The following is a 115,343-nucleotide window of genomic DNA, read 5'->3' as shown; positions in this document are numbered from 1 at the left end:
TGCTGACCGCTCCGGTTCAGTTGCAGGACAGGACCGTCGGCTACCTCTATGTCGCGGCCGACGAGTTCACGCCCGCCCAACGCCAAGCCATCGAAGCCATGGCGCTCTCCGCCGCGTTGGCCGTGCGGGACTACCGGCAGCTTGAGGAATCCCGGCGCCGCGAGGCGTGGCTCCAGGCGTCCAACGAGATCACCGCGGCCTTGCTCGGCGGGCAATGTGACGACGAACTGGGCTTGATCGCGCAGCACGCAAGGGAAGTCGCCGGCGCGCCGATGGCTGCGATCGCGTTGCCCGACGAAGACGGCGAACGGCTCGTTTTCAAGGTGGTGCAGGGCGTCGAGCACCTCACCGGCACCCCGGTCGAGATCGAGGGAACCGCGTCAGGGCTCGTTTTCCGGACCGGGCAGCCCGTGCTGATCGACCACTACGGTGAAGCCGCCGCGAGCTGGCAGGGCGACGACGGCAAACTGTTGAAGAAGCTGGGTTCCGCCGCGATCGTGCCGTTGCCCGCCGGTGACGAGCCACTTGGCGTGCTGCTGTTGGTCCGGTTGCGGCACGAGCCGCTGTTCGAGCAGGCAGACCTGGATCTGTTGCGCAACTTCGCCGCACACGTGGCGATGGCCGTGCAGTACTCCAGGGCCCGGGCTGATCAACAGCGGCTCGTGGTGTTCGAGGACCGTGAACGCATCGCTCGCGACTTGCACGACCTGGTCATCCAACGGGTGTTCGCGACCGGCATGGCGTTGGAGGCCGCGGCTGCGGTGATCGCGACGGATCCCGAGGACGCGGCAACCCGAGTCCGCCGGGCGGTGGAGGACTTGGACACCACCATCCAGGAGATCCGCACGACGGTGTTCGCCCTGCAGCACCAATCGACCGAGAGCCTGCGCTCACTCGTACTGGCCACAGTGGACGCTGCGAAGGCAGCGCTCGGTTTCACGCCGTCACTGCGATTTCGTGGTCCCGTTGACACATCAGTGCCCGGGGAGGTCAGCGAGCAGCTGCTTCCGGTACTGCGCGAAGCACTGTCCAATATAGCCAGACATGCGCGTGCGACGACGGCGTCAGTCGAGGTTGCCCTCGGCGGCGACCTCATGTTGCGGATCACCGACAATGGCGTGGGCATCCCGGAAGGTGGCCGTCGCAGTGGTTTGGCGAACATGTCCACTCGCGCCACCCAGCTCGGTGGCACGTTCACCACCGAGTCCACCAACTCCGGCACCACGCTGTGCTGGCGCGTCCCATTGCCGTGAGATCACGGCAAAGTCCGTGCGCGCAGACGAACCGCGTCCTGGCTGGGCGGGACGCCGAACATGCGGCGGTACTCCCTGGTGAACTGGGACGGGCTTTCGTAGCCGACCCGGTGCCCGACTCCGGCGACGTCGTCGGGCCGGGACACCAGCAGCGTCCGGGCTTCCTGCAGCCGGATGCGTTTCTGGAACTGCACCGGGCTCATCGTGGTGACGGAACGGAAATGCCGGTGGAACGCCGAAGAGCTCATCGCGGCCAGCCGGGCGAGGTCCTCGACGCGCATGGGCTGCGCGTAGTTGTCCCTGATCCACCGGATGGCCCGGTTTACGTGGGTCAGGGCGCTGTCGGCGAGACCGATCTGGCGGATCATGTCGCCGTGCGGGCTGGTGAGCAGGCGCCAGAGGATCTCCCGTTCGATCATCGGCGCGAGCACTCGGGCGTCCGCGGGACGGTCGATCAGGCGTAGCAGCCGGGCGATCGGATCGAGCAGGTCGAAGCCGGCCTCGCCGGTGGCGATCGCCGGCGTTCTCACACTTGCCGCGAACGGCAGTTCCAGCAGCAGCGGGGCGATCACGGCGGGCTTGAGCACCAGGCCGAGCCCCAGCGCCGGGGTGTCGAAGAAGTGGCCGGTGACCGGCAGATCCGTGGTGACGACGAGGAACTGCCCGGCTCGGTACTCGTGCACCTGATCACCGAGCAGCAGCCGTTTGCCGCCCTTGGCCAGCATCACGAACAAGGGCTCGGTCAGCGAGTAGTCGGGCTCCTCGTCGTCGACGACCGACAGCATCAGCCCGTCGATCGGCGTCCGCAGGTCGGATCGGGCATGCCGGTGGATCAGCCCGCGGATCTCGTCAAGCAATGCCTGCATGGCTGTATGGAAGCATCGTGCCAGCCAGGCTACAAGCCTGATCGAAGCGTACCCGGCAGGATTGTGCAAGAGCGCGCCTCGATTGGTCTACCGTGGCCGGGGCCGTCCACGGTGGAATTGAGTCATGTCACTCGATCGCTACGTCACACTCGGCAAGTCGGGGCTGCGCGTCAGCCCGTTCGCACTCGGCGCGATGACCTTCGGTGAGGATCCCGGCGGTGCGGGCAGCAGCGTCGCCGAGGCGGAGAAGATCCTGACCGCCTACCTCGACCTCGGCGGCAACTTCATCGATACGGCCAACTTCTACACCAACGGCCACTCCGAGGCGATCCTCGGCGACTACTTCGCCGCGCGGCCGGGGCGGCGCGAGCGCGTGGTGCTGGCGTCGAAGTTCTTCGGCAACATGTACCCCGGCGACCCGAACGGCGGCGGCGCGGGCCGTTCGTCGATCATCGCCCAGCTGCACGAGACGCTGCGCCGCCTGAAGACCGACTACCTCGACCTCTACTGGCTGCACAACTGGGACCGCAGCACCCCGGTCGAAGAGACCATGCGCACGCTCGACGACCTGGTCAGCACGGGCAAGATCCGGTACATCGGGTTCTCCAACACTCCCGGATGGTTCACCGCACAGGCCCAGACCACGGCGCTGCTCAAGGGCTGGACGCCGCTGATCGCCTTGCAGGTGGAGTACTCGCTGCTGGCCCGTACCGTCGAAGGCGAACTCGCCCCGCTCGCACTCGACCAAGGCATGGCCCTTGTGCCGTGGAGCCCGTTGAAGAACGGCTTCCTGTCAGGGAAGTACCGGCGCGGTGCGCACGTCACCGACTCCGCACGGGCAGCCTTCGTCGGCGGCCCGGCCGAGGCCGAGTTCGTGGTGATCGACGCGGTCGCCAAGATCGCCGAGGAGCTCGGGACGACATCCGCGGCCGTGTCGCTGGCGTGGTTGCGTGCCCGCGAGGGCACCGTCGTGCCGATCGTCGGCGCTCGGCGCCTTGACCACCTGACGGACAACCTCGCCGGGAGCACGGTCACTCTCACCCCCGAACAGCTGAAGACACTGGACGAGGTGTCCGCACCGGCACTGAACTACCCGGCACCGATGCACGGCGCACAGCGCCGGATGCTGCAGTTCGCAGGAGCCACAGTGGACGGCCTGCCGTCCGATGTGTACCCACCGCTTCTGATGAGCGACGTCCGGTACTAACCCAGGAATCGCTTGAGGTGGTCGACCACAATGGAGGGTTGCTCCTCCGCGAGGAAGTGCCCGCATTCGGCGATGGCCGAACCGGTGACGTTTTCGGCGTAGTCACGCCAGATCTCCAGCGTCGGCAACTGGCCGAGCAGACCGGTCGCGCCCCATAGCGCCAGCACGGGGATGGTCAGCTTGCGTCCCGCATCGGCGTCATCGTGCTCGGCGTCCGTCGGGAAGGACGCGCGATAGTCGTCGAAGCCCGCCCGCAGTGCACCTGGCGCGGAGAACGCCTTGATGTACTCGTCGGCGGCTTCGAGGCCTTGCCGCTGATAGGTCCAGCGTTCGAAGAAGTACCCCAAGTACGCCGCGATGTTCTGCCCGGCAAGCAGTTCCGGCAGGTCGGGCTGCAGGTGGAAGAGCCAGTGCCAGTAGCCACGCGCGGTGTCCGCGGTCATCCGCCGCCACATCTCCCGTGTCGGGATGATGTCGAGGACCGCGAACCGGTCGATCTCGTCGGGGCGGTCGAGTGCCCATCGGTGCGCGACTCTGCCGCCCCGGTCGTGTCCGACCACGCTGACCCGCTCAAATCCCAGCCCACGAACGAGCTCCGACACGTCGGACGCCATCGTGCGCTTGTCGTAGCCGTCCCGGGGTTTGTCGGTCAGCCCGTAGCCGCGCAGGTCCGGGGCGATGACGGTATGCGTCGCCGCCAGGTCGTCGAAGATCTTGTGCCAGCAGTAGGAGGTCTGCGGCCACCCGTGGAGCAGCACCACGGGCGGCCCGTCGCCCGCGTGCCGGTAGTGCATCCGGATTCCGTTCACCGTCGCCATCGCTGAGTCCATACTTCTTTCTAACCGTATGAGGGGGTTAGAATCAAGGGGTGGACTGGATCTTTGACGGCGGCCGTCCCTGCCTCGATTTCGTGAACACGCTGCGCGACCGTCACTTGAGCGGCCGTGAACTGCTGACCGAGCCTGCGGCACTGGCGGAGTGGCTGCTCGCCGCGGGCCACGCCGACCGTCGTCACCGAGTCACAGCGGACGACTTGGCCCTGGCGCTCCAGCTCCGCGAAGCCATCGACCGGCTGGCCCGCGGGCTGACGCACGCGGCCGATGTCCGGCTGGTCAACAAGATCGCAGCCGACCTGCCCGTTCCTCACCTGCGGATCGACGCCGACGGACCCAGGCGAGAAGTGCGTTGCTCAGCGGGGCCGATCAAAGCTGTACTGGCCGAACTGGCCGCCGACGCCATTGACCTGGTCGCCTCGGGTGGCGTGGTCCGCATCTGTGCTTTCGACGACTGCGGCGTGCGTTTCCACGACGCCTCGCCGAAACACAACCGTCAATGGTGCTCCATGACCCGATGCGGCAACCGCGCCAAGGCGCGTGCGCACTACGCGCGCCGGAAATCGAACTCCTGAGGGCCCGTATTTAGGCGGATTTGTCACGCGCCCGCAGTGTGACAATGGACAGCTGGGAACGCCATGACCCGTGGGAGGCAGGGTGCGTGGGCGAACATCGGTGCCATCGGCCGCGTATCGGGAGGACCGCCGCCTTTTCTTGGTCACCGTGGCCGCTGCGGCGACGTCAATCGCCGCACTGCTCCTGCATCTGGCCGGTGCGATTCGCATGCCCTACACACTGACATTTGTCACATTACCTGGAACGATCTTCCTGATGGCGCTGCTGATTTTGGCGCGCCGCGTCAATCGCCCGGTCACCATCAGGCGGCTGCAGGTCGGGGCCATCGCTGGTGTGCTCGGGCTCGTCGCGTACAACGCAACGCGGTGGGTGGTGGCCGAGTTGCTGGCACTGCCGAATTCACCGTTCTACTCGATCTACATATTCGGCAGCCTTATCACCGCCCAAGCCCCCGACACGACAGCCGCGATTGTCGCGGGATGGCTTTACCACGTCAGCAACGGGATCACTTTCGCGATCATGTACACGTTGGTCGCCGGGCCCGCACGGTGGTGGTTCGGATTGTTGTGGGGATTGGCACTGGAAACCGCCATGCTGGTCGTCTATCCGTCGAGCGCGATTCTCCGCCCACCCGCACTCGCTTCTTTCGTTGTCGTGAGCCTGATCAGCCACGCGGTGTACGGCGCGGTCATCGGGCTCGTCTCCCAGCGGTACGCCCGGCTCCGGAGTGCCCCATGAGCAAGCGTTTCATCGCCGTCTTCATCGCGTACGTCGTGTTCTTCGCCTGGCTGGACTGGATCATGCACCGCAGTCTCGTCTTCGTCATCGTCGTCGGCGGTGGCCTGATCATCGTGGTGCTGAACAAGTCCCGCATCGGCAAGCTGATCCTGTCCGGGATGTGGGCACGCCCGTTCGTCGAGCGCTGGCAGCGACTGCCCGAGCACGTGCGCCAGTACTTGGTGTCCACCACGCCGTTGCTCTACTTCCTGTTCCGCGGCCAGGGCACCTCGGACGGCGGAGCCCTGGTGGTCATCGCCGCGTTGCTGGTGAGTGGCGCGTTCGTCTTCTTCGGACACGTGATCGACCCCAAGTTGCAGTCGTTCTACGCCAGGCGGGACAAGATCCTCGCCCGGCCGGTGCGAATGGTGCTCGCACCGGTGCTGGCGATCCTGATCGCGTTCCTGGTCGTGCACGGGTCGCTGGCCGACCTACCCGCGCTGTTCGGCGGCGAGACGTCCTCGCCGCAGTCGCCGATGGGGCTGTCCGGGCAGTTGTTCCTGGCCACGTTGCTCGCGGCGGTGTGTACCGCGTTGCTTCTGCGCGAAGGTGGTGAGCAAGCGTGATCAGAATGCTGCTGGCTGTGTTGGCCCTGGCCGCATCAGTGTTGCTGGCGTTCAGCCCGTCTGCCGCGGCGGACAACTGCGACATCTTCATCAACCCGGAGGACTGCCAGAACACCGGGTGGACGGTCGGCGTGGTCGCCACTCTCGCCAGCGGTGTCGCCGTCGCCATCGCGGCAACGCGCAAGACCCATCACGCCGAACCACCACCACCGCCGCCACCACCAACATCGCCAACACCAACGCCGCCGCCACCTCCCCCGCCGATCGGCAAGCAGCAACGCCGCGACGAGGACACGATCGAGGGCATCGACGTGCGCGGCGAACTGGTCCCTCCGGCAGTCGAAGCGCGACCACAAGGCGAAACCGGGAACACCGTCTCGATCCGGCTGGAGGTCAACACCGACCCCGGCACGCAGAGCGCACAGGAGGTCAACCGTGGTCCCCGTTGAGCTCAGCCACACAACCTCGGTCCGGGCGATCGCGTTCGGCGCGACGGGCAACGACACGCTGCTCGCGGCCATGCGGTCGAGAATGCCGCAGGGAGGCATCGCCGAAGCCCATCTGCGTGGCCGGCGCACCCTGCCGCCGGCGTCCTACCGGATGCTCAACGGCCGGATCCTGGAAACCGCACTCGGCTTCCTCAACGAGGACATCAGCGCTCCCTTCCTCGCTGGTCTGGGCAAATACCGGGAACTGGCCACAGCCGCGGCGGACACCCGGGCCAACCCGCAGAGCGAGACGGTGGTGTCGCTGGTCGACCCGTACGAGATCAACTCGACCCAGCAGCCGTACGTCGCCCTGATGGTCAACGACTCCGAGATAGCCAGGGTCACCTTCGAGATCACGCTCGCGTTCGGGATGTTCGCGACCGCGGTGGCCGTGCGCCGCGGCGCGATCGAGTCCGTCGACTGCGAAGCCTGTTCGCTGAAGGTGACGCTGAAGCTGGTGGGCTGGGACCCGGAGCTGATCACCAAAGAGGTGCACCTGCGCGTCCGGTTGCCCGTCAACCCGCCGATGCGGATCCCGCTTCCCTAACCTGCCGTCGGATCGTTGATGCGCCCCAGGAACAAGGGCGCGCCGGTGGCCGTGTCGGTGATGACGAAAATGAACGGCCGGTCCACGGTCACAGTTCGCACGGCCGGAGCCGACACGAGCTGGGCGTCGACACCCGTTGCGGCTGCAGCCTCCGTACCTTCCTCGTCGACCTGGACGAAGGTCTTGTGCTGCACCGAGTCGACGCGCAGCGGTTCCTGCTCGGTGATTGCGCTGAAGTCGGCCGCTGCCGAGAACGCCAGCGGCATCCCCGCCGCCTCAAGGGTCTTCTTCAGATCCATCCCCGAACGCGCCGTGAACTTGGGCATCGCCAGCTGGACGTCCGCCGGTTGAACCTCGCCGAGCACCGTCGCGATTCCCTTGGCGCGCAAGGCATCAGCCGATGAAGGAAGGATCACGGTGAAGGCGAGCTTCCCGCCCCGGTACGGCAGCGTGACCACCTGATATCCCGGGCCTTCGGCGTAGCCGAGCGGAGCCTTGGGTTCCTTGAGCGGATCGTTGCGCATCATCGGCACGCTGACTGTCGATCCGTCGGCGCGGGTGAACGGCTCGTTCCTCGTCCTGTCCTTAGGGAATTCGCGTGCCCACGCGGCCTTCAGGTACAGCGCGTTGGTGAGCACGACGCGGGTGAGCGGAGTGATCGACGTCGGCGGGAACAGGTCCGGGATCTTGCCCGCGGTCTGGTCTTCGACGGTTTTGTTGATCCGGGCGCGGGCACCGTTCGAGTCCTTGACGAAATCCGCCTCGTTCATCGCGGCGCCGAACTGGTTGCGCAACGTGTCGGTGAAGCCGGGTTTGAGAGCGAGCCCCTGCTGTGCCCAGACGGTGTTGGCCACCTTGAGGTCTGTCAGATCGAACGCGGGCATCCGAGGTCGTACGCCTTCGGGCAGGTGCAACACCTTGTTGATTTGCGCGGCGGTCTCCCCCGCCGCGCCCGCGCCGACCATCTGCAACGCCAGCGACACACTCGCCGGGGACACCACCAGGTTGGGCTTGTCCGCCAAGGTCGGTGAAGTCAGCAGGTCCAGCCCGAACGTGTCCATGGCCGCGACCAGTTCGGCCATATCCGTCGGCACCTGTTGCGCGACGGGAAGGGCAGGCGGCAACGGCTCAGCGGGGGCTTCCGCGCCACATGCCGTCACCAGCAAGATCAACCCGAGTGCTGCCAACCGTGTCGAGACCGCCATATCTGTAAGACGGCCCCGACACGGTATGCGTTGCACTCAGTCCTGTTGAAGGATCTTGTCCAGCGTGATCGGCAGGTCACGCACGCGGACGCCGGTCGCGTGGTACACCGCGTTGGCGATAGCCGCGGTCACACCCACGATCCCGATCTCGCCGATGCCCTTCGAGCCCATCTCGTTGGTGTGCTCGTCACTTGAGTCGACCCAGTACGCCTCGACGCTGCCGACATCCGCGTTCGCCGCGATGTGGTAACCGGCGAAGTCACGGTTGACGAACTGGCCGTAACGGGAGTCCACCACGGTCGCCTCGTGCAGTGCCTGTGACAGGCCCTGCGTCATGCCGCCGACCAGCTGGGACCGGGCCGTCTTCGGGTTGATGACCTTGCCCGCGTCGAACACGCCGAGCATCCGGGGCACCCGGACCTCGCCGGTCTCCGAGTTCACCCGGACCTCGACGAAATGCGCGCCGAACGTGTTCATCTCGTACTGCTCGGCCTTGGGGTTGCCGCCGAGGACCTGCGTCCCGGTCTCCTTGCCGTCCTTGAACAGCTTGGCCGCCTCCATCACGGCCGTACCCCAGCTGTTGAGGCCCGAGGAGAACCCGGCCGTCGAGCCGACAGGCAGCGCACTGTCGCCGATCTCCAAGTCCACAAGGGACATGTCGACGCCCAGCGCGTCCGCGGCGATCTGCGACAGCGCGGTCCACGTGCCGGTGCCGATGTCCACCGCGGCGATCTGCACGCAGTACCGGCCGTCCACTTTGGTGATCCGAGCGGCGTTGCCGGGGAAACGGGGTGCTGGGTACGTCGCGGAGGCCACGCCGCTGCCGTACAGCCACGCGCCCTCACGCCGCCGGGACCGGTTGGCCCAGTCGAATCGCCGTGCGCCTTCAACCAGGCATTCCTTCAGCTTGCGGCTGGAGAACGGCAGCCCCGACTCGGGGTGCAGGCCGGGTTCGTTGAGGATACGGAACTCGACCGGGTCCATCCCGCATGCTTCGGCCATCTCGTCGATCGCCGACTCGAGCGCGAACATGCCCTGCGACTCGCCCGGTGCGCGCATGATCGTCGGCACTGGCATGTCCAGCATCACGAGCCTGTGCGTGGTGCGCCGGTTGGGCGCGGCGTACATCAAACGTGTGCACACACCGATCTGCTCGGCGTACATGTACGCGTTGGAGCTGCCCTCGACCACGTCATGCGCGATCGCGGTCAGCTTCCCGTCTGCGGTCGCCCCGAGCTGGATCCGTGAGGACGTCGGCGTGCGGTAACCGATGACCGAGAACATCTGCTGCCGTGTCAGGGCGAACTTCACCGAGCGGCCCGATATCTTCGACGCCATCACGGCCAGCGTCGCGTACGAGTGTGGCCGGATCTTCGACCCGAACCCACCACCGGTGTGCGGCGAGACGACGCGCACGTTCGGTGGCTCCAGTCCGAACAGCGCCGCGATGATCTGCTGGTTCATCGACACGCCTTGGCTGCCCATGTACACCGTGACGTGTTCGTCGTCAGCCCACTCGACCACCGCGGCGTGTGGCTCCAGCGGGTTGTGGTGGTTGATCGGCGTCGAGTACGTGTGGTCGATCCGGATCGCCGCGGCTTCCAACGCGGCGTCGACGTCCCCGAAGCTGCTGTCGGCCGGCATTCCGTTCTGAAGTTCACCAGGCATTTCGCCGAACAACGCCGCGTGGTACGGCTTGACGACATCCTGCCGGTCAGCGCGCATTTCAGCGTCATGTGTGCGTGGCTCGTAGTGCACCTGGACCAGACCGGCCGCGTAGCGGGCGTTTTCCGGGGTGTCCGCGAGCACCGCGCCGATGAACTGGCCGTACCAGCCCACTTCGTCGGTCTGCAACACGTCGAGCTGTGGGTCGCCGGTCGCGTTGAGCTTGAGGGCGTTCTCATGCGTGATCACGGCGAGCACGCCCGGCGCGGCCAGCGCCTGCTCGGCGTCGATCTGCGCGATCCGGCCCGCGGCGATCGTGGACAGCAGCGGGAACAGGTGTGCGGGGTTGGTCACCTGCTGTTCGAAGGCGTACGTCGCGGCGCCGCGGACTTTCAGCGGGCCGTCGATCCGGCTTACTGGTTTGCCGATGGCGGTCACTGGCCAACCTCCGCGAGGTCAGAAAGCACACGGACAATGACGTTGCGGGCCAGCGGGACCTTGAAGCCGTTGTCCCGCAAGGGCCGCGCCTGCGCCAGTTCGGCCTCGGCCGCCACCCGGAAGTGTTCCTCGGTCGGTGCGAGGCCACGCAGCAGACGCTCGGCTTCCCAGGCACGCCAGGGCTTGTGCGCGACGCCGCCGAGCGCGATACGGACGTCCTTGATGACGCCGTCGGCGATTTCCAGCGCCGCGGCAACGGACACCAACGCGAAGGCGTACGAAGCTCGGTCCCTGATCTTGCGGTACGCGGACTTCGCTGCGAACGGGGGCAGGTCGATCGCGGTGATCAGCTCACCCCGTTCGAGCACGTTGTCGCGTTCCGGTGTGTCCTCAGGCAGCCGGTGGAACTCGGTCAACGGAATCATCCGTTCGCCGTCGAGTCGTTGGACCCGCACGACTGCGTCCAAGGCAGCGAGCGCAACCGCCATGTCCGAAGGGAACGTCGCCACACACGACGGCGAGTGCCCGATGATCGCGAGATCCCGGTGATGTCCTTGCAGCGCCGAGCATCCGGTCCCCGGCTCGCGTTTGTTGCACGGCATCTCGACGTCCTGGAAATAGGCGCACCGCGTGCGCTGCAACAGGTTTCCGCCTGCGGTCGCCCAGTTGCGCAGCTGGTAGGACGCACCGGCGAGAATCGCCTGCGACAGCATCGAGTAGTCACGCCGAACGCGCCGGTCGGCGGCAATCTCCGAATTGGACACCGCCGCGCCGATCCGCAAGCCACCACCGGGCAGATCCTCGATCTGATCGGAAGTCAGCGTACGGACGTCGATCAGTACGTCCGGAGTGGCCACTTCGACCTTCATCAGGTCGACCAGGTTGGTGCCACCGGCCAGGTAAGCGGCATGCGGTTCGCCGAGCATCATCGTGATCGCCGACGTCATGTCAGCCGGTTGCTCGTAACGGAACGGCTTCATGAGTTGGCGACCTCCGAGATGGCGGGAACGATGTTGCAGTAAGCGGCGCAGCGGCACAGGTTGCCGCTCATCCGCTCGGCGATCTCGGTGTCGGTCAGCTCGACCTGCTCGGCATTCGGGTCCTCGGTGACCACGCTCGGCCAGCCTTCCTCGGCCTCCTGCATCATGCCCACCGCGGAGACGATCTGGCCCGGCGTGCAGTAGCCGCATTGAAACGCGTCGTGCTCGACGAACGCCTTCTGCAGCGGGTGCAGCTCGTCGCCGTCGGCAAGGCCTGCCGCGGTCACGATCTCCGCATCCTGATGTGCGACAGCCAATGCGAGGCAGCCGACCGCACGCCGTCCGTTCAGCAGGATCGTGCACGCACCACACTGGCCGTGGTCGCAGCCCTTCTTGGTGCTGGTGATGCCAAGCCGGTCCCGCAGCGCGTCCAGCAGCGTGGTCCGTGGGTCGACGTCCAGCTTGTGCTCGACTCCGTCGACCTTCAACGTGATCTTCACTTCTTACCTCCCACCGGCCAGCGCCGCCATACCGCGACGTGCATGATGACTGCGATGCCGAGTGCGTTAGCGGCGGCGTACGCCACCCAATGGTCAGGCTCGGTCAGCTGGTTGGCGACTGTGGACAGTCCTAAGTAGAGCACGATGGTGCCGATCACGAAGGTCGTGAAGGTCAGCACCCGGCCAAGCGGCTGGAACAGCATGGCGACCACCAGGACCGCGGCGATGCCGCAGCTGCAGACGGCACCGATCCTGCCCAGATCCCAGCCGGCCACGTCGCGCAGCACCACATGGGTCAGCACCCCCACGGCGATCGTGCCGAGATTGCTGGCCACCAGCCTCGGGCCAAGGCCGACGATCCTGGCGAACGGCCAGCCCCGCAGCGCCACGAAGAAAATCGTCTGCCACATGCCGATCGCCGCGAGCAAGGACGAGAAGAACCCGTGTCCCATGCCCGCGGCAGTGGCGCCCAGATACAGTCCTGCTCCGACGATCCAGCTGGCCACCAGTGCCACAAGGCCGGGCCAGTGCACGCCGCGGCCACGTAACGGCCAGCCGTCCGACACCAGCGTCAGCTGCAGGATCACCACGAACACAGCGATCCCGAGTGGGACTGTGTCGTCAACGGTGACGACCATGTCGCCGAGCCACGCCAGGCCGAACCCGACCACCAGGATGATCGCCGTATCGGTCAAACCGGACCAACCCGGACGCAACCGGCTGCCCGGCCAGTCCTGCCACCAGAACGCGATCATCGCGATCATCGGCAGCGCGTAGGTGGTGACCGCACCCAATCTGTCCACAGACTGCTCGGGTCCGCCGAACCCGAACGCCATCAAGACGAACGCGGGAACGACCACAAGCAGCCCAGCCACGCTGACCGCTGTGGGCGTCGCCGTTTCCGCACGCGTCGCGTCAACCATCCAACCTGCCCATTCATCAATTCGAGGCCTCCAGACTGCGGTGCCGGGGCAGGCTTTTCTCACCCGTCATTGCGGTATGGTCACCCGAAATTGCGGAACTCCGTCGGCGAGACGCCATACCTGCGGCGGAAAGCCGCCGCGAACTGACCAGGACTCCGGTAGCCGCACGCGATCGCGACCTGCAACACAGTCTTCTCGTTGTCCTGCAGCATCTCCGCCGCACGAGTCATCCGCAGGCCGGTCAGGTAACGGTGCGGAGTCTGTCCTGTCGCGCGGGTGAACATCCGCAGGAAGTGGTACTTGCTGACGTTGACCTGCGCGGCCAGTTCATCCAATCGGATGTCCTCGGCAAGCCGGGCCCGCATGTACTCCGTCACCTGGTCCAAACCGGACGGTCCAATGGGGAGCGGTTCGACCACGGGCTTCTTGTTCGCCGTGTACATCAAGTGGGCGACGAGCATCTGGGTGATCGACTCGGCGTAGTACTCCGGTGCGCTTTCGTCGAGCGCACGCTTCAACGCCTTGCCCGCCGCGGCGACCAGCGGGTCGTCCAGCAGCAGTGAGTCGAACGCCCAGTACTCGTCCACCGGCAGGTGCAGGTGCAGTGACTCCAAGGGCTGTGCCGACGTGGACTGCCAGCGCAGCACACTGACATTGCCCGGTGCGGTCAGCCCGGCCGAACCCGGGCGGTAGTTCGCCCGGTGCCAGCCGCGGCCCTTGCGGCTTTCGATCTGCATCGTGCCGGTCAACGCGATCACCAGGGTCAGTTCCGACGAGGGCGCGGTGGTGAACTCCTCGGTCACGGCGGGGTCGTGGTACGTCCTGGCGAGCATCGACTGCCAGCCGAGGGTCTCGCTGCACAGCAGCCGCTTGGACGGCAGCGCACGACCCGCCAGCCTGCTGCTTTCGGAGATGTCGGCTCGCATGTACGCCACGCTACGTGCGGTTTCGATGCCCCGCCTGGCGGGAAATCGCCCTTTTGGCCGCTGACCACCGCTCTTGCTGCCCGATTGGGCTATAACTCCGTTTCACGCGACCGTCAGACCGTCCGTGACGTGCCCCTTCGCGGCCTTGCGGGCCGGTAGCAGGGTCGCCAACGGTGCCGCGAGGACCGCGGCCGCGAGCAGGACTGCTATCTGTACAACTGGGACAGTCAGCGTGATCGGCGCGGCGGCTGTCGACGCGGTCAACACGATCAACCACGCGCCGCCAATCCCCAGGACCAGCCCAAGAATCGCGCCGACGCCGGTCATCAGGCCCGCCTCGATGATCAGTGTGCCCGCCAGGCCTTCCCTGGTCAGGCCGAGCGCCCGGAGCAACGCGGATTCCCTGGTGCGTTCCAGAACAGACAGTGACAGCGTGTTCGCGATACCGGCCAGAGCCACCACGACGGCCAGCCCGATCAGTGCCCACAACACCGCGAGGGTGTCCCGCAGCGACTCGGTCATCTGGGCCCTGAGCTGGGCGATGTCGCGCATCTGGGCCAGCGGTGACGTGGCGGCGACCTGCTCGAGCTGTGCCGCGGTGACACCGGGCTTGAGTTTGACCAAGATCGTGTCGTAGCCCCGGAAATTCGTCTCCAGAACGCGCACTGTGCTCAGGTCCACCATGGTGAGTCCGATGTCGACGCCCGGGCCGGTGGTGGCTTCGTAAATGGCGGTGACCGTCAGCGGCACCTTACGATCGGCCGTCACGGTCGATCCGACCGTCAGGCCTGTCTGCGTGGCGAACTCCTGGCTGACCGCGATCTCCCCGGGTCCGATCCGGTCAAGCGAGCCGCTGACCACGGTCGGCCGCAGCAGTGTGCCCACCACATCGCCCTGAACTCCGGTCATTGAAGCTCCGCCAGCCGGGTTCAGGTTCACCGAGGAGGAGTACATGGGAGTCGTCGTGGCCACTTCAGCCAGACGTGTCACCAGGGACTCGGGCAGTGGCTGGCCGGCAACCGCCGAGGCGACCGAATAATCCGCGACGAACTGCTTGTCGAGGGAGTCGTTCGTGCTCTGCTCGACGCTGGCGGTCACCGTTGTCACCAGGATGACGACCATCAGGCCGATGGTGAGCGCGGCCGTGGTCGCCGCTGTCCGCTTGGGATTGCGATCCGCATTCGCGGTCGCGATAGCGGCAGTCGTACCGAACATTCGGCGCGGCAACGCTCCCAGCGCCCGTACGAACGGTCCAACTAGGACAGGTCCGAGCGCGAGCACCGCACCCAGGAACGCCAAGATGCCCATGCCGACGATCGCGGCGCCGTCCTGGCCGTTGGGGACACCCACGATCGCGGCCAGCACACCCAGCGCGAGCAACACCACGGCCACGACCGTGCGTTTCTTGCTTGTGCGCTGCACATCGCCGTCCGGCAATGCTCGCAGGGCGGCGATCGGTGAGACAGCCGTGGCTCGGCGGGCCGGGAGGACTGCAGCGAACAGGGTCACCAACACGCCAACGGCGAACGCCGCACCGATCGTGCGCACTGTGATCGGCATGTACACCTCGTCGCCGAGCGAGCCCTGGAGCGCGGCCGAAAGCCCCAGTCCGGTGAGGAATCCCAGCAACGAGGCCAGAACGCCCATCGCGAGGGCCTCCCCCACCACGCCAACGAACACCTGCCGCCTACCCGCCCCGATACAGCGCAGCAGCGCCAGCTCGCTGGAGCGCTGGGCGATGAGGATGGTGAACGTGTTGTGGATGACCAGAACGGCCACGGCCGACGCCAATACGGCGAACGCGGTCAGGAAATCACTGAGACCGTCCGAGCCTGCCGGGGTTTCGCGCACGAGTTGCGCCGCCACCTGGGCTCCGGTCTGGACCTTGGCGCCGGGCAGCGCGCTGTCGATCGCGTTCACCAGGGCTTGGCGACTCGTGTTCGGCGCCGCTCGCACCACTATCTGGCCGTGCTCATCGCTTGGCAACACTTCAGGCAACAGCGTCACCTGGATTCCGCCGCCGCCCAGGTTCGCACTGGTGACCAAGGGTTTGATCTTGCCGACGACGGTGAAGGGCCTTTGCTGCTGGTTCACAAGCAGCGTCACTTGCTTGCCGACCTCGTAGCCAGCGCGCTCATTCACCGCGACCTCCGCCGCGTTGGCCGGATAGCGGCCTTGAACGAGGTCGAACGGGCGGAGCTGGTCGTCGGCCGGCAGCGAAGTCGCGCCGGCGGACTTGACCGTACGGCCCTCGACGATCGGAGTCGGCGCCGTGTCCCGCCAGTCCGCCGCAGCCACTCCGGGAAGCCCGCGAACAGTGTCCAACGCCGTGGCTTCCAGCGGCTTGCTGCTGGCCGTGACCATGACGTCCACATTGCGCACGCTCGCGGCCGCTTGCGCACGCAGTTCCGCCTTCATGGCGTCGGCGAGGACCATCGCGCCGGTCACGAACGTGACTCCCAGCGCGATCGCGACCATGCACAGGATCAGCCTCGCGGTCCGGGCCTTGAGCCCGGCCAGAACTACCCTCAGCATCACGCCGCCAGCTGCGCGAGCGCGTTCGTGACTGTGGCGGGCGTCGGGCCGCTGATCCGCCCGGCGATCTGGCCGTCCGCCAGGAGCACGACCTCGTCGGCGTAGGACGCCGCGACTGGGTCGTGCGTCACCATGATCACGGTCTGGCCCAGCTCCCGTACCGACATCTTCAGGAAACGCAGTACCTCGCTGCCTGAACGGGAATCGAGGTTGCCGGTCGGCTCGTCGGCGAAGACCACCTCCGGCCGCCCGACGAGGGCCCGCGCACACGCCACTCGCTGTTGCTGGCCTCCGGAAAGCTGGCTGGGTTTGTGGTCTAGCCGGTCGCGCAGACCCAACATGTTCACCACCACGTCGAACCACTTCTTGTCCACCGCGCGGCCGGCGAGTTGCATGCCGAGCAGGATGTTCTGTTCGGCGGTGAGCGTCGGGAGCAGGTTGAACGCCTGGAACACGAACCCGATCCGGTCTCGTCGGAGCAGGGTCAACTGCCGGTCGGTGAGCCCGGAGACCGGGGTCTGCCCGAGCACGACCGCCCCGGAATCCACTGTGTCCAGTCCGGCCAGGCAGTGCAGCAGGGTGGACTTGCCCGATCCGGACGGCCCCATGATGGCGGTGAACCTCTGCGCGGGAAATGCCACGCTCACCCCCCGCAGAGCGTGTACTTGGGCGTGGCCCTTGCCATATGCCTTGACCACGTGGTCGGCCCCGACTGCCGTCAGCATGCTGGTCCTTTCGCTGGTTCGTTCAGCGAAAGGGTGCCGACTGGGCGCTGAACGCAACCTGAAACAGCCTGAAAATCTCTTCAGGCGCCCGTTTGTCCATCTGGGAAGATCGCTGTTATGCGGGTACTGGTTGTGGAGGACGAGAAGCGGCTCGCCGACACGTTGCAGTGGGGCCTGGAGGCCGACGGGTACGCCGTCGACGTCGCCGGCAACGGCCTTGACGGGCTGCGGCTGGCCGAGCAGCACCCGTACCAGGTGATCATCCTGGATATCATGCTGCCGGGGATGAACGGTTACAAAGTCTGCGCGGAACTGCGCAAGCGCGGCAACCATACGCCGATCCTGATGCTGACGGCCAAGGACGGCGAATACGACGAAGCCGAAGCTCTGGACACCGGCGCGGACGACTTTCTGCGCAAGCCGTTCTCCTACCTTGTCCTCACCGCCCGGCTCCGGGTCCTGATGCGCCGGGGCCCGATCGGCAGCTCGGCCCGGATCTCGGTCGGTGACCTGACCGTTGACTCAGCGAAACGCACGTGCCATCGCGCCACCCAGGCCATCCCGTTGACCGCCAAGGAGTTCGCTGTGCTGGAATGCCTTGCCCGGCACGCAGGCCAGGTTCTGTCCAAACAAGACATAATCGACCAGGTGTGGGACATGGCGTTCGACGGCGACCCGAACATCGTCGAGGTCTACATCAGCACGTTGCGGCGCAAGATAGACGCACCGTTCGGGCGTAACACGATCACCACGGTTCGTGGCGTGGGGTACCGCCTTGAGGATTAGGTTGTGGCCCGCGTCGATGCGGGCGAGTGCGGCGCTGACCGCGACAGTGGCCTGTCTGGGAGTTTTCGCCCTTGGTGTGCTGGGGCTGCGGGAGTACATGGTCGACACTGTGCTGGGTTCCGCCAAGACCAAGGCGGAGCTGGAACTCAGCCGGATCACGGACGCTTATCGCACCGGTCACTCGGTGAACGTCGCCGTCACCGGCGACGCCGGATACGAGGTGGTCACCGATCCCGGGCAATCCGTTGTGCGCAGCAGCTTCATCGCACGAATCGATCCGGCCTGGCCGGGCCTGCCGCCCGCTCCAGCCGACGCGTCTGGTGTTTGGGAGACCAAAACCGCGCTGCGGTCGCCCACGCATCCGGATTGGGCTGAGAACCGGACCTACACGGTGTTGGGCACGGTGGTCTCCGGCGTTCCCGCGCGGCTCGTGGAACCGTTGGGCCGAACGGGAGACCTGGCCCCTGCTGAGCCTTCCACCAGTATGGCAACGTATCGGCTCACGGTGTACATGTTCGTACTCCCTTGGGATGCGATCAGAACCGAGACGGTGTTCAACAGGAGCCTCCGTTTCATCCTGCCTTTGGCCGTGGTGTTCGTCGCCGGTCTCGCCTGGTTCGTCACCGGCCGCACACTCCGGCCAGTCGAGGCGATCCGCCGCGAACTCGCCGGGGTCAGCGAACACAACCTGGACCGCCGTGTGCCCGTCCCCCGCTCCCGCGACGAGATAGCCAAGCTGGCCAGGACGACCAACGCCACTTTGGACAGACTGGAGGCATTCCACCATCGACAACAACAGTTCGTCGCGGACGCCAGCCACGAACTCCGCAGCCCGCTGACGAATCTGCGCGCCGGATTGGAGGTCGCCTTGGCCCACGCGGACCGGGCGGACTGGCCGGAGGTTGCCCGGCAGTCCCTTCAGGACATCGAACGCCTCCAGGACCTCACTGCGGACCTGTTGCTGCTCGCCGTGAACGACAACAGTTCCGTCCCGATGGACACGCTCGTCGACCTCGCCGCGTTGGTCGAGGAATTCCGGCCCCAGGTAACCTGCATCGTGCCCGAGCAAGCGTTCGTCCATGGCAACGCGTCACAACTGGAACGCCTGCTGCGCAACCTCGTCGACAACGCCACGCGTCACGCACGCTCCACCGTGACGGTGACCGTCCGCGTGGAGGAGTTGTCTGTCGTCCTCGAAGTCCTCGACGACGGCCCAGGAATCGCGCCGGAGGACCGTGAACGCGTCTTCGAGCGATTCACCCGCCTCGACGACGCCCGCACCCGTGACTCCGGCGGCTCAGGTCTCGGCCTGACCATCGCCCGCGGCATCGCCACCCGCCACGGCGGCACCCTGACCGTTGAGGACAGTCCGACCGGCGCCCTTTTCGTCGCCCGTTTTCCCGCTGTCCCTTAGGGCGCGAGGCCATCGAAGACGATGGCGAGCATGCGTTGCGTCACCTGCTGGTCGAGGTTGCCGCGGGCAGCCGCTCGCGATGTGCCGACCAGCAAGGCATAGACCTCGGGCAGTTCGACGTCGGCGCGGACAGCGCCGGCTTGCTGTGCGCGTTCCAGCAGGGTGCCGACCGCCTGCCGCAATCTTTTCGAGGCCTGCGCGGCAGCCTCGCTGTCGCCCCCGGCATCGAGCAGAGCCTCCGCGATGGCGATCTTCGTTGCCGCGTCGGCGACAAGGTGACTGAAGAATTCGAAGAACGCCGATCCCGGGTCGTCAGCGTCAAGGAGTGCTTCTGCCTGTTCACGCAGCCGGTCGAACCGCCGGACGAGGACGGCCTCCAACAGCGCCGCTTTGGTGGGAAAGTGCCGGAAGACCGTGGCGATGCCAACCCCGGCCAGCCGGGCCACCTCCTCGGTGGAAGCAGACTCGCCGCCCTTGCCGAAGACCTCTTCGGCGACGTCCAGGATGCGGGCACGATTGGTGCGCGCGTCGACCCGTTGCACCCGGCTACCCATCGGCTCCATCCCGTTGACATCCGAAGTGAAGACTCCGTATCGTCGCCGGAGTCACGACTCCGGATATTACCCTCGAGACAGGAGAAGCCCGTGCCAAGCCCAAGAGATGTCTTCCTTGCGCTGGTCAACGGTGTCGCGGACGGCCGATGGGACGAACTGCCAGGCCTCTATGCGGAACAAACCCACGTCGTGCACCCGTTCGACCCACTCCGACAGCCCGCCCTGCGCACCCGCGACGAACTGCGCAAGCACTTCACACCAACCGACGCGACTCCCCGCCTGCGCCGCAGACCTGCCAACATCACAATCCACGAAACAACCGACCCCGAGGTCATCGTCGCCGAGTTCGAGTATCGAGGAACCAACACCGACACCGGCGAACCGTTCGCAGTGCCAGCGATCTTCGTACTCCGGGTACGCAACGGCGAAATCGTCGAGTCCCGCGACTACTTCGACCACCTGTCCGCCGCCGAGGCCCGTGGCCAACTCAAGGAACTCGTCGCCGCAGTCGAAGCTACTCGAAGGTCTTGATCTGGCTGGATACTGGTGGATTTGTGGGGGACCCTATGCGCCGTGGCGAACGGTGTCGCCCCAGCCTTCCAGCCGGTTGGTCAACCTCCGCTGTATCCGCTCCACATCGGACAGATTGGGCCTGTCGACAAGAGCCAGTGCCTTCTCCCAAGTGGCTCTGGCGCCGGCCACATCTCCAGCGGTGAAAAGAGTGTCGCCCAACCGCCGCAATACCTCGGCCTCGTTGTGGACGTCTGTGAGTTCCTGGTACAGCACAGTCGCGTTGGTGTAGTGGTCGACGGCCTCTCGATGCATGCCAAGGCGGCTCAGCGCCCAGCCGTAGAGGCCTTCGAGCGCCGCGACCTCGTAATGGCTTCCGCTTGACTGCCGCAACAACCGCAGGCCCTGTGCGCAGTGGTCAACTGCGTCCTGATAACGCTCCACGCGGCTGCATGCCCAGGCGTACAGCCGGTGAGTTCGTGCCTGCCACGGGCCGTCTTGGGCGCGTTCGAAGTACTCCAGGGTCTGGTTTGCGTGGTGGAATGCCTGCTCTTGGTTCTGCTCAAGGCCATACGTCATGGCGAGCACGAAATGGCATGCGGCTTCGCCGAAGTGGTCACCTGCCTTGCGGCTGTAGTCGAGCGCTATTCGCGTGTGCCGGTGGGCTTCGTCGCATTCCTCGACGCGGCTGTACATCCACCCGAGCATCAGATGCACGCGTTCGTGGGCGAAGTCGTCGTGCAGACGATCGATGGCGGCTTCCATCGTCTCGCGGATCGCGATGAGGTCGTGCCAGTGACCGTTCCACTCCAGGAAGGAACCGATCGCCCATGGAAGTTTCCATGCGTGGATGTCGAAGCCGAACTCGTGCGCCAGCCGAGCCAGCAACAACACTGTGCGGTACTCGTCGGCCAGCCAGTCTTTGGCCTGCTTCGCGTGCTGGATAAGGGTGACCGTGACACCGGGTTGAGGCTGGTCGTCGACGACGACATCGTGGTAGGCGGTGATGGTGAACGAATTGGCAGCGAACCCGGTGTGCAAGTAGTAGTCCAGCAATCGGTGGACGGCCGCGCGTCGGATTGTCTCGGTGTCGGTGTTGTTCACCTCGTTCGCGGCATAGCTGCGTAAGAGGTCATGGAAGGCGAAGCAGCCGGGAGTGACTTCCATGACCAGGTGGCCGTGCACCAACTCGGTCATGGCCGCTTTGGCTTCGGCAATCGGTATTCCCGCGAGACTCGCCACCGCTGGTGTCGAGATCCGCGACCCGGGGTGCAGGCCAAGCAAGCGGAACACTAGGGCCGCCGTGGGACCGAGCTGTTGGTACGAGGCCGCGAACACGCTGCGCAGGCGATCCAGTGCGTCGAGCCGAGTCGCTTCGTCCGCCAGTTCGTCGGCCAGCATCCGGACGGTCAGCGCTGGGTTGAGCTCGAGGCGGGCGGCCATCATCGCGATCGCGAGCGGGACCCGCGCACAGCGGTCGATCAGATGCACCAAGGCTTCCGGCTCGGCGTCGACGCGATGCGCACCGATCCGCCGGACCACAAGTGCTTTGGCTTCCAGCACCGCGAACTCGCCGAGGTTCACCGGGCGAGCACCTTCCCAGGTGATCAGATCCACCAGCTGGTTGCGGCTGGTCACCACCACGACGCACGTCGAACTCCCCGGCAACAATGCCCGGACCTGCTCGACATCGCGGGCGTTGTCGAGCACGATCAACAGCCGTCGCCGGGCGACCACACGACGGTACAGCGCGGCTTGCCCTTCCGGCGTCGGCGGTATCCGATCTGGCGGCACGTCGAACGCGTCGAGGAAACCACGGATCGCGTCGACTGGTTGGACCACCGTCCCGCTGATGTCGAAGCCGCGCAGGTCGATGTACAGCTGACCGTCCGGGAACTGGTCACGCACCCGATGTCCCCAGTGCACCGCCAACGCCGTCTTGCCGACGCCCGGCGCACCGTTGATCGCCACGATCGCCGCACCGTTGACCAGCTCGTCGAGCCGGGCGAGTTCTTGTTCACGGCCAACAAAATGTGGCGTACCCGAAGGTAGCTGACGCGGTACCGCTCCGGCTGGTTCGGGCGCGCGGTAAGGGTGATCAGGCAAGCAGATCCAGCCGTGTGTCGTGGTCTCCTTCACCCCCACCTGAACCTGACGGTAGCTGGCCGGTTCGGCGGCTGGGCTGTTGCGCACGACCTCCTCGTAGAACCATTCCGAGCTGATCACCGCGAGCAGGCCGGGGGACGCGGCCAACGCGGCTTTGAGCGGCGGCGCATCGCATAACCGGAACGCCAGGTTTAAGGCTTTGCCAGTGACGCCATGGGCGTCGTGCACTACCTCTCCGGCGTGCAAGGCAAGTCGTAGCCGGATCCTTGCCTGCTCCGGCTGGGCCGCGTTGTGCCGCCGCAGCTCCTTGACCAACGCCAGTGGCAATGATTCAACGAACAGGCTTTTCGGCACATCCGTCGGCCCCAGTATGAATACCCCGTCGCCCCGATCTTCTGTGTAGCACTGCGTCCACGGGATGCCGGTGTCGTCGAACGCCCGTCGCAGGGCCTCGTACAGTCCTTTCCTGACCGTGACTTGGACAGGGTTCGTGCGCCGGTCGTCGCCGAAACCTTCGACGTCGACGACGGCGATCGTGCGATGGACAGCAGTCATCGTTTACGAGGTCCGTTGATTCGAGCTCGATAACGGACCATCACGCCGTTGAGCCAGACTGCGCCGTAGTCGTCGTCAAGGTCCACTTCGAACAGCGGGTCGGGCTCGAAGACCGACGTATCGCACCGGTCGGCGAACATGATGACGAGCCGCTCATGTTCGTTGCGGATGGTCGGCCAAATGAATCCATGAGCCCATGGCGCCTGTTCACGTATCCACTTTGCCCACCGGCGAACCCGGGGGAAGTCCGTCCACTCCGCGGCGATCAACCACCGGCTCTGGGCGACAGCCGCCAGCGCGGGAGCGTCCAACAGGCTCACCAACTGCAACTCGGCAGCCGTGACGATGGCGCTCGCCCGTTGGCCGACCACAGCCGCCCGTCGAATCGTGCGGAAAGTCGTGCTATGCGGTGGAACGGCTCGCAACAGAGTGTCCGCGAGCATCGCGGCCGCATCGGTGCCCGCGTCGCATTTGCCGTACGGGTCGTCGGGAGGGGCGTCGAAGCGGCCGTCTGAGCTTGGGGAGTACGGGACGAAGCCGGTCGCGGGGATCTTTCGGCTGTGCAGCCGCCAGAGGATTGTGTCGGCAGGCAAAGGGAACCGGTGTGGGCTGCCGGTGTAGCCCGTTGGCGGGTCGTAGTCGGGCACCGTTACACCTCGCTCCGCTCGTCCAGTGCCAGTTCGATCAGCACGGCGTCGTCCACTTCGTCGATCAGCCGGGCCGGAACGCTGCCTGCCATGTGGTTCTCCCCCAGCCACCAGTCCGCCACACCCCACGGGTCGTCCTCGGCGTCCAGGATCTCGTTGACCTCACGCACCACTGGCCATACCGAGCCCGAAGGCGAAAACTGGAATGCCGGCCATTGCAGGACCCCGTCGGGGCGTTCGAGTCTGATCAGCCACGGGCTGAACGGGTCGTGTCCGTTCGCACGAACCTGTTCCTCGGCAAGGGACGGTGACGCGAGCAGCCATGACGCCGCCCCATCAGCGACCTCCCGCAGCCGTGGATACGGCAGGTCGACTTGGGCCCCAAGGGACTCCGTCAGCACCAGCCAGTCCGACAGGGTCTCGGGGTCACGGGTCGCGGCGACCGAACGACGTGTACCGGCCGCCAGGGCTCGTCGGAAGGCATGAGCAACAGGCAGTGAGCGGCTGAGCAGGTCGGCGATCTCGTGTCCGTACTCTTCGGACAGTGCCGGGTGGGCTTCCCGCGCGAGCTTGGCCACCAAGGAGTCCAGCTCCTGCGCGGTGGAGGGTGGCAGTTCGGCCCGGATGTCCTGCCACTGTTCGGACAGGACGCTCAGGGCGTCGGATATTCCCATCGGGTCACCCGCTTACGTCGTGCTTGGCGATACCGGCTTGGGCCGAGGCGATCGCGCGTCGGTCCATGTTCCCGATCTGCAGGTCGAATCGGAGTTCCGCGCCAGAGGAGGGTTCGGTCGCGTGCACCGAGAGCTGGCCGGTCTCCGACATCACGAAACTGACGTCGATCTGCATGCCCTTCGGACCGGCTGGCAGACCAGTCAGTCTGCCCCGGCCGATCTTGGTGTTGTCCGCGACCTCTTCGGACGGGACCAGGCCTGCTTGTTCGTACACCTCGATCTCGACCATCCGCTGGTTGTCCACGGCCGTCGCGAACGGGTACGGCCCGGAGTCCGCTGGTAACGGGGTATCGGGTTGCAACAGGTGCACGACGATCTGCCGTGCCTGCATGGGCCTGGTGAGTGCCAACGGATCGGCCGGGTCGACGCCTTTCACGCCGAACCCCCGCGACACCACGCGCTTCACGTTCGTGCTGATCATGGCCTCGGCCTGACCGACCGAGATGCCCAGGTCATCGGCTGTCTGCTGGGTGCTGGCCCGACCACGCTTGGCTCTGCTGATCATCGCGAACAGGGCCGCGCCCTTGGCCACGGCCAGATCCGGTTCGTACAACCGAGTCTCCAGGCCGAGGCGCTCCTTCAACGCGGCCGCCACGCTCGGCACCTTGGTCATCCCGCCGACCAAGAGCACTTCGTCGAACTCGCGGACGCCCTTGCGCGCCGCGGCGTCGATCACGCGCTTGGTCACGTCCACCACGCGGTCCAGCAAATCCACCGTGAGTTCCTCGACCATGGCACGGGTGAACTCGACCTGGGCGGCGACTCCGCCGAACCTCAGCCCGAGGCGATGCGACTGCTTGCTGCTCAACGTCTTCTTCACGTCCTCGGCCGTGATCATCAGGTCCTGCATGAAGACGTCGTCCGCGGTCGGGTCGATCCGCGGGTGCTGCGCGGTGAACTCCCGCAACAACCGGTCACGGATCCGCTCATCCCAGTCCGCCCCGCCGAGCTTGTCGTCACCGGCGATGCTGATGACTTGAAAGTCCTTGTCCTGCAAACGGATCACCGTCGTGTCGTACGTGCCGCCGCCGAGGTCGCAGACCAGCACGTGCCGGATCCCGGTGCCGGACTGCATGGTCTGGTAGTGCAACGCGGCCGCGGTCGGCTCGTCGAGTACATCGAGGACGTTCAGCTTCGCGATCTCGCCCGCGCGGCGAGTGGCGTCCCGTTCGGCGATCCCGAAGTGCGCCGGAACGGTGATCACCACGTCCCTGACCCGGAACTCGTCGTTCTTCTCCGTCGAACGGACCAGTTCCCGCAGGATCAGCGCGGAGATCTCCTCGGGCGTGTACTTCGTCTTGTGGTAGACGCGATCGCTGGGCACACGGCTGCCCATGTCCCGCTTCACCATCTCGGCCACCAGGTGCGGTGCGAGCAGCGCCGAGTTCTTCGCCGCGCTGCCGACCAGCACCTTTCCCGGCTTCTCGAAGTACACCACGGACGGGGTGGTCTCCGCGCCGATCTCGTTCTTCACCACGACCGGCCGCCCGGACCGGTCGACGTAGGCGATGCACGAATGGGTCGTACCCAGATCGATGCCGAAGGTGGTGTGCTCGGTCAACTTCGATCCTCCCAGATCAACGGCCCTGATAGGTGAACGCCGCCCAGTTCTCCACCTGGGCCGGGTCGATCGAGGACAGCTCTTCGGCCAGCGCCGGGTCGACGTCCGGCGGCAGAACGCGCTTGGGGTTGAGCATCCACACCTGCGCGGCGCGCAGCGCGGTCACCGGATCCGGGTAGCCTGCCGTCAGGTAGTGGTGGAACATGATCATGAAGAACATGGTGGCGAGGTCGTCGACCTCCCACCGCGCCCCGACCGCGCCGGCCGCGCCCGCGGTGAGGAACGTGCTCGCCAACGTCAGCACCTCGTCGGGCAACTGCTTGGTTCGGTCGGTCGTACACGCGGCCAGCACCACCAATCCGCCTGGCGCGTCGGACTGACGTTGCCGCGCGGCGTCGAGCATCTCCCGTACTCCCAGTCGCCCGGCCATGTTGTCCTCGTCGGCGCTGAGGGCGAGGTAGGAATCCATGGGTACGCTGGTCAACCGGCCGTGGATGCCGAGGTGCAGCAGGGAAGCCGGGTGCGGCCCTCCTGGCAGGACATCGCGCACCTTGGCGGGCGTCACCCGGCGACGGCCCACGGTGCTGGTGCCGAAGAGCTTTCCGTCGGGATAGCACCGGCGGTGGATCTCGGTGATCTCTTTCTGTGCCCAGTACAGGCCATTGCCTGGGACGCCGACAAGTACGGGTTCGTCTGGCCAGTTCCGGGGTTGCCTGCGTGTGGATTCGATGAACTGCCGGGCCGAGGAGGCGTACGAGATGGCGGCGTCATGGCACGCGTAACGCACAGTCTGGCCAGGCGCGTCCCGGCGGGCGGCATGCCACGGGACGTGGGCGAGTTCTCCGACCGGGACGAGGACGATACGTTGGCGCATCCCGAATTGGCCGAGGATGTCGTCCATGGCGGCCGTCCACGCCCACTCGCAGAGGTCGTTGAGGGCGAACACCCACTCCGGTCCGGAGGCCTGGACGAACCGTTCGATCTCCTTACCCGCGGTGAGATGAGGCAGCTTCAGCACCGTCACGTCGGCACTGTCCACAACGACCGCGAAACCAGGCGACCGGTCGTAACGAGGCACCATGTACACCAGCGCCGCGGCTTCGGCGTCCTGCAATGCTGTTCTGATCTCGTCGATCTCCGGCGGCGCCAGCAACCGGTCGGCGATGTCCGTGTGCGCCACGGCCTTCAGCACCCGGCGGCGCACGTCGGTCCGAAGTTGTGGGCCAGGCGCGGAACCGCCCTCGTTCCAGGGAGCCGCGTTGGCCGCCGCGGCCTCCCGTTCGTACATCGCGGCGACCTCGTGGTGCCCGCCCTCTCGCAACAGCGCACCCAAGGTCGTCTCGAAGGTCGTCGCGTGCAGCACCATCGCCCGGCCCATCTCCAGTGCCTGAACGGCAGCGTCACGCTGATCGGCCGTGACACACCAGCGGGCGACGTCGGCGGCCTCGTCCTTGGCAGCCTTGGCCATCTCCATCGCACGGAGGTCGTTCGTCTGCAGCAGCACGTCCGCGGCCCGTTCCCGGATCGCATCGAGTCCGATATGGACAGACCGGATCAGGTCACCCCGCGCGGAATCGGCACGGGTGTTGTACGAAGCCGCGAGCGTGTACAGCAGTGAGGCGTAATCCGCACTGGCTGTGGCGTCCGTGACCAAGCGGCGTGCCTGTTCCAGACGGTCGATCGCATTGTTGATGTCCCGGTAGTCGCGGCTCAGTTCGTGACGCCCTTGCAACGTCTGCCCGGTCGTGTAAGCCAACGCGAGCTGCTCGTCCGTGGTCAGGTCGGTCCGTGCGGACACCTTGCCCAGCAACCCGATGGCCTGGTCGTATTTCTTGACATCACGGGTGGCCATGCCGTGCCCGGACGTCACCAACGAGGCGGCGATGACGTCGTGGACGCTCATCACCGTGTCCACGGGTAGGTCAAGCAGGCTGTGCACGGTCCGGTCGAGCTTCGCCAAGTCGGCGGCGGAAGGCCTGCCGCCGTGGTTGTACACGGCGAAAACCTGCTCCAGCACGTCCAGCTGACCGGTCAGTGTGCGCATGGTCTCGGTGAAGTAGTCGCCTGGCTCCAGCTTGGCGTGCAGGTCGGCGACCTGACGGCGGGCTTCGGCGATGGAGTCCTCATCCATGTCATTGCGCATGGCGACCATGCCGCGGGCGATTCGCGCCATCTCACGGATGTGTTCCCCCAACGGCAGATCGGAGATGTCGCCGACGCCGACGTAGTGTTCGGCCGCGTCCATGTCCTCGAGCGAGCCGCTGATCTGGTAGCGGAACAGCAGCAAGCCGGCCCGCAACATGCCGAGTACCTTGGTGACGGCGTGGCCTTCCGGCGCTTTCTCCTCCGCGCGGTCGAGGTACGCCATGGCCTCGTCCATCAGCTCGAGGTCCCGGTTCATCATGGCACGCAGCCCGGCCACCATCGACTGCCCGATCGCGTTGGCCGTGTCGAACTTCGCCTCCGAGGAGGACTTGGCTGCCGCCTCGGCGAGCGCGGCCGCGATCTCCTCCGGGGACTGGCCGGACCGGTCGCCGAGGAAGCTGACCATCGCGGCCATCGCGACCTTGGCCGCCAGGTCCACTCGCGCCGGGTGATCCGGTGGCAGTGCGGCGATCGCGCTGGCCAGCAGTTTGGCGGTTCTGGCGTTCTCCGCCGCGGTACGGATGTCCATATTCCACGCGTTGACCAGTGCCGCCAACGCGTCCGCCATCGGGTACCGGAGCGGGTTGTCCTCCTCCACTTCGGACACGACCGTGATCAGCTGCTCGAACATCGCCTCGGTCGACTCAGGCCCACCACCGAGCTGGCTCTTGCGTGCGTTCAGCACGACCAAGGCCATAGCCTTGTGCACAGGGTCGTCTTCGTCGACGGCTTCACTGAGGTGCCGCAGCGCCGCGTCGATCTCGGACTCAGGCGTGGAGGGCGACACGCCCGTCAGCATCGCCTGCATGACGTTGACCGTGGACGCCATCTCGGTGTCGGGCAGCATCTTCGGGTCGACGGCGGCCAGTTGCTGCTCAGCCAGCGCCAGGGCCTCCGGGGACATCGCCGCCGGGAGGTCTCTGACGCGGTCGATCGTGATCTTGGTAGGGTCCTTGCGCATATCGGCCGGCAGGTCACGCGTCATCGCCAGCATGCCAAGGAATGCTCGATAGCTGTTGGCCTCCGCCTCGTCCAGGTTCTCGATGAGCTCCGTCAGATCGGCCACGGCAGTCTCGTAGTCCTCCTCTTCGCCGCCGTACCAAGCGAACCGGACAGCTCGCAGCGCCGCGAGCTTGATCCGCCGCCGCTGCTCCCAGAACGGCATGGTGTGCGACGTGCCGGCGAGGTCCACAATGGCCTGATCGAGCGTGGGGACCGGCTGGTTCTCCTCGACCTGGCGCAGTACGATCATCGCGTCGACCTGCGCGGCGAACGCCCGGAACTCCGGTTCGTCCACCAACGCGTTCAGCTGCCGGAAGTACGACTGGGATTCCCGGAGATCATCGATCTGCCTGGTCTGCTCGTACCGCACGACATACGCGAAACTGAGCTGACGCAGCGGGTCTGCTTTGTTCTCTACCACAGCGAGCGCCCGGGAGGCGTAGTTGATCGCAGGGACGGTGTCGTCCGGGTTCTCCCTGGCGATCAGCGCCTCGGCAAGGGCCAGGTCCACGCTAGGGTCGCCGAGCTCGGCCGCTTCGAGAAGGTAGTGGATGCCCTCGTCGCGGTCCTGGACGGAGTCCGGGTTGGCATCGAAGATCCCGAGCAGCAGGAATCCCAGGTCCGCGCAGATCGCGAGGCGTTCGTCGCCGTCGGCCAGCCCGGTCGCGGTCCGCAGCAGGTCGACTGGTTCGCGGGTGTACACCTCGGCGATCTCGTCGTCGGTCAGCGTCTGGTACCAGTCCACCAAGGCGGCCGCCAGCTCCACGTGCGCCTGCGGGTCGAGTGGGTTCTCGGCCAGAATCTGCCTGCGGCGCTCGACGTCAGTCATGGCGGCGGATCAATCCGGTCGCCATGGAGGCGATGCCCGCGTCGATGCCGCCGACGTCCTCGATCAGCTGCGCATCGTCCTGCTCTCCTGGGCAGACCAACTCAGCAAGCGCTTGCTGGGCGCCATATCCCAGCCCGCGAACGACGATCCGCACGCCCATCGCGCACAGCTCACGGGCGAGGCGCTTGGCTTCGGCCCGGTCGCCGACGTCGCCGTCACCGAAGACGCACAGGACCCGGTCGCCCGCCCGGTCGGTGAAGAACCTCTTGCAGACGTGCAGGGCCGGTACGAGGTCGGTGCCGCCGGACGCACGGGCAGACTTGAGGCTGCTCAGCACCTCGTCGTACGACGTATCCGGGACGTACTTGAAAACGCCGTGGTTCCACAGGATCAGCCCGGCCCGGTAGCCGGCGTCACGGGCCTCGCCGAAGAACGTCGCCGCGCCGGAAACGGCCTGGTCCAGCGGTTCACCGGACATCGAGCTGCTGACGTCGATGCACAGCAGGACCGTGCCGGACATCTTGTCCTGCAGTGCCTTGAGGTACGGCCCGGGCGGCGACTGGGTCAGGCCGGCGCCCGTGAAGGACCCGCGTATCCACGTACTCATTGCCTCACCGCGATTCCGGCCAGCGTCGAGCTCAGGTCATCGGCCGCGGCCGAGTCGACGACTCCGTCCACATAGGCCTGAAGGTCCAGCCGTGCACCGCTGCTCGGCTCCCGCGCGGTGACGCTGAGCAGCCCGTCCGCGCTGACCCGCAGCGCGATCTCGATGCGCGACCCGGCGCGCAGTGCGGGCAGGTCGGTCAATTCACCGTCCAGTACCCGCCGGTTGTGTTCGACCTCCTCGGAGGGAAGGTCGCCTGCTTGTTCGTAGACCTGGATCCGGACTCGGTCACGGCCTTCGGCGATCGTGCAGAACGACACCGACGCGCTGGCGGGCAACGGCTGGTTCTGGTGGACGGCGTGGACGACGATCTGCCTGGTCGCCACCGGGTCATAGCTGTCGTGAATGAGAATGCCGAAGCTACGGGGAACGACCGAAGTGGTCGGTTTGTCGGCGATCGCGGCCAGCATCCCGCCTGCCTGCCGCAGGCTTTGCGCGTTCGTCAACTGGTTCGCACGGATCGCCGCGCCGAGTACCACGGCCAGATCCGGCTCGACCACTCGGGGTGTGACATCCAAAGTCTCCGCGACGGCCTTGGCGATCGCGGGCATCTTGCTCGAACCGCCGACGAGAATCGCGTGCCGGATGTCGATCGCACCGTATTTCGCAGCGTTGTGGGTCACTCGCCGGACGATGGACATCGTGCGGTCGACGAGGTCCGCACCCAGCTCTTCCAGGATCTGCCGGTTGAAGGTGACCGTTACGCGCGCACCGCAGGCACGCAGGACCACCGGCCTCGATTCAGTGGTGCTCAACGCCCGCTTGGTCGATTCAGCGGCTGTCTGCACGACGTGCGGGAACATCTCGTCGTCAAACGGGTCGACGTCCGGAACGGCCTCGACAAAGCATTCGGTCAAGTACTCGGCGATGCGGGAGTCCCAGTCGGCTCCGCCGAGCTTGCTGTCGCCATCGGTGGCGATCACCGAAACACCCATCGGCTGTACTTTGAGGACGGTCGTGTCGAAAGTCCCGCCGCCGAGGTCGTAGACCAGGACCGTGCCGCCTGAGCCTGTCAGTTCCGATGTCCCGTAGTGCAATGCGGCCGCCACGGGTTCGCTGAGCAGCTCCAGCACCTCGATTCCGGCCAGACGCGCGGCCTGCGCGGTCGCTTCCCGTTCCCTGATGCCGAAATACGCCGGAACCGTGATCACCGCACGGACAGGCTCATCGGTGTCCACGAGCGCTCGCAGGATCAGCGCCGAGATGGACTCCGGGGTGTGCCGGACACCGTGGAACTCGAGGTCGAAGTCGTTGCCCATCTGGCGTTTGATCAACGACACGGTGTTGTCCGGGTCGACGGTTCCGGCGTGCACCGCCGAACTGCCGACCAGGACCGCGGAACTGGACTCGAAGTGGACCACCGACGGCGTGGTCGGCTCGCCCACTTGGTTGCGCAGGACGAAAGGACGGCCGTCCGGTCCGATCGTGGCGACGGCCGAGTACGTGGTACCGAGATCGATCCCCAGTATCAAAACAGTTCCCAGCCCAGGCCTTGCCATATCTGGCGCATGCCGTTCACGGCGTTCATCACCGAAGCGGACAGGCCTGGCACCATGTCCACGATGATGAACCCGATCATCACCGCGACGAACGCGACCAGAGCGAAGATCAGACTGCGGTGCACGACATAAGCGGGCGGTGTCTTGCGGTTCATTGCTTCGCCTCCGGTGGCACGACATCCACTCCGGCCTTGCCGAGCAGCCACACGAACGGTGCTGCCGGTGACATGGCCGCCGTCTCCGGCCGAACCCGGACCGACGCGACCAGGAAGTACCGGACCTCGGCGAAGTCCCGTTCCGCCGAGAGCACCAAGTTGTCCAGCCCGGCCTGGTCAAGCCAGTCCCGCACGGTCGCGGGCTCGAGGTCCGCCGCGGGGTCGGTTCCGGTCAACAGGTCCGCTTTGACCACGGCGATCGCCAGGTTCCGGCGCTTGGTGTCGATGCGGTAGTCCCGCAGCCGCCGCACAGTGACCTGGTAGGTCTGGTCGGGGTCGTCGACAGCGGGGTTGGCCACGGCCACCCGAGGGTGGTACGGGCCGCCCAATTGGTCGGTGACCCAAGGGATCGAGAACGGGTCCACCACGAGCACGAGTCCCTTGGCGTGGTCGAGGAACTCCAGATCGGCGTTGTCGTCCCGGTTGGTGTAGAACTCCCCCGCCGCGTCGAAGATGTGCAGCGACGTTTTCCGGCGGCCTTTGGTGACCTGCATCGTGATGGCGATCGGCAGTTCCCCGGCTGGGGTCTTCGTGGTGTTGCCGTCGGTCGTGATGATGTCCGCGCCGGTCCGGTACGCGTTCTCGCTGTCCTCGTCGACTAATTCGGTGACCACGCCGTTGGCGGACGCCAGATCTCGCAGGGCCACCATGCCCGCGATGACCAAGCGGGTCTTACCCGCGGAGACCGGCCCGAACACCGGGATCCCGATGTCGGTGTTCACCCCGGCGCCCTTGTGATAAGGCCTGGCACACCGCGGACAGCTTGGCCCGATCTTGAGCGCCGCACGCAGGATGGTCGTGGGTAACACCCTGCCGCACCCGCACCTGCGCCACACTCCGCCGAGGCGGCCAGGCCGTAAATCGCGGTGCAGCTTGCCGCATTCGCATGGGAACGCAGGCAAGTCCGCCAAGTAGTGGCACACCTGGCACCTTGGGCGGGTGTCCCTGACACGCTGGAAGGCGTTGTCGGCGCCCCGTAACACGCCGCTGACAGCCAGCCAGCCGAGCCACGTGAGCAAGACGAACGTCAGCCACGGCGCGGCCATCATCGCGCCGGCCAGAAACGCACCGGCGTTCACCGCCAGCCAGACGGGAAACACGAACAGCGAGGTGATCCAGCCGATCTTCCGTGGCAAGGTCCGCCATCCCCTGCCGAGGATGTCCCACACGCCACGCGTCGCGGTGGTGAAGTCGACCCGCCACTGCGCCACCACGTAACTCGGCCACGCCCAGTCGCGGCCGAACGGGCGGTCCGAGGGCAGCTTCGGTAACCGGGCCGTCCCGTCCGTCACGTGCTCAGGGGTGATCGTCTCCGGCCGGTACTTGCGGGCGCCGACCAGCGTCATCATGACAATCACCACCGAGATGACCATCCCGGCGGCCAGTGACAGCGGCATGAGCACGAGGTAGATCGGCAGCACGAGGTAGAACAGCGCGACAACGACCAGCCAGAAGATGATGTAGATGCCGAAGAGGACGACGAGCGCACCGATCAGGTACTGCATCAGGCCCCCTCGTTGTCCTTGCGCCGGTTGAGCCAGCCGAGCCTGCGCGGCGGCTGCTTGGGCTCCTGCGCGGGCTTCGGTGCCGGTTTCTGGGTCGATTTCTGGGGCCTGCTCGCGGGTTTCTTGCCGCGGGCGGCATCCCAGACGTCGACGTACTTCGGTTCGAGCGGAGCCAGCAGGTTACGGATCGAGCTCTTGCGTACTTCGTCGGCTTTCTGCCCCCACTTGTCGATCTCACGCTCGACCCGGCTGACGAACTCGGTCGCACACGACTCCGCCATGCCCGTCACGAACAGCAGGGCCACCGCCTTGTCCCCGAGCTGCGGGTCGGCCATGCGCTGCGGCAGTTGCTGTACGAGCATTTGGTGCAGGAACCGGCCGCCTTGGTCGATGGCCAGTTTGCCGACCACGAGCTCGGCTTGCTGGAGTATTCCGACCAACTCGTCGCCTCTGGCGTTGAACACCGGCTCGGTGGCGATCAGCGGCGTCTTGCGCGGCGGGACCCGGCCTTCCCTGATCCCGGCCATCCAGCGGGTGAGCTCGGCGTCCTGGCTTGCCAGCGACTGCAGCCTGCGTGACTTGGGCATACCCGCGATGGCCACGACACGCGTCAACACGTCGAGCGCTTGGGTCGTAACCGTGGTCGCCAGCGCCTTGTCGAGGAGTCCGAACGCCGCTTCCACGACTGTGCTGGTGACCAGCGACGGCGGCGCGGTGTCGAGGAATTTCGCGAGCTCGTCCATGGTTGGTGACGCGAACTGGTACAGCGCGTGCCAGACCGTATCGATGGTCTCCGGGCTTTGCGCCACGCTGACCGACGGCAGCAGGGTGCGCACGGTCTCGCTTCTGAGCTGGGTGCCGCCACGCTCCACTGTGGCCGCGATGACGGTGGCGTCCAGCGGGTCGCGCAGCTCGATGGCGTACGGCCGCAACAAGGCCCACCAGTGCTCGCGAACCGCTTGCCTGGTCGAGGGATGAGTGGCGATCTGCCTGCGGAGCTTGTCCTTGACCAAGTCCACGAGGTACTCACCCCGGTCCGGCCAGCGCTCCGGGTTGAGCTGGGGCGTGGGGTGTTCGATCCACCATTGGGCGAACCGGTCGGCGCCCGCGCTGAACGCCGCGATCGACGGCTGCGCGTCGAATCTGGTCGCCGTGCACAGAACGCGGTCCATCCACTGTGGCGGCACCGAGTTGGCCACCTGCTCAACGAGCTGGGCCGCGGCAAAACGATCCTCTTGCGACCATGGATGCGCGCCCTTGACCGGCTCACCGGGCGGGAGTTCCTTCCCTGTGGCGATCGCGTCAAGTTCGGCCGTGAGCAACGCGAGACCGACCTTGGCGGCCAACGGAGCACTGGGCGCCATCCGCAGTATCGCGGTGTCCAGCTCACGCAGCGCCTTGACGTCCGGCTGAGCTTGCAGAACGGCTTCGGTCAACGGTTCGAGCGCGTCGTCGATGGACAGTTTGGCCTGCCCGGCGAGCCAGGTCACCAGCTGGCCGGCTTCGGCAGGGCTGGCCAGTTCCCGTCCACTCAGGATGATCGAGCTGGCCAGCCGGTCCGCCGGTTGTTCGGCCCGGCCCTTGGTGAACTGGTACGTCAGCTCGATCGCGTCGACGACGTCGAACGGGTCCGCACGCAGGAACTGCGGGACCCAGTGCCGCGCGGCGTCGGTCGGCTCGATCGTCGAGTGCCTGCCGTTCATCAGGTCGAACACCAGGAAGCCGCTGTTGCCGTCGACATTCGCGTATGCCCCGGCCCAGTCCGGGTGCACGGCAAGCACATCGTGCTGGCTTTGGTGTGGATTCGTGGCGAAGACACGGAATCCGACGCGGACGGCTTCCTGTTGGGGCAACAGCAACGTCCCCGCGGCGATCCAGCCGAGGACGGGCGTCGGGTCGTCGCTGACGAACAGCACGCGCCGCTTGTTCTTGTCCGACAGGAGTTCCAGGGCCGACCGCAGCGCGATCAACCACTCTTCGGCGTCGGCCTGGCCGAGTACCCACTCCCGGACCCGATCGACACCCCATGGCCCTGGCTCCGGTTCCGCGTCCAGCGGCGGGCATTCGGTCGAGGCTGCGGGCTTCTCCGACCACCAGTCGGCATCCCACAGCTGCGCGGGCCGGACCATGCCGTAACTGTCCACTTGGGACGTGGTCACGGCGTGGGTGAACTGGTTGCCTTCACGGGCACCATTCGCCTCCGCACCAAGGTAAATCCCACGTGCGGTCACGTAGAAGCCGTCGAAGACATGCGTCAGCGAAGCCGGATATTCGGCGACCGGCCTGCGTTCACGCATCCACGCCACGGGCGGCTCATAGAGCGCTGATCGCTGGACGAGTGTCATCTCCTCGTGCGTGACGCCGGACGACACCGCCTGGAACTGGAAGCCCGCACCACCGCGAAGGCCTTGTCCCGGCAGGCAGTCGGTGTAATAGAGGGAATGGAAGGATCCGGTCATCCGCCACTCCGTTCGATGATCTTGAACATGCCGAGCAGCCAGAGCAGCGGTTCGTCCACCCGGAAGGGCCGCACGCCGCCCGCGTCGACCTGTTGTTTCCGGTAGTCCGGTTCGGCGCCGAGCGAGGACACCGCGAAGTACCGGAACTGCTTGTAGTGCGATCGCAGGTGCGAGTCGATGTCGTCCGCGTCCAGGTCAGTGAGCAGGGCACGGATGTGTTCGTCGGTGTCCTGGCCCGCGGTCTCGTTGTAGAAGGCCCCGGCCTGCGGCTTGGTCAGCAGCGGATGGTCGTCGCCGAGCATCTTGTAGAACGCGTCGATCTTCGAGAACACCACGGCGATCGGGATCGTGATGCGTTTGCTCGCCTTCACGCCGTGCGTGAGCCGGAGCATCTCGGTGATCCGGTTGAGCACGGTCAGCGGCGGCTCGGTCTCGCGGCGGGCGGCGTCCGGCACGGCGATCCGGTCGTGCGCACCCGGCAGTTCGAACGGGTCGAGCAGCACGATCAGGCCGTCGGCCGAGCCGAGATAGGCCTGGCCGTTGACGAACTCCTGAGTCGTCATGTCTTCGCCGGGGGCGTCGTAGAACGACAACGTCGTGGTGCTGTGGGTCGTCCTGCCCAGTTTCCCACGCTTCGGTTGCCGCCACTGCAGCACGAGCGGCACCTTCAACCCGTCACGCGCCGCGGCCGTCGACTCGAACAGCATGTTCTGGTCGAACAGCGATCGCTCGTAGAGCTTGAGCCAGTTGCCGAGCGATCCGGCGTCACCCTGCTGGTCACCGGCGAAGGACACGTCCGCGGCGAACCGGCGGCGGACGTTGTGGCGCAGCTCGTGCACCAGAACCGTGGTGTAGACGGTCTTTCCGGAGTTCTTGCCGCCGACCATGCCGATCAGCGGGCTGCGGCTCTCCGCGAAGTTCGCGGGCAGCGGGGTGTGGCACACCGGGCATGCCCGGACGCCTGTGTCCACACCGCAGTCCGGGCACTGCGCGACCCGCTGGCCTAACGGGTTACGCGACTCCGGGGGCGGGAAGGTCGGCCAGGCGGGAGCGGCGTAGCCGGTCAACCGCTGGCGGTCCTGGTCGACGGACTTGACGCACCTGTCACGGCCCGGAGCGGCCCGGCCGGTGCACTGGAAGTGGAGTTTGCCGGGGTTGATCCGGTTGTAGCAGTACGGGCACGCGACTGTCGAGCCGAGCATCACGACACCTTCAGCTGGGAGGTCGGGGGGTCGACGAGGCGGACCGAGCCGTCCTCGGCGAAACACCGGATCCAGTACGGTTTGGGCGTTTTGGCGAATTCCGCGGTCAGTTCGGCCGGCTGGCCCGGCTGCAACGCGGTGTCGCCGCGCAGCACCACCTGGCCGTCTCCCGGCTTGCGTGGCATCGTCACACCGGGCGCGACCACGACCACGATCGGGCAGCTCGCCAGCGGTTGGTCCGCGGTCAGGCGGATCCGTACCGTCGACGGTCCGATCAGCTTGCGCGCCGATTCGACGGTGTACGTGACTTTCGGCAGCATCCCGGGCACATCCGCTGTGACGTCCGGGGAGAAGCACTCGCCGCCGTCGCCCATGCCGATCGCACGCACGCTCACACTCACCTTGGCCGCGCCGCATTTGATCCGGCAGCCTCCGGCCAGCTGGTATTGCTGGTGCGTGTACCGGAACTTCTCGGCGCGTTCGGTGGTCCGCCACGACACTTGGACCGAACCGGAGTTCTCCGGCCAGATCCACGACAGCACGACCTCGTCACCCAGTCTTTGGTGCCGCAGGTTGCGCACCGGTACAGCCAGACCGAGCGCGTCACCGAGTCCGCAGACGGCGCCGTCTTGGTTCAGGGTGAAGGGCACGTAATGGAAGTGTCCGGTGGGGACAGTCGCGGTGAGCGTGTGCCACTCCCCTTCGACCTGGTGGCGGCCGACGAGTTCCTGGCCGAACGAGCGGAGCTGGGCGGACGTCACGGCGGCACCGAATTCCCATTCGGCGGGATGAGCCGACCGCCGGATCACGACCTCGGCTTCGGCTGTCTGCCGCCATGTCACCGCGACGCCGAGGTTTCCTTCCTCACCCACGGGCGTCAGGCTGATCGCCGACACCGGCGCGATCCGTCCGCCGCCGGATGTCCCAGCGGAGACCGGGCTCGCGGCCGCGTCTGTCCCGTCTGGACGCCGGTAGTGCGCGACGAACGTGTAGACGTGTTCGCCTGCTTCGGTGACCCGGTCGTAGAACTGGGTCTTGCCCATGGTGGCAACGGTTTCGCCGGATGCCTTGGTCACGGACACCGAGCGGACGTCCGGGTGGACCTGCCACTGCGCGTCCACCCGGCCTTCCTGCACGGCAAAGCGGACGGCCGTAACGGGCGGGAGCACTTCGATACTGGCCACCGCGGGCCGTGACCATGGACCGCCTGGCACCGCGGCGAAAACGGCGTAATGCAGCGTCCGCGCCGCGGGCGCGGACGAGTCCGAGGCGACGGACTTGCTCGTTTCGCTGACGGTCACGCCGTCATCGGGGTCTGCGGGAGATCGGTCTTCCCTGCGTACCAATCGATATTTGGTGTCGTCCGCGTGGCTCGGTTGGGTCTGCCACGCGACACGGACCCCGAGCCCTTCGGCCTGTGCGGACAAGGCCAGCACCGGCGCAGGCGGAATCTTGCGCAGCTCGGCCGCGAGGTCGTCGTCATCGGCAGCCAGTTTGGCCGCTGCACGCAAGTGTTGCTGCGCTTCGGCTTCGTTGCCTGAGGCCATCGCCTGCCGTGCGGCGGAACGCAACCGGTGGACCTCGGCCACCTGTCGTTCCACCAACGCCTTGAGGGATGCAGCTTCCTCAGGCGCGACAACCGTTCCCAGTGCCTGTTGCGCCGCAAGCAAAAGGCCTTGTTCAAGCAGCTCGGTCACCGCTGCGGCCGGGTTCACCTTGGTGTCCCGGGTGGTGGACTCGTTGAGCACGCTGAACACCACGAGCCGGGCCTCGGCGGGATCCAACTTGGCTTGCAGCAACGGTTTCAGCAACGCGCTCGGCGCGGCTCCCTCGGCGCGGTGCCGCCGGACGTCGTCCACCAAGTGGTACAACGTGAGCAGTCGCAGATCGACCGAGTCCTTGGCGGCACGGGCGAGGATCCCGAGCGCTTCCTTCGCGGCCTCGTTGCCGGACCGGCGGTACTCACGCTGGACCGCCGCCTCGATCGCGGCCGCGTCGAGATTGCCCGCGGCACAGCTGAACGACGTCACCACCTTGAACCCGGTGACGTTCTGGAAAACCACGGCGGGCACGCTGGCCGCCCCGGCCTCGGCCAGCTGCTCGCTGAGCTTCTTGTAGAGCGTGCTCTGCAGGCCGCTCTGTTTGGGCAACTCGATCGGGGTCGCTTTGGCGACACCCGCGTCTTTCAACGCCTGCTCGGCCTCGGCGGGCGTGAGCGACGGGAACCCGGCGCGCATCGTGGCCTGCAGCTGGCTGGTGGAGATCAGGCCGAGCTCACCGAAGCTGGACTTGACGGTGGCCGCAAGCTCGACGATCTCGCTGGAGAACTTGTCCTGCCGGGCCCTGGCGTACGCGTTCCACCAGGACATCTGGCCCAGCCGCGCGCCGTGCTGGCGTTTGAGCTCGTCGTCGGCCTTGAGGAACGCCTTGTAGACCAGCTTGACCGAGGTGGCCTTGCCCGCTCCCTTGTTCCAGCACGACCGGACTTGTTGCAGCCGCTGGGCCAGCTGCGCGTCGGACATGTCGGTCGACACGGCATAGCGGGTGAGCAGGTCGTCCGGCAGCTTGCGGCCCCGCAGCGGCTTGACGACCTGCTCCTCGTACGACTTGGGGTCGAACGGCGTCATCAGCCCGTGACCGTCAAGCCGGACACGACTTGTTTGGCCTGCTCGACCTGCTCGCTGCTCATCACGCTGACCCGTACGTTGATCTTCAGCGCCTTGCCGGTGGTCGGCTCGGTCGCCTCCAGCTCGAGCAGGCCCTCGTTGTCCACCTTCATCATGATGTCCACAGGGGACCCGGCTGGCAGCGGCGGCAGATCCTGGATCGAGTCCCGCGCGTCGGTCAACGCCCGGTTCTCGGCCATGTCCGGGCCCGCGACAGTGCCGGACTGCTCGTACAGTTCGATCTCGACCGACCGCTGGTTGTCCACCAGCGTGCCGACCCGCAGCGGCTTGGGCCCGGTCGGCAGGCTTTCGTTGGCGTGCACCATGTGCTCGACGTAGAAATGCGGGTTGGTCTGGTAGTCCGGCAAGCTGGCGTCGACCAGCTTGACGCCGAACGCCTTCGGCAAAACGTTGGACACCTGCTTGCCGGCGATCCGCATCAGCTTCTCCGCCGGGATCCCGGTCTGGCTGGCCAGTTCCTCGGCCGCACCGGACAGCCTTCCCTTGATCTCGTCCGGGCTGGCGTCGGGCGCGGCCTCGGCTGCCTGCCGGTAGACGACCTGGCCGAGTGCGTACAGCGCCGCGCCTTTGGCGACCGCGAGGTCCGGGTCGTGCAGCTTGGGATCCCAGCCGAACTCCGCGCGCAGCCGCTCGGCCACCGCGGGCATCTTCGTCGAGCCGCCGACGAGCAGGACCTCGTCGATCTTCGTGCCGGGTTGCTTGCTCTCCAACGTCTCCAGCGTCCGGCGGACGATGTCGATCGTCTGGTCGAGCTTGTCCTTGGTCAGCTCCTCGAACTGGGCCCTGGTCACCTCGATCCGGGCGGCCGCACCCGCGCCACGCATCGCCACCGGCCGTGACGTCGTCTGCGACAACTGCTGTTTGGTGGTCTCCGCCATCTTGGTCAGGTCCTGCAGGAACTCGGTGTCGCCTTCGACGTCCGTGCCCGGCGGCACCGCCTCGACGAACTTCTCCAGCAGGTAGTCACGCAGCCGCTCGTCCCAGTCGGCGCCGCCGAGGTGGTCGTCGCCGTCCGTGCAGACCACCACGATCTCGCCGCCGGCCACAGTGATCACTGTGGTGTCGAAGGTGCCGCCGCCCAGGTCGTAGACCAGTATCGTCTTGCCGTCCGCGCCCGTCGTCGCCTCGTAGTGCAAGGCCGCGGCGACCGGCTCCGGCACGATGCCGAGCACGTCGAGACCCGCGATCTCACCCGCGGTCTTGGTTGCATCTTTCTGCAACATGCCGAAGTACGCCGGGACGGTGATCACGACCTTGTCCACCGCACCACCGGTGTGGGTGGCCGCGTCCGAGGCGAGTTGTTTGAGGATCAGTGCCGAGATCGATGCAGGATTGTATTCCTTGCCGTCGAACTCGTAGGTCGCGTCTTCACCCATTCGCCGCTTGATCAGCGAGACGACACGGTCCTCGTAGGTGACCGCCGAGTTCTTGGCGACGGTTCCGACAACGACGTTTTGCTCGTTTTCGAAGTACACCACGGAAGGCGTGGTCTCCATGGTGTCGATGTTCCGGCAGACCGTGGGCCTGCCGGTCTCGTCAACGTAGGCGATCGCCGAGTACGTCGTGCCCAGATCGATGCCGAAGACCCTCTCAGTCAACGGTTCCCTCCCGTCCGATCGGCGATTGTGTTTCCTCGACTGGCTTCCAGCGCCAGACCGCCACCCTGGCGGGCACTGTCACCCGGTCGGTGCTCGTGTCGAGGTAGCCCTCCGAGACGACTTCAGCAATCGTCTCGTGCTGTGTTTCCGTTTCAGCGTCAAGGATCTTGACCGCGGTGTGCTGCCGTGCGGCGTACGCGTCGCCGACGCAGGGCCGCACGGGCACTATCCCGCAGCGCTCCAACGCCTGCTCCGCACTCAGCGCGAAGGACACCAGCAACGAGCTGACCTGCGCCGAGTCGATCTGTTCAGGCAGTGTTTCGGCCTGCCGCAGCAGATCCCGGCGCAGTGACTGCAGATCGGTGATCACCGGGCGCAGCAGCAAGGCTTGTTCGCCGACCCGCAAACGTTCCACTTCGGCGTGCAGGTGGTCGATCACGCGCTCGCGTGCCTGCGCGCGAGCATGGCTCGCGGCCAGTTGCTCGGCCACGTTGGCGACCTGTTTTGCCAGCTCAGCAAGGGAATCCTGAGCATCGCCCTGCTCGGGGGCGTCGTCGGGCACGCGTCACCATCTCCTTGGGGGCCGCCGATCGGCTTGACAAGCAGCTCATTGCTGCGTTCGCCGACAAGTTCTAGCCCACGCGCAGGCAGAACCTCGGTCGAATGACTGTTTGATGCCAGTGAACGAGACCAACCATTTCGCCATCGCTGTTGATGTGTTAGCGCCGCCCTCACCTGCGCTTTCCCGGTTCACGCCCGGTCGGCGTAGATCCATCGCCGGATCCCGTGCGGCTGCGCCGAATCCGCATCGTGACGGGTTTGTGAGCGTCACGAGGAACCATAATTCCCTGCTGTACATCGGATAGGGTCAAACGCCCGCGCGAGAGCAGGAGTGTGCATGACCTGACAGAGAACTGTCACCTCTGTGTCCACGAGTGCGAGGGGGAAAATTGGTCACACCGGAACGCACACATCCTTTGGCCGGGCTGGTCAGCCCGGCTGCCGAAACGCTCTATTTGCGGCTGCGCGCCCGAAAATCGCTGCCGCTGGGAACCGGCCACGGCGAACTCGATCCGGGCAGCCCCGGCCTGGCCGAGCTGCTCGACCTCGGCCTCGCCTTCCACTGCGGCGAGTACGAACACCTGGTGCGGCCGGTCGACCAGGCCGTGGCGCTGCGGCTGTTGCTGGAACACCGCCAATCGGAGTTGGTGGACAAGCAGAACCGCATCATCGAGGGCTGGAACCGCCTGACCACGTTGCTGCCGATGAACACCGGCGGCGGCTCGACCGGTGAGCTGGACGGCGTGCTTCCCCTTGCCAGCACGGAAGAAGTGGTCACCAGGGCGGCGGAGTTGTACCCGTCGGCGAGACGGCGGATGCGCTGCACCGACTCCGGCGCGGTGGCCAGCCGGTCGACCAAGGACCGGCTGCGCTCGGTGGTGCGCAGGACCCCGCCGGGCGCGCGGTTCCAGATGATCTGCCCGGTCGACCGCTCCGGAAGTCCGTTCTTCCCCACAGTTCCCGGCTCCACCGACGAAGTCCGGTTGCGCGCGACGGTACCTATCACGATGTTGCACGTCGACGACACCGCCGCCTTGGTGACACCCGGCGCGAGTACGCAAGGAGCGTTGCTGATCCGGGCGCCCGCGATCATCTCGATGCTGGCGGAGTGGTTCGACTTGTTGTGGACCGATCCCGCGACGATGGCGCCGGACGGCCACAAAGACCAGTCACTGAGCGACATGCAGCGACGGGTGCTCGAACTGATGGCGGTCGAGGGCGACGAGACCATCGCGCGCAGGCTCGGTACCAGCCTCACCACCGTACGCAGGCACGTCAAGGCGATCTACACGGCTCTGGGTGTGGACAACCGGTTCGCCGCGGGCGTCGCGGCAGCCAAGCGGGGGTGGATCTAGCGCTTCAGCAACGGCACCCGGACGATCAACTCGTCGACCACGGTCGCGACATCGTTGAGCGTGTAGTTTTCCCGCAGTGACAGGTATTGCAGGTCGGCGAGGCGCTTGACGTCGTCGGCGAGATCGGCCGGGTCGAGCCTCAGCCGCTGTCCGACCAGCAGCGGCACGACGTGCCTGCGGTGCTGGAACGCCAAGGCGATCTCCGCACCGGTCCAGTCCGGGTCCGTGCGTGCCCGCTCCCAACGCGGCCCGACCACGACGAGCAGCACCTTCGACCGCGACGCCATATCCCTGAGCAGTTCGGGAAAACGCTGCCCGGGCGTCATGGACCTGCGGTCACGGAACACGGCCGCGTCACCGAGGCGTGCCCGGAGCTCGGTGTCCAGCTTGTCGACGACCTCGGTGTCGTCACCACTGCGGTAGTTGACGAACACGAGCGGCGCGTCGTCCGGCCGCGGTACCTCAACCCGGTACGGCTCAAGCATCTCGCTGATCACGCGGTGATCGCCGGCATCGTCCAGCTCGATCCTCGGACCTGCCGCTTCGATGACCGCGCCGGGAACGTGCAGGGCGAGCGTGCGGTGCGGGGTGTCCAGCTCGGACTGCCACACGAACCCGTCACACTGCCCAGGCCCCGTCGGCGGGGTTTGCACCTGCAGCACAGTCAGGTCACGCAAGACGCGCAACGTGGTCAGGACTTTTCCGCGCAATACCCGCTCGGGTACGTGCCTGCGGCCGTCGTTGCCGAACGGCAATCCCGGCAACAATTCCTCGACAAGTGCGGTCTGCAGGCGAAACGAAGCGTAGAGCATCGTTTCCGGCGATTCTGCAATCGAATGCACGCGATAAAGCAGGGTCCCAGCGGGGATGGTCACGCGTACAGCTCCGGCCGAGTTCAGCACGCACGCATTGTGGCCACCCATGATCCGGCACAGGCCGAAATGGCAACTAGCAACCAACGACAGGATGGTGCCACGGCTCAGCGGCCGACAGTCACCTTCTCAATGGTGATGGGGATCGCGGGCTTGCCATCGCCTTGTGTCTCGGAGTCTGGGGCCACGCCACCCGCGGCGACCTTGTCGATCGTGGCCTGTCCCGTGCTGTCGTACGTGCCGAAAACCGGGTAGTTCGGCGCCAGTGGCGTGTCGGCGTAGACCAGGAAGAACTGGCTGCCATTGGTATCGGGACCCGCGTTGGCCATCGCCACGGTTCCCTTGGGGTAGATGACCTTGCCGTCACCCGCGGCGCGCAGGCCGGTCGGCAGTTCGTCGTCGAACTCGTAGCCAGGCCCAGCGCCGCCCGAGCCGGTCGGGTCACCACACTGCAGGACCTTGAACTCGGTGAAGACAGTGATCCGGTGGCACGCCGTGCCGTCGAAGTACTTCTTCTCCGCCAGGTGCAGCAAACTCCCTACGGTGCAAGGGGCTTGCTCGCGGTCGAGCGTCATCGGGACGTCGCCCTGGCTGGTCTTGAGCGTGACCTGGACCTTGCCGCTCGCCGGAGTACGGGCCGCGTCAGCGGGAAGCCCCACGAAATTGGCGGTCGGCGCATCCGTCACCCGTGAGTAGTCGCAGTTGGTGGTGCTCACCGACGGCTCGTTACTCGCCACAGCGACCCCGGCGACCACGGAGGAAGGTACGAGAACCCAAACGATGACACTGGCGACGACAACAACCGCGGCTGCGATCGCGCCGATGATCAGCGGTCTGCTCGAACCCGTCATCGCCGGCCTCCCCTGTTCCCTTATGGACACAGCATAAGTCCGACGCCGGAGCTGGTACCCGGCGTCGGACTGGCTAGGCCGATCAGGCGATCTTGGTGATCCGGTTGCGCGGGCCAGGGGCTACAGGGTCGCCCGCACCGAGGTGAGCCACCAGTGCGTCGACGTCGAACCCTGGCGCGGTCACGCGGCCGGTGCCGACGCTGAGCTTGGTGAAGCCGTCGCCACCGTTGGCAAGGAAGTCGTTGCTGGTGACCTTGTAGCTCGCGGCCGGGTCGATCGGCGTTCCGTTCAGCGCCATCGCCGACACCCGCTCACCCGCCGGCTTCGTGCTGTCGTACGAGTACGTGAAGCCTGCCGAAACCTGCAGGATGCGCTGCACCGTCTGGCCGGCGAAGCCGACGAATTGCTGCTCCAGCACTTCCTTCAACTGCGCGCCGGTCAATGAGGCGGTGACCACCAGGTTGTTGAACGGCTGCACGGTGAACGCCTCGCCGTACGTGACCTCACCGGCTGCCTCGCCGCCAGACGAGTTGCTGAAGCTCAGGTCCGCACGGATACCGCCTGGGTTCATCAACGCGATCTGAGCACCCGCCGTGGCCGTGTACGCGAGCTGGGCGTCGGCGATCACGTCGCCGAGGGCGCTCTCGCCCGCCGGGGTCGCGGTGCGGCCGATGTCAGCGGTGATCTTGCCGACGACGCGGTTGGCGATCGGGGCCACGGCGGCGCGGTACTTGTCGACGAGGACCTTGGCGTCCTTGTCCACCAGCTCGGGGTTGCGCAGGAACGCACCGGAGGGGTCGGTGGCCCAGGTGCCGTCCGGGCGCTTCACGCCGTTCTCGACGATCACGTTGCGGGCCGCCACCTCGGCGAACCGCTTGGTCTTCTTGTTGACCGTGAACTCGATGTTGGTGACCAGCGTGCCGTTGGAGCCCGCGCTCGTGACGACGGTGTTGGCGCCGGAGGAGTTGGGCAGTGCACAGCTGTAGAACCGGTGCGTGTGGCCGGAGACGACCACGCCGTACTCGGGGCGCAGGCCCTTGACGATGTCGGTGATCGGGCCGGCGAAGTTCGCGCAGCTGGACGGGTCCTGCACGGCGGGCGGCGGGCTCTGCGCGCCGCCTTCGTGCACCAGCAGCACCAGGGACTTGACGCCGATCAGGCGCAGCAGATCCGCGTAGAAGTTGGCCGTCTTGACCTCGTCGAGGAACTCGACGTCCTTGATCCCCGCCGGGTTGACGATGCTGGGCGTGCCCTTGAGCGTCATGCCGACGAAGCCGACCGGCACACCGCGGACGAACTTGACGTCCACTGGCGCCAGGATCGGCAGCCGTGACTTCTTGTCCACCACGTTCGCGGCCAGGTACCGGTACGCCGCACCGGCAAACCCGTCACCGTCCTGGCAGCCGTCGGTCGGGTGACAGCCGCCCTTCTGCAGCCGCTTGAGTTCGGTGACGCCCTCGTCGAACTCGTGGTTGCCGACCGAGCTGATGTCCAGGCCCAGCTTGGACAGCACTTCCACGCTCGGCTCGTCGTGGAACGCCGCGCTGATCAGCGGGGTCCCGCCGACCAGGTCACCGGCGCCGACCGTGAGGACCTGCTGGCCGCTGGCCTCGCCCGCCGCACGCAGGCGCTTGACGTGCGTCGCGAGGTACTCGGCGCCACCGGCGGGCGTGCCGTTGACCAGGCCGCCGCTGCCGGTCGGCGGCTCAAGCGCGCCGTGGAAGTCGTTGAAGCCCAGCAGACGACCCTTGGCGGTACTGCCGCCGCGCTCGGTGTCGTAGCTGACCGCGACCGGCGTCATCGGCGTCCACCGCTCCGGCTGCTGCACCGCCGTGGGAGCGGAAACCAGCGGAATGGCGACGACGAAGCCAGCTGCGACCGCGAGACCGATACTGGCCCTCAGTACAGACCCGACACCTGACACAAGGGCCTCCGTAACCCATCATTCGCATGAACGCATGCATCCTGCCTTGTCCTAACACCCTTTAGGTGAACGACCGATAACAGATTCCGGATCGTCCCAGTAGGACACCGTTGACCGGGCCGCGCCGAGCAGCCACAAAGCCGACGTCGCCGCGCCGATCCCGGCAAGCAACAGCGTCATGCGTAATCCCACGACTGCGCCGAGTAATCCCCCGACGAGGGCACCGATTGGCGCGGTACCCCACACGGTGGTCCGGATCGTCGCGTTGACGGAGCCGTGGATCTTCGCCGGAGTCAAGGCGTATCGGACAGGAACCTGCAGAACGTTGTAGACCTGCAGGGCGAACCACATCAGCGCCTGGGCACCGGCAACAAGAACAACGTTGTCCGCCAACGCCACAAGCCCGATGCCCACCCCGGTCAGCACAATCGCCACCGCCATCGCGGGCGTGGCACCCAGCCACGTGCCCAGCCTGGTCCCGGCCACCGAACCCAGCACTCCCCCGACCGCTCCCACCGCGAGTGCGGTCCCCAGTACCGACGGCGCCAAAGCCAGGTCCCTGGTCAGGTACAACAGAAACACTGCCGTGAAGGCGTTGTGGAACAAAATATGCGTTGCCGTGCACAGGGTTACGTACCGCAAGAGGCGGGGCCGGAACACCGCCTTCGCTCCCCCGGCGATCTGACGCCACATCGAGTCCCTGACCGCGGCACGCTCCGGCTCACCAACGCGAATCGCACCGAACATGGCGGCAGAGAACAGAAAGCTGGCCACATCGGCGAGAAGTGCCAGCGGCGCGGACAGCACCTGCACCAGCCAGCCGGCGATGGACGGCCCCGCGACCTGCGCCCCGGACTGGCTGACCTCGAGCGCCCCTTGCGCAGAGGACAGTTGCTCCGGCGGCACCACCACAGGAACGAACGCCAGCCCAGCGATGTCCGTGAAGACAGCCAGAACACCCGCCAGAAACGCGACGGCGCACAGCAACGTCAACGACAGAATCCCCATGGCCGCGGCCAACGGCACCATCCCGAGAACAAGCGCTTGCCCAAGCGATCCGCCGAGCAACACCACGCGACGCGGCAACCGGTCGACCCACACCCCCGCGGGCAGGCCGACAACGAGGTAGGGCGCGCGGCCGAACGCCAGGAGCACGCCCATCTCCCACGCGTCAGCGCCCAAGGTCAGCGCGGCGACCAAGGGCAGGGCGACGACTGTGACCTGTGAGCCAGCGAGCGAAACGGTGTGTCCCGCCCACAACAGCCAAAACGGCCGATTCCGGCGTAGCTTTCGGTTACTGGGCGGGCTTCGCTTCGCTGACCGCAAGCGGCGTTCCCTGCATGCAGAAGGTCGCCATGCCCGGCTCGACCTTGCCGCGGACCGTGATGCGCCGGCCGGGCACGGCGATCTGCGGGTCCGCGCCGAGCAAGAGGTAGTTGTCGGCGCCGGTTTCCAGCAGGACGCACGAGGCCTCGACACCGGCCACGACCACGCCTTCCACCACCACTTCACCGCCGCCGCCCGTGGGCTTGGTGGACGGCCTGGTTATCGGCGGCAAGGTCACACTCGGCACACTCGTGCTCGGTCCGGTAGTCGGTTCAGTGCTTGGACTGCTCGGCGTGCTCGTAACGGTCGGCGACGGCTGCTGCTGGGGCGGTTGTCCGCCCGCGCCGCACGCGCTCGCTACCACCAGGACTGCCGCCACCCAGCAGATCTTGGTTCTCACGCCAGCTCACCGCCCTGTGCTCGGCTTCCAGTGAAACACTAACGGGCGGTGTTGTCGGTCTGCTTGCGGATCCAGTCGGCCACGGTGTCGACCCGGGCGATGATCTCGCGGCCGGGCTGAGGGCATGACGGCCCGGTGTTCACGATGGCGATCAACTGGCCGGTCTTGTCGTCGTCGGACACGAAGAACGGCGCGCCCGAGTCCTGCGGGCACGGGCTGTTCTCGACGGTACGCGGCACCACCGGCGACGCTTCCATGGAGTACTGGCCGACCTTGGCGACGGTGAATTCGCCGCGCTTGAGGTGGTCGGACGGCGAGATGACCGTGGCTGACAGGGACCCCCACCCGGCGAACTTCATCCGCAGGCCGACCTTGGGCTTCTCGTCGGCCAGGGTCAGCGGGGTGATGTCGTTGACCGGCTGGCTGATCTTCACCACCGCGAGGTCGTTGACCGCGGACTGGCGGACGTCGACGACCTCGGCGGTGTGCCCGCCCGGGTCGCTGTCCTTGAGCTTGCCGATCACCACTTTCATCGTGTACGGCGGTTTTCCGCTGATTCGCGCGTCGTTGACGTCACGAAAGCAGTGCCCGGCCGTGACGACCCATTCCGGTGCGACCAGCGAGCCGCTACAGGCTCCGCTGCGCACTCCGCCGCCCTTGACCGGCAGGTCGTCCGAGGTCAGCTTGGCGTTGAACGGAAGAACCTGGTTCTGCGGCGGCGGGGTCGTGGTGGTCGTTGTCGTGGTGGTGGCGGTCGTCGGTTGTTGGGGAGGCTCGGAGTTCAAGAGCACCCCGCCGTGCCCAGCGGGCTGGGCGTCGGCAGGCGGCGTGTGAGTCCTGATCCCCCCGGTGGCGACGTAGGTGAAGGCGACGCCCGCACCCGCGACTGCCGCGACCGCCACCGCCGATAACTTCAGCAGCGGCCGCTTTCTCGCACGAGATCTCACGCTTTATGTACGTGCGGGAGGCACGAAAAGTTGTGCGTGACCGCGATGCATGTACAAGCGCGCACCGAACCTTTCCCGTTTTGTCGCGGTCAGCGGCTTACCAAGATCACTAAACGTGATGGTGCTCACGTCCGCCGAGGGTCGGGAATCGCTTTGATGGCAAGGAATCCCGTGGGCTCGGCCGACAGGCGTTGGTAGCGCTCTGTGTCGACATCGGCACCCGCAGGCACCGGCCGCGGCTCGATCATCCGCTCGATGAGGAAGCCTGCCTCATGCAACTCCTCGCACGTGCGCTCCAAGGGCGCGATCCAGTACCGGACGGCCCAGCCGCCGCTCCACACTTCCTCGATCACACGCGTCTGGAAGTAGTTCCCGCCTTGCCTGAGCCAGTCTCCGGTCGGATGCGGGATGGACAGCACCAACGCACCACCTGGCCGCAGGACCCGCCGCAACTCGTGGAGCAGTTGCGCGCGTTGGTCGACGTACTCGAAGGCAAGCGCGAACACCACGAGATCGACCGAGGCGTCCGCCAGCCAGCCGAGGCGTTCGTTGAGATCATGGACGTGGAACTCACCCGCCGGGACACGCTGCCTGGCCAGCTCGATCATGCGCGGACTCACGTCGCACCCGATCACGCGGGCGCCTCGAGCGACTAGTTCCCCGGCATACAACCCAGGACCACACGCCACGTCCACGACGGTTCGCCCGCCGACGTCCCCCAACAGTTCCAGGCACGCTGGCCGGTCGTAGTGCGCGTTGTAGAGACCGTCGCGCGCGTGCTCAAGGAATTCGTCGGCGAACACGTCGTACTGCGGGTCCGAGCCAACTCGATCAACCATGCCGCCAGTGTGCCCAACTATCGGAACAGTGCGGTCAGAACCAGTGCAGGCAGTGGGGCAAGCGCTCGGCGCGGAAGAGAGCGTCGGCGAGGGCGGCCACACCCGGCTGGTGAACCTGGATGTGTCCGGCACGCACGAGCATGCTCGGGGTGGTGCCGCCAAGGTAGATCGAGCTGAGGTCGCTGACGTCCAGCGACAGGTCCGGCTCGCGGTCCGTCGGGACGCACTCGCCCTTGCCGTCCCGGACAGTCAGCAGGTAGCGGCTGTGCTCGCCCAGGAACGGGTCCTCGACCTCGAGGACGAGCTCGCCGTCGAGGGACCAGCCGCGCGCGGTCAGCGCACGCGGCACGTCCAACAGCCGTACCCAGAGCCAGTCGGTGTCGCGGCTCACCTGGCCTGCGCGGAAGTCCGCCAGCTGCCAGCGCAGCGGGTGCTCGGGCGGGAAGTGCTTGAACACGACCTGAGTGACCAGGTCGTGTCCGAGCACGAACTGGGCCAGGGCCGTGAAGACGGCATCGTCGGTGGCGATGGTCTCGTCGACCGTCAAGGTTTCGTGATCGTCGAGCGAGTAGCTGGCGTACCCGTCAGGGACGCCGTCAACGTCACGGTGAACGACGACGTAGCGCGGCGCCGAAGAGATCGGGGGCTGCCCCGCGCCCATCGCCCACCAGCGGTGTGGACGGGACAGGGCGCCAGGCTGTGCACGGCGGTAGCGGTCGTAGACCTCTTCCAGGATCTCCCCGCACTCGGCACGCCGCAGTACCTCGACCGAGCCGATCGTGGGGGTGCCGGCCGTTGCGCGTGCCCGGGGAAGAGCGAAGGCGGCCTGGTGACGCTGCACGGTCAACTGCCGCGTGTAGGTCGCCGGTCCGTAGCCGAACCTGCGGTAGATCAGGGCCTCGGAGGCCAGCAGTACGGCGAAAACCTCTCCTCGGGACCGCAGCTCGGCGAGCTGATGCCGCATCATCGCGTTGAGCACGCCCTGGCGTCGGTGTGAGGGCAGGACGCCGACGGCGGTCACGCCGACGGCCGGGACGACAACCTCACCAGGCAGGGTGAGCTCGAAGGAGTACGCACCGGCGGTGCCGATAGGCCGCCCGTCCGCCGCCGTGGCGAGCAGATTGCGGTCCATCTCGAGCGCCGACCACCAGACCCCACGGCCGCCCTCGGCCGGGGTCTCCGAGAAGCGCCCGAACGCGGCGTGGATCGTGTCGACGAAGACGTCGAGGTCCTGGTCGGTCGTGGGACGGATCTCCATTGCTGGCACTGCCTCCGGGTCGAAGCACTAGGCGAACGCGGTGACGATCGCATCGGTGAGTTCGGCGGCGTAGCGGCCGTCCGGGTCCAGGTCCGGGTCGTAGATCGCCACGTGGAAGCCGACACAGCGGTCGTCGGCCAGCATCGGCCGCAGCAGGTCCAGCAGTTCGCTGTACTGCAGGCCGCCGGGATCAGGGGCGTCGGCGGCGGGCATGACCTCGATGTCCAGCACGTCGACGTCGAGGTGCACCCAGAACCCGTCGAGGCCGTCGAACCGCCGCAACGTCCGGGCTGCCACCGCCGCGGCACCTTCTGCCTGGATCTGCGGCGCGGTCCAGGCGAGGATGCCTGCTTCGGCGAGGTTGGGCACGTCCTCGTCGTCGTCACGGTTGCCGAGCACAACGACGTCGCTGTCCTGGACGTACGGGCCAAGACCGCCGATGTCGGTGATGTCGGCCTGGCCGCGGCCGGTGATCAGGGCCAGCGTCTCGCCTGCCGCCGCCCCGATCCGGCCTGCTTGCGCCAGCCGGAGGAAGTCAGCGCTGCCGTCGAAGTACGCCAGTCCGTAACGGCCCTTCTGACGCAACGTGAGCATGGGCGCGAGGAGGATGCTGCAGTCACCGCCCAGAACTACCGGGAATTCCCCCTGATCCAGGTGTTTGCCGATCCGGTCAGCCAACCTCACGGTGTAGTTCGCGATCGCTGAGGCGTTGAAGACCCCGTCGCCCGGCGACCACGCCGAGATGTCGTACCGCGGCGGCACCACATAGCCCGCGTCCGACGCGCCAAGCTTGTGCAGCAGGCCTTGGTCCCGCAGCGCGCCAGCGAGTTTGTAGCAGCCAGGCACGACGCCGGGCGCGGGCATGCGCAGGCCGAGATTGGACGGCGCGTCCAGTACGACAATCGGCTTCATCGCGAAGTTCTCTCAATCGACGATCTTGATGCGGACGCGGCGGTTTTGCCTGCCCTTGTTCTCTACTTTGGTCACCTGGATGCGGCCGATCTGCGCGGTCGACGCGACATGCGTGCCGCCGTCGGCCTGGACGTCCAGCCCGACGATGTCCACGATGCGCAGCTGCGGCTCGTCGGGCGGTGTGACGCCCATGGTCTTGACGAGTTCCGGGTTGGCCAGCGCCTCCTCCCTCGGCATGAAGCGCACGTCGATCGGGCGGTTGGCCTCGATCTCCCGGTTGACCGCGTCCTCGATGGTCGCCTTGAACCCGGGCGGCAGCTCCGGCAGGTTGAAGTCCATCCGCGCTTCCCCCGGCTCCATGTTGCCGCCGGTGACCAGCGCTCCGAAGTCACGGAAAACCGTGCCGCACAACACATGCAGGCCGGAGTGCGTCCGCATGAGACTGCTGCGGCGCGCGTCGTCCAGCGCACCTTGGACCACGGTCCCCACAGGTGGAACCGGATCACCGGCTACCGGCAGCAGGAACAGGTCATCGCCCTTGCGTGTGCCCGCGATCCGCGTCGAAACCCCTTGCCACAACAGCACTCCGTGATCGGGCGGCTGCCCTCCGCCACCCGGGTAGAACGCGGAACGGTCCAGCACGATCCCAGCCTCCGGATCCGCCGGGTCAGACCACAGAACCGTGCATTCCCACTCCCGGACCGTCGGGTCCTCCCAGTCCAGCCGATACGTCCGGCCGTGATGCCCAATACCCATGCCGACAACCTACTGACATCAGCCGCTGCCGAGCGCGCGGTTGACCGACTCGCCGAACGTGGGGTCGGCCGGCTCGATGCCGTTGAGCCTGTCCCTGATCAACGGCTGGAACCACATCTCGGTGAGCGCGTCGAGATACAGCGTGGCCTTTGTCGCCAACTGCTCGGCCAGGTCGTGCACCCTGGTGCCGTCCTTGCGGGGACGTAGCATGAAGCGCAGGTTGGTCAACGAGACGAACAGGTCGTCGAAATGGGACTGATCGCAGCCCGGCCCGCACTCGTGCCCCCAACGCTCGAGCGTCCGGGTCACCGCCGCGTAGACCTCGCCTCGCATACCGGCCTCATGGCGCGCCCGGAACTCAGCCGCCGCCTGAGGATCCGCCGAGACCGGCGGGAACAACGCCGCCAACGCCTCGGGTCCGCCGAGCTTCGGCGACGAGAAAACCCCACCCGACGGGAGCCGGCGCGCCTGGAAGCCCTGCAGCATCTCGGCGAGCACCTGCAGGCCCTCGTACACCAGTCTGTCCGGGATCATGCCGGCACCACCCCGCTGTGCAGGCCGAACACCTGCATCCGGGCCGCGGTCACCTCGGCGTCCTCCAGGTTGTCGTAGCACCCGACTTCCGCGACACCCCGGGAGTCGACTTCATGGGGCAGGTCAAGCGCCGTCCCCAATGCCAGACCAACCACCCTGTGCAGCACGAATGCCACTGTGGCCACGCTGTTGACGTCGTCGTCCCACAACAGGACGCGCCATCCCCCGCTACTCATGGACGCATTATCGGCCAGGATAGGGCGATGGGGATCAAAGAGTTCGAACCACTCGTCACGGCCGTGCTGCCCGACATCGTGCCGCTCGTGCCCCAGGAGCCGGCCGCCCGGCTTGGCCGCTGGGAACCGAAGGGGTATTCCGAGCGCGGTACGAAGGTCCAGTCCGCGCTGGAGGAAATCGGTGACGTGCTGTCCGAGCGGCTGTTGGGCGCGCTGGAACTGACCGTCGACCGGTTGTCCGTGGACATCCCTGACGACCTGGTAGCTCTGGAACGGCCGACTGTGACCAGGTTCGGCATCGTGTCGATGGGCGGCGAGCAAACCGCGACCAAGCAAGCAGTCGCCATCGTCGAGCAGGTGCATCCCGGAGCGACCGACCTCGTGGTCGAGCTCGTGCAGGCCTTGCTGGACAAGGCAGCCGTGCCCGGCGCGGCCGGGGACGAGAAGGAAATCGCGGCACAGCACGGCGCCTCGCACTTCGCACTGGCCGTTGTGGTCTCCACTGCCGTACTGCGTTCGTTGGGAACCGCGGTCGCCGCCGAGACACCCGCGATCATCGGCGCGGCACTGGGAGCGACGGCGATCGTCATACCGACCGTGCCGAAGCCCGCTGGTTACGCGGCGGCTGTGCTGGCCAAGCGCCGAGCCGAGTACCTGTTGCCAAGGCAATCCTCGGCGTCGGCTGTCGTGCGCGACCACATGTTCTGGATCACCGAGGGATCAAGCCCGTCCGATGTGGACTTCTCAGCCAACGGCCTCGTCGCGGCGGTCGAGGACGGCGTGGTAATCCGTACCGGCGTGGCGGAAGGCCACGCCCGCCTGACGATCCACATCCTGGAAGGCCCACCGGACGAGGTGGACCTGACCGGCTACGACGAGGTCGTGGAGATCAGCTGGACCGCCCCGGAAGGCGGTGCGGTCGTGCGCGGAGACGAACCGATGCACGGCTACCGCCATCACATGGGCGGCCGCCGGTGGGAGTCGCCGCCGTGGCCCGGTGACTACCGCATCCGCGTGCATGTGTACGGACGGGACGACGGCGAAGACTCCTCGTATCGGCTGACCATCTGGCAAGCCCCAGCCGCACCAGAGATCGTGTACAAGAAGACTGACCGCCTCGGTCATCGACTGCGCGGCGAACCCGAGCCACCACTGGTGATCCCGCCGGACGCCGACCACAGGTGGATCGAGAAAAGCACGATCAGCCAAGCCGCCACGATCACCGTCATCCAAGGTCTCACCCCTGAAGAGGTGATCAAGACATTCGGCGGCGACCCAGCGGCACCGGTGTCGATCAGGGAGATCGCGGAACGTCCCGCGTGGGAGCGGCTGAGCAATCCGCGATACGGCTACGTGCCTTTGCTCACTGTGCTCGCCGTGGACGACTACGTCCTGGCCGTCGAGGACAACGGTTTCGAAGGCTCTGACCGGGAGACGCTGACAGCGTTGTCCCGCAAGGGCACAGCCGCGAGCGTGTACTGGAACGTCAACGCCAACTTCCGGCTCACCTTCGCCGAGAACGGAAATCTGGTGTACTCGGGGTCGCCGCGAATCGACCCGGGCGCACCGCACATCGAAGACCTCGACTTCGAGGACTACCGGCACGAGCACGCGAAGGGCATGACCGCGGTCGCCCGCTTCACCGGCCGCGGGTTCACCGAAGAGGACCTGGCCGCGATCTACGCCGCGGACCAGGCTTACGTCCTCGAGGACGATCCACTGCCTAGTGACATGCCAAATCCATTGACGCTCGAATAATGCTGTCGGCGTCAAGCCCGTGATAGCGGTAAACGTCCTCAATGGACCCGGACTGGCCGAACCCCGTGACGCCAAGGCTGGTGTGCCTGACCTGGTTGATGGTGGCCAGGAAGGAAAGCGTGTGCGGATGACCGTCAAGCACCGTGACCAGCGGCGTGGCCCGGGCGAAGACCTGGTCGAGGATCCACGATTCGGCGTGCTCATGGCCTTGGCGGGCACGTAGAGCGCGGTACAGCAGGCCGGGACTGGTCACACAGACCACGTCCGCGACCACCCCGGCCTGCTGCAGCCGATCCGCCGCGGCCAAGGCTTCAGGCACCACAGCACCCATGGCGGCGATGGTGACCTGAGGATTGTCATTGCGCCGCAAGGAATAGGCGCCGGCAACCACGTGCCGTCGGCGCCGTTCCCGCGCGGCCGGGTCGGTCGGCACGGCAGCGAGGGTCTGATCGACCGGCCGCGTGGACAGCCGGAGATACGCCGAACTGCCATCCGGCCGACCCAGCCGGGCCAAGCTGGCCAGCAACGTCCACTCGGTATCAATGGCGAACGCAGGCTCGTACGCGATACAACCCGGCTGCTCCAGACCGATCGACGGCGTCTTGATCGACTGGTGCGCACCACCTTCGGGCGCGAGCGTCACACCGGACGGGGTGCCGACGATGATGGACTGGCCGCCCGCGTAGATGCCGTACGACCAAGGTTCCAAGGCACGTTCCACAAAGGGGTCGTACAGCACGCCGATGGGCAGCAGCGGTTTGCCCCACCGGCTCCAGGTCGCGCCGAGCTCACCGAGCAGGCTGACCAGGTTCACCTCGGCGATGCCGAGCTCGATGTGTTGCCCGGTCGGCTTTTCCCGCCAGTGCAGGATGGTCTCGGCGTCGTCGGCGAACCAGTCAGGGCGCTCGATCGGCGACCACACGCCGACCTTGTTGACCCACCCGCCGAGGTTGGTCGACGAGCTGACGTCCGGGCTCACCGTGACGACCCGTGCCGCGGCTTGTGGCGCCGAGCGAGTCAGATCCAGCAGTGTCCGTCCCAAAGCGGCCTGGGTGGTTGCCGTGCCGGACGGCGTCCGTCCGATATCAACCGGGAGCTCCGGCGGTTGTTCGACACGGATGTCCTCGCGCCGCAACCGGCCTGCCGTGGCGAAGCACAGTCGCCCCGCCGCGCTGTCGTCGGCAAATCCCTGCCATGGCTCGTCCAAATCGGTGCCGAGGCGGGTTGCCAGCTCACGCATTTGCTCGGTGGTCAGCAATGACGAGTGGTTCTGCGGATGCCCTTGAGTCGCCAGGCCGTGCCCTTTGATGGTGTACGCGAAGATCACCGTCGGGCGCGAGTCGTCGATGGCGCCGAAAGCCTTGTCCAGTGCCTCAAGGTCATGCCCGCCCAAGTTCGCGAAAGCGGCGACCAAGGTGGCGTCGTCGAGCCCGCTGATCAGCTCGGCGATCTCAGTGCTGTTCCCCGGCAGCCGCTGCCTGAGCTGGGCGGCGTCGCATCGCAGCAACCGTTGGTATTCCGGGTTGTTCATCGTGTCGATTCGCCTGCGCAGCTGCGATCCACCGGGCCGGGTGAACAATTGCTCAAGCAGCCGGCCGTATTTCAGCGTGATGACCTGCCAGCCCGCGGCCGCGAACATGCCTTGGAGCTTGTCCGCGGCGATCGCGGGCACCACTCGGTCCAGTGACTGGCGGTTCAGGTCGACGATCCAGACCAGCTCGCCGAGCTGCGGGACCATCGGGTCCATGATCGCTTCCCAGACCGCGCCCTCGTCGAGTTCGGCGTCACCGAGCAGCGAGTACTGCCGCCCGGACGTGCGCTGGCCGAGGTATCTGCGAGCGATGGCGCCCCAGATGGGCGCGGTCGCGCCGATTCCGACCGATCCGGTCGAGTAGTCGACCGGATCGGGATCCTTCACGCGGCTCGGATAGCTCTGCAGCCCACCGAAGTCGCGCAGCCTCGGCAGGTATTCCTTGTCCAGCGAGCCAAGCAAGTAGTTGATCGCGTGCAGGACGGGTGAGGCGTGCGGCTTGACCGAAACCCGGTCCTCGGCTCTGAGGTGGTTGAACCACAAGGCGGTCATGATCGACACCAGTGACGCCGACGAAGCCTGGTGCCCACCGACCTTGAGACCCGACGGGTTCGGGCGCACCCGGTTGGCGTGGTGCACGATCGCGGTGGACAACCACAGCACGCGGTCCTCGATCTCCCGCATCACCTGATGCCGGGTCAGCGCCCGCTCGTCCGTGACGGACATGCCATCCTCCTGCGCAAAGTGATGAACAATGGCATCACCGACCGAGCAGTAGCACAATTGACAGGCGGAAGTTTGAGCAGAATGCACGCGTGATGACCCCACGACGGCCCGGAGAGTGAGCACGATGCCCAGCCTCGACCCGATCGACGCCAAGTTGCTGCTGGCGCTCACCCGCAACCCACGTGCGACAACCGTCGCGCTCGCGGACGAAATCGGCATCTCCCGCAACACCGCGCAAGCCCGCCTCGCCCGGCACGAACAGGACGGCACACTGGAGTCCTTCGAACGCCGGATCAACCCGGCGGCCGTTGGCTACCCGCTCAGTGCGTTCATCACGGTTCAACTGGTCCAGCGCAAACTGGACACCGTCGCCACGGCACTCGCGGCCATCCCGGAGGTTCTGCGGGTGGACGGCATCAGCGGTGTGGTCGACCTGATGGTCCAGGTCGTCGCCACCGACGCGGACGATCTTTACCGGATCGCCGGGAAGATCCTCGCCATCCCCGGCGTCGAACGGACCAACGTCGCCTTGGTCATGCGCGAACTCGTCCCCTACCGGATCAGCCCGCTGTTGGAACAAGTCGCTCAGGGTGACTAAGCCGGTCACATGACATCACTTGTCACAGACCGGTGTGTCATCTGGTCTTTGGTTGTGCACGGCTGGACATCACCGGCCCACGGAAAGTGAGGGACGTTGTCTCACGAACACGTGCACGAACTGGAGTACGCGGGCGCACCACCGAAGATCGAGGTGGTCGCCACGGTGCCGGGAGCACCCCCGGCACCGCAGGGCGCGGAAGCGATGACCATCCTGATCACGCTCCCGCCCGGCAGCCCCGGTGCGCCACCGCACCGGCACTCCGGCCCTGCCTACGGCTACGTGGTCAAAGGCGAGATCATGTTCGAGCTCGAAGGCGAGCCGGAGCGGGTGGTCAAGGCAGGCGAGGCGTTCTGGGAGCCGGGTGGGGACGTGATCCACTATCAGGACGGGAACAACCTCGCCGATGCCGAGTCCGCTTTCGTGGTCACCATGTTCTGTGCGCCCGGCGCGCCGATGCTGACTCCCGTGTCGGCTGAGGAGTTGGAAGCACGGAAGGACCGTCGGGCACCAAGGCCGTCGCAAGGCTGAGACGGGTGGCGTTGGCCGCGGTGTCGTCCGGTTCTTCCTGGGCCGCCCGTTCCGCCTTCACGCGGGAGAGGTAGTTGTCCACTTCGTGCTGGCGTTGGGTGTCGTCCCAGTCCAGCAACGGCGCCATCAGGGCAGCTACTTCACCCGCCGCGGTCACGCCGCGATCCCGTTCCTCGATGGAGATCCTGGTACGCCGGGTCAACACGTCCTCGAGGTGCAGCGCGCCCTCGTGGGTCACCGCGTACACCGCTTCCGCCTTCAGGTAATCCGGTGCGCCCGGAATCGGTTCGCCCAGCTCGGGTTGTTCCTGGATCAGCCACAACAGGTCATGTATAGCCGTGCCGTAGCGCTGAAGCAGATGTTCGGCACGCTCCACTGGCAACCCGAGACTCCTGCGGTCACGCCACAAGGACTGGTAACCGTCACCACCGAGGATCGGCAGCCGGTCGGTGCGCGAACGTGGTACGTCCCCAGGGATGTTCTTGGCCGCGACGTCCACAGCGTCCTCTGCCATCACACGGTAGGTCGTGTACTTGCCGCCGGCGATGAGCACCAAGCCGGGAATGGGGTTTGCGACCGCGTGTTCACGGGACAGTTTCGTTGTCTCCGCGGCCTTTGCGGCGAGCAGGGGCCGCAGACCCGCGTACACGCCCTCGATGTCGTCATGGGTAAGAGGTTTACGCAGCACGGCGTTCACGTGGTCGAGCACATAGTCCACATCGGCCTTGCTCGCCGCAGGGTGCTCACGGGAGAGATCCCATGGGGTGTCAGTGGTTCCGACGATCCAGTGGTTGGCCCACGGGATCACGAACAGCACGCTCTTCTCGGTCCGCAGGATCAACCCGGTGTCCAGGTCGATCGCTTCCTTGGGCACCACGATGTGGACGCCCTTGGAGGCGCGAACCGTGAAGGGCGCGGGAATTCCCGCTGCCTTGGACAGGTCGTCGCTCCAGACCCCGGTCGCACCAACCACAACGCGGGCTTTGACCGTGAACTCAACGCCAGTCTCCAGATCCTGGACGTGAGCGCCCGTGATCCGGTCGCCCTCCCGCACCAGCGACGTCATCCGAGTCCTCGTGAGGATCGAAGCGCCCAACTCCGCCGCGGTCCGCGCGACCATCATGGTGTGCCGCGCGTCGTCGACTTGCGCGTCGTAGTACTGGATCGCACCTATCAACGCGTCAGGCGCGAGGGAAGGCGCGACCTCGAAAGCCTTGCGGCGGCTGAGATGACGGTGGCGTGGCAGAGCACGCGCTCCGCCGAGCGTGTCGTACAGCATGACGCCCGCGCCGATGTAGCCGCGCTCCCACACCCGGTGCTTCAGCGGCACCAGGAATTTCACCGGACGCACCAGGTGGGGAGCCAGCTTGGTGAGCAACAGCCCACGTTCCTTCAGTGCCTCCCGCACCAGCTTGAAGTCGAGCTGTTCCAGGTAGCGCAGGCCACCGTGGATCAGCTTGCTCGACCGGCTCGACGTTCCCGCGGCGAAGTCACGGGCTTCGACCAGCCCGACGGACAACCCTCGGGTGGCGGCGTCGAGCGCGATCCCTGCTCCGGTCACGCCGCCGCCGATGACCAGGACGTCGACTTCCTGACTGCTCAGCTTCTGCAGCGCGTCTGCGCGGTATCGCGGGGAAAGGGGTACGGAAGGCACTGTCATCTCCCTAGTTGACGTCGACCCAGTCGAGGGTCCGGCCGACGGCTTTCTGCCAGCCCGCGTAGCCCGCGGCCCGTTGTTCCTCGGACCACGACGGCTGCCAGCGGCGGTCCTCGTTCCAGTTCTGCTCGAGTTCCGCGGTGGACTTCCAGAACCCGACGGCCAGACCAGCCGCGTAGGCCGCACCGAGTGCGGTGGTCTCCGCGACGACCGGCTTGGACACGGGAACACCGAGGATGTCGGCCTGCATTTGCATGCACAGCTGGTTCGCGGTCACGCCACCGTCCACACGCAACACGTCCAGCTTCACACCGGAGTCGTTCTCCATGGCCTGGACCACGTCCCGGCTCTGGTAGCAGATCGCCTCCAGGGTCGCCCTGGCCACATGTGCGTTGGTCGTGGCACGGGTAAGACCGACGATCGCGCCACGCGCGTCGGACCGCCAGTACGGCGCGAACAGCCCGGAAAACGCCGGTACGAAATAGATTCCGCCGTTGTCAGCGACCTGCGAGGCCAGCGTCTCGCTCTGGGCGGCGCCGCTGATGATGCCGAGCTGGTCACGCAGCCACTGGACGGCCGAGCCGGTGACCGCGATCGAGCCTTCCAGCGCGTAGACCGGTTTGTCGTCGCCGAACTGGTAGCACAACGTGGTCAGCAGGCCGTGCTTCGAGCGCACGAGCTCGTGGCCCGTGTTGAGCAACAGGAAGTTGCCCGTGCCGTAAGTGTTCTTGGCCTCGCCCGGCCGGAAGCAGACCTGGCCGACGGTCGCCGCCTGCTGGTCGCCCAGGTCCCCGGTCACGGCAAGCTCGCCGTGCAGCGGACCGTCGGACCGGGTGGTGCCGAAGAAGCCGGACGACGGCTTGATCTCCGGCAGCATCTGCCTCGGGATGTTGAAGAACGACAACAGTTCGTCGTCCCACGCCAGGGTTTCCAGGTCCATCAGCATCGTGCGGCTGGCGTTGGTCGGGTCGGTCACGTGCTGACCGGTCAGGTTCCACAGCAGCCACGTGTCGGTCGTGCCGAAGATCGCCTCGCCGTTCTCGGCGTCTTCCCGGACACCCTCGATGTTCTCCAGGATCCACTGGAGTTTCCCGCCGGAGAAGTACGTCGCGGGTGGCAGGCCAGCCTTGCGGCGGATCACGTCACCCTTGCCGCTGCGCTCCAGCTCCGCCGCGATGCGGTCGGTCCTGGTGTCCTGCCACACGATCGCGTTGCAGTACGGACGCCCCGTCCGGCGGTTCCAGACCACTGTGGTCTCACGCTGGTTGGTGATCCCGAGCGCGGCGAGGTCCGAAACGGACAGGTTGGTCTTGGTGAACGTGGACTCGATCACCGAGCGGGTGCGTTCCCAGATCTCGGTCGGGTCGTGCTCGACCCAGCCCGGCTTGGGCAGGATCTGCTCGTGCTCGAGCTGGTGGCGGGCGATCTCGTTGCCGCCGTGGTCGAAGATCATGAACCGGGTGCTCGTGGTGCCCTGGTCGACGGCTGCGACAAAGTCCGGCATGGCTGGTCTCCTTTCAGGCAGACTGGAGTTCTTTGGCCTGCGCGACGGCGGGCTCTTCGGCGGGCAGGTAGCGCTCGATGAAGAACTTGTAGATCGCCGCGCCGATCAGGCCGCCGAGAATCGGCGCCACAATGGGTATCCACCAGTACGGGAAGTCGTATTGGTCCTTGAACGCCGTTTCGTAGCCGGTCAGCCAGGAAGCCAGTCGCGGCCCGAAGTCACGGGCGGGGTTGATCGCGTACCCGGCGTTGGTCCCCCACGCCATGCCGATCGCGACCACGGAGAACCCGACGACCAGTGGCGTCATGTTGGCCAGCGGAGCGGAGTTGCGCAGGTCGGTGATGGCGAAGATGACCAGCACGAGAATCGCGGTACCGATGATCTGGTCACGGAAGGCGCCCCAGTCACCCACCGGAAGCGTGCCGTTACCCGGCAGCGTCGAGAAGACACCTTGCGTCTTCATGGTCAGGCCGGGATCGGCCGCGTTGAGCACCTCGGTGTAGTTCCAGCGCACCAGCATCGCGGCGACGAACGCGCCCGCGGTCTGCGCCAGCGCGTACGGGGCGACTTTGCGCCACGAGAAGCCCTTGAACACCGCCAGTGCGATCGTCACCGCGGGGTTCAGATGCGCGCCACTGATCTTGGCGGCCACGTACACGCCCAGCGTGACGCCCAGCCCCCAGGCCCAGGCGATGCTGTCGTGATCACCGATCCCGGCGGCCGCGACCTGGGCCACCACCCCGCACCCGAACAGGATGAGGATCAACGTACCCACGAACTCGGCGGCTAACTCGCCGTGCAGTCCGCGGGCCTTGAGGTTTCGCACCATTGCTTTCCTCCACAAAGGACACCCGGCTCCCCTGGCTGCTCGAACGTTAAGATTGCGGAAAAGGCAGGTCAACGAGGTGCGGTCGGCATTGTCGAACGGGCACGGAAGGGTGTTCGACATTGTCGAATCGCAGCCGGTGGGGTTAGGGTTCGCGCCGTGCCAGGACCTATCCAGTCGATCGAGCGAGCCGCCGCGATCCTGCGGCTGCTGGCGCGCGGCTCGGGCAGGCTCGGCATCGGCGAGATCGCCGAATCGCTGGAACTGGCCAAGGGCACCGCGCACGGAATCCTGCGCACGCTGCAGGGCGTCGGGTTCGTCGAGCAGGACAAGGACACCGGCAAGTACCAGCTCGGCGCCGCCCTGCTGCACCTGGGCACGAGCTACCTTGACGTCAACGAACTGCGGTCACGAGCGATCAACTGGGCCGACGCGCTGGCCGCCCGCAGCGGCGAGGCCGTTCGCATCGGCGCGCCACTGGAAGGCCGCGTGCTCGTAGTGCACCACGTGTTCCGGCCGGATGACTCACTGCAGACCCTCGACGTCGGCGCGTTGCTGCCGTTGCACGCGACCGCGCTCGGCAAAGTTCTGCTGGCGTACGACACGACTCTCGTGGCATCGTTGCGCGGCGGCGAACTGGAGGCCTACACCCGGCGGACTCTCGCTTCGCCCACAGCGGTCAAGCGAGCACTGGCCGGCGTCCGTGAAGCGGGCTGGGCCAGCGAGCTTGGCGAGATGACGCCCGGCGAAGCCGGGATCGCGGCGCCGATCAGGGGGCACGGCGGCATTGTCGTCGGCGCGATGGGGATCTCAGGAGCGGCGGAACGCCTCTGCGACCCGGATGGCAGTCCCAAAGCGACACTGCTCACCTACGTACGTGACGCCGCCCGCGCGGTGTCCCGCGATCTTGGCGCTTCTAGGTGGTGACATGGCGCAGCGTTACGTGATGTCGATCGACCAGGGCACCACATCGACCCGGTGCATCCTGTTCGACGCGCGTGGCCGCCTGGTTTCCGTGGTGCAACGCGAGCACCAGCAGTACTTCCCGCGGCCGGGCTGGGTGGAGCACGACGCGGCCGAGATCTGGCGCAACCTCAGCAAGATCGTGCCGGACGCGCTGGCCCAAGCAGGCGCGACGGCTGAGCAGGTCGTCGGGTTGGGCATCGCCAACCAGCGTGAGACGACCGTGCTGTGGGACCGGCGGACGGGCGCGCCCGTCGGGCGGGCGATCGTGTGGCAGGACACGCGCACGGACCGGATGATCGAACAGCTCGAACGCGAACCCGGCGCCAAGCGGGTGCGTGAGCTCTGCGGGTTGCCGCTGACCACGTATTTCTCCGCGCCCAAGATCCGTTGGATGCTGGATCAGACACCGGGCTTGCAGGAGCGGGCCGAGCGCGGCGAGGTGCTGTTCGGCACGATCGAGAGCTGGCTGATCTGGAACCTCACCGGCGGTCTGCACGTCACCGACGTCACCAATGCCAGCCGGACCATGCTGATGAACCTGCGCACCCTGTCGTGGGACGCCGAACTGCTGGAGTTCTTCGACATTCCACGGGCGATGCTGCCGGAGATCCGATCGTCCACAGAGGTCTACGGCACAACGACGACCGTGGTGCCCGGCATCCGGATCGCGGCGGCGCTCGGTGACCAGCAAGCGGCGCTGTTCGGCCAGACGTGTTTCGCGCCGGGCGAGGCGAAGTGCACGTACGGTACGGGCAGTTTCCTGCTGCTGAACACCGGCCAGACGCCCGTGCTGAGCAAGCACGGGATGCTGACCACCGTCGGGTTCAAGATCGGCGACGAGCCGGCCGTGTACGCGTTGGAAGGTTCGATGGCGGTCACCGGTTCGCTGGTGCAGTGGTTCCGCGATGGCCTTGAACTGATCAGCAGCGCACCCGAGATCGAGACTTTGGCGCGGACTGTGCAGGACAACGGCGGGTGCTACATCGTGCCCGCGTTCTCCGGTCTGTTCGCACCACATTGGCACAGCGAAGCCCGCGGTGTGATCGCCGGGCTGACGTCGTACATCACCAAGGGGCACTTGGCCCGGGCCGTGTTGGAGGCGACCGGCTGGCAGACCCGCGAAGTCGTGGACGCCATGAACGCCGACTCCGGCCTCGCCCTGTCGACGCTGAAGGTCGACGGCGGGATGACCGCGGACAACCTGCTGATGCAGTTCATCGCGGACGTGTTGGACGTGCCCGTGGTCAGACCGATGGTGGCCGAGACCGTGTCACTCGGTGCGGCTTACGCGGCGGGCCTGTCCGTCGGCTACTGGCCTGACCTTGAAGGACTGCGCCGCAACTGGCACCGGGCCGGACAGTGGCTGCCCGCGATGGCGCCCACGCGGCGAGACACCGAGTACGCGCAGTGGCGGCAAGCCGTGGAACTGACGTTCGGGTGGATGCGCCCGGCCCACGACTCCCGGCGCCCAGCGGGCACGGACCTGATCGACGTCATCCTGGACGACCACCGGCAGATCGAGCACCTGCTGCGGGAACTGCGCAACGAAGACACCGACCGGGCTCGTGTCCTCAGTGAACTGTCCGCGCTGCTGGGCGCGCATTTCGCTGCCACCGAACGGATCCTGCACAAGCGCGTGGACATCTCGCTCGACCAGGACATCCTCGATCTGGAGGCCGCGGTCGAGGCGCACATCCGGGACGAGGAACGAACGCTGCTCAACGAACTGCGGCGGTCACTGTCCCCTTCGGACCGCACCGCGCTCGGCCGGGCCTTCACCGCGGAGTCCCGGAATTATGCGGCAATTGTACGCACTCGGCCTACCATCCCCCACGACGAGTAAGTCCTTATCGTGTGGGGGTTGTACGGTGAGCCGTCTGCTGTCCTTGGTGGTATTGGCGGGTTTGCTCATCGCACCGTCCGCTCATGCGGCCGATATGCACCTAGGCAACGAGGGATTCGACAACGGGCTCATCGGTTGGAGCGGCTCCCACACCGCGGGTGGCTGAACTGTACCTGCGTTTCCGGAGTTCTACGGGCAGTTTGCTTGGCATCGCCAACAGCGGGGAGATCTCCGGTAACCAGTGGCGGACCGTCACGGCCGCAGGACGTGCGCCTGCTGGCACAGCAACGGTTTCGGCGCTCATCTATTCCGGAGTGTCCAACGTCGGCACCGCGTACTGGGACGAGGTGCTGATCAGCAAGGACGTCACCGATCTCGGTGTGCAGATCGAAAGCACCGTCCCCAACGCCACGACATTCGCCGCAGGCAGGGCATATAGCGTCTTCACGAGCACCGCGGACGCCAATCCGCAGGTCGCGGCGATCGATCTGGCCACCGAGACGGTGACCAGGAAGATCACGCTGCCGGACACAGTGACCCACCCGACCGTCGGCGGATGGGCTGCGGCAACGGCGACTGACGGAAGCGTTTACCTTGGCACGTATCCCAATGCCAAGCTCTACAAGTACGTTCCCGGCGAGGCGACGATCACTGATCTCGGCAAAGCGGAGGGCGGCAATTCAGTTGTCTGGGAACTGGAACCGGGAGCACACAACGAGGTCTACGGCGGTACCTCCGACGACGGCCGCTTCTTCAAGTACGAAAACGGCGCTGTCACAACGCTTCTGGCACCAGCGACGACGAACGCCACTTATGTCCGCAGTCTCGCGCATGATCCTGTGGCCAACGTCAGCTTCCTGGGCACAGGCTCCAACGCGGCGCTGATCAGGTACGACCACGCCACCAGGACCTGCTTCCGGCGGCGTACGCCCACAACTCGATGGTCGGCGGTCTGACATGGACCGGAAACCGGCTCTTCGCGTGGATCGACCGCACATTGCTCGTCTTGCAGATCGTTGGCACCCAAGCAGTCATCGAGACGTCGATCACCGACGTGGACCTGCACCACTCCCCCGCCCGAGACGGACGGGTCTGGTTCGTCAAGGACGGACTGCTGCACTCGTACGACGTGGCCACCAAAGCCGTGCAGGCCACCACGGCCCGTCCAGGTCTGGACGCCACCGGCTACACGTGGTTCAACGGCACCCTGGTCAGCATCGGCGCATCCATCGACGGCACGCGGATCTTCAAGTACAACCCGGAAACCGGCGCGTGGACCAGCCGGGTCGTTCCCGGAACACCGGTTCTCCCTGCCGCCATCAACGCGCTCGGCGCAGGCCCGGACGGCAAGATCTACAGCTACGCACCTGGTGACGCCTGGCCGCCAAAGCTGGAATACACCGGCGGCAGCGCCGGGAACAAGGCCCATGACTGCGAACCCGGCCAAGGCCCGCCGCCGCAGGACCGCCCGTACGCCCTCATCGGAGGATCCTACGGAACGGTGTACATGGGCACGGTTCCCAAGTACGGCAAGCGAAGCGGCGCGTTGACCGTGTGGAAGGACGGCACTGCTAATCAGCAAGTCCACCAAGGCAATGACTGTCTTGCACACCGCGCCCGGCACGGAAGGCCTGACGGCGGACAAGTACGGCAACCTCTACTACCGCATCGGTGAACGGCTCTACCGGCTGACCATCTAACCGACGCTGTAAGCCATCCATTGGTGTTCGCTACCACCGCCGCCGGACTGGAACTCCACGCCATACGCCTTGTCGTCGGCGTAGACGAACCCGATCCAGACGGTCGGAATACCGAAGTCGCCGTTGTTCTTGGGCTTGACCTCCGTGGTCTTCTTGCCCTCGACCTTGCCGGTGGCAGCGTCCACAGTGACCACCGACTGCTTGTAGTCCAGTTTGGTCTGCACCGGAGATTCCAGCGCGACCACCTTCTTGTCGTCGGCCGCCAGCACCTGCATGAACAGCAGCCCTGGCTGGTCGACCGCCCAGAGGTTCTTGCCGGTGGCGAGGTCGACGGCGACGAGCTGGTTCGGCTTGTTCTTGTTGGGTGCGGTGATCGCGTACATCACGTTCTTGTCCATGACGAACCGGTAGTCCTTGGTGTACGCGCCGACCGGCAAGGTGTTGAAGCCGACTCCGACAGTCGCGAGCCCCTTGTCCGACTGGGACGCGGTGCGCTCGTCCGAGATCTTGTTCTTGATGTTCCACGCGTCGTCCAGCAGCAGGAGGGAAAGCTGCTCGTTGCCGGTCTGGTGGACCTGCAGGACGACCGGTTCACCGGAGATCACGCCCATCGAGCTGATCTTGGCGCCGACGTCCTGCTCGGTGATCTTCTTGGTCCTGGTGCCTTGTCCGTTGACGTCAGATTCGTCGAGCAGGAACGTCTCGGCGCCATCGTTTTCGGTGCAGGAGGACAACACAACGAACTTGTTCTTGCCGCTCGGCCGCAGGTCCCGGGGACTGCAGTTCGGCGTCTGCCCCTGTGGCCGGCTGCTCAGCAGTCCCTGCCACCTGCGCTTGCCGTCGTCGAGGTTGATGCCGAAGACGTTGAATCCCCAGTTCGCCACCATCGTGTCCGCGATGATCTCCACCGGCATGCCGCTGACCGGGGACGTCACGGTTCCCTGCGGGTACGCCAGCACAGAGCTCCAGCCGAACTGCCCGGTCTGCAGATCGAGCACGGTCGCGATCCCGCAGTCACCGGAAATCGGGCTGGTCGTGCTTTTCGCCAGGCCGACCGTGAGCCCCAGTTTGCCGGTGGAGGACGCCGCGCCACTCGCCCCGCAGAAGGCAGCGGCCTGCCCCTCGACGTCGGGGGCCTTGGCCACCCACTTCTTCTTCCCGGTCTCGCGGTCGATCGCCGTCACGGACTTCTGCGTGACGATGACCAAGTCCGAACCGGCCGCGAGCGCACGGATGACCGCAGTGGTGTCCCCCTTGTTGCCCTCCACGGTCCACGGCTGGAACTGCGGTGCCCCAGTCGTCGGCGCGCCCGCGGTCTGCTGCGGCGACTCCGGCGACCCCGTAGTCACCAGCACGACAGTGACCCCGGCAGCGACCAGCAACACAACACCTACGAGGGCGACCCACAGCCAGGTCTTCGACTTCTGCGGTGGCGGTGGCTGGGGTGGCCATCCGGGAGGCGGGTACTGATAGCCGCCATACCCGGGACCAGGCGGCGGTTGCTGCCCGTATGGGCCTGGAGGACCTTGCCAAGTCACCGTCTGCCTCCCCAGAAATGCGATCCGCGCGGATCGTACTGCCGGTAAGCGGCGGCTGCTCCCCGAAGCGAAAAAGTGCGCGGTATCGTCACGGGTGAGCAAAATCGTCGAGATCCACAATCCGGCTCACGCTGTCATGGACGTCGTGTTCCTGCATGGCCTGGACGGCGACGCACACAAAAGCTGGACGGCGGCGGATCAGCAAGGGTTTTGGCCACAGTGGCTGGCGGAAGACGTCGACCGGATCGCGGTGTGGCCGGTCGGGTACGACGCATACAGGATCAGGCCTGACCAAAGCCGCTGAAGCACTAGGAGTCGTATACCGCAGCACCCCGGCGGTCAAGGACCTGCGTCGCGACGACGCTCACCTACGTCGGCTGAACGACCGGTACCGCGACTGGGCGAGCGAAACGCACATCGAGCACCTGGTCTTCTTCGAAACGCATCCCACCAAAACCGTCCAGGTCGTTGACGCGTCCTCGGCAAATCCCGGGCTGGCAGGGGTACGTCCCATCCCAGTGGACGCCGACGGCGGACCGCCATTTGGTCAGCCGAGTTGAGTTGATCAACCAAACAGTCGACGCGGTGCGTAGCGCGGACAATCTGATCGTCGGGTTGTACGGGCCAGGCGGGTTCGGCAAAACAACCCTCGCCAATGAGGTGAGCCGGCTCACCGAGAACTCCTTTCCCGGTGGAACGTTGTGGGTCACTCTGGGCGAGGACATGCCTGACCCTGTCCTCGCGGGCAAAGTCAATGATCTGTGTGAACTGCTGTCCGGGACCCGCCCGACATTGACCGACCCGGCAATGGCGGGACATCGCCTCGGCGAGTTGCTCGACGAACGAGCCCCGGTGCTCCTGGTGATCGACGACGTCTGGGCGGCTCACCACCTCACCCCTTTCCAGGCCGGTGGCCGCTCCAGCCTCGGACTGGTCACCACCAGGACCAAGGGCCTCATCCCCGAGGACGCCGCTGGAACTGCTGGCATGTCTGGCTGATGCCCGCACCGACGCAGGCAAAGCAGACGCCGTGGTCTATCAGCGCGTTGCCCATCATCTTCGCGACGACTACGGCGACGAACGTATTTCACAGCTGGAGCTGGCCGCCAGACGAGCAGCTGCCACCGAACTCGCCGATGCCACCACCAGCCTGACGCCCAGCCGCCAATGGGCTTGCACCTGGGCTCACTGGCAATCCGAAACACCGCACAAAATCCTTGCACGTCACGACAAAGCTGTCGACCATGTCGACTCCGTAGTGCTGCCCGACGGCCGTGTGTGGGTGATCAGTTCCAGTGTTGGCGGGCCTATGCACATTGTGGACCTCGTCACCAACCAAGTCGTCGACACCGAATGGGCAAGCCTCGAAGCACCGTGCTCGCATTTCGAAGTCGTGGCCGGGCGGGATGACTCCCCTGCTGTTCTTGTCTCGGACTGGAGCGGCGTCGTGGGGATATGGGACCTGCTCTGCGGTGAACCGCTGAACCATCGCATCCCCCGCAAGACAGCCAGCGTCCGCACTGCCAAATGGGTTCGGCAATCGAACGGAGAACCCATTGCTGTGCTCAGCTACATCGACGGGACCATTCGAGCGTGGGATCCGTGGAGCGGGGAACAGGTCGGCCGTACCATTCCCGCGGCGCCCGAGGACAACCCTTACATGCGCATCTTCATCGCCGATGTTCTCTCAGACGGACGCACTGCGATCGTGACAGCGGACGGCACCCAGCCGGTGAGAGTGTGGGATCTGAACACCGGTGACCGTGTGGGCAAGGGGATCGTGATGCCACAGCACCGAGTGACGCGGCTGCACACCTGGCGGCCCTCAGGTGGACGACCAGTCGTACTGACTGCAAGTGACAGCCGTGTCGACATCGGGGACCTGCACACCGGCGATCGAGCAGGTGAACCGTTGTTCGATGCCGGTCCTGGCATTGGCGCCGTAGTCTGCACCCGGTTGCCTGACGGACGCGAAGTGGTGATCACCAGTGCTGGGCAAGGTGACAGTCGGGTCTGGGACTGGAGAACCGGTCGTGCGATTGGTGGTCCGTTGACAGGACACCCGGGCTCCATCAACACAATGACGTGTACCCGGCTGCCCGACGGACGACCAGTACTGGTCACCGGTGGGAACGAGAACACAGGGCGGGCGTGGGATCTGATGATCTCAGCCGATCCCCCGGCGAGGAGCATCGTGCCCGTGTCCAGTGCTGGACTGGCCGGATCGTTGGCGATCACGGGCCATCGCGATGGCAGTACATCGTTCTGGGACATGCACGCGGGACGGGAACTTCAGCGTGTCACCAGAAGCCTGAAGAGCCGCCCTACCGAAGTCTTGGCAACAGCGTGCATCGAAACCGAGAAGCATCGTGTTCTGACCATCAGTGGCATCGATCGGCAGGTTGTTCTGTGGACGGGACCGGCGAGTAGCCCTCGTCACCGGCCAAGGCGACGGCACCATACGCCTGTGGGACTTCGAGACACACCAGCCGATCGGCAAGCCGATGATCCGGCGTGATCCACGGCAAGTGGCCTCCGCGAGGATCAGCGCCATCGCTTGTGTCCCGTTGGCTGACGGCCGGATTATTGCGGTCGCAGGCAGTGCGGACACCACTCAGGACACTGTGGTCGCGTGGGACTTGCTGACAAGCAAACCGATCGCGGTAACCACCGTACAAACCGGGTGTGTCAAAGGCATCGTGTGCACTACGTTGCCTGACGGTTCGGCGGTTGCCGTCACCGGAGACGAAGTGCTGTTCCGTGCTGGTCGGGACTTCGCATGGCATGCTCCGTCTGCGATTCGACAAGCTGTGAAACGTGTCCACCGCTCGGTCCGGTGCCCCGAACCGAGCGGTGGAATCGATCGCTACGCCGGAGACGACACGCGTCGCCACGACTGGGGTGCGATGCGTTCGTGCAGCCAGAGGAATCCGATGGCGAACCCGGCGCTGATGATCGCCTGGAACGCCAGGAATCCCCAAGCCTTGGGCGGGAGTCCTGGCTCGCCCAGCAGCACCAGGCGGGTCAGCACTTCCTGCAGCAGTCGCGCGAGGGGAAACGCGAACAGCCAGAACAGGCACGCAGGAGCGAACCCGCCCCGCCGCACCTTTCCGTAGGCCAGCAGGACGCTGTACATCCCGCCGAACAGTCCCAGTGGCACGCCGAGTGTCACCACCGCGACCACGGCCCAGGCCCATGGCTGTCCCACTACCAGCGCCATCAGGCCTGCTGCCGTGCCCGCGAGGAATCCCACTGCGAACCCGGGAAATCCCAGTCGCCAGTTCATCAGCCGACCACCACGCCGAAGCGGATCAGGGAATAGAACAGCATTCCCAGGTAGAACACCGCGCCGAAGCCGATGATCAGGTTCGAGTACCACTTCGGACGGATCGCTCTCGGCAGCATCCTGTTGTTCACCAGCAACAGCACCACGCAGTAGCAGCCCATCGCGAACGTGGACAGGAACGCGAGGATGTCCAGTACCGACCCTGGCCCGTCCACCGGGCCGAACAGCAGGATCAGGATGCCGAACGTGATCAGGCCCCACAGGAAGCCCGCGTACAGGTGCGACATCTTCACTCGTCGCGCGCCCTTGACGAAGAAGTACGTCATGTCCGCCTGGCCTCGCGAGAACGAGTCGAACAGGCCCAGTGTCGCGTTCAGGCCGATCAGGGCGATGAAGCCGAGGAAGATCGCACCGAGCACCGAGCCACCCGCGAAGGAGAAGGCGTCCGACATCGCCGACAGCGCTGCCTCACGTTCCCCGCTCTCGATCAGTCCCCTGATGTCCGGGTTGGCGCGGACCGCCGACTGCGCGAGCACCGTGAACGAGATCGTCACCAGCATGGTGATGCCCCAGAACAACAACAGGGCATCGAAGGTCACCCAGCGGCGCCAGCCCTTCCACTTGCGCAGCTCGTTCGCGTCCGACGTGTCGAACATGAAGCCGCGGTTGGGCATCTGTTCTTCTTCGCCCGCGTGCCGCAGTCCGCGCAGCTTCGGGATGTACGCGCCCATGCCCGCGCCGCTGTCGCGCAGGTGCAGCGTGTACCACATCTGCTGCATCCCCGACGGGCCGGCGAACGCGATCGATCCCACCACGATGGGGAACCAGACTTCCGTCATTATCCCGGACGGCACGTATCCGAAGGCGAACATGCCGGTGACAGTCGAGACGAGGTCATCCCAGCTGCCGACGAACGAGGCGATCACCGCGGTGCCGACCACCAAGAGTCCGATCAGGATCGCGAGGACGTTCTCCAGCAGGTTGTAGATGACGCGGGCAAGGCTGAACAGAACACCCACCAGCACAAGGGCGACGCAGGCGGTCACGACCCACGGTATGCCGGTTATTTCCTCGAATGCCGCCGCGCCGGCCGAGAGGTGACCGGGCCAGATGTACACCAGGATGGCGACGATGAAGAAGAACCACATGATCGGTTTGAACACCCGGGCAGCGCCGGTGAAGATGCTCTCGCCGGTGGCCATCGTGTAGCGGGCCATCTCCAGCATCACCACGGCCTGCAGGGTCACCCCGATCAGGAACAGCCACCTGATCTCCGGGCCGAACACCAGCACGAGTCTCGGCCACATGTAGGACTCGCCCATGCCGACGCCGAGGGCGACCAGGAACACCGTCGGGCCAAGCAGATGGATCGCCGGAGGCGGCTCCGGCAGAGTGCGGATCGGCATGGGTTCGAGCCGACCGGCCCGCCACACTCTGTCCCCACCGGCAGGTAATCGATACCTGGCCGCCGGGGTATGCGAGGTTTCCATCCAGTCCTCTCCTTTGAGGATGTACGCGGCCCCCGTTTCGACAACCCCTTGCTGTGGCTCCCTTTTTCAGATCAGGTGATCAACCCGGCGAACACCATAGGCCGACTGGCAAAGGTGTGCCAGTGGTCACGCATCACAGACTGGCTACGGTCTACTTCAGACGTGCAACAGCCACGACGCCGATAGCGCGGCGCCACTGTCCTGGAAGCGCTTACAGATCGAGGACCAGCCTGCGGCCGCACGCACGGCTCACACAGGGCATGAACGTACGCCCGGAAGCCCGCTCGGTCTTCGAGAGCACGACGTCCCGGTGATCGGGTTGCCCGTCAAGGACAGTAGTCTCGCACGTGCCGCAATACCCTTCCTCACAGTCGGACTCGATCTCCACGCCGGCGTCCCGGATCGCTTGCAGCAGTGAGGTTTCCGGCCCGGCGACCACGACGGTCCCGGAGCGGCGCAGGTCAAGCTCGACCACTGAACCAGGTTCAACGGGTGTGGCCGTCGCGGCGCCGAAGTGTTCGGTTTCGCACCGGACGTCGGCGGCTTCGCAGATCTCGGTCACGCTGTCGAGCAGGCTGTTCGGGCCGCAACAGTAGACGGCCGCGCCCGGGTCCAGTGCGCTGATCATCGCCTTGAGGCCTGGCCGTGGTTCCGTTGTCGTGTCGACGAACCGGACTCGATCTGCACCGATCGCCGCCAGCGAGTCACGGAACGCCATCGTCTTGGCGCCGTGACCGCAGTAGACCGCTGTCCACTTGGCACCGCGTGCCGCGAGGGCGCGGGCCATCGGGATGAGTGGCGTGATCCCGATGCCACCGGCGATCAGCAGGTATTCGTCCGCGTCGGCCAGCGGGAAGTGATTCCGGACATCGGTCACCACGAGCTCACGGCCGACCAACGCGGTGCCGTGCACCTCCGCCGAACCGCCACGACCGGCTGGTTCGAGCCGGACTGCGATGTCGTAGTGCTCGCGATCGCGAGGGTCGCCGCACAGCGAGTACTGGCGGCTCAAGCCGGACGGCAGCCGCACGTCAAGGTGCGCACCTGGCTCCCAGGCCGGCAGCAGTGATCCGTCCAGTGTGGACAATCGCACGCCGACGACGCCCTCGGCCTCCCACGTCACCCGCGTCACCCGGAGAGTGAGCTCAGTAGAGATCGAAGTACTCATGGTGTTCCCAGTCAGTGACCGCGCGCTCGAAGCGGGTGATCTCGGCTCGTTTGATCGCGGCGTAGTACGCGGTGAACTGCGCACCCATTGCCTTGGCCAGCACCGTGTCGGCTTCCAGTGCGTCGACAGCCTCGCGCAGGTTCGCGGGCAGTCGGGCGGCTTCTGTGGTGTACGGGTCATCAGCCGACGCGGGCAGCGGCAGCGATGCCTCAATTCCGGCCAGACCGGAGTGCAGCTGGGATGCCATGTACAGATACGGATTGGCCGCGGACTCGCCGACCCGGTTCTCGATGTGCGTGGTGCCTTCTTCAGCCGAGCCGACAAGCCTGATCATGGCGCCTCGGTTGTCGCGTGCCCACGCGATCCGGTCCGGCGCCATGGAGTAAGGCTGAAATCGCTTGTAGCCGTTGAGAGTCGGGTTCGCGAACACGCACGCGGCCTTCGCATGCGCGAGCAGCCCGGCGATGAAATGCCTGCCGACCGGCGAGATCGGCCCGTCTCCGTCGTCGGGGACGAAGGCGTTGCGGCTGCCGTCGCCGACCAGGCTCTGGTGCAGGTGCCAGCCGCTGGACTTGCTGTCGGTGATCTGCGGGCGGCACATGAAAGTGGCGTGGTAGCCGTGGCGCCGCGCTACTTGTTTGATCGTGCTGCGCAGGAACACCACAGTGTCGGCGGAGCGAAGCCCTTCGGCCGGGTCGAGCGTGACCTCGAGTTGGTTGGCGCCGTACTCCATCTCGAAGCTGCGCAGGTGGATTCCCATCCGGTCAAGGACTTCGCGGATCCGCCTGGCGACCGGCTCGACCTCGTCACCCCGGTCCTCGCTGAGCAACTGGGTGCCGTGGTTGATCGCTTCGACCGGTGTCGGATGCGTGCACTTGCCGATCCCATCGGCGTTCGGGGCGTGCTCGGCACGCCGGTAGAGGTGGAACTCGATCTCGATCCCGGTCAGGTAGCCATATCCGGCAGCGCCTGCCCGGTCCAGGGCGGACCGGAAGACCCCACGACTGCAGAACGGTACCTTTTCACCGTTCTGGAAGCGTAGATCGCACAGGATCCGGCCGGTTCCGTCCGCCCACGGGACACTGTGGAACGTCGTCGGATCAGGAACCATCACGACATCGGCGGCACCGGCCATCTCGGCGACACCCAGTCCGCCGTCGGCGTTGAACGCTTTGAAAACGGTGATCCCGGACGTGTCCTTCGACAGCAGCGTCGACACGCAGCTCACCCCGCTGCGGAACACCGACGCCAAGCCGCTGGCGGGAATCGTCTTGCTGCGCAAAAGCCCGTGCTGATCCACGAAGGACACGCGAACGGACTGCAGATCCTCAGCGATGGCAAGGACCTCACGCGCGGCTTGCTGCTGCTGTTCGGTCCACAGGTCGAACTTCTCGATGAACCCCATGACTCACGACCGGTCGTACGCGTCGGGCGACTGGGATCGGTCGGGTTCGACCTCCGAGTCCGGCACACCGGCCGGACCAGTCGCCAGTGCGGCATGAAGACCGGACGCCCACGGACTTGCCTTGCGCAGATCGGCGATCGACTGCGCCCAATACTCTTCCCACTGCCCTGTCGGGCCGATGCCGTCGAGTGGGATCGGGCCTCGGCTTTCGACATCCGCGGTGTCCATGAGCAGTGTTTCGGGGCTGCCGCCTTCGGCAACGGTGTCGATGGCCTGCAGCGCCATCCGCCGGTAGGTCACGATCGCCCGGTCGGACCGGCTGAGGTGTTCCCTGCTGCGGTCGTAGATGTAGCCCTGTCCCTCCACCGCCATCTGGTCGTGGACGTTGATGTCCCGGCCGAGACCGGTGTACGTCTGGGTCCGCTGTTCCTCATAGGAGAACTGGTAGTTGTTGGCACGGTTGCGGACCGGCTTGTAGTCGGGCAGCGTGACGCCTTCGAGGCGCTGCTCCCGCATGGTCGCTTTGTCCACCGGTTCGTCGAGGCTGGTGAACATCGCGTACCAGTAGCAGGACACGTCGTCGATCGGCACGTGCCACTGGGTGATCGCCATGGTCGCGCTCAGCGGAATGGTGATGCCGTGCGGGAAAACCTGGTGCGTGATGCGCACGTGGGTGGACGATCCGTCGAGGCCGTCCTTGTCGAGCTTGCGCAATGCCACGATCCGCTGGCCGTACTCGGTCCGCGCGTTGAGGATCTCGGGCCTGCCGTACTCCCGGAGGATCTTGGTCATCGGCAGGTTGGTGCCCAGCGAGGCGTTGCGGAACTGCTTGCCGTAGCTGTCATCGGTGTCTTCGTCCTCTTCGAACCGATGCAGGTACGACGCGTGCGCCGGGTCGATGCCGACCTCGAGCGCCTGCAGCCAGTTGCAGTCCAGATAGCCCTTGAAGGCGAAGGTGTACTCCTCCGGGGCGATGAAGCAGTCGAGCGCGGGGAGGTTCGGCGGTTCACCGGATCCGAGGAACGCCCACACGATCCCGTTGCACTCCTGGACGGGATACGAGCGGATCCGCACCTTCTGCTTGAGCTTGCTGTCCTCCGGTTCGGCCGGGGTGTCCAAACACGACCCGTTCGGGCCGAACAGCCAGCCGTGGAAGTAGCAGCGCAGCCCGCCGTCCTCCAGCCGACCAAGCGACAGGTCGGCGCCGCGATGCGCACACCTGCGGTCGATCAGCCCGATTGTGCCGTCGTCGTTCCGGAACAGGACGAGGTCCTCCCCCAGGACACGGACCGGGACGACCGGACGTTCGGTGTCCAGCTCCTCGGTCAGCGCCACCGGCTGCCAGTACAGCCGCATCCAGTCCCCACCCGGGGTTCCAGGACCGGTCTCGGTGATCTTCCGATTGTCCTCAGCACGCATCTCAGACTCCATCGGCCGAGTTGTTCAATTAACGAACACACAGTTCAGATATGAGCACTGTAGGCAGCCGTGTTCGACTGTCGCAAGACCTACCGGCGAGTTGGTGTTACGTTTCCGCACCAAGTGTGCGTTAATCGAACGGTGGCGAAGCTCAATGCACGGGACGAGGCCCGCCGGGCCGCACGCGAAGTCGACGGCACCAACCCCGCGGACTACTCCGAAGCCCTGGAACGCGGCCTGCTCGTCCTGACCGCGTTCGACCGGACTGAGGAACGCCTGACCCAGGCCCAGCTGGCGAGGAAACTCGACCTGCCGCGGGCGACCGTGCGGCGGGCGCTGCTCACGTTGACCCATCTCGGCTACGTGATCCCGGACGACAAGGCCTATCGCCTCGGACCGAAGGTGCTGACGCTCGCGTCGGCGTACTTGACCACCAATCCGGTGAGCCACGTGGTGCAGCCGGTGTGCGACGGCCTCGCCGAGCAACTGCAGGCCTCGTGTACCGCTGCGGTCCTCGACGGTCCTTCAGCTGTGATGATCGCGCGAGCACTGCCACGGCATGCTTTGCCGATCGGCCAGGGCATCGGCTTCCACGTCCCCGCGACCAAGTCAGCGCTTGGCCTGGTCCTGCTCAGCGGCCTGGACGAGGAACGCCGCCACCGCCACCTCGTGGCCCATTCGGGCCTGGACGAGGAAGCAGTGGCGGCGCTGGAAAAAAAGATCGCCGCGGTCGCGGCCGCGGGTCACTCGTACGTCGCACACGAGGTGGAACAGGGCTTCCATTCGATCGCGGTACCGCTAAGGCGCTGGGACGGCACCGCGATCGCCGCACTCAACATCGGCACGAGCGTGGAACGAACGTCCGAAGTGGACATGCGCGAGCGCGTCCTGCCGCTGCTGGCGGAGACAGCCGGGAAACTCCAGCCGCAGCTGGTCTGACTCAGCCCATCAGCCGGTGGAGTTTGCCGATGGCGGAGCTCACGCGATCCTTGTTGCCCACAGCCAGGAACGTCTCATAGCCGAGTGTGTCGCCGGTGCTCATCTTCCCCGACGGGCTGGTGACCTGGATCGTGGCCTCACCCAGCATTCCGTTGTACGGCGTGGGAGGCCTGGTCATCGTGTAGTAGTAGGCCTGCGTACCAAGCACCTGCGGCCTGACGTACATGCCCAGGCAATGGTTTCCGTCCGACGTGCAACGCATCATCGGATCCTTGCTCGCGTAGCTCTCGGGCGGACGTACCGTCGTGGTCCCGCCGGCGAGGTCGTAGGAGTACACCTCGGTGAAATCCCGTTGCAGATAGGCGACGAGAACACCGTTGAAAAAGTCGTGTGGCGTGTCCTCAGACGTGATCGACGCGGCGAGGCGCACGACGTTGTCCAAAGTGGGCATCGCATGATCGGGCGCGAGCTCGACCTGTGTGCGCAGCCAGTATGGCGAGAGTCCCATGCTGAACGGGACGCGGTCGGGCTGGTGGTCCGCGCCGAAACACCCGTCCCAGCCTGGCTTCGGGTCGGTCCTGGTCATGAACATGGCAGGCCTGGCTTCGGTCCGGATCGAGGAGCCAGTGCGCGCCATGGTGTAGAGCGCGCTCGTACTCGGCCCGTGGTGCGGCGGCGGTTGAGTCTCGCCCTCGATACGTGCTCCGGCCTGCGTCGGGTTGTAGCACTCGCTCGGTGCTCCGCCCTGTTGCCAGGCATGGAACGCGTACTGCAGGGATGAGCCCTTCGCGCCGCTGGCGATGAACTCCTTGTTGTTCACCTTCAACGACGCGATCGCCCCGGCCTGTGCCGTCGAAGTGGTCACCGCGAGCCGGGTCCACCAGTTCACCTGCGCCGAAACGGTTACGTCAGGGAACGTGCGGTCGTAGTTCTGCTTCGACGCGCATTCGCTCTTGTACGTGTGAATGAAGTCGTAGTACTCAGGGCTCTCCCAGTGGGGTGGCACGCAGGAATTCTGTGCTGCTGGAACGGTCGCAGGCGTGAACAGTGCGCCTGCGACCGTGGCCACGGCTATGACAGCAACCCGTCTGATCGATCGCATTGCCGAACCAAAGCAGACGAGTGTGTTCGCCGTGTCGCTGTTGGCCCGATTCAGCCGCGCGCAAAACGTCAGCCCTTGCCGATGACTTGCAGATCCCAGAGCGAATAACCCCACTGGGTCGCGCGCTGGGTGCCCTCGACGCGAACGTACCGGCCGGAGCCCGCGACAAGGACCTCGTCGACCCCGCCGTCGCCGGTCTCGGTGCTGTACATCGTGGTCCAGTTCTCGTTGTCCGGCGAGATCTGGATCTTGTACGCCCGGGCGTACGCGGCTTCCCAGCTCAGCCGTACCCGCTCGACAGCGCGGGTTTCGCCGAGATCGACCGTGATCCACTGCGGGTCGGCGTGCACGCTGCCCCAGCGCGTCTGGTTGTTGCCGTCCACGGCGTTCTCGCCGACGTGCGAGCTGCCGGGCTCCACACTGGACACGAACACCGGACGGCCGCGGGCGAAGTCCGTACCGCCACCACCGGCATCCTGGCGGACGCGGATGTTCCGATAGCTGATGTCCAAGCCCGCGCCGTCATTCTGCACGCCGAGGTAGCCGACGGCGATGTCGCGGTTGCTGGTGTACTCGTTGATCTTCACGCCGTTCAGCCAGACCTCGACCAGCTGGCCGTGCACCGCGATCTCGTAGGCGTTCCACTGCCCCGGCGGGTTCAGCACGCTGTCGCGCAATGCGCGATCGGGTGCGCGGAAGCTGTAGACGCTGCCGGTGGTGCGAGTGGGATCGCCGTCGGTCGCGTCGATCTGGATCTCATGCCCCGCACTGACCGGACGCCACGGATCACCTTGCGGGTCAGGGAAACCGATGAACACGCCGCCGTTGTCGTCGCCCGGCATCATCCAGTCCAGGCGCACCGAGTAGTTGCTGAACTGCCGGACCGGGAACCACAGCAAGCCCATTCCGCCGTGGGAGACAAGCGTTCCGTCGACGAGGTTGAAGCCGCCGGGCCCGGCCTGGCGCCACTGGTCGAGGCTGGCCTGGCTGCCGTCGAAGATCGGGGTGTACCCGTTCTCCGGGCGGCAGTCCGCGTTGGCGGCCCGGCTGGCGATCTTTATGCCACCCAGCAGCATCTTGGTGAACGCCGGGTCCGAATAGGACTCGGCGGTGTGGCCGAGGCCGGTGTACCAGGCACGGCCGCCTTGGTAGTCGTGGCACCAGGTGATCGGGTGGTCGCCCATGTTGCCGCCGCTGTAGGACGACTCGTCCAGGCTGGCGAGGACTCGCACGTTCGCGCGCGGGTTGGCGCGGTAGTTGTACCACTCGTCCAACCGGGTCCACGTCTGCGACAGGTGCGATGTGGAGACGTTGGACCGGTCCTCGACCCGGATCCGCGCGGTCTGGTTCGCCGGGTGTGAGTGGAAATACGCGCCGACCAAGCCGCCGTACCAGGCCCAGTCGTACTCGGTGTCCGCGGCGGCGTGGATACCGACGTATCCGCCGCCCTTGGCGATGTAATCCTCGAATGCCTTTTGTTGATTCTCGTTCAGCACATCGCCCGTGGTCGACAGCCACACGACAGCCTGGAATCGAATCAGGTTCGTGGGCGTGAAGTAGTTCGCATCGGCCGTCGCGGTAACCGTGAAACCATTCTGCCTGCCCAGTGTGCGAATGGCGTCGATACCCGCAGGGATCGACGGATGCTGGTACCCCGCGGTTTTGTGGAACACCAGCACGTTCTTCAACTGTGCTGCGGCCTGCGCGACCGGCACGAACACGAGTGCGGCCAGGAGGCTGAGAACTGAAACGATTCCGAAGACGGCCCGAGTCATGAAAAGTAGTGAACATCGGACGTATTAACGCCGTCAATCGGCCAAATGTCCGAGTGCGGAAAATGTCGACCGGACAAGATCCGATGTATCCCTTGACTTTCGAGAACGGACCTCTTCTCCGCTCAAAAGCACCCGGCAGTCATGGGGTGGCCGCGTGGCGAATTACTGCCGATCGACGCATGGATAACGCCTCGCCCAACCTGACCGCGCGAATACCTGCGCGCCGCAGCAGCTTCCCTTACTTCCTTCCACCCCGTCGGTACCTGATCTCGTTGTCAGCGAAGTAGTCCTGACTAGGATGACGATCATGGACCTGAGGATCTTCACCGAGCCACAGCAGGGCGCGACGTACGCCGAGATTCTGCGTGCGGCGCAGGCAACCGAGGCCGCCGGGTATGACGGGTTCTTCCGTTCCGACCACTATCTCGCCATGGGGATCTCTGGTGAGCCCGGCCCGACGGACGCCTGGACGACATTGTCGGCCTTGGCTGTCCAGACGGAACGCGTCAAGCTTGGCACGCTTGTCACCTCGGCCACGTTCCGCTTGCCTGGCCCGCTCGCGATCGCCGTCGCTCAGGCCGACCAGATGTCCGGTGGGCGGATCGAGTTCGGTCTCGGCGCGGGCTGGTTCGAGGTCGAGCACAAGGGTTACGGCATCCCGTTCCCGCCCATAGGTGAGCGCTTCGAGCGGCTCGCCGAACAGCTCGAGATCATCACCGGGTTGTGGGCGACGCCTGCCGGAGAGACCTTTTCGTTCTCCGGCAAGCACTACGCCCTCACCGACTCGCCCGCGCTGCCCAAACCTGCCCGGCCGATCCCGGTGATCGTCGGCGGCATGGGACGCAAGCAGACCCCGGCGCTCGCGGCCCGGTTCGCGACCGAGTTCAACGTGCCGTTCGCGCCAGTGGACAAGGCAGCCGCGCAGTTCGATCGCGTCGCCAAGGCCTGTACCGACGCCGGTCGTGATCCTGCCGAGATCGTCCTGTCCGTCGCGCACACGGTGTTGATCGGCAACACTGACGCGGAGGTCATCGCGCGCGGCGCGAAGTACAACTTGCCGGAGGAGTACGTCCGGATGAACCCGCTTGCCGGTTCTCCCGCGCAGATCGTGGACGCGATCGGTCAGTGGCGGGAGAAGACCGGTGTTTCCCGCGTCTACGTGCAGGTGCAGGACGTCAAGGACATCGAGCAGATCGAGCTGTTCGCCGCCGAGGTGACCCCGCAGCTCAGCGCGTAGCCGACCAGTCGATCTGCAGCTCGCCCTTCTGCTTGAAAATGGCCTGCCACCATTCGGCGTTGTCGACGTACCACGCCACGGTCTCGGCGAGGCCCGGTTCGAACTCGACGGTCGGGGCCCAGCCCAGCTGGGTCTCGATCTTCGACGGGTCGATCAGGTAGCGCCGGTCGTGGTTGGGCCGGTCGGCGACGTGCTCGATCCACTCCTCGGGCTGCTTGCCCAGCTCACGCAGGACACGGCGGACGATGTCGAGGTTGCTGATCTCGTGCCGCGCGCTGACGTCGAAGATCGGCAGCAACGCGGCGTCGGTCGCGGCACCGGCGGGAATCGGCCCCAACTGCGCCTTCAGCACGGTGTGGATCGCCCGGCAGTGATCCATCACGTGCAGCCAGTCCCGCATCTGCATTCCGTCGCCGTACACCGGAACCTTCCGGCCACGCAGCACATTGGTGATCATCAGCGGGATCAGCTTCTCCGGCAGCTGATAGGGCCCGTAGTTGTTCGCGCAGTGCGTCATCCGGATGTCCAGATCCGGATACGTCTGCATGTACGCCCGGACCATCTGGTCGCCCGCGGCTTTTGCCGCGCTGTACGGCGTTTTCGCGTTCAGCGGGCTGGCCTCGGTGAACGCGTGCTGTCCTTGCGGCAGTTCGCCGTAGACCTCGATGGTGGACACGTGCAGATGCGCGGTCACCGGGATCTTCCTGCTGCACTCGAGCATCACCTGGGCACCGGTCACGTTCGACCGCACGAACGAGGACGGGTCCATGATCGCGCGGTCGTTGTGGCTTTCCGCCGCGAAGTTGACCACGTAGTCCGGCCGGTGCCGTTCGTAGAGCGCGCTCATCTCGGCGTAGTCGGCGATGTCGACCTTGGCGAACTGGATCCGGTCGGCGACCGGGTCCAGGTTCGCGAGGTTGGCCGCGAATCCGAGGTAGTCGACCGCGATCACCTCCGCGTCCGGTTCGTTCGCCACGACGAAGTGCACGTAGTTGGCACCGATGAAACCGGCCGCTCCAGTGATCAGATAAGTGGTCACGATCCGATCATATGTGCGTGGGCGCCGGCAGGTTCTTGACCAGGAAGGTCTTAGTCAGCTCGGCGATCTGGGCGACGTGGGTCTCCAGCACGAAGTGGCCGCCCTCCAGCAGGTGGATCTCGGCGTCCGGTTGGTCCGCGGCGAAGGCGCGAGCGCCTTCGGGGGCGAAGATGCCATCGTTGGCGCCCCACACCGCCAGCACCGGCACCCGGCTGGTGCGCAGGAACTCGTGCAGCTTCGGGTAGAGCGGCGGGTTGGTGGCGTAGTCGCCGAACAGCTTCACCTGGATCTTGTCGTTGCCCGGCCGGGACAGCAGGGCCAGGTCGTGGTGCCAGGTGTCCGGGCTGACCAGGGTCTGGTCCGGCTCTCCGTGCAGGTACTGCCACTTCACGCTGTCCGGCGTGAGCGCTTCGCGGACCGCGGCCTCGGTCTCCGGTGTGTGGTCACGGTGGAAGTCCCACACCGGCCGCCAGAACTCCGGGACGAACCCGGCCTCGTAGCCGTTGCCGTTCTGCGTGATGATCGCGGTGATGGCCGCCGGGTCGCGCAGCGCCAGCCGCCAGCCGACAGGTGCGCCGTAGTCCTGCACGTAGATCGCGTACCGGGAGACACCGACCTGCTTGAGCAGACCGGCGGTGAAGTCGGCGAGGGCGTCGAACGTGTAGTCGAACTCCTCGACCGGCGGCGCGTCGGAGTAGCCGAACCCGAGGTAGTCCGGCGCGATCACACGGTAGTCCCCTGCCAGCTCGCCGATCAGCTCGCGGAACATGAACGAGCTGGTCGGGAAGCCGTGCAGGAGCACGACCACGGGTGCGTCGGCCGGGCCGGCCTCCCGGTAGAAGAGCGTGCGGCCGTTGACCGTGGCGTACCGGTGATGCGTCATTTCTAACCCCTTTGAGCGACGTTTGATGGTTAGAGAAAAGCACGCGTGCTATAACCTGTCAAGGGGGTTCAAGGAGGTTAGACATGCCGGACCTGGGGCACGACGAGGCGCTGATGCTGGCCCTGCTCAACACCGCGCCGGTGATCGACGGCGTGCGGCGCGACGAACTCGCGGACACCGAGGGCGCCCAGGCATGGCTGGCCGCTCAGGGCTGGCCTGCGGCCGGAAACCCCGCGCGAACCCTTCGCGAGGCGCGGGACGCGCTGAAATCGGTGATCCTCGGAGCGGCCAGTCCGGCATCGCTGGACCCGTTCCTCACGGATGTCCGCGTCGCACCGGCAATGACCGACGAAGGTCTGAAATGGACATTGGACGAGACGTCTGACAAGTCCGTCGCCGTGCACGCGATCCTGGCGTGGAACACGCTCAACACCACGAGTCCTGGCAGGCTTCGGCCATGCTCCAATCCGGACTGTGAACTGTTCCTGATCGACCGCAGCAAGGCCAACAACGCCAGATGGTGCTCGATGGCCGTGTGCGGGAACCGGATGAAGGCGCGCCGCCACTACCAGCGGTCCCGGCAGGCGTAAGGACGGAAGTAGCCTTTGTGGACAATTCACTCGACAGACCGGACAACAAGTCGCCATGAGGCTCACGACATCTCGTGCCAGGTGCTTTGCTTGAGGCCATGAAGGCCTTGCGCAACCTGTTGATCATTGCCGCGGTCGTCACCACCACGGCGGCACCCAGCGCGGTCGCGGCACCGGCCGGCCGGGCACCGGTGGTGCTCTTCACCGGATACCACGGCACGAAACTCAAGTTCACCGTGCACAACCAGACCACCGCTCCGGAGTGCCCGTCGTCCGGGTCCTTTGAGGACTGGTATCAGAACGACCAGCCCACCGTGTACAGCCAGGTCTGCCAGGACAGGCTGCGGACCCTGCTGTACAACCCGAACCCGTTCGTTCCGATGCCGTTGCGGTTCAGTGAGCAACCCGGTGTGTCCGTCGATTTCGTCGACTACGGCAAAACGTCCAGCGCCCCGTACTACGAAGCCTTCTTCAAAGGACTCGAAACCGCGGGCTACGTGCGCGACAAGGACATCAAGGTCGCCGGGTACGACGCGCGCCTCACTCCCGACCAGGGCGGGTTCCTCGCCCGGACCAAGCACCTCGTCGAGGACACATACCGGGCGAACGGCAACCGCCCGGTGCAGCTGGTCGGACATTCGAACGGCCCGCTGTACGCGCAGTACCTGCTCACCCACACCAGTCCCGCGTGGCGTGCCAAGTACATCAAGGGGTTCACGCCGCTCGCAGGCAACTTCCCCGGGCAGGGGCTGCTCTACATGGTCCTGTTCACCGGGCTGAACATCGAGGACTTCGGCTATCCGACCACAAAGGACAACGCGGTGAGCAGCGCCGCGATGCACCTGACCGCGCCGTCGACGTACATGAGCGCGTCCGACCCAAGGGTGTTCGGTGACAAGGAAGTCGTCATCCACGACAAGTCCACTGGCAAGGACTACACGCCCCGCGACTACCCCGCCTTGGTGGCAGACGCTCATCTACCGGCGTACGCGCGGCAGATCGCGGACTACTACATCGGTTTCGTGAAGTTCGCCGGTCCGAAGTGGTTCCCTGGCGTGGACGTCAACGCCGAGAAGGGGTCCGGCATCCCGACCATCGTCGGCGTCCGGCTGCCCGACCTGACCGCCGGCCAGATCGTGGACACCACCCAGTTCCTGTACCGGGACGGCGACATCAACCAGGAAGACATCACCAACGACGCGGTGCTGGCCTGGCAGGCCATGCCGTGTCACCGGTTCAGCCTGCACGACTCCCCTGGGCTTGACCACTTCGCCATGCCGCTTGACCAGGGGGTGATCTCGCGGCTGCTGGCGGCCATCGACACACCACGGTCGAACTGCCCGCGATAGCCGCCGACCGAAAGGCAAGCTGTCGTCTCCCTGTCGGTTTGTCACCGACGCAACCGATGTCCGGTTTTCCGGGGCCATGATGTGGGCGAACCCACCACGAGCCACCGGAGACCTGTTGTGACAGCTGATTCGGAGTACAGACGGCGGACCGTCCTGAAGGCCGGGAGTGCCGCCGTCACCGCGAGTTTGGCAGCAGCACCGGCCGCAGCCGCACAGACCAGCGCGTCCTCTGTGGACATCACGCTGAAAGTGAACGGCCGCGACCACCGCTTGGCGGTCGAACCTCGCGTGACGTTGCTGGACGCCCTTCGTGAGCGCCTCGACCTGACCGGCACCAAGAAAGGCTGTGACCGTGGCGAGTGCGGCGCCTGCACGGTGCTGGTCGACGGTCGCCGGATCAAGTCCTGCCTGACTCTCGCGGTGATGCGGCAGAACGCCGAGATCACCACGATCGAGGGCTTGGCGCAGGGCGATCGGCTGCATCCGGTGCAGGCCGCGTTCATCAGGCGGGACGCGTTCCAATGTGGAGGATGCACGCCTGGCCAGATCATGTCCGGCGTCGCGTGCATCGCCGAAGGACACACCCGGTCGGCCGACGAGATCCGCGAATGGATGAGCGGAAACCTGTGCCGGTGCGCGTGTTATCCGAACATCGTCGCCGCGATCCAGGACGCCGCGAAATGAGGAACTTCACGTATGCCGCGCCTCGGAACGTCTCCGAGGCGGTGCGACTGGCCGGGCAACCCGACGCGCGGTTCATCGCGGGCGGAACGGACCTGCTGAACCTGATGAGGGACGGCGCACAGAGCCACGGCGCGATCGTGGACATCAACGGCCTGCCGCTGGGTGACATCATCCAGCGCAACGGCGTGATCAGGATCGGTGCGTTGGCCCGGATGAGCGATGTGGCCGCGCACCCCGCTGTCCGCAGGTCTTTGCCCGTGGTGTCGGAGGCGCTGCTGAACTCCGCCTCCCCGCAGGTCCGCAACATGGCCGCGGTCGGCGGCAACGTCTTGCAGCGGACTCGATGCGGCTACTTCCGCGACAGTGGAACGGCGTGCAACAAGAAGATTCCCGGCAGCGGATGTCCCGCGCTTGAAGGCGAGAACCGCGCCCACGCGATCCTCGGCGGCAGCGACCACTGCATCGCGGTGAACCCGTCCGATCTCGCGGTCGCCTTGCTGGCGGTGGACGCCGTGGTGCAGACCGATCGCAGGAAGATCCCGTTCGCCGATTTCCACGTCGTTCCGGGCACCAGCCCGGATCGGGAGACAGTGCTCGGGCACGGCGAACTGATCACCGGGTTCGAGATCCCGGTGACCCCGCTCGCGGCCAGGTCCAGGTACCTGAAACTGCGTGACCGCGCGACGTTCGAGTTCGCGGTCGTGTCCGTCGCGGCGGCTTTGGACATGCGAGGCAACACCGTCCGGGATGTCCGGCTGACCTTCGGCGGCGTGGCGACAAAGCCATGGCGTTCACCGGAAGCCGAAGCCGCGTTGCGCGGAAAGCCGCTCACCACAACGACAATCACTGAGGCCGGACGCGCGCTCGTGCGTGGCGCGGTCACCCGTGAGCACAACGAGTTCAAAGTGGACCTCGTGCAACGCGCGCTTGATGGCCTGCTGCGAGATCTGGGAGGTGTGCGATGACTGTGGGCCAAGCCGTCGAACGCGTCGACGGTCACGCGAAAGTCACTGGTGGCGCACGGTACGCCGCCGACCGCACGCTGCCTGGAATGCTGTACTGCTATCTGGTGATGGGCACGATCGCTCGCGGCCGGGTCACGGCCGTGGACACCACCGCCGCTCGCGCGGTCCCTGGCGTCGTCGAGGTTTTCACGCACGAGAACGCGCCTCGGCTGACCAGTGACCAGCACTTCGTGCCGTTGCAGGGAACCCAGATCCATTACAATGGGCAGGTCGTGGCCATCACGGTCGCCACGACACTTGAGCAGGCGCAGGAAGCCGCCGAGCTCGTGCGCGTCACGTACGCCGCGGAAACCCCGAAAGCAGTCATCGCCGACGCGTTGGCCGAGGTCTACCTGCCCGCGAACCAGGAAGTGATCGTCGGTGATCCCGCGGCAGGCCTGGCCGCGGCCGAGGTCACGGTCAAGCAGACCTACTCGAGCCCGCCACACCACCACAATCCGATCGAGCCACATGGGACAGTCGCGCAGTGGGACGGCGATCGCTTGACCGTGCACGAGACGAGCCAGGGTGTCGTCAACGCGCAACGGACCTTTGCGACCGCTTTCGGTATCCCACAGACCAACGTCCGGGTGCTGGCGCCGTATCTGGGCGGCGGGTTCGGCGGCAAGTCACCGGTGTGGCCGCACTCGCTGCTCAACGCCGCGATCGCCCGGCAGCTCGGGCGGCCGGCCAAGATGGTGCTCGCACGGTCCCAGATGTACTCGATCGTCAGTCACCGCGCCGAGTTCTCCCAAGAGGTCACCCTGGGCGCCAAACGGGACGGCACACTCACCGCGCTGGTGCACGTCAGTACCCAGCAGCTGTCCCGGACCAGCGAGAACATGTACAGCCACAGCATTTCCAGCAGGATGCTCTACGCGTGCCCGAACATCCATACCCGCCAACAGGGAGTCCGCCTCGACGTCGCGACGTCGCGGTTCATGCGCTCACCGCAGATGGCCTCCCACTTCGGACTGGAGACCGCGCTGGACGAGCTGAGCTACCAGCTCGGCATCGACCCGGTCGAGCTACGCAGGCGCAACTACACCGACGCGAACCCGGTCACCGGCGAGCGCTTCTCGAGCAAGTTCCTGCTCGACTGCTACAAGCTCGGCGCCGACGCTTTCGGGTGGTCCCGGCGCAATCCGAAGCCAGGTTCCACAAGGGACGGTCGCGAGTTCGTCGGGTGGGGCATGGCGACCGAAGCGCACGACCACAACGCCAACCTGTCTTCGGCAATGGTCAGGATGGCGGCGGACGGCACCGTGCTGACCCAGACAGCCACGCAGGACATCGGAACGGGTACGTACACGGTGTTCACGCAGGTCGTCGCCGATGCCCTCGGTGTGCCGCTGAACCAGGTCAAGGTCGAACTCGCCGACACGAACTTCCCACCTGCGGCGTTGTCGGCCGGATCGGGGACGATCGCCAGCGTCACCGGCGCGGTCAACGCGGCCGCGTTGGCCGTGCGGACCGCCGTCGTCCAGCTCGCTGTGTCGAATCCCGCATCACCGCTGCACGGCCTGCCCGCCGACCAGATCATCACGCAGCACGGGTACCTGTTCTCGCCGGACCGTTCCCGCCGCGAAAGCTATCGAGCGGTCATGGCACGGCATGGCGCACCGGTGGAGAACACCAGCTCCATGACCAACACCAGGGGTTACTCCACCGGGGCGGTCTTCGTCGAAGTCCGGGTCGACCCGCGCTACGGCCGAGTCCGCGTGACCCGCGGAGTCGGCGCGTACGACGCGGGCCGCGTGATGAACCGCCAGACCGCACGCAGCCAAGTCATCGGCGGATTCACCTGGGGCATCGGCAACGCGTTGATGGAACACACCGTGCTCGACCGCCGGACAGCACGCGTGCTCAACCCGAACCTGTCGACCTACCTGATCGCGGTGAACGCGGACGTCCCAGACATCCAGGCGATCTTCGTCGACAAACCGGACCCGGTCAGTACGGCACTCGGGGCACGGGGCTTCGGCGAGACCCCGATCACCGGAGTGCCCGCGGCCATCGGCAACGCGATCTACCACGCCACTGGCCGACGCATCCGCGACCTGCCAATCACCCAGGACAAGCTGATGTGACGTGCCGATCACGCCCGCACTGAGCCCGACGTAGTACTTCGGCGGCGACGCCCTGCTGGAGCAGGGTGTCGCCGTTCGAAAGCCGGGAAGGTCTTCTGATGTCCGGGGAGACCTTCGCATAGCCCACCCCGGACGGCTGGTGATCGCGATCACCTCGCACAATGAAGTGCATGCTGTCCACGCAAATCGGACGTTTCCGACTTCTCGCGATGGCCGAGGCGGTGTCCTGGGCCGGCCTGCTGATCGGCATGTTCTTCAAGTACGTGGTGGTGCAGAACGAGGTCGGCGTCCAGATCTTCGGGCCGATCCACGGTGTGATCTTCGTTGGCTACGTCGTCGTCACGCTGTTGGTGCGCACTCCGCAGCGCTGGGACTTCCGTACGACGTTCCTCGCTCTGGTCGCGAGCATCCCGCCGTTCGGCACGGTCGTGTTCGAGCGTTGGGCCAGCAAGCGCGGGAAGCTCGCGCTCGTCGGCTAGTCGCCCATGAGCCGGGTGATGGCGGTGTCGAGGTCGTCGCCGCCCCGCCCGACTCTGCCGAAGATCTCGGCCGCGGCGGCGCCGAATCCGGCGGGGAGGTCGGCTTCAGCGAAGGTGTGGCCGATCTCCTCCAGTTCGAACGCCCACCGCCACCCGTTTGCCAGCGCGGACTGCGCAGCCTGCTCGGATCGCGCCGGCAACGTGGGCTGACTGATCTCCCACTCCTCGACCAGGGCGTCTTCGACACCGAACGAACGCGCTGCGGTCCGGATCGCAAGCAGCATGGCTGCCGTGCCCTTCGTCCACGCCGCGTATATCATCTTCAACGCCGACGCGTCCCCGGGTTGTGGTCCGAGAACCTGCGCACGCAAGGGAGTGCCGTCGAAGAGGGCTGCGATCGTGTGAGCCTCATCCCCTGCCAGGTACAGCCTTGTCGTTCCGTCCGTATGGGGCGGCGGGCCGATGATGCCGCCGTCGACGAACCGGTCGACGTGTTCGCCGATGTGGGTTGCCGTTGTCGGGCTGACGGCGTTGAGGTCGGCGTACAAGCCGGTGTAGCCGCGCAACTGCTGCGCGGTCTCCACGGCGGCGTGTGGTGGGCAAATGGACAGCACGATGTCGCACTCGTCAGCGAGGCGAGCGACGGTCTCGCAGTCGATCAGTCCGGCCGCCGCGGCCCGTCCACGGGTGTCCGGGCCGCGGCCGGCGGAGGCCCAACCGACCTGGAGACCGCGGTCGACCAGGTTCTTCGCGACCGCCGCGCCCATCTGGCCCGGATGCACAATCCCGATCATGCGCCCGACACTAGTGGTCAGGCGCGGACGTACTCCGCGAGGTGCTTGCCCGTGATGGTGGAACGGTCGGCGACAAGGTCGGCCGGCGTGCCCTCGAAGACGATTCGGCCGCCGTCGTGACCGGCGCCGGGTCCCAGGTCGATGATCCAGTCGGCGTGGGCCATCACCGCTTGGTGGTGTTCGATCACGATCACCGACTTGCCCGAGTCGACCAGCCGGTCGAGCAGGCCGAGGAGGTGTTCCACGTCCGCGAGGTGCAGACCGGTCGTCGGCTCGTCCAGGACGTAGATCCCGCCCTTCTCCGCCATGTGCGTCGCCAGCTTGAGCCGCTGCCGTTCACCGCCGGACAGCGTGGTGAGCGGCTGGCCGAGGCTCAGGTAGCCAAGGCCGACGTCGGCGAGCCGGTCGAGGATCGCGTGCGCCGCGGGCGTGCGCGCCTCGCCTGTGCCGAAGAACTTCTCGGCGTCGGTCACTGACATCGCGAGCACCTCGCTGATGTCTTTGCCGCCGAGTTTGTACTCCAGCACCGACGCCTGGAAGCGCTTGCCCTCGCACTCGTCACACGTCGTCGCGACGCTCGCCATGATCGCCAGCTCGGTGTAGATCACGCCCGCGCCGTTGCAGTTCGGGCACGCACCCTCGGAGTTCGCGCTGAACAGCGCCGGCTTGACGTTGTTGACCTTGGCGAACGCCTTGCGGATCGGCTCGAGCAGCCCGGTGTACGTCGCCGGGTTGCTCCGCCGGGAGCCCTTGATCGGGGCCTGGTCGATCGCCACCACGTCGTCCATCTTGGACACCGAGCCGTGGATCAACGAGCTCTTGCCCGAACCGGCCACCCCGGTGATGACGCACAGCACGCCGAGCGGGATGTCGACGTCCACGTCCTGCAGGTTGTTGGTGCTGGCGCCGCGTACCTCCAGCACCTCTGACGCTTCCCGCACCGTCTGCTTCAGCGCGGCTCGGTCGTCGAGGTGACGGCCAGTGATGGTTCCGCTGGCCCGAAGGCCGTCGATGGTGCCTTCGAACATCACCTGGCCGCCCTCGGTGCCCGCACGCGGGCCGAGGTCCACGACATGGTCGGCGACCTCGATCACCTCAGGCTTGTGCTCCACGACCAGCACGGTGTTTCCCTTGTCGCGCAACCGCATCAGCGTTTCGTTCATCCGCTGGATGTCGTGCGGGTGCAGGCCACTCGTCGGCTCGTCGAAAACGTAGGTGATGTCGGTGAGCGACGACCCTAGGTGCCGGATCATCTTGGTGCGCTGGGCTTCGCCGCCGGACAGCGTGCCGGTCGAGCGGTCCAGGCTGAGGTAGCCGAGTCCGATCTCGACGAACGAGTCGAGGGTGTGCTGCAAGGCGTTCAACAGCGGAGCCACCGACGGCTCCTTCAGCGCGCGCACCCACTCGGCGAGGTCGCTGATCTGCATCGCGCAGGCGTCGGCGATGCTGATCTTCTTGATCTTCGACGACCGCGCCTGCTCGTTCAGCCGGGTGCCGTCGCAGTCCGGGCAGGTGGTGAACGTGACCGCGCGCTCGACGAACGCCCGGATGTGCGGCTGCATCGCCTCCTTGTCCTTGGACAGGAAGGACTTCTTGATCTTCGGGATGATGCCCTCGTAGGTGAGGTTCACGCCGTCGACCTTCACCTTGGTCGGCGCGCCGTGCAGGAAGTCCCGCATCTCCTTCTTGGTGTACTTGCGGATCGGCTTGTTCGGGTCGACGAACCCGGACTGCATGTACATCTTCACGGTCCACGGGCTGTCGACTTTCCAGCCCGGAATCGTGATGGCGCCCTCGGCCAGCGACTTCGAGTCGTCGTAGAGCTGGGTGAGGTCGATGTCGTTGACGGTGCCACGCCCTTCGCAGCGCGTGCACATGCCACCGACGATGGAGAAGGAGCGCCGCTCCTTCATGGTCTCCCCGCCGCGTTCGATGGTGACCGCGCCCGCCCCGCTGATCGAGGCGACATTGAAGGAGTACGCCTTGGGCGAGCCGATGTGCGGCTTGCCAAGCCTGCTGAAGAGGATGCGCAGCATCGCGTTGGTGTCGGTGACCGTGCCGACCGTCGAGCGGGGGTCGGAGCCCATCCGCTGCTGGTCGACGATGATCGCGGTGGTCAACCCGTCGAGCACGTCGACGTCCGGCCGCGCCTGCGTCGGCATGAAGCCCTGGATGAACGCGCTGTAGGTCTCGTTGATCAACCGCTGCGACTCCGCCGCGATCGTGTCGAACACCAGCGAGCTCTTGCCCGACCCGGAGACACCGGTGAACACCGTGAGTCTGCGCTTCGGGATCTCGATGCTGACGTCCTTGAGGTTGTTCTCGCGTGCGCCGTGCACGCGGATCAGCCCGTGGCTGTCAGCGACATGCTGGTCGGACGACTGCGTGGCGGTCCTCTTGGCCTTGCTCACTCACTGTCTCCATCTACTCAGGCGGGGACCGCCTCGCTCGATTCACCGGACGGCTCGACGAGTGCTGAGCGCGCAGGGCTCAGCACTCAACCGGCCTGGTCAGGGCATTTCCTGCATGCGGACCATGTTGCCCGCGGGGTCGCGGAAGGCGCAGTCGCGCACGCCGTACGGCTGGTCGGTCGGCTCCTGGATGACCTCGGCGTCGCTGGCCTGCAGCCGCGCGAAGGTGGCGTCGATGTCCTTGGTGGCCAGCACGATGCCGCCGTAGGTGCCCTTGGCCATCATGTCGGTGATGACGCGGCGCTCTTCGTCGGTGATGCCCGGGTCGGCGCCCGGTGGGTGCAGGACGATGGACGTGCCCGGCTGCCCGGGAGGACCGACCGTGATCCAACGCATGCCGTCGTACCCGACGTCGTTACGGACCTCGAAGCCAAGGATGTCCCGGTAGAACGCCAGCGCGGCGTCCGCGTCGTCATGCGGCAGGAAGCTCGCGTGAATTGAGATGTCCATGGGGTCACATTAGGTGCGGCTCGCGACCGGCGCTTCTTTATTCCTGATCGGTCTTGTCACCTGTTTGGCCATGCACGACGGTATCCCCGCGGTCGTGCGACCGTGCTGGGCGCGGTACGTGCTGGGCGGTACACCGACCAGCTCAGTGAAACGCGTGCTGAAGGTGCCCAACGACGAGCAGCCCACTGCGAAACAGACCTCGGTGACGCTGAGGTCACCGCGACGCAGCAGCGCCATCGCGCGCTCGATGCGCCGCGTCATAAGGTAGCTGTACGGTGACTCGCCGTACGCGGCCCGGAACTGACGGCTGAGATGCCCGGTCGACATGTTCACACCGCGAGCCAGCGCCTCGACGTTCAGCGGCTGCGCGTACTCCCGGTCGATCCGGTCACGAACACGACGCAGCCGGACGAGGTCGCTCAGGCGCTGCTCCTCGGCGGGTCGGCTGGTCACATTCGAGATGGTGCCATATCGGACGAACCGCTGTCTGGACATCTCCCCCGGTTGAGCGGTCAGGACGAGGTCTTGCTGCGCTTTCGCGCGACCTTCTTCACCACGTGCCCGACGTACACCAACGCGGCCGCGAGCACGCCGATGTCGTCGATCAGAACAGGGTCAGGCAGGGCGTCGACGGGCGACAGGGCGTAGATGATCGACCCGTAGTACGAGACCTTGGCCGACACCGGCACGCCAGGCTGATGCACCTTCCGGTGCCGCCGGACCATGACGATCGCGAGCCCCAACACCACGACAGCGCTGACGATGACCAGCACGAGCGCCACGACACCCAGGGTGGACAGCAGATCCCAGCCATCGCCCATCGGCAGTCCTCCGTTCGGCCGCACCCGCCGGAGGTGACTGTCACTTCGACGGGGACAGTTTCCAGATCCTGATGGTCTTGTCGTCGCCACCGCTGGCGATCCGTGTTCCAGTGGGGTCGAATACCACTGTATTCACATTTCCCGCCGAGCCGATGAGCACAGCGCGGATCCGCCGGGTCGCCACGTCCCACAATTGGATGGTGTTGCCCTGGCCCCACGCGGCGACGGTCTTGCCATCCGGGCTGTACGCCACGGAATCGATGATGATTTCGTCGTTCTTGTCGAACCAAGGCGTGCTTTCGCCGGTGGCCATGTCATAGACGCGGACGCTGTTGGTCCCGTCGGCATCGGGAACCGCGAGCTTCTTCCCGTCCGGCGAGAATGCAATGTCACTACCGGTCGCATCCTCGATGCTGCGAACCGTTCGTCCGCTCGCCACCTCGACGATCCGCGCCTTCTCCTTCGTGCCCTTGCCCGCGTAGGCGATCAGCGAGCCATCCGGGCTGAAGACCAGGTTGCGGTTGCCGTTGTGGTCGGGCAGCCCGATCTTGACCTGCCTGGTCGCGACGTCCCAGAGCTTCGCCCCGCCCCTGTGGGTGGCCCCGGCCACGGTCTTGCCATCTGGGCTGAAGGCCAGGTGCTTCATGATGGAACCACTGTCGGCCAGTGGACCGACGAGCTGGCGATCCGCGACGTTCCACAGCCTGGTGCTGTCGTGCAGGTGGTTTCCGCCCCCGGCCAGCAGCTTGCCGTCGGGACTGAACGCCACGGCGGACACCGACCCGCCGCCGGGCCCCGGTGGGCCGGTGAGGGTGGCCAGCAGCTGTCCGGTTGCCGCGTCCCACAACCGCGCCGTCGGCACCTCGCTGAGTTCGCCGTCGGCGCTGGCCAGCAGCTTGCCGTCCGGGCTGAACGCCACCGAGGTCACTTCCTCCTTGTGGCCGGTCAGCTGGATGTGCTCGGTGATCTCGACCGGCTTGCCAGGCGATTCGGCCGCGGCGCTTGTCTCCGGCGCGCTCTGCGGGCTCTCCTTCGCCGGAAGGCCGCTCGAGTTGGCGGTGTTCCCGGGAGTCTGGGTCTCCCCGTCCTTTCCACTCAGGATCCACGCCGTGGACGCGCCGATCGCGACGAGCGCAGCGCCTCCGGCGAGCAGGATCGTGCGTCGGCCGGTGCCGCCCCGCTTGGCTGGCGCAGCCATGTGCATCCTCTGGGTCACCATGTCGCTGTCGCCACCGGCCAGGAGAGCCGCGACTTGCTCGGGAGTCGCCCGCTGCGTGGGATCCTTGCGCAGCAAGGCGTTGAGCAACGGCGTGAGGCGGCCCGAGCGCACCGGCGGCAGTGGATCCCTCGTCAACAGCGCCGACAACGTCGCCATGAAATCGGGGCCGTCGTAGGGCGGGCGGCCTTCCAAGGCGGCGTAAAGCGTCGCACCCAACGACCACAGATCCGAAGCCGGTGTGACGGGCGCACCGGTCCCCTGCTCCGGAGCCATGTACGCGGGCGTGCCGACGATCGTGCCGGAGGTGGTGAGCTGGACATCACCCATCAGCCGAGCGATCCCGAAGTCGGTGATCACCACGCGGTCCTCGGCCAGCAACACGTTGGCAGGCTTGAGATCGCGGTGCACGATGCCGGCCCGATGGGCCACCTGCAACGCGTCCAGCATCGCCGCACCGATGCGTGCCACCTGCTCGACGGGCAGCGGCCCGTGCTCCCGGACGGCATCCGACAGCGACCCGCCTCGCACGAACTCCATCACGATCATCGGGGTGCCGTTGTGCTGCACGACATCGTGCACCGTCACGATTCCCGGATGGTTCAGTCGGCCCGCGGCCCGCGCCTCCCGCATCGCGCGCTCGCACAGCATCGTCCGCTGTCCGTCGTCGAGCCCAGGCGGCAGCAGCAACTCCTTGATCGCCACTTCGCGGCCGATGAGTTCGTCATGCCCCAGCCAGACCCGGCCCATTCCGCCGGCGCCGATCACCCGCACCAGACGGTACCTTTGGGCAACCAGCATTCCCGTTCCATCGGTCACGGGGGCGCAGCTTAGGTCCGGCCGGACGCCTCAACCGGCCGATCTCCCCAATGTCTGCCCCATCGCGCCACACGCAGGGCACCATCGATCATCGCGTCGCCGCCCACGGCACGGTGATCGAAGTCCTTGCCAGATCGAAGGTCATGGTGTTGTCCAGCCTGGGCAACTCCGGATCGAAGTGCGTCGCGTCGGTACCGCCGACGATCAGCCCGAGCCGGTGTCCAGCTGGGACGATCGTGTCCATCCCGGTGAGCGGGAACGTCATCGTGTAGGACTTGCCCGGTGTGAGCGCGGCACCGCGTTCGATGGACGCGTAATGCCCAAGATCCGCCCAGCCCAGCGCGACGATCCGATGCTGTACGTCCACCAGATCTGTTGCTGTGTCGATGAAGCAGGGACTGTCACCGGGACGGCTCTCGCCCCAGCACGACCGGGTGCCGAGGTTCTTGATCCCGGAGTTGTACGGCGCCGTGTTGCGTGCCGTCGCCGGGCCGTAGTCCACAAGGGCCACACCCAGACGGGCCGCCGATTTGTCCGAACTCGCCGTGATAGTCACCGATGACGTTCCGGACAACCGTGTCGCTACGGGCATCGGGTCGCTGGTGAACAGTGCGCGGGCAGTGGACGCCTCACTCGCCCACTGCTCACGACCGATGGCCGGATCATCGACCACAGTGGCCGTACCGCTGCCGGGTCGGCTGGCCAACTTGCCGTCACCGGCAGGCCAGAGCGTCACCGGTCGTCCTGGCGCAGGCCACTGCCACGCGTCCACCCAACGGTCAGGTGACTGTTCCAAGTGGACCCTCGGCTCGTACTCGATACCGTTGCGGACATCGAAGAGCCAACGGTCGAACCATCGGTGCAAAGTCGCGACCCACAGCTGACGCCGCAAATCGAAAGCTTCCACGTGCGCGGCCTGGTTCAGCCAGGCCTTACGAGTGACTCCGGCGCGGCCCAGCGCCTCCCACCAGATCGTGAACTGGTCGACCGGAACGTTGGCGTCCTGGAAGCCGTGCACGGAGAAGACACTGGCGCGGACATTCCCGGCTTTCGCCGCGTAGTTCGACTGCTTCCAGTACGCGTTGTAGTCCCCGTTGGTGCCCGCCCGGTCTCTGTTCTCCTGCTCGAACGGTACGCAAAGCTCCTTCGCACGATCGTTGTAGGTGAAGGAGGAACCACCGTTGCCAGGCGCAGAGCGGGGAGCACCGTGGGAGATGTGCTGGGCGTAGTAGTTGCTGACCGCGGCGATCGGCACGACGGTCTTGACGCCTTCGATACCGGACACAGCCATGCCGATGGCGGTCGCACCATCCTGCGATTTCCCGACCACGCCGACAGAACCGTTCGCCCAGCGTGCCGTGACCGCGTCATTGCCTTCAGCAGAGCCGAATCCACGCGCACGACCATTGAGCCAACGCACAACGGCGTTGCCTGAGGCCACTTCGTCGAAACATCCCGACGACCGGTTCGTACCACCGAGATCGACCAGCACGACGGCGTAGCCACGCGGAACGAAGTAGTTGTCGTAGAACAGCGGGAACTGCTCGGGTTTGCCGTCCGGCGCATAGGTTTTCTTCTGCGCCTCGTTTCCACGGCCGCAACACGCGTAGTACGGACTGACGTCCATGATCACCGGCACACGCTGACCCCGCTTGGCCGGTTCAGCCGGCCGGATCACGTCGGCGGCCACGCGGTCGATCCGGCCGTCGCGGTCGTGGTCCGTGCCGGTCTCCACCCACGCGGTCTCCCGGATGGCCTGCTGATACGAATAGATCGGTTGGCTGACACCATCATGAAGAACGAACACGGGTCGCGTGGCAGCAGCCGGAGTGCCGATCGCGACCATCATCAACGCTGTCAAGACAACTAACGCACGGCCCATGCCGGTCAGTCTCGCAGGCAGCGCCCGGGCATGGGGTGTACAGATTCCAGCCTCACCGGCCACCCATTCGTACGCTCGCCAAATGGCCTGCCTTTCCTCGCCGGACGGCAGGCCACTGGGAGCGAGGCGTCACTCGGCGACGAATGTCCGGTGGCTCCAGGAGAAGACTCTGAGCTGACGGCCGTCCAACTCGGTGAACTCAGAGGTCGGCTGGAAGTGCTCGTAGCACTCGCCGACAAGGATTTTCACCGGGGTGGTCGTGCTCTCGGCGTACCTGATCCGGCCGGCGTCGGCCAGCCGGTGGTCCGGGCCGCCACGCAGGAAGGCGTTCGGTGTGTTCGCTGACACGGTGGAGACCTCCTCGTCTACAGCGGGATGTTGCCGTGATCGCCTCGGGCGCGTGGTGCGGCGGCGAACGCTTCGACCAGGCGCCTGCGGGTCTCGGTTGGAGCGATGACCTCGTCGACAACACCGAGGGCCAACGCGCGGCCGACGCCGCCGGACGTCCTGTTCTGCTCCTCGATGAGCTGGGCGAGCAGGGCGGGGCGGTCTTCTTCGGCGACTGCGGCGAGCTTCTTGCGGTGGATGATGCCGACCGCGGCTTCCGCGCCCATCACGGCCACCTCGGCGTCCGGCCACGCGAAAACCTTGGTGGCGCCGAGTGATCGTGAGTTCATCGCGATGTACGCGCCGCCGTAGGACTTCCGGGTGATCAACGTGACCCGGGGTACCACGGACTCCGCGAAGGCGTGCAACAACTTCGCGCCACGGCGGACCACGCCGTCCCACTCCTGCTTGACGCCGGGCAGGTAGCCGGGAACGTCCACCAGGACGAGCAGTGGGATGCCGAAGGAGTCGCACATCCGCACGAACCGCGACGCTTTCTCGGCCGACAGGGAGTCGAGGCATCCGCCTTTGCGCAGCGGGTTGTTGGCGATCACCCCGATGCTGCGGCCGGCCATCCGGCCGAGACCGACCACGATGTTGGCCGCCCAGTGCGGTTGCAGCTCCTCGAAGGCGCCGTCATCCACAATGGACTTGACCAGGGGGCGTACGTCGTAGGCCCGGCGTGGCGACTCCGGCAGGTGTTCCCGCAGATCCACTCCGTCCTGGACCAGGGTCGCGTCGAAGTCACCCTGTTCGGCGAACAGTGCGGCCAGTCGGCGAGCTTGAGCGTAGGCCTCGGCTTCGCTGCCGACCGTCACGTGCGCGACGCCGGACTTGCGCCCGTGCGCGGTCGGGCCGCCGAGCCCTTCCATGTCGATTTGCTCGCCGGTCACACTGCGCACGACTTCCGGGCCAGTGATGAAGATGCGAGCCGTGTCCGCCATGACGATCAGGTCTGTCAGCGCGGGCCCGTAGGCGGCCGCACCCGCGGCCGGTCCGATGACGACTGAAATCTGCGGGATTTTGCCGGAGGCCGCGGTCATCGCGGCGAACATCCGGCCGACGCCGTCCATCGACTCGACACCGTCCGCCAGCTTCGCCCCACCGGAGTGCCACAACCCGATGACCGGGCACTGTTTGAGGAGAGCGAATTCGATGGCCTCGATAATGCGGTCGGCCTCGGCAGCGCCCAGCGCCCCGCCGAGTTTGGTGGCGTTGGTGCAATACGCGACGGCAGGGACACCGCCGACCAGCCCTGAGGCGGCACGCACGGCCACGCCGTCGTCGGGCCGCAGCACGCTGAAGTCGCCCGAGTCGAACAGCTGGGAAAGGCGGCCCATCGGGTCGCGGAAGTCGACCGCAGGCTGACTCGCTAACGCCGTCATCTGTTCGCCCCCAGAACGACGAATGTGATGTGAATGTCGGCTCAACCGTGACCGACGCTCCCCCACATGACAACCCCTAAAGCATTTCGGCCCCCAGCACGATTCGAGGTAAGGGAACCGTAGGGGTTCGCGGCCGTCGAAGTGCTCACTAGCTTGGTTTTCTGGAGCTCTTCGCTCAATTCCAGCGCTTCAAGGGGGTAATAGTGAGACCTGTCCGGCTGGCATTCGCCGCGGTCTTCGCCGCGGCCATCGTTGTCGGGCCCGTGACGACAAGTACGGCAGCGGAAGTCGTTGCGTGCACTTGGAAGTCGTCACCGTTGCCACTGCCCGCGGGGGTGCGCAAGGCGCGGGCCACGGCGTCCGACAACGACGGCGGTTATGCCGGGAACCTGATCGACGGGATCAGCGACGTCGTGCTCTGGAAGAACGGAAAGGTGATCGAGTACGGCCAGGTGCCGGCGTGGTCCGGCTACGGCGTCTTTGTCACCGACGTCAATCGCTCGGGGGTCATCGTCGGCTATTCCGCGCCGACCATGCGTGGCGGATACGTCGCGTTCCGTTCGGCGGGAACGAAGATCGAGCCCTTGCCCGTGCCCGCGGGCACGTATTCCTCGACAGCCACTGGGGTGAACGACCGCGGCGACATCGTCGGCCATTACAACCCGGCGTTCGGCGAGCGGGCACGGGCGGTGCTGTGGCCCGCCGACCGGCCGGGACAGATGGTCGAACTGACCGGGCTGCCCACCGGGAACTGGACCAACGCGCAAGGCGTCGACGAGGACGGGACGGTTCTGGTCGTGGAAACCACCAGCACCGGATCGACGAATTCGTTCCTGTGGCGTGCCGGTGTCGTCACGAAACTGGTAGCGCCCGTCTCCGCGGTCGATGTCAACGCCCACGCCATCTCCGCTGGCCGGGTGGTCGGCTCCATCACGTTGTCTGGCGGCGGCGCCGACAATCTCCGCGCGGTGGAGTGGGATGCGGCGGGCAACGGCCGCGTCTTGTCGGACGGCTACACAGCCAAAAGCGTGAACCGCCATGGGGTCGTGGTCGGCCTGCCCCGCAACTTCCAGCCCGGGGCGTTGGTCTGGCGCGGCGGCACGCTCGACGCACGAATCCCGGAAGGCGACACGGGGCAAATGTCCTTCGGCCCCATCGGCGACGACGGCGGCATTCCAGCCACCTTGAGCATCGGCGACGTCACCGGCACGGAAACCCCGATGGTGTTCCGTTGTAGCTGAAGAATTCGGCGTGGAATCGAAACGCATTCAGCCGGTCCGTCTCACAGCCGCCAGCGCAGCTGTTGCTTGGGCTGGTAGGCACAGCTGGCACCGGTGACCACGCTTTCCCGCAAATGCCGGGCCAATTCCGGGTGCCGCGCGTCGAGTTTGCGGAGGGTGTCCCGGATGCGTGCGGTGACGGTCTTGCGGGCCCGTTCAGCCTCGTCGCCAAGGCGCCGAGTACGGCCCGCGAACCCCGTCGCCGCACGCAACTGGTCAAGCAGAGCCTCCCGTTCGCGGTCGGCCGCCACGGCCTGATCTTCCTCACCCAACTCGGTTGCTCGCTCGATGACGGCGTCGAGTTCTGCCAGTCTGCGCGCGTAACTCGCCTTCGCCGTCTCGTCGAGCACCTCGTCCGAGCCCGGCAACGGGCCGACGCCCAACAGCCGTTGCGCGGGCACCTGCTCGCCCGCAGCACTCAGCAAGGTGTGCAGATCGCGCAGGCCTTTGGCGTCAGGCATATGGATGGTGAGCCCGCCGAGACTGAGTTCCCACACCTCGCCGGTGTTGCGGAACTCGGCGTCCGGTTTCCGTTGCGCCGCACGGATCCTGCTGACCCGGTCGAGCAGGTGCCGCATACCGATCCGCGTCGCTTCGCGCTCCACCTCGTCCAGCAAAGCCAGACCGGCGTCGAGGTCTTTCGTGGCCAGCAAAGCCTCAGCCAGACCCGTCCTTGCCTCCAACGACCACGGCACCGCGCCGAGTACGTCCGCACAGCGCTGAGCCTCACGGAACCCGGAAACCGCGGCGTCCCAATCGCCTTCGGCGGCGTCCAAAGTGGCCAGCCAGAGCGCCACCGGGCCGCTGATGTCGCCGCCGTACAGGGAAACCAACCACAAACCTTCGTACGGCCGCAGCTCAGCACGAGCCTGTCGACGCAGCTCTGGATCATTTGCCGCGACGGCGACCTGCGCCTGCAACCGTAGCCACAACGGCATGAGCATCCGCGGAAGCTCGGGACGATCCGCCAGATAGCGCGTCGCGACCGAGCAGTCGCCGGACTGCACGGCGGTGATGGCCTCGATCAGCCGAGGGAACGGATAGTCCTGCGCCACAGTTTCGTGGAACTGGGTCAGTTCGTCGAACCTGCCTTGCTGCAGAAGCAAAGCCCAGCGCAAGTGGTGTGCCATGAACGCCGGATGGGGCTGGGTGCGCAGCTGGTCCAGCAACGCCTCGGCCTCGTCGAAGCGGCCGGTGAGTGCGGCCACGATGCTCCGGTCGGCAATCGCCACCGCGCTGGCCCGTGGGCCGTGACTGCTCTCGGCCAGTGCGACGAACCGGTTCATGTGGTCCACGTAGGTCGGGTCGCCGAGTTCGAGCAGCGCTACCCAACGCAGGTCCGCGGCGTACTGTTCCATTTCGGCGTCCGCGGTCCGGCGCGCGACCGCGGCCAGTTCTCCGGCCAGCCGTTCCCGCTCCGCGGCGGTGCCCAGGCCCCAGATCACGTCGTGCCGGGCCGAAAGCCCGAATCCCAGCGCCTCGTCGTCGCCTTTGCTGCGGGCCAATCCGGCGATCTGCTCGGCGATCCGGCCGGCCAGGTCCATCGCCGCGGACTGCCCTGACGTCTCGCCGAACAACCGGGTGTGTGCCTCGGCGAGCATCACCCCGTCGCCGCCGGGCCCGCGGTAGAGCGTGAGCGCGGCCCTGGCCAGCAGCTCGGGATCGTCCAGATCCCTGGCCAGCGCGGCGGCTTGGTGGAACATCGGCCATGCCTGCCCGGTCGCACCGGTCAGCTGCAACTCGTGCACCAGGTCCAGGGTGACTTTGACGCGGGTGTGCGGGTCGTCGACCAGTTCGAGCGCGCGGCGGTAGTGCCGGATCCGTTCCTCCGGCGCGAGTCTGCGTCCCGGATCCCTGGACGCGGCAAGCAAGTACTTCAGCACCCGCGTGCGTTCCAGTGCCGCACCAGCGAAATAGGCGTGGTGGGCAACCTCGCTGGGGAACCTGCCACCGGCCCTGCCAGGGATGCGCTCGTACGCATCCACCGCGGCGGCGTGCAGACGGCAAGCTTCGTCCTCGGCCAAGTCTTCGTAGAGCGTGTCCCGCACGACGCCGTGCGCGAAGGAGTACCGGCCGTCCACATCGCACACCAGCAAGCCGAGCGCCGCGTCAAGCCGCCGCCGGATCCGCGGAACCGGGTCGCCAGTGAGCGGAGACAGTACGTCGCAATGGAATTCCCGGCCCAGCACCGACGCCGCCGACAGCACCCGGACCACCGGTTCAGGCAGCCGCGCAAGCCACGAGCACACGGTCTGACGGACCGCGGGCGTGGTCGCGGTTGTCGACCCAGTGGTGTGCCACAGCCGCGTGAGTTCCTCGACAAAAAACGGATTGCCGCCGCTGCGCCGATGAACCGCCGCCGCCTGCTGCGCATCCGGCTCCTCGCCGGTCACCTGAGCCATCAGTTCCCGTACGTGCTCAAGGCCAAGGCCGCTCAGCGGGACAACCCTCCCCCGGGCGGACAGCAGCGGCGAGTCCGGCCCGGGATCAGCGCAGGCGCCGAGCAACGTCACCCGCTCGAAACGGGTGTGCCTGGCGAGAAACCCGAACACGTCCAGGGTCTCGGAGTCCGCGTGGTCAAGGTCGTCCAGCGCGATCACGAGAGGCTGTTGGCGAGCGATGTCCGCGAGACTGCTCGCCAACGAGCCAAGCTCCGCGATCCCGGGCACACCCGGCAGCGTGCGCAGCAGCCGCGGCCAGGTCTCACCCGACGACGACCAGCAGGAACCGGCGGCGACCAGCGCACCATCCTGACGGGCCTGCGCCAGCACGGCGTCGAGCAGCGCGGTCTTGCCGATTCCGGACTCGCCGGTGACGAGCACCAGCCCGCCCTGCTTGATCACATCGCGCAGCAGGCCGAAAGGCTCGTCCCGGCCGATCAGCCGCATCGGCCCGGTCAAGAGGCTCCGGCGATTGAGCGTATGGGCGAGATCGGGCCCAGGCGGCGCCTCGCTGCCCGGCGAGACCGGACCGGGACGGTCCAGTCCAGGCCCGGCCCCGCCGAACACCGATGCATCCACCTGACCCCGACTCGCTATTCCAAGACTCAATCGCCGGAGCCTCTAGCTTGATTCCTGGGCGACGATCGCCGCCTGCACCCGTGAGCGCAGCCCGAGCTTGCCGAGCACTTTGGACACGTGGGTCTTCACCGTGGTCTCGGCGATCAGCAGCCTGCTGGCGATCTGCGCGTTGGACAGTCCTTCGCTGAGGCAGGCGAAGACTTCACGCTCGCGTGTGGTCAGCTCCTCGAGGCTGACCGTCGGTGTGGTCGGCGGCGCGGTGGCCGCGAACGTGTCGATCAGTTTGCGGGTGATCACCGGCGAGAGCACGCCTTCGCCGCTGGCCACCAACCGCACTGCCTCGACCAGTTTGGGCGCTTCCACCGACTTGAGCATGTATCCGCTCGCACCGGCCCGCAGCGCGTTGTACACGTCCTTGTCGAGGTCGAACGACGTCAGCACGAGCACCTGGGCCAGGCCATCCCCGACGATGGCCCGGGTCGCGGTGATCCCGTCGACGCCCGGCATCCGCAGGTCCATCAGCACCACGTCCGGCCGCAGCGCCTTGGCTTGACTGATCGCCGTCGCACCGTCGGCCGCCTCGCCGACGACCTGGATGCCCTCGGCATCGTTGAGGATCATCGCGAGACCGGCCCTGATGGCACCGTAGTCGTCGACGACGAGCACGCGAACAGTCACCTGCACCCCCTAGAAACAGCGGCAAGTCTACGATCAACCGGTCGTCCGGTCACAGCGTCGCGGCACTTATCTTCGGCACTGGCAGAACCGCGCGAACCAGCCAGCCGCCCTCGCCAGGCCCGGCGAAGAACGATCCGCCGATGGCGGTGGCCCGCTCGCGCATGTTCAGCAGCCCGGTGCCAGTGTCGCCGCTGGCCGCCTTGTCCGCCAATTCGTTGCTGATCTCCAGGGTGATCGTGCCCTCGCTGTGCTGGATGGCGACCGTGGCACGCGCGCCGGGCGCGTGCTTGATGGCGTTGGTCAGCGCCTCCTGCGCGATGCGGTAGGCCGCGAGATCCACGGCCGCGGGCAGCGTCACGTCGGCGCCTTCCAGCGTGTTGTGGACCTCCACGGTGATGCCCGCCGCGGTGGCCGACTCGATCAGCTTGGACAACTCGGCCAGCCGGGGCGGCGAGATGTTCTCCTCGGTGCCGTCCTCGGTCCGCAACAGGTTGATGATCGCCCGCATCTCGGTCAGCGCGCTGACGCTGTTCTCCCGGACCGAGGTGAGCACATTGCGAACCGTGCCGGGGTCCTTCAGCGACAGCGCGGCCTCGGACTGGATGGCGATCGCGGACAGGTGCCCGGCGACCACGTCGTGCAGGTCCCTGGCCATCCGGGCGCGTTCGGCCCCGACCGCGGCCTTGCGGTCGAGGTCCGCGATCCGGGACAGCTGCTCGGAGGCTGCACGTTCGGAGGCCAGTAGCGCCCGGTGCTGGCGGATGTTCGCGGCCCACCACACCGGGATCACGATGAACGGCGCGACGGCGACCACCACGAAGATGGCCAGCCGCCAGTTGGGCACCAGCGCCAGCGCCAGCGCGGTACCGACCAGCACGCACAGCGGCCCGATCGCCGCGATGGCCCGGCTCGCCGAGCGGGAGCTGTAGAGAACGGAGGAGTACAAGTGGTCACCGAAGGCGATCAGGATCGGCGCGGAGAGCCCCAGCGTGATGTCCCCGGCCAGCGGGATCGTCGCGAGCGTCAGCCCGATCAGCGGCGCGGTCCGCCGGAGCAGCAAAAGCCCGCAGATCACCGCCAGCAACACGATCCGCTGCCAGATCGGGGAGTCGCCGTGGTCCATCACCGGGTAGATACCGGTGAGATACAGAACGCTGCCACCGACGAAGTAGCCGAGGACGATCAGCTGGTCCTGGCGCTTTCTCGGTAAGCGGCGAAACGCCGTGCTAACAGCGGAAGTCACTCTGTCATAAGACCACATGGCCGGAAGGCGCACATCCTCCGAAGTAATGAGCGGACGTCATTCCCTCTTGTTATACAGCCGCATGCTGATCAGGCCAAAGACCACCGTGATCCCGGCCGCGTAGGCCAGGGTGGAAAGGATCCAGCCGCCCGGCACCTGCCCGGCCAGCAAACCACGCACGGCGGACACGGCGTGGGTGATCGGGTTCGCGCTCACCATTGTTCGCAGCCAGTCCGGCATGGTGTCCGGAAGGACATAGACGTTGCTCAGGAACGTCGCGGGCATGATGACCAGCATGCTCACGCTCATCACGGATTTCTCCGAGCGCAGCAGCAGCCCGAACATCGTCCAGATCCACGAGAAGGCGAACGCGAACACCAGCAGCACGCCGATCGCGGCGAGCCAGTGCAGCGGCCCGCCTTCCGGCCGGAACCCCATCAGCAGGCCGAGCAGCAGGATGGTCACGGTGGCCATCGAGTAGCGGACCACGTCACCGAGCAGGGCACCGACCAACGCCGCGGGCCGCCACACCGGCAGGGTCCTGATCCGGTCGAAGATCCCCTTGTTGATGTCGCTGTTGACCCCGGTCCCGGTGTACATGGTGATCATCGTGACGCTGGTGACCAGCATGCCGGGCAGCAGGAACTGCAGGTAGTCCCCGGTCGAGCCGGCCACAGCGCCGCCGAACAGGTAGGTGAACATCAGCGTCATCAGAATGGGGAACGCGGTGACGTCGAAGATCTGCTCGGGGATGTGCTTGATCTTGAGCATCGAGCGCCAGCCGAAGGTCAGCGACGCCGACCAGGCGCTGGGCCGGGGCATCCGCTTGCCCTCGGTGAGCACGGACTGCAGCGCGGGAGTGCTCATCGCGCGACCTCCTGTCCTTCATTGCGATCGGTGAGAGCCAGGAAGACCTCGTCGAGGCTGGGCCTGCCCAGGGTGAAGTTGTCGACCGCGATCCCGGCCTCGGCGAGCTCGGCGAGCACCGCGGCGGCCTGCTTCTCGGCGCCTTCGGCCGCGACCAGCGCGGTGAGCACGAGCGGATCGGACTTCGACCGGACCGGAGTGCTCAGCGTGCGGGCGATGACGGCTTCGGCGGCGTCGCAGCCCTGCGCGTCGGTCAGCCGGACGTGGATGGTTCCCGACCCGGCGGACGCCTTGAGCTCACCCGGCGTGCCCTCGGCGACCATCCGGCCGCGGTCGATCACGGCCACCCGGTCGGCCAGCTGGTCGGCCTCCTCCAGGTACTGGGTGGTCAGCAGCACGGTGGCGCCCTCGGCGACGATCCCGCGGACGATCTCCCAGACGTCGCCGCGGCTGCGCGGGTCCAGACCGGTCGTGGGTTCGTCGAGGATCAGCAGGTCGGGCGACTGGATGACGCTGGCGGCGATGTCCAGCCTGCGACGCATGCCGCCGGAGTAGGTCATCACCTGCCTGCCGCCCGCGTCGGTCAGCTGGAACGCTTCGAGCAGGCGGGCGGCGCGCTGCGTGGCGCCCTTCTTGCCGTAGCCGAACAGCCTGGCCAGCATGACCAGGTTCTCCTGCCCGGTGAGGACGTCGTCCAGGGAGGCGTACTGACCGGTGACGCTCAGCCTGGAGCGCACCGCGTCCGGCTCCCGCGTCACGTCATGGCCGAATACCCGGGCCGTGCCGCTGCTCGGGGCCAGCAGGGTGGCCAGCACCTTCACCGCGGTGGACTTACCCGCCCCGTTGGGTCCCAGCAGCCCGTAGACCGTGCCCGCGGGAACCACCATGTCCAGCCCGTCCAGTGCCCGGTGCGCACCGAAGGCCTTCACCAGCCCGGCCGTCTCGATCGCCGGACCGGTCAGCCTCGTATCCATCCTCGTCCTCCTCGTACTCTGCCCGTCACCTGTGAGGCGCGAGATCGGCGGGCTCGGCCGCGAGATTGAATCTGGCGAGCGGGGTACTCCTCCGAAGTGATGAGCTCACCGCTACCGATTGACGATTCACCGCCGGTGCCGCCCCGCCCTACAGTCATGTCAGCAAAGAGTTTTGGGAGGACATTGAAATGCTCGAAATCATCGGGATCCTGTTCGCCGTCCAGGGCATCGGCGGACTCATCAACAACCTCCAGGACGACGGCGGAAAGAGCTGGTTCCTGGTGAACTACATCGACGCGTTCAACGGTTTCGAGATTCCCATCAGCATTGGGCTCATCGTGATCGGCGCACTCCTGGTCGGCGGCAAGTACCTGACCAAGGCCAAGCGATAGGGCGGCTGGCACTGGGCAGCGAGGGCCCAGCAACAGACAGGGTTTCGGACGGCATCGATTTCGGGGGCTGTGAAGTGGATTCTTCGAACAGTGCAGGCTGGCCTTTTCCGGTCGAGCAGCGTTCCGCCTTACCTCGCACTCCGGGACTGGTGAATTTACACCGGAACGAAAATCAGCCCGCGTACGTCGGCATTCCGACGTTCATGAGCCTGCCGGTCTGCCTCACCCCTGAGGACCTGCGGGCTGGCAACGTGGACGTGGCGATACTGGGGGCCCCGGTGGACACGTCTACCGGACACCGGGGCGCCGCTTTCGGCCCACGGGCGCTGCGCGCCGACGAGAGATACCTGTTCAACAACACCAGCGAGCTGGTCAACGCCAGCAGCCGCGTGAAGCCGTTCAGCGAGCTGACCGTGGTGGACTACGGCGACGCCGCCGTGGACCTGTGGAGCATCGAGAACACCGAGCGAACGATCGGCGAGGTGGTCTCCGAGGTACTGGACGTCGGCGCGGTGCCGGTGATCATGGGCGGAGACCACTCCGTCATGGTGCCCAGCGTCCGGGCGCTAACGGAGAAGTACGGCAAGGACAAGCTCGCCGTCGTGCACTTCGACGCCCACCCGGACTGCCACGAAGAGATCTACGGGCACACCAAGACTCACGCCACCACCATCTGGCGGCTGATCAACGAGCTGGGCATCCCCGGCCACAACATCGTGCAGGCCGGGATCCGTACCCCCGGCTCGCCGGACAACCAGCTGTTCAACTGGATGCGCAAAGCCGGCATCCACACGCACTTCATGGCCGAGATCGAGCGGATCGGCCTGTCCGCGGTGGTCGACAAGGTGATCGACGAGGCCACCGAGCGGGCCGAGGTCGTCTACGTCTCGCTGGACATCGACGTGGTGGACCCCGCGTACGCACCGGGCACCGGAACCCCGGAACCAGGCGGATTGACCGGCAGGGAGATCCTGACGACGTTCCGCAGGCTGTGCCACGAAATGCCGGTGGTCGGTCTCGACGTGGTCGAGATCGCGCCGCACCTGGACCCCGGCTACCACACAGCATTACTGGCGCGCCGCGTGATCCTCGAGGCGATCAGCGGGCTGGCCATGCGCAAGGCAGGCATCCACACACGTAACTACATGCACCCAGTCGCCTCGGGCGAGATCCCCTTCGCTCTGCGGGGCTGAGGGATCTCGCCCGGGTGGGTTGTGGACCGTGCCGGACGTCCGCCACGGTCCACAGCGCTCCGGCCGGTGGGTGGCGACTGGTGACACCCACCGGCCCGGAGTTCTTCCCCCATTGCATCAGTGTTCAATTTCCTCAGTGTTCAATTTCCTCAGTGTTCGATCTCCTCAGCGAGCCAGCCGTCCACCGCGCGAGCGGTGCTCGCGGCCATGTCCTCCATGATCCGGAAGTGGTTGCCCGGAACGTCGAGGGTGGTGTGCGGCAACGGCCAGGTCGGCTGACCGCCCTCACCCAGCGGGTCGGCGGCACGGACCAGCAACGTCGGCGCCGAGACCGGCCTCGGGGTCCAGTCCAGGTTGAAATAGCGGCCCATGGCCGTCAGCCAGGCCTCACCCCAAGCATCATCGGCGCTGCGGTCGCGCTCAATGAGCCCGCGCCAGGTGTCATCCATGGCCTCTTCCATCGTTCCGCGATCCAACTGCGAGTACGTGTCGAGCAGGATCACGGCTTCCGGCCGTACGCCCTCGTTCTCCAGACGAGCGGCCAACGCGTGGGCGATGACTCCTCCGGAGGAGTAGCCGACAAGGGCCAATGGCCCGTCGCCGATGTGGTCGCGGATCGCGGTGAGGTGGACGTCCAGCAACGCCTCAGCGCTCGCAGGCAGCGGTTCACCGGTACGGAAACCCAGCAGCGGCAACACGAACAGGTCGCGTTCGTCCCGCAGCTCCCCCGCGAACCGGGAGTACGTCTGCGGTCCGGTCTTGCCGACGAACGGCGGAACGCACACCAGCCGAGTCCGCCCTTGGCCCTGGGCCAGCCGCACCGGAGCCGGATCGACAGCCGGGTCTTCAGCGCTGTCGAAGGTGGGCAGGAACGTGGCCGCGGTGTTGAGCAGCGCGATGAAGTCGTCGACCCGGCCCAGTTCCCCAGCCCGTTCATAGAGAACGCTGAGCGTGCCGACCGTCGGTGATGCCGACTCAGAGGGTTGCTCGCCCAGCAGTGACAGCAGGTGCCCAGCGAGTTCGGCAGCGGTGCCGAACTCGAACACGGCCGTGGTGCGGACGCGGTGCCCGATGCGTGTGCTGAGACGCCGGGCCAAGTCCACAGCGGTCAGCGAGTCGAACCCGGCCTCGATCAGCCGGGTGTCCGGCTCGAGGATGTCCGCGTCGGAGTACCCCAGCACGGCAGCGGCGACCGTCCGGACGGTGTCGACCACGAACGGAAGTCGTTGCGCGGCAGGCAAACTCTGCACACGCTCGGCGAGGGACGCCGTCGTCTCACCCGTTTCTGTGCTGGTTGCCGGGTTCGCCTCGGGCAGTTCGGTGAACAGCTTGCTCGGGCGGGCGGTGGTGAACACCGGGGCGAACACCGACCAGTCCATGTCGGTGATGGCCAGCGTGGTCTCGCCGTGGTCCATGGCTTGCGCCAAGGCACGTACGGCAAGTTCTGGCTGCATCGGCAGGACACCGCGACGCCGCATGGCCTCCTTGAAGGGCCCGACGAGGGCGAGCCCGTCGCCGTCCCATGCGCCCCACGCGACCGATGTCGCAGCCGCCCCGCGGGCACGGCGCCGCTGCGCGATGGCGTCCAGCTGGGCATTGCTGGCCGCGTACGCGCCCTGCCCGATCCCGCCCCAGACTCCGGCGCAGGAGGAGAACAGCACGAACGCCTCCAACGTGTCCGCCAGCAGCTCGTCGAGCAGCTCGGCGCCAGTGACCTTGCCCGCGAACACCTCGGCGAGCACGTCCGGCGTGGTCTCCTCCAGCGAGATGGACGGGGCGATACCCGCCGTGTGCACCACAGCGGACAATGGCGGCAAGGTGTCGAGCAGGTCGACCAGCGACTCACGGTCGGCCACGTCGCAGGCGACGATCGTGACCTTCGCGCCGAGCGCGGTCAGCTCAGCCTCCAGTTCGGCCGCGCCAGGCGCGTCGCTGCCCCGCCTGCTGGTGAGCACCAAATGCTCCGCTCCGCCGGCGGCCAGCCAGCGGGTGACGTGCCCGCCGAGTCCACCGGTACCTCCGGTGATCAGCACGGTTCCGGCAGGCTTGTAGCGCTGCACGGGTTCGTCCTTCACGGGGGCGTGGACCACGCGGCGGCCGAACGCCCCTCCGGCGCGCAGCGCGATCTGGTCTTCGTCGCCCCCGGCGAGTGCGTCGGTGAGCAGGTTCAGCGTCCGCTCGGTCGGCGCCGGGGTGATGTCGATCATTCCGCCCCACCGCGCCGGGTACTCCAGCGCCGCGGACATCCCGAGCCCCCACAACGCGGCCTGCGCGGGGTCGGGCGCATCGACAGCGACCGCGTTGCGCGTCACCATCCACAGTGGAGCATTGTGACCGTCGAGCGCTTGGATCACGGCAAGTCCGTTGAGCACGGCGGCTGGCAGGAAACGATGGCCGGGATGCGGCCGTGAGTCGAAGGCCAGCAACGACACCACACCGCTCACTTCGTCCAGTTCGGACAGCTGAGCGGCGAGTGTTTCCCGGCTTAGTCCGGCTCCGGACAACGGGAGTTCATGGACACGGGCACCACGCGCGGTCATGGCACGAACGATCGCGGTGGCGTCCTCGTCGCCCTCCGCGGGGACCAGGACGAGCCAGTCACCGGCGAGCGAGGCGCGTGCACCGAGGGTCACCGGCCGCCATTCCACGCGGTACCGCCATGATTCCACAGTGGACGCCTCAGTGCGCTGCTTGTGCCAGCGGGACAACGCGGGCAGCACCACGCCGAGCTCGTCCTCGTCGGTGGTGTCGAGCAGCTGGGCCAGCCCGGGCAGGTCCTGCTCGCCCACCAGCTCCCAGAACCGTTCGGCGATCGGGTCGCTCCCGGCCACCGTGTCCTGCTGAACGGCGGGGTCGTGCCAGTACCGGGTCCGTTGGAAGGCGTAGGCCGGAAGCGAGACCGGCCGCGGGTCGGTGCCTTCGAAGGCCACCGGCCAGTCGATCACGGCACCGCTGCCGTGGGCCTCGCCGAGAGCGGTGAAGAACTGCCGCATCCCACCCAGATCGCGGCGCAGCGAGCCGATGACCGGGACCTCGATGTCGTTGTGCTCGGCGATCGCGTGCACCGCGTTACGCAGAACGGGGTGCGGGGTGGACTCGACCACGAGGTTGTGCCCGGCCGTGATCAGCGCCCGCACAGCGGGTTCGAACAGCACCGGCTGACGCATGTTGCGGTACCAGTAGTCAGCAGTCAGTTCCGCTGTGTCGATGCGGTCGCCGGTCACCGTGGAGTAGAAGGCGACGTCGGCCGACACGGGCCGGATCGGGGCCAGGTCGCGGAGAAGCTGCTCGCGCAACGGTTCCACGTGCGGCGAATGCCCAGCGCCTGGCGCGCCGGGGATGCGACGCGTGCGGATTTGCCGTTCCTCGCACATCGCCAGGAACTTCTCCAGCACTTCCGGATCACCGGCGACCGTGCCCAACGCCGGACCGTTCACGGCGGCGACCGTGAGTTCGTCCCACCCTTCGACCAACGCGGTCAGTTCGGAGTGCGGCAGCGACACCGATGCCATGGCACCCCGTCCGGCGATGTACATCAGCGCACTTGACCGCAGGGCAATGACTCGGGCGGCGTCATCAAGGGTGAGCCCGCCCGCGACATAGGCAGCGGCGACCTCGCCCTGTGAGTGGCCGACAACGGCGGCGGGTTCGATACCGTAGGAGCGCCACAGCGCGGCCAGCGACACCATCATCGTGAACAGCACCGGCTGGACGACATCGAGGCGCTCCATCGAGGCAGCGCCCTCGACGCCCCGCAGGACGTCATCAACCGAAAAGTCCACATAGGGCTCGAAGGCGGCGACGCAGTCACGGACGCTCGCCGCGAAGACGTCGGACTCAGCGTAGAGCGCGGCACCCATACCGGGCCATTGCGAGCCTTGACCGGAGAAGACGAACACCG

At 66.4% G+C, this 115,343-nt stretch carries 96 protein-coding genes and 1 pseudogene (2 of these 97 only partly in view); 31 read left to right on the top strand and 66 right to left on the bottom strand.

Annotated features, from left to right (window positions below):
• Positions 1 to 1,253: the 3' portion of a GAF domain-containing sensor histidine kinase gene (locus B9C43_RS01365; protein ID WP_084424238.1), read on the top strand. It extends 241 nt beyond the left edge of the window; the window shows 1,253 of its 1,494 coding nt (coding positions 242-1,494); its start codon lies off the left edge, out of view; its stop codon occupies positions 1,251 to 1,253.
• Positions 1,254 to 1,255: 2 nt separating this feature from the next.
• On the opposite strand, the gene B9C43_RS01360 is transcribed toward B9C43_RS01365, so the two are convergent.
• Positions 1,256 to 2,119 (bottom strand): AraC family transcriptional regulator, encoded by an 864-nt coding sequence (locus B9C43_RS01360; RefSeq protein WP_084424237.1) that lies wholly within the window; start codon positions 2,117 to 2,119, stop codon positions 1,256 to 1,258.
• 124 nt (positions 2,120 to 2,243) lie between these two features.
• Between B9C43_RS01360 and B9C43_RS01355 the strand changes: the two genes are divergently transcribed.
• On the top strand, positions 2,244 to 3,326 hold the full coding sequence (locus tag B9C43_RS01355) for an aldo/keto reductase (protein ID WP_084424236.1): 1,083 nt from the start codon (positions 2,244 to 2,246) through the stop codon (positions 3,324 to 3,326).
• On the opposite strand, the gene B9C43_RS01350 is transcribed toward B9C43_RS01355, so the two are convergent.
• Positions 3,323 to 4,156 carry an alpha/beta fold hydrolase gene (locus B9C43_RS01350; protein WP_084424235.1) on the bottom strand — a complete coding sequence of 278 codons (834 nt, stop codon included), beginning with the start codon at positions 4,154 to 4,156 and terminating at the stop codon, positions 3,323 to 3,325. The genes B9C43_RS01355 and B9C43_RS01350 overlap by 4 nt on opposite strands.
• 38 nt (positions 4,157 to 4,194) lie before the next feature.
• Between B9C43_RS01350 and B9C43_RS01345 the strand changes: the two genes are divergently transcribed.
• The 5 genes from B9C43_RS01345 to B9C43_RS01325 all read left to right on the top strand — a co-directional run bounded on the left by B9C43_RS01345 (position 4,195) and on the right by B9C43_RS01325 (position 7,113).
• Positions 4,195 to 4,734, top strand: a complete 540-nt coding sequence (locus B9C43_RS01345; RefSeq protein WP_084424234.1) for a CGNR zinc finger domain-containing protein — start codon at positions 4,195 to 4,197, stop codon at positions 4,732 to 4,734.
• Between the two features lie 256 nt (positions 4,735 to 4,990).
• Positions 4,991 to 5,473, top strand: a complete 483-nt coding sequence (locus tag B9C43_RS01340; protein ID WP_160096238.1) for a DUF6789 family protein — start codon at positions 4,991 to 4,993, stop codon at positions 5,471 to 5,473.
• A complete protein-coding gene (locus B9C43_RS01335) occupies positions 5,470 to 6,078 on the top strand; it encodes a hypothetical protein (RefSeq protein WP_084424232.1) in 609 nt (202 codons plus the stop codon). The genes B9C43_RS01340 and B9C43_RS01335 overlap by 4 nt, the downstream gene beginning before the upstream one ends.
• On the top strand, positions 6,075 to 6,527 hold the full coding sequence (locus B9C43_RS01330) for a hypothetical protein (RefSeq protein WP_084424231.1): 453 nt from the start codon (positions 6,075 to 6,077) through the stop codon (positions 6,525 to 6,527). Before B9C43_RS01335 ends, B9C43_RS01330 begins: the two co-directional genes overlap by 4 nt.
• Positions 6,514 to 7,113: a hypothetical protein gene (locus tag B9C43_RS01325; RefSeq protein WP_084424230.1), complete on the top strand. Its 600-nt coding sequence runs from the start codon at positions 6,514 to 6,516 to the stop codon at positions 7,111 to 7,113. The genes B9C43_RS01330 and B9C43_RS01325 overlap by 14 nt, the downstream gene beginning before the upstream one ends.
• Here B9C43_RS01325 and B9C43_RS01320 read toward each other — a convergent pair.
• The 8 genes from B9C43_RS01320 to B9C43_RS01285 all read right to left on the bottom strand — a co-directional run bounded on the left by B9C43_RS01320 (position 7,110) and on the right by B9C43_RS01285 (position 17,010).
• Positions 7,110 to 8,318: a serpin family protein gene (locus tag B9C43_RS01320; RefSeq protein ID WP_084424229.1), complete on the bottom strand. Its 1,209-nt coding sequence runs from the start codon at positions 8,316 to 8,318 to the stop codon at positions 7,110 to 7,112. The two genes, B9C43_RS01325 and B9C43_RS01320, sit on opposite strands and share 4 nt — an antisense overlap.
• Before the next feature lie 36 nt (positions 8,319 to 8,354).
• The gene (locus B9C43_RS01315; protein ID WP_084424228.1) at positions 8,355 to 10,421 is read right to left on the bottom strand and encodes a xanthine dehydrogenase family protein molybdopterin-binding subunit; all 2,067 of its coding nucleotides are present in this window, start codon (positions 10,419 to 10,421) and stop codon (positions 8,355 to 8,357) included.
• A complete protein-coding gene (locus B9C43_RS01310; protein WP_084424227.1) occupies positions 10,418 to 11,401 on the bottom strand; it encodes an FAD binding domain-containing protein in 984 nt (327 codons plus the stop codon). The genes B9C43_RS01315 and B9C43_RS01310 overlap by 4 nt, the downstream gene beginning before the upstream one ends.
• Positions 11,398 to 11,901: a 2Fe-2S iron-sulfur cluster-binding protein gene (locus B9C43_RS01305; RefSeq protein WP_033384341.1), complete on the bottom strand. Its 504-nt coding sequence runs from the start codon at positions 11,899 to 11,901 to the stop codon at positions 11,398 to 11,400. Before B9C43_RS01305 ends, B9C43_RS01310 begins: the two co-directional genes overlap by 4 nt.
• Positions 11,898 to 12,824, bottom strand: a complete 927-nt coding sequence (locus B9C43_RS01300) for a hypothetical protein (protein ID WP_084424226.1) — start codon at positions 12,822 to 12,824, stop codon at positions 11,898 to 11,900. Before B9C43_RS01300 ends, B9C43_RS01305 begins: the two co-directional genes overlap by 4 nt.
• A gap of 80 nt (positions 12,825 to 12,904) precedes the next feature.
• Entirely contained in the window at positions 12,905 to 13,750 is an 846-nt protein-coding gene (locus tag B9C43_RS01295) for a helix-turn-helix domain-containing protein (protein ID WP_143446003.1), read from the bottom strand.
• A gap of 102 nt (positions 13,751 to 13,852) precedes the next feature.
• On the bottom strand, positions 13,853 to 16,285 hold the full coding sequence (locus tag B9C43_RS01290; protein ID WP_084424225.1) for an ABC transporter permease: 2,433 nt from the start codon (positions 16,283 to 16,285) through the stop codon (positions 13,853 to 13,855).
• A complete protein-coding gene (locus B9C43_RS01285; RefSeq protein ID WP_084424224.1) occupies positions 16,285 to 17,010 on the bottom strand; it encodes an ABC transporter ATP-binding protein in 726 nt (241 codons plus the stop codon). Before B9C43_RS01285 ends, B9C43_RS01290 begins: the two co-directional genes overlap by 1 nt.
• Before the next feature lie 117 nt (positions 17,011 to 17,127).
• On the opposite strand from B9C43_RS01285, the gene B9C43_RS01280 reads away from it, so the two are divergent.
• Positions 17,128 to 17,796: a response regulator transcription factor gene (locus tag B9C43_RS01280; protein WP_084424223.1), complete on the top strand. Its 669-nt coding sequence runs from the start codon at positions 17,128 to 17,130 to the stop codon at positions 17,794 to 17,796.
• Entirely contained in the window at positions 17,786 to 19,210 is a 1,425-nt protein-coding gene (locus tag B9C43_RS01275) for a sensor histidine kinase (RefSeq protein WP_235038386.1), read from the top strand. The genes B9C43_RS01280 and B9C43_RS01275 overlap by 11 nt, the downstream gene beginning before the upstream one ends.
• Here B9C43_RS01275 and B9C43_RS01270 read toward each other — a convergent pair.
• Positions 19,207 to 19,764 carry a TetR/AcrR family transcriptional regulator gene (locus B9C43_RS01270; protein WP_084425513.1) on the bottom strand — a complete coding sequence of 186 codons (558 nt, stop codon included), beginning with the start codon at positions 19,762 to 19,764 and terminating at the stop codon, positions 19,207 to 19,209. The genes B9C43_RS01275 and B9C43_RS01270 overlap by 4 nt on opposite strands.
• 90 nt (positions 19,765 to 19,854) lie before the next feature.
• On the opposite strand from B9C43_RS01270, the gene B9C43_RS01265 reads away from it, so the two are divergent.
• Positions 19,855 to 20,295 carry a nuclear transport factor 2 family protein gene (locus B9C43_RS01265; RefSeq protein ID WP_084424222.1) on the top strand — a complete coding sequence of 147 codons (441 nt, stop codon included), beginning with the start codon at positions 19,855 to 19,857 and terminating at the stop codon, positions 20,293 to 20,295.
• A gap of 33 nt (positions 20,296 to 20,328) precedes the next feature.
• On the opposite strand, the gene B9C43_RS01260 is transcribed toward B9C43_RS01265, so the two are convergent.
• The 14 genes from B9C43_RS01260 to grpE are packed head-to-tail and all read right to left on the bottom strand — an operon-like array spanning position 20,329 to position 42,244.
• Positions 20,329 to 22,935: an NB-ARC domain-containing protein gene (locus B9C43_RS01260; protein WP_084424221.1), complete on the bottom strand. Its 2,607-nt coding sequence runs from the start codon at positions 22,933 to 22,935 to the stop codon at positions 20,329 to 20,331.
• Positions 22,932 to 23,582, bottom strand: coding sequence for a hypothetical protein (locus B9C43_RS01255; protein ID WP_084424220.1), 651 nt, complete (start codon positions 23,580 to 23,582; stop codon positions 22,932 to 22,934). The genes B9C43_RS01260 and B9C43_RS01255 overlap by 4 nt, the downstream gene beginning before the upstream one ends.
• Before the next feature lie 2 nt (positions 23,583 to 23,584).
• On the bottom strand, positions 23,585 to 24,256 hold the full coding sequence (locus B9C43_RS01250; protein ID WP_084424219.1) for a hypothetical protein: 672 nt from the start codon (positions 24,254 to 24,256) through the stop codon (positions 23,585 to 23,587).
• Positions 24,257 to 24,260: 4 nt separating this feature from the next.
• On the bottom strand, positions 24,261 to 25,877 hold the full coding sequence (locus tag B9C43_RS01245; RefSeq protein WP_084424218.1) for an Hsp70 family protein: 1,617 nt from the start codon (positions 25,875 to 25,877) through the stop codon (positions 24,261 to 24,263).
• Between the two features lie 16 nt (positions 25,878 to 25,893).
• Positions 25,894 to 29,853 (bottom strand): CHAT domain-containing protein, encoded by a 3,960-nt coding sequence (locus B9C43_RS01240; protein ID WP_084424217.1) that lies wholly within the window; start codon positions 29,851 to 29,853, stop codon positions 25,894 to 25,896.
• The gene (locus B9C43_RS01235) at positions 29,846 to 30,460 is read right to left on the bottom strand and encodes a vWA domain-containing protein (RefSeq protein WP_084424216.1); all 615 of its coding nucleotides are present in this window, start codon (positions 30,458 to 30,460) and stop codon (positions 29,846 to 29,848) included. The genes B9C43_RS01240 and B9C43_RS01235 overlap by 8 nt, the downstream gene beginning before the upstream one ends.
• Positions 30,457 to 31,989: an Hsp70 family protein gene (locus B9C43_RS01230; RefSeq protein WP_235038385.1), complete on the bottom strand. Its 1,533-nt coding sequence runs from the start codon at positions 31,987 to 31,989 to the stop codon at positions 30,457 to 30,459. The genes B9C43_RS01235 and B9C43_RS01230 overlap by 4 nt, the downstream gene beginning before the upstream one ends.
• On the bottom strand, positions 31,986 to 32,171 hold the full coding sequence (locus B9C43_RS01225; protein WP_033384363.1) for a hypothetical protein: 186 nt from the start codon (positions 32,169 to 32,171) through the stop codon (positions 31,986 to 31,988). The genes B9C43_RS01230 and B9C43_RS01225 overlap by 4 nt, the downstream gene beginning before the upstream one ends.
• Positions 32,168 to 33,736 (bottom strand): TRAFAC clade GTPase domain-containing protein, encoded by a 1,569-nt coding sequence (locus B9C43_RS01220; protein ID WP_084424214.1) that lies wholly within the window; start codon positions 33,734 to 33,736, stop codon positions 32,168 to 32,170. The genes B9C43_RS01225 and B9C43_RS01220 overlap by 4 nt, the downstream gene beginning before the upstream one ends.
• Positions 33,736 to 36,195, bottom strand: coding sequence for a GTPase-associated protein 1-related protein (locus tag B9C43_RS01215; RefSeq protein ID WP_084424213.1), 2,460 nt, complete (start codon positions 36,193 to 36,195; stop codon positions 33,736 to 33,738). Before B9C43_RS01215 ends, B9C43_RS01220 begins: the two co-directional genes overlap by 1 nt.
• Positions 36,192 to 37,397, bottom strand: a complete 1,206-nt coding sequence (locus tag B9C43_RS01210) for a TRAFAC clade GTPase domain-containing protein (RefSeq protein WP_033384366.1) — start codon at positions 37,395 to 37,397, stop codon at positions 36,192 to 36,194. Before B9C43_RS01210 ends, B9C43_RS01215 begins: the two co-directional genes overlap by 4 nt.
• On the bottom strand, positions 37,397 to 40,024 hold the full coding sequence (locus tag B9C43_RS01205; protein WP_084424212.1) for a SaeA-related protein: 2,628 nt from the start codon (positions 40,022 to 40,024) through the stop codon (positions 37,397 to 37,399). The genes B9C43_RS01210 and B9C43_RS01205 overlap by 1 nt, the downstream gene beginning before the upstream one ends.
• Positions 40,024 to 41,682, bottom strand: coding sequence for an Hsp70 family protein (locus B9C43_RS01200; RefSeq protein WP_084424211.1), 1,659 nt, complete (start codon positions 41,680 to 41,682; stop codon positions 40,024 to 40,026). Before B9C43_RS01200 ends, B9C43_RS01205 begins: the two co-directional genes overlap by 1 nt.
• Positions 41,675 to 42,244, bottom strand: coding sequence for a nucleotide exchange factor GrpE (gene grpE / locus B9C43_RS01195; RefSeq protein WP_051895804.1), 570 nt, complete (start codon positions 42,242 to 42,244; stop codon positions 41,675 to 41,677). The genes B9C43_RS01200 and grpE overlap by 8 nt, the downstream gene beginning before the upstream one ends.
• Before the next feature lie 388 nt (positions 42,245 to 42,632).
• On the opposite strand from grpE, the gene B9C43_RS01190 reads away from it, so the two are divergent.
• Positions 42,633 to 43,598: a helix-turn-helix transcriptional regulator gene (locus B9C43_RS01190; RefSeq protein WP_084424210.1), complete on the top strand. Its 966-nt coding sequence runs from the start codon at positions 42,633 to 42,635 to the stop codon at positions 43,596 to 43,598.
• Here the strand turns inward: B9C43_RS01190 and B9C43_RS01185 are convergent.
• From B9C43_RS01185 to B9C43_RS56550, 12 genes are all read right to left on the bottom strand, one after another.
• On the bottom strand, positions 43,595 to 44,500 hold the full coding sequence (locus B9C43_RS01185; protein WP_160096236.1) for a toll/interleukin-1 receptor domain-containing protein: 906 nt from the start codon (positions 44,498 to 44,500) through the stop codon (positions 43,595 to 43,597). The two genes, B9C43_RS01190 and B9C43_RS01185, sit on opposite strands and share 4 nt — an antisense overlap.
• A gap of 77 nt (positions 44,501 to 44,577) precedes the next feature.
• Positions 44,578 to 45,321 carry a peptidylprolyl isomerase gene (locus B9C43_RS01180; protein WP_084424208.1) on the bottom strand — a complete coding sequence of 248 codons (744 nt, stop codon included), beginning with the start codon at positions 45,319 to 45,321 and terminating at the stop codon, positions 44,578 to 44,580.
• An 82-nt stretch (positions 45,322 to 45,403) separates the two neighbouring features.
• Entirely contained in the window at positions 45,404 to 47,245 is a 1,842-nt protein-coding gene (locus tag B9C43_RS01175) for a bifunctional metallophosphatase/5'-nucleotidase (RefSeq protein ID WP_200825390.1), read from the bottom strand.
• Between the two features lie 51 nt (positions 47,246 to 47,296).
• The gene (locus tag B9C43_RS01170) at positions 47,297 to 48,571 is read right to left on the bottom strand and encodes an MFS transporter (RefSeq protein WP_084424207.1); all 1,275 of its coding nucleotides are present in this window, start codon (positions 48,569 to 48,571) and stop codon (positions 47,297 to 47,299) included.
• Positions 48,540 to 48,971 (bottom strand): hypothetical protein, encoded by a 432-nt coding sequence (locus tag B9C43_RS01165; RefSeq protein ID WP_084424206.1) that lies wholly within the window; start codon positions 48,969 to 48,971, stop codon positions 48,540 to 48,542. The genes B9C43_RS01170 and B9C43_RS01165 overlap by 32 nt, the downstream gene beginning before the upstream one ends.
• A gap of 38 nt (positions 48,972 to 49,009) precedes the next feature.
• Positions 49,010 to 49,873, bottom strand: a complete 864-nt coding sequence (locus B9C43_RS01160; protein ID WP_084424205.1) for a S1 family peptidase — start codon at positions 49,871 to 49,873, stop codon at positions 49,010 to 49,012.
• 170 nt (positions 49,874 to 50,043) lie between these two features.
• Positions 50,044 to 50,757 carry a class I SAM-dependent methyltransferase gene (locus B9C43_RS01155; RefSeq protein WP_084424204.1) on the bottom strand — a complete coding sequence of 238 codons (714 nt, stop codon included), beginning with the start codon at positions 50,755 to 50,757 and terminating at the stop codon, positions 50,044 to 50,046.
• A gap of 34 nt (positions 50,758 to 50,791) precedes the next feature.
• Entirely contained in the window at positions 50,792 to 52,015 is a 1,224-nt protein-coding gene (locus B9C43_RS01150; protein ID WP_084424203.1) for a GNAT family N-acetyltransferase, read from the bottom strand.
• A 27-nt stretch (positions 52,016 to 52,042) separates the two neighbouring features.
• Positions 52,043 to 52,927 (bottom strand): arginase family protein, encoded by an 885-nt coding sequence (locus tag B9C43_RS01145; RefSeq protein ID WP_084424202.1) that lies wholly within the window; start codon positions 52,925 to 52,927, stop codon positions 52,043 to 52,045.
• Between the two features lie 12 nt (positions 52,928 to 52,939).
• Complete coding sequence (locus tag B9C43_RS01140; protein WP_033384392.1) at positions 52,940 to 53,683, bottom strand: alanyl-tRNA editing protein; 744 nt, start codon at positions 53,681 to 53,683, stop codon at positions 52,940 to 52,942.
• 18 nt (positions 53,684 to 53,701) lie between these two features.
• Positions 53,702 to 54,217, bottom strand: a complete 516-nt coding sequence (locus tag B9C43_RS01135) for a DUF2017 family protein (RefSeq protein ID WP_084424201.1) — start codon at positions 54,215 to 54,217, stop codon at positions 53,702 to 53,704.
• On the bottom strand, positions 54,214 to 54,453 hold the full coding sequence (locus B9C43_RS56550) for an ATP-dependent Clp protease adaptor ClpS (RefSeq protein WP_033384396.1): 240 nt from the start codon (positions 54,451 to 54,453) through the stop codon (positions 54,214 to 54,216). Before B9C43_RS56550 ends, B9C43_RS01135 begins: the two co-directional genes overlap by 4 nt.
• A gap of 27 nt (positions 54,454 to 54,480) precedes the next feature.
• On the opposite strand from B9C43_RS56550, the gene B9C43_RS01125 reads away from it, so the two are divergent.
• Entirely contained in the window at positions 54,481 to 56,211 is a 1,731-nt protein-coding gene (locus B9C43_RS01125) for a DUF6461 domain-containing protein (protein ID WP_160096232.1), read from the top strand.
• Here the strand turns inward: B9C43_RS01125 and B9C43_RS01120 are convergent.
• Positions 56,177 to 58,468, bottom strand: coding sequence for a transketolase-like TK C-terminal-containing protein (locus tag B9C43_RS01120; RefSeq protein WP_084424198.1), 2,292 nt, complete (start codon positions 58,466 to 58,468; stop codon positions 56,177 to 56,179). The genes B9C43_RS01125 and B9C43_RS01120 overlap by 35 nt on opposite strands.
• 124 nt (positions 58,469 to 58,592) lie before the next feature.
• Here B9C43_RS01120 and B9C43_RS01115 point away from each other — a divergent pair, with 124 nt between their 5' ends.
• Together B9C43_RS01115 and B9C43_RS01110 are read left to right on the top strand one after the other, a co-directional pair.
• On the top strand, positions 58,593 to 59,066 hold the full coding sequence (locus B9C43_RS01115) for an Lrp/AsnC family transcriptional regulator (RefSeq protein WP_033384407.1): 474 nt from the start codon (positions 58,593 to 58,595) through the stop codon (positions 59,064 to 59,066).
• 96 nt (positions 59,067 to 59,162) lie between these two features.
• Positions 59,163 to 59,597, top strand: a complete 435-nt coding sequence (locus B9C43_RS01110) for a cupin domain-containing protein (protein ID WP_235038384.1) — start codon at positions 59,163 to 59,165, stop codon at positions 59,595 to 59,597.
• On the opposite strand, the gene glpD is transcribed toward B9C43_RS01110, so the two are convergent.
• From glpD to B9C43_RS01095, 3 genes are read right to left on the bottom strand one after another with little or no spacing between them, the layout of a single operon-like run.
• A complete protein-coding gene (gene glpD, locus B9C43_RS01105; RefSeq protein WP_084424197.1) occupies positions 59,494 to 61,257 on the bottom strand; it encodes a glycerol-3-phosphate dehydrogenase in 1,764 nt (587 codons plus the stop codon). The two genes, B9C43_RS01110 and glpD, sit on opposite strands and share 104 nt — an antisense overlap.
• Before the next feature lie 4 nt (positions 61,258 to 61,261).
• Positions 61,262 to 62,758, bottom strand: a complete 1,497-nt coding sequence (gene glpK, locus B9C43_RS01100; RefSeq protein ID WP_033384401.1) for a glycerol kinase GlpK — start codon at positions 62,756 to 62,758, stop codon at positions 61,262 to 61,264.
• A 13-nt stretch (positions 62,759 to 62,771) separates the two neighbouring features.
• Complete coding sequence (locus tag B9C43_RS01095; RefSeq protein WP_033384403.1) at positions 62,772 to 63,587, bottom strand: MIP/aquaporin family protein; 816 nt, start codon at positions 63,585 to 63,587, stop codon at positions 62,772 to 62,774.
• 156 nt (positions 63,588 to 63,743) lie between these two features.
• Between B9C43_RS01095 and B9C43_RS01090 the strand changes: the two genes are divergently transcribed.
• The 4 genes from B9C43_RS01090 to B9C43_RS01075 all read left to right on the top strand — a co-directional run bounded on the left by B9C43_RS01090 (position 63,744) and on the right by B9C43_RS01075 (position 68,068).
• Positions 63,744 to 64,511: an IclR family transcriptional regulator gene (locus tag B9C43_RS01090; RefSeq protein ID WP_084424196.1), complete on the top strand. Its 768-nt coding sequence runs from the start codon at positions 63,744 to 63,746 to the stop codon at positions 64,509 to 64,511.
• A gap of 1 nt (position 64,512) precedes the next feature.
• Positions 64,513 to 66,393: a glycerol kinase GlpK gene (gene glpK, locus B9C43_RS01085; RefSeq protein ID WP_084424195.1), complete on the top strand. Its 1,881-nt coding sequence runs from the start codon at positions 64,513 to 64,515 to the stop codon at positions 66,391 to 66,393.
• A 158-nt stretch (positions 66,394 to 66,551) separates the two neighbouring features.
• Positions 66,552 to 67,349, top strand: coding sequence for a hypothetical protein (locus B9C43_RS01080; RefSeq protein ID WP_084424194.1), 798 nt, complete (start codon positions 66,552 to 66,554; stop codon positions 67,347 to 67,349).
• Entirely contained in the window at positions 67,334 to 68,068 is a 735-nt protein-coding gene (locus B9C43_RS01075) for an NHL repeat-containing protein (protein WP_084424193.1), read from the top strand. Before B9C43_RS01080 ends, B9C43_RS01075 begins: the two co-directional genes overlap by 16 nt.
• Positions 68,069 to 68,089: 21 nt before the next feature.
• Here the strand turns inward: B9C43_RS01075 and B9C43_RS01070 are convergent, their stop codons facing one another.
• The gene (locus B9C43_RS01070; protein WP_160096230.1) at positions 68,090 to 69,631 is read right to left on the bottom strand and encodes an outer membrane protein assembly factor BamB family protein; all 1,542 of its coding nucleotides are present in this window, start codon (positions 69,629 to 69,631) and stop codon (positions 68,090 to 68,092) included.
• A 94-nt stretch (positions 69,632 to 69,725) separates the two neighbouring features.
• Here B9C43_RS01070 and B9C43_RS55355 point away from each other — a divergent pair, with 94 nt between their 5' ends.
• Together B9C43_RS55355 and B9C43_RS01065 are read left to right on the top strand one after the other, a co-directional pair.
• Positions 69,726 to 69,935, top strand: a complete 210-nt coding sequence (locus tag B9C43_RS55355) for a hypothetical protein (RefSeq protein ID WP_143445999.1) — start codon at positions 69,726 to 69,728, stop codon at positions 69,933 to 69,935.
• A gap of 281 nt (positions 69,936 to 70,216) precedes the next feature.
• Positions 70,217 to 70,630: an NB-ARC domain-containing protein gene (locus B9C43_RS01065; protein WP_200825389.1), complete on the top strand. Its 414-nt coding sequence runs from the start codon at positions 70,217 to 70,219 to the stop codon at positions 70,628 to 70,630.
• A gap of 1,867 nt (positions 70,631 to 72,497) precedes the next feature.
• Here the strand turns inward: B9C43_RS01065 and B9C43_RS01055 are convergent.
• The 5 genes from B9C43_RS01055 to B9C43_RS01035 all read right to left on the bottom strand — a co-directional run bounded on the left by B9C43_RS01055 (position 72,498) and on the right by B9C43_RS01035 (position 78,399).
• A complete protein-coding gene (locus B9C43_RS01055; RefSeq protein WP_143445997.1) occupies positions 72,498 to 72,917 on the bottom strand; it encodes a hypothetical protein in 420 nt (139 codons plus the stop codon).
• Positions 72,917 to 74,407: an Nramp family divalent metal transporter gene (locus B9C43_RS01050; protein ID WP_051895828.1), complete on the bottom strand. Its 1,491-nt coding sequence runs from the start codon at positions 74,405 to 74,407 to the stop codon at positions 72,917 to 72,919. Before B9C43_RS01050 ends, B9C43_RS01055 begins: the two co-directional genes overlap by 1 nt.
• A gap of 211 nt (positions 74,408 to 74,618) precedes the next feature.
• Positions 74,619 to 75,575 (bottom strand): PDR/VanB family oxidoreductase, encoded by a 957-nt coding sequence (locus B9C43_RS01045; protein WP_143445995.1) that lies wholly within the window; start codon positions 75,573 to 75,575, stop codon positions 74,619 to 74,621.
• Complete coding sequence (locus tag B9C43_RS01040; protein ID WP_084424188.1) at positions 75,553 to 76,980, bottom strand: glutamine synthetase family protein; 1,428 nt, start codon at positions 76,978 to 76,980, stop codon at positions 75,553 to 75,555. The genes B9C43_RS01045 and B9C43_RS01040 overlap by 23 nt, the downstream gene beginning before the upstream one ends.
• Positions 76,981 to 76,983: 3 nt before the next feature.
• A complete protein-coding gene (locus B9C43_RS01035) occupies positions 76,984 to 78,399 on the bottom strand; it encodes an aromatic ring-hydroxylating dioxygenase subunit alpha (RefSeq protein WP_084424187.1) in 1,416 nt (471 codons plus the stop codon).
• Between the two features lie 141 nt (positions 78,400 to 78,540).
• On the opposite strand from B9C43_RS01035, the gene B9C43_RS01030 reads away from it, so the two are divergent.
• The gene (locus B9C43_RS01030) at positions 78,541 to 79,338 is read left to right on the top strand and encodes an IclR family transcriptional regulator domain-containing protein (protein WP_160096228.1); all 798 of its coding nucleotides are present in this window, start codon (positions 78,541 to 78,543) and stop codon (positions 79,336 to 79,338) included.
• A gap of 1 nt (position 79,339) precedes the next feature.
• Here the strand turns inward: B9C43_RS01030 and B9C43_RS01025 are convergent, their stop codons facing one another.
• Positions 79,340 to 80,440 carry a hypothetical protein gene (locus tag B9C43_RS01025; protein WP_143445993.1) on the bottom strand — a complete coding sequence of 367 codons (1,101 nt, stop codon included), beginning with the start codon at positions 80,438 to 80,440 and terminating at the stop codon, positions 79,340 to 79,342.
• Between the two features lie 68 nt (positions 80,441 to 80,508).
• Positions 80,509 to 82,215 (bottom strand): ThuA domain-containing protein, encoded by a 1,707-nt coding sequence (locus B9C43_RS01020; RefSeq protein WP_160096226.1) that lies wholly within the window; start codon positions 82,213 to 82,215, stop codon positions 80,509 to 80,511.
• Positions 82,216 to 82,522: 307 nt separating this feature from the next.
• Between B9C43_RS01020 and B9C43_RS01015 the strand changes: the two genes are divergently transcribed.
• Positions 82,523 to 83,452, top strand: a complete 930-nt coding sequence (locus tag B9C43_RS01015) for an LLM class F420-dependent oxidoreductase (protein WP_084425509.1) — start codon at positions 82,523 to 82,525, stop codon at positions 83,450 to 83,452.
• On the opposite strand, the gene rfbB is transcribed toward B9C43_RS01015, so the two are convergent.
• Positions 83,442 to 84,491, bottom strand: coding sequence for a dTDP-glucose 4,6-dehydratase (gene rfbB, locus B9C43_RS01010; protein ID WP_200825388.1), 1,050 nt, complete (start codon positions 84,489 to 84,491; stop codon positions 83,442 to 83,444). The genes B9C43_RS01015 and rfbB overlap by 11 nt on opposite strands.
• A 7-nt stretch (positions 84,492 to 84,498) precedes the next feature.
• Positions 84,499 to 85,374: an alpha/beta fold hydrolase gene (locus B9C43_RS01005; RefSeq protein WP_084424183.1), complete on the bottom strand. Its 876-nt coding sequence runs from the start codon at positions 85,372 to 85,374 to the stop codon at positions 84,499 to 84,501.
• A gap of 83 nt (positions 85,375 to 85,457) precedes the next feature.
• On the opposite strand from B9C43_RS01005, the gene B9C43_RS01000 reads away from it, so the two are divergent.
• The 6 genes from B9C43_RS01000 (at position 85,458) to B9C43_RS00975 (ending at position 91,570) form a co-directional block, all read left to right on the top strand.
• Positions 85,458 to 85,964, top strand: coding sequence for a CGNR zinc finger domain-containing protein (locus B9C43_RS01000; RefSeq protein ID WP_084424182.1), 507 nt, complete (start codon positions 85,458 to 85,460; stop codon positions 85,962 to 85,964).
• A 98-nt stretch (positions 85,965 to 86,062) separates the two neighbouring features.
• Positions 86,063 to 87,313, top strand: a complete 1,251-nt coding sequence (locus B9C43_RS00995) for a lipase/acyltransferase domain-containing protein (protein ID WP_084424181.1) — start codon at positions 86,063 to 86,065, stop codon at positions 87,311 to 87,313.
• 117 nt (positions 87,314 to 87,430) lie between these two features.
• A complete protein-coding gene (locus B9C43_RS00990) occupies positions 87,431 to 87,997 on the top strand; it encodes a (2Fe-2S)-binding protein (protein ID WP_084424180.1) in 567 nt (188 codons plus the stop codon).
• Positions 87,994 to 88,962: an FAD binding domain-containing protein gene (locus B9C43_RS00985; RefSeq protein ID WP_084424179.1), complete on the top strand. Its 969-nt coding sequence runs from the start codon at positions 87,994 to 87,996 to the stop codon at positions 88,960 to 88,962. The genes B9C43_RS00990 and B9C43_RS00985 overlap by 4 nt, the downstream gene beginning before the upstream one ends.
• The gene (locus B9C43_RS00980; protein WP_033384436.1) at positions 88,959 to 91,091 is read left to right on the top strand and encodes a xanthine dehydrogenase family protein molybdopterin-binding subunit; all 2,133 of its coding nucleotides are present in this window, start codon (positions 88,959 to 88,961) and stop codon (positions 91,089 to 91,091) included. The genes B9C43_RS00985 and B9C43_RS00980 overlap by 4 nt, the downstream gene beginning before the upstream one ends.
• 170 nt (positions 91,092 to 91,261) lie before the next feature.
• Complete coding sequence (locus tag B9C43_RS00975) at positions 91,262 to 91,570, top strand: DUF3817 domain-containing protein (protein WP_084424178.1); 309 nt, start codon at positions 91,262 to 91,264, stop codon at positions 91,568 to 91,570.
• On the opposite strand, the gene B9C43_RS00970 is transcribed toward B9C43_RS00975, so the two are convergent.
• The 9 genes from B9C43_RS00970 to B9C43_RS00930 form a co-directional block, all read right to left on the bottom strand.
• On the bottom strand, positions 91,567 to 92,364 hold the full coding sequence (locus B9C43_RS00970) for a DUF1932 domain-containing protein (protein WP_084424177.1): 798 nt from the start codon (positions 92,362 to 92,364) through the stop codon (positions 91,567 to 91,569). The two genes, B9C43_RS00975 and B9C43_RS00970, sit on opposite strands and share 4 nt — an antisense overlap.
• Before the next feature lie 17 nt (positions 92,365 to 92,381).
• Complete coding sequence (locus B9C43_RS00965; protein WP_084424176.1) at positions 92,382 to 94,775, bottom strand: ATP-binding cassette domain-containing protein; 2,394 nt, start codon at positions 94,773 to 94,775, stop codon at positions 92,382 to 92,384.
• A 99-nt stretch (positions 94,776 to 94,874) separates the two neighbouring features.
• Positions 94,875 to 95,285 carry a VOC family protein gene (locus B9C43_RS00960; protein ID WP_033384446.1) on the bottom strand — a complete coding sequence of 137 codons (411 nt, stop codon included), beginning with the start codon at positions 95,283 to 95,285 and terminating at the stop codon, positions 94,875 to 94,877.
• A gap of 9 nt (positions 95,286 to 95,294) precedes the next feature.
• A complete protein-coding gene (locus tag B9C43_RS00955) occupies positions 95,295 to 95,780 on the bottom strand; it encodes a helix-turn-helix transcriptional regulator (RefSeq protein ID WP_456077591.1) in 486 nt (161 codons plus the stop codon).
• A 17-nt stretch (positions 95,781 to 95,797) separates the two neighbouring features.
• Complete coding sequence (locus B9C43_RS00950) at positions 95,798 to 96,106, bottom strand: YkvA family protein (RefSeq protein ID WP_084424175.1); 309 nt, start codon at positions 96,104 to 96,106, stop codon at positions 95,798 to 95,800.
• A 40-nt stretch (positions 96,107 to 96,146) separates the two neighbouring features.
• The gene (locus tag B9C43_RS00945) at positions 96,147 to 98,141 is read right to left on the bottom strand and encodes a WD40 repeat domain-containing serine/threonine protein kinase (RefSeq protein ID WP_143445991.1); all 1,995 of its coding nucleotides are present in this window, start codon (positions 98,139 to 98,141) and stop codon (positions 96,147 to 96,149) included.
• A gap of 88 nt (positions 98,142 to 98,229) precedes the next feature.
• The gene (locus B9C43_RS00940) at positions 98,230 to 100,023 is read right to left on the bottom strand and encodes a CocE/NonD family hydrolase (protein WP_084424173.1); all 1,794 of its coding nucleotides are present in this window, start codon (positions 100,021 to 100,023) and stop codon (positions 98,230 to 98,232) included.
• 129 nt (positions 100,024 to 100,152) lie between these two features.
• Positions 100,153 to 100,371: a DUF5988 family protein gene (locus B9C43_RS00935; RefSeq protein ID WP_084424172.1), complete on the bottom strand. Its 219-nt coding sequence runs from the start codon at positions 100,369 to 100,371 to the stop codon at positions 100,153 to 100,155.
• Positions 100,372 to 100,388: 17 nt separating this feature from the next.
• On the bottom strand, positions 100,389 to 101,795 hold the full coding sequence (locus B9C43_RS00930) for an acyl-CoA carboxylase subunit beta (RefSeq protein WP_084424171.1): 1,407 nt from the start codon (positions 101,793 to 101,795) through the stop codon (positions 100,389 to 100,391).
• Positions 101,796 to 101,998: 203 nt separating this feature from the next.
• Between B9C43_RS00930 and B9C43_RS56545 the strand changes: the two genes are divergently transcribed.
• On the top strand, positions 101,999 to 103,036 hold the full coding sequence (locus tag B9C43_RS56545) for a hypothetical protein (RefSeq protein ID WP_084424170.1): 1,038 nt from the start codon (positions 101,999 to 102,001) through the stop codon (positions 103,034 to 103,036).
• A gap of 41 nt (positions 103,037 to 103,077) precedes the next feature.
• Here the strand turns inward: B9C43_RS56545 and B9C43_RS00920 are convergent, their stop codons facing one another.
• From B9C43_RS00920 to B9C43_RS00900, 5 genes are read right to left on the bottom strand one after another with little or no spacing between them, the layout of a single operon-like run.
• Positions 103,078 to 106,095, bottom strand: a complete 3,018-nt coding sequence (locus tag B9C43_RS00920) for an ATP-binding protein (protein WP_235038383.1) — start codon at positions 106,093 to 106,095, stop codon at positions 103,078 to 103,080.
• A gap of 42 nt (positions 106,096 to 106,137) precedes the next feature.
• Complete coding sequence (locus B9C43_RS00915) at positions 106,138 to 106,773, bottom strand: response regulator (RefSeq protein ID WP_033384465.1); 636 nt, start codon at positions 106,771 to 106,773, stop codon at positions 106,138 to 106,140.
• A gap of 49 nt (positions 106,774 to 106,822) precedes the next feature.
• The gene (locus B9C43_RS00910) at positions 106,823 to 108,016 is read right to left on the bottom strand and encodes a sensor histidine kinase (RefSeq protein ID WP_033384455.1); all 1,194 of its coding nucleotides are present in this window, start codon (positions 108,014 to 108,016) and stop codon (positions 106,823 to 106,825) included.
• Positions 108,017 to 108,073: 57 nt separating this feature from the next.
• Positions 108,074 to 108,883, bottom strand: a complete 810-nt coding sequence (locus tag B9C43_RS00905) for an ABC transporter permease (RefSeq protein WP_033384457.1) — start codon at positions 108,881 to 108,883, stop codon at positions 108,074 to 108,076.
• Positions 108,880 to 109,857: an ATP-binding cassette domain-containing protein gene (locus B9C43_RS00900; RefSeq protein ID WP_084424168.1), complete on the bottom strand. Its 978-nt coding sequence runs from the start codon at positions 109,855 to 109,857 to the stop codon at positions 108,880 to 108,882. The genes B9C43_RS00905 and B9C43_RS00900 overlap by 4 nt, the downstream gene beginning before the upstream one ends.
• A gap of 188 nt (positions 109,858 to 110,045) precedes the next feature.
• Between B9C43_RS00900 and B9C43_RS00895 the strand changes: the two genes are divergently transcribed.
• Both B9C43_RS00895 and speB read left to right on the top strand, forming a co-directional pair.
• On the top strand, positions 110,046 to 110,249 hold the full coding sequence (locus B9C43_RS00895) for a hypothetical protein (protein ID WP_033384458.1): 204 nt from the start codon (positions 110,046 to 110,048) through the stop codon (positions 110,247 to 110,249).
• 149 nt (positions 110,250 to 110,398) lie between these two features.
• Positions 110,399 to 111,442, top strand: coding sequence for an agmatinase (gene speB / locus B9C43_RS00890; protein ID WP_235038382.1), 1,044 nt, complete (start codon positions 110,399 to 110,401; stop codon positions 111,440 to 111,442).
• A 149-nt stretch (positions 111,443 to 111,591) separates the two neighbouring features.
• Here the strand turns inward: speB and B9C43_RS00885 are convergent.
• Positions 111,592 to 115,343: pseudogene (locus B9C43_RS00885) on the bottom strand (type I polyketide synthase); its annotated part runs 1,633 nt beyond the window's last position; the annotation flags it as partial.

It is taken from the genome of Kibdelosporangium aridum, assembly GCF_900176515.1.
In the GTDB taxonomy this organism is placed as follows: Bacteria; Actinomycetota; Actinomycetes; order Mycobacteriales; family Pseudonocardiaceae; genus Kibdelosporangium; species Kibdelosporangium aridum.
The sequence above is the reverse complement of the archived record's forward strand: the minus strand, read 5'-3'. Positions and strand labels throughout refer to the sequence as shown.

Excerpts from the sequence above, each read along its gene's own strand:
- B9C43_RS01360 (WP_084424237.1), bottom strand. The coding sequence starts at position 2,119 with ATGCAGGCATTGCTTGACGAGATCCGCGGGCTGATCCACCGGCATGCC.
- B9C43_RS01355 (WP_084424236.1), top strand. The coding sequence starts at position 2,244 with ATGTCACTCGATCGCTACGTCACACTCGGCAAGTCGGGGCTGCGCGTC.
- B9C43_RS01350 (WP_084424235.1), bottom strand. The coding sequence starts at position 4,156 with ATGGACTCAGCGATGGCGACGGTGAACGGAATCCGGATGCACTACCGG.
- B9C43_RS01340 (WP_160096238.1), top strand. The coding sequence starts at position 4,991 with ATGGCGCTGCTGATTTTGGCGCGCCGCGTCAATCGCCCGGTCACCATC.
- B9C43_RS01335 (WP_084424232.1), top strand. The coding sequence starts at position 5,470 with ATGAGCAAGCGTTTCATCGCCGTCTTCATCGCGTACGTCGTGTTCTTC.
- B9C43_RS01320 (WP_084424229.1), bottom strand. The coding sequence starts at position 8,318 with ATGGCGGTCTCGACACGGTTGGCAGCACTCGGGTTGATCTTGCTGGTG.
- B9C43_RS01310 (WP_084424227.1), bottom strand. The coding sequence starts at position 11,401 with ATGAAGCCGTTCCGTTACGAGCAACCGGCTGACATGACGTCGGCGATC.
- B9C43_RS01300 (WP_084424226.1), bottom strand. The coding sequence starts at position 12,824 with ATGGTTGACGCGACGCGTGCGGAAACGGCGACGCCCACAGCGGTCAGC.
- B9C43_RS01295 (WP_143446003.1), bottom strand. The coding sequence starts at position 13,750 with ATGCGAGCCGACATCTCCGAAAGCAGCAGGCTGGCGGGTCGTGCGCTG.
- B9C43_RS01290 (WP_084424225.1), bottom strand. The coding sequence starts at position 16,285 with ATGCTGAGGGTAGTTCTGGCCGGGCTCAAGGCCCGGACCGCGAGGCTG.
- B9C43_RS01285 (WP_084424224.1), bottom strand. The coding sequence starts at position 17,010 with ATGCTGACGGCAGTCGGGGCCGACCACGTGGTCAAGGCATATGGCAAG.
- B9C43_RS01280 (WP_084424223.1), top strand. The coding sequence starts at position 17,128 with ATGCGGGTACTGGTTGTGGAGGACGAGAAGCGGCTCGCCGACACGTTG.
- B9C43_RS01270 (WP_084425513.1), bottom strand. The coding sequence starts at position 19,764 with ATGGGTAGCCGGGTGCAACGGGTCGACGCGCGCACCAATCGTGCCCGC.
- B9C43_RS01260 (WP_084424221.1), bottom strand. The coding sequence starts at position 22,935 with ATGACTGCTGTCCATCGCACGATCGCCGTCGTCGACGTCGAAGGTTTC.
- B9C43_RS01250 (WP_084424219.1), bottom strand. The coding sequence starts at position 24,256 with ATGGGAATATCCGACGCCCTGAGCGTCCTGTCCGAACAGTGGCAGGAC.
- B9C43_RS01240 (WP_084424217.1), bottom strand. The coding sequence starts at position 29,853 with ATGACTGACGTCGAGCGCCGCAGGCAGATTCTGGCCGAGAACCCACTC.
- B9C43_RS01235 (WP_084424216.1), bottom strand. The coding sequence starts at position 30,460 with ATGAGTACGTGGATACGCGGGTCCTTCACGGGCGCCGGCCTGACCCAG.
- B9C43_RS01225 (WP_033384363.1), bottom strand. The coding sequence starts at position 32,171 with ATGAACCGCAAGACACCGCCCGCTTATGTCGTGCACCGCAGTCTGATC.
- B9C43_RS01220 (WP_084424214.1), bottom strand. The coding sequence starts at position 33,736 with ATGCAGTACCTGATCGGTGCGCTCGTCGTCCTCTTCGGCATCTACATC.
- B9C43_RS01215 (WP_084424213.1), bottom strand. The coding sequence starts at position 36,195 with ATGACCGGATCCTTCCATTCCCTCTATTACACCGACTGCCTGCCGGGA.
- B9C43_RS01210 (WP_033384366.1), bottom strand. The coding sequence starts at position 37,397 with ATGCTCGGCTCGACAGTCGCGTGCCCGTACTGCTACAACCGGATCAAC.
- B9C43_RS01205 (WP_084424212.1), bottom strand. The coding sequence starts at position 40,024 with ATGACGCCGTTCGACCCCAAGTCGTACGAGGAGCAGGTCGTCAAGCCG.
- B9C43_RS01180 (WP_084424208.1), bottom strand. The coding sequence starts at position 45,321 with ATGACGGGTTCGAGCAGACCGCTGATCATCGGCGCGATCGCAGCCGCG.
- B9C43_RS01155 (WP_084424204.1), bottom strand. The coding sequence starts at position 50,757 with ATGGTTGATCGAGTTGGCTCGGACCCGCAGTACGACGTGTTCGCCGAC.
- B9C43_RS01150 (WP_084424203.1), bottom strand. The coding sequence starts at position 52,015 with ATGGAGATCCGTCCCACGACCGACCAGGACCTCGACGTCTTCGTCGAC.
- B9C43_RS01145 (WP_084424202.1), bottom strand. The coding sequence starts at position 52,927 with ATGAAGCCGATTGTCGTACTGGACGCGCCGTCCAATCTCGGCCTGCGC.
- B9C43_RS01140 (WP_033384392.1), bottom strand. The coding sequence starts at position 53,683 with ATGGGTATTGGGCATCACGGCCGGACGTATCGGCTGGACTGGGAGGAC.
- B9C43_RS01135 (WP_084424201.1), bottom strand. The coding sequence starts at position 54,217 with ATGATCCCGGACAGACTGGTGTACGAGGGCCTGCAGGTGCTCGCCGAG.
- B9C43_RS56550 (WP_033384396.1), bottom strand. The coding sequence starts at position 54,453 with ATGAGTAGCGGGGGATGGCGCGTCCTGTTGTGGGACGACGACGTCAAC.
- B9C43_RS01125 (WP_160096232.1), top strand. The coding sequence starts at position 54,481 with ATGGGGATCAAAGAGTTCGAACCACTCGTCACGGCCGTGCTGCCCGAC.
- B9C43_RS01120 (WP_084424198.1), bottom strand. The coding sequence starts at position 58,468 with ATGTCCGTCACGGACGAGCGGGCGCTGACCCGGCATCAGGTGATGCGG.
- B9C43_RS01115 (WP_033384407.1), top strand. The coding sequence starts at position 58,593 with ATGCCCAGCCTCGACCCGATCGACGCCAAGTTGCTGCTGGCGCTCACC.
- glpD (WP_084424197.1), bottom strand. The coding sequence starts at position 61,257 with ATGACAGTGCCTTCCGTACCCCTTTCCCCGCGATACCGCGCAGACGCG.
- glpK (WP_033384401.1), bottom strand. The coding sequence starts at position 62,758 with ATGCCGGACTTTGTCGCAGCCGTCGACCAGGGCACCACGAGCACCCGG.
- B9C43_RS01095 (WP_033384403.1), bottom strand. The coding sequence starts at position 63,587 with ATGGTGCGAAACCTCAAGGCCCGCGGACTGCACGGCGAGTTAGCCGCC.
- glpK (WP_084424195.1), top strand. The coding sequence starts at position 64,513 with ATGGCGCAGCGTTACGTGATGTCGATCGACCAGGGCACCACATCGACC.
- B9C43_RS01075 (WP_084424193.1), top strand. The coding sequence starts at position 67,334 with ATGGTCGGCGGTCTGACATGGACCGGAAACCGGCTCTTCGCGTGGATC.
- B9C43_RS01055 (WP_143445997.1), bottom strand. The coding sequence starts at position 72,917 with ATGAACTGGCGACTGGGATTTCCCGGGTTCGCAGTGGGATTCCTCGCG.
- B9C43_RS01050 (WP_051895828.1), bottom strand. The coding sequence starts at position 74,407 with ATGGAAACCTCGCATACCCCGGCGGCCAGGTATCGATTACCTGCCGGT.
- B9C43_RS01045 (WP_143445995.1), bottom strand. The coding sequence starts at position 75,575 with ATGAGTACTTCGATCTCTACTGAGCTCACTCTCCGGGTGACGCGGGTG.
- B9C43_RS01040 (WP_084424188.1), bottom strand. The coding sequence starts at position 76,980 with ATGGGGTTCATCGAGAAGTTCGACCTGTGGACCGAACAGCAGCAGCAA.
- B9C43_RS01035 (WP_084424187.1), bottom strand. The coding sequence starts at position 78,399 with ATGCGTGCTGAGGACAATCGGAAGATCACCGAGACCGGTCCTGGAACC.
- B9C43_RS01025 (WP_143445993.1), bottom strand. The coding sequence starts at position 80,440 with ATGCGATCGATCAGACGGGTTGCTGTCATAGCCGTGGCCACGGTCGCA.
- B9C43_RS01020 (WP_160096226.1), bottom strand. The coding sequence starts at position 82,215 with ATGACTCGGGCCGTCTTCGGAATCGTTTCAGTTCTCAGCCTCCTGGCC.
- B9C43_RS01015 (WP_084425509.1), top strand. The coding sequence starts at position 82,523 with ATGGACCTGAGGATCTTCACCGAGCCACAGCAGGGCGCGACGTACGCC.
- B9C43_RS01005 (WP_084424183.1), bottom strand. The coding sequence starts at position 85,374 with ATGACGCATCACCGGTACGCCACGGTCAACGGCCGCACGCTCTTCTAC.
- B9C43_RS01000 (WP_084424182.1), top strand. The coding sequence starts at position 85,458 with ATGCCGGACCTGGGGCACGACGAGGCGCTGATGCTGGCCCTGCTCAAC.
- B9C43_RS00995 (WP_084424181.1), top strand. The coding sequence starts at position 86,063 with ATGAAGGCCTTGCGCAACCTGTTGATCATTGCCGCGGTCGTCACCACC.
- B9C43_RS00985 (WP_084424179.1), top strand. The coding sequence starts at position 87,994 with ATGAGGAACTTCACGTATGCCGCGCCTCGGAACGTCTCCGAGGCGGTG.
- B9C43_RS00980 (WP_033384436.1), top strand. The coding sequence starts at position 88,959 with ATGACTGTGGGCCAAGCCGTCGAACGCGTCGACGGTCACGCGAAAGTC.
- B9C43_RS00975 (WP_084424178.1), top strand. The coding sequence starts at position 91,262 with ATGCTGTCCACGCAAATCGGACGTTTCCGACTTCTCGCGATGGCCGAG.
- B9C43_RS00970 (WP_084424177.1), bottom strand. The coding sequence starts at position 92,364 with ATGATCGGGATTGTGCATCCGGGCCAGATGGGCGCGGCGGTCGCGAAG.
- B9C43_RS00960 (WP_033384446.1), bottom strand. The coding sequence starts at position 95,285 with ATGGACATCTCAATTCACGCGAGCTTCCTGCCGCATGACGACGCGGAC.
- B9C43_RS00955 (WP_456077591.1), bottom strand. The coding sequence starts at position 95,780 with ATGTCCAGACAGCGGTTCGTCCGATATGGCACCATCTCGAATGTGACC.
- B9C43_RS00950 (WP_084424175.1), bottom strand. The coding sequence starts at position 96,106 with ATGGGCGATGGCTGGGATCTGCTGTCCACCCTGGGTGTCGTGGCGCTC.
- B9C43_RS00940 (WP_084424173.1), bottom strand. The coding sequence starts at position 100,023 with ATGGGCCGTGCGTTAGTTGTCTTGACAGCGTTGATGATGGTCGCGATC.
- B9C43_RS00930 (WP_084424171.1), bottom strand. The coding sequence starts at position 101,795 with ATGACGGCGTTAGCGAGTCAGCCTGCGGTCGACTTCCGCGACCCGATG.
- B9C43_RS00905 (WP_033384457.1), bottom strand. The coding sequence starts at position 108,883 with ATGAGCACTCCCGCGCTGCAGTCCGTGCTCACCGAGGGCAAGCGGATG.
- B9C43_RS00900 (WP_084424168.1), bottom strand. The coding sequence starts at position 109,857 with ATGGATACGAGGCTGACCGGTCCGGCGATCGAGACGGCCGGGCTGGTG.
- B9C43_RS00895 (WP_033384458.1), top strand. The coding sequence starts at position 110,046 with ATGCTCGAAATCATCGGGATCCTGTTCGCCGTCCAGGGCATCGGCGGA.